119 protein-coding genes, 4 tRNA genes, 1 other RNA gene and 1 pseudogene (2 of these 125 cut by a window edge) are annotated in these 107970 nt (G+C 59.2%); 76 read left to right on the top strand and 49 right to left on the bottom strand.

The genetic code is table 11. From position 1 onward, the window contains the following. Nucleotides 1-165: the 5' portion of a prolipoprotein diacylglyceryl transferase gene (lgt, locus tag A7P95_RS01470; RefSeq protein WP_067590046.1), read on the bottom strand. It extends 702 nt beyond the left edge of the window; 165 of the gene's 867 nt are visible here — the first part of the coding sequence; it begins with the start codon at nt 163-165; its stop codon lies beyond the left edge, outside the window. Between lgt and A7P95_RS11430 the strand changes: the two genes are divergently transcribed. Genes A7P95_RS11430 through A7P95_RS01450 form a run of 4 tightly spaced genes read left to right on the top strand, consistent with a single transcriptional unit; the run spans nt 154 to nt 2630 of the window. Then, a complete protein-coding gene (locus A7P95_RS11430) occupies nt 154-453 on the top strand; it encodes a hypothetical protein (protein WP_156503458.1) in 300 nt (99 codons plus the stop codon). The two genes, lgt and A7P95_RS11430, sit on opposite strands and share 12 nt — an antisense overlap. 37 nt (nt 454-490) lie before the next feature. Further along, nucleotides 491-1339, top strand: a complete 849-nt coding sequence (gene dapF, locus A7P95_RS01460; RefSeq protein WP_067590042.1) for a diaminopimelate epimerase — start codon at nt 491-493, stop codon at nt 1337-1339. Then, nucleotides 1339-1992, top strand: coding sequence for a DUF484 family protein (locus tag A7P95_RS01455; protein WP_067590039.1), 654 nt, complete (start codon nt 1339-1341; stop codon nt 1990-1992). Before dapF ends, A7P95_RS01455 begins: the two co-directional genes overlap by 1 nt. Next, entirely contained in the window at nt 1992-2630 is a 639-nt protein-coding gene (locus A7P95_RS01450; RefSeq protein WP_067590036.1) for a hypothetical protein, read from the top strand. The genes A7P95_RS01455 and A7P95_RS01450 overlap by 1 nt, the downstream gene beginning before the upstream one ends. Before the next feature lie 91 nt (nt 2631-2721). On the opposite strand, the gene A7P95_RS01445 is transcribed toward A7P95_RS01450, so the two are convergent. From A7P95_RS01445 to A7P95_RS01405, 10 genes are all read right to left on the bottom strand, one after another. Beyond that, a tRNA-Lys gene (locus A7P95_RS01445) sits at nt 2722-2797 on the bottom strand. Between the two features lie 123 nt (nt 2798-2920). Beyond that, nucleotides 2921-3601 carry a hypothetical protein gene (locus A7P95_RS01440; protein WP_067590356.1) on the bottom strand — a complete coding sequence of 227 codons (681 nt, stop codon included), beginning with the start codon at nt 3599-3601 and terminating at the stop codon, nt 2921-2923. 159 nt (nt 3602-3760) lie between these two features. Next, nucleotides 3761-6550: an isoleucine--tRNA ligase gene (gene ileS / locus A7P95_RS01435; RefSeq protein ID WP_067590353.1), complete on the bottom strand. Its 2790-nt coding sequence runs from the start codon at nt 6548-6550 to the stop codon at nt 3761-3763. A gap of 354 nt (nt 6551-6904) precedes the next feature. Further along, complete coding sequence (locus A7P95_RS01430) at nt 6905-7345, bottom strand: ExbD/TolR family protein (protein ID WP_067590033.1); 441 nt, start codon at nt 7343-7345, stop codon at nt 6905-6907. 3 nt (nt 7346-7348) lie between these two features. Then, nucleotides 7349-8005 (bottom strand): MotA/TolQ/ExbB proton channel family protein, encoded by a 657-nt coding sequence (locus A7P95_RS01425; RefSeq protein WP_067590026.1) that lies wholly within the window; start codon nt 8003-8005, stop codon nt 7349-7351. Nucleotides 8006-8062: 57 nt separating this feature from the next. Further along, on the bottom strand, nt 8063-9031 hold the full coding sequence (locus A7P95_RS01420) for an energy transducer TonB (RefSeq protein WP_067590023.1): 969 nt from the start codon (nt 9029-9031) through the stop codon (nt 8063-8065). A gap of 209 nt (nt 9032-9240) precedes the next feature. Further along, complete coding sequence (locus A7P95_RS12400) at nt 9241-9927, bottom strand: M48 family metallopeptidase (protein ID WP_342667759.1); 687 nt, start codon at nt 9925-9927, stop codon at nt 9241-9243. 18 nt (nt 9928-9945) lie between these two features. Then, nucleotides 9946-10500 carry a M48 family metalloprotease gene (locus A7P95_RS12395; protein WP_342667758.1) on the bottom strand — a complete coding sequence of 185 codons (555 nt, stop codon included), beginning with the start codon at nt 10498-10500 and terminating at the stop codon, nt 9946-9948. 736 nt (nt 10501-11236) lie between these two features. Continuing rightward, on the bottom strand, nt 11237-12349 hold the full coding sequence (locus A7P95_RS01410) for a phospholipase A (protein WP_067590021.1): 1113 nt from the start codon (nt 12347-12349) through the stop codon (nt 11237-11239). Nucleotides 12350-12525: 176 nt separating this feature from the next. After that, entirely contained in the window at nt 12526-13299 is a 774-nt protein-coding gene (locus A7P95_RS01405; protein WP_067590018.1) for a BUD32 family EKC/KEOPS complex subunit, read from the bottom strand. A gap of 410 nt (nt 13300-13709) precedes the next feature. Here A7P95_RS01405 and acpS point away from each other — a divergent pair, with 410 nt between their 5' ends. From acpS to A7P95_RS01370, 8 genes are all read left to right on the top strand, one after another. Continuing rightward, entirely contained in the window at nt 13710-14090 is a 381-nt protein-coding gene (acpS, locus tag A7P95_RS01400) for a holo-ACP synthase (protein ID WP_067590015.1), read from the top strand. 126 nt (nt 14091-14216) lie between these two features. Further along, entirely contained in the window at nt 14217-15563 is a 1347-nt protein-coding gene (locus tag A7P95_RS01395) for an aldehyde dehydrogenase family protein (RefSeq protein ID WP_067590012.1), read from the top strand. 135 nt (nt 15564-15698) lie between these two features. Further along, nucleotides 15699-16091: a hypothetical protein gene (locus A7P95_RS01390; protein WP_067590009.1), complete on the top strand. Its 393-nt coding sequence runs from the start codon at nt 15699-15701 to the stop codon at nt 16089-16091. Between the two features lie 58 nt (nt 16092-16149). Next, nucleotides 16150-16965: a squalene synthase HpnC gene (gene hpnC / locus A7P95_RS01385; protein ID WP_067590006.1), complete on the top strand. Its 816-nt coding sequence runs from the start codon at nt 16150-16152 to the stop codon at nt 16963-16965. 209 nt (nt 16966-17174) lie between these two features. After that, on the top strand, nt 17175-18833 hold the full coding sequence (locus A7P95_RS01380) for a class I SAM-dependent DNA methyltransferase (RefSeq protein WP_156503457.1): 1659 nt from the start codon (nt 17175-17177) through the stop codon (nt 18831-18833). Beyond that, nucleotides 18769-20031, top strand: coding sequence for a restriction endonuclease subunit S (locus A7P95_RS01375; protein ID WP_218916345.1), 1263 nt, complete (start codon nt 18769-18771; stop codon nt 20029-20031). The genes A7P95_RS01380 and A7P95_RS01375 overlap by 65 nt, the downstream gene beginning before the upstream one ends. Before the next feature lie 19 nt (nt 20032-20050). After that, nucleotides 20051-20968 (top strand): type I restriction endonuclease, encoded by a 918-nt coding sequence (locus A7P95_RS12100; RefSeq protein WP_245636538.1) that lies wholly within the window; start codon nt 20051-20053, stop codon nt 20966-20968. Beyond that, a complete protein-coding gene (locus tag A7P95_RS01370) occupies nt 20968-23241 on the top strand; it encodes a type I restriction endonuclease subunit R (protein ID WP_245636543.1) in 2274 nt (757 codons plus the stop codon). The genes A7P95_RS12100 and A7P95_RS01370 overlap by 1 nt, the downstream gene beginning before the upstream one ends. A gap of 142 nt (nt 23242-23383) precedes the next feature. Here the strand turns inward: A7P95_RS01370 and folE2 are convergent, their stop codons facing one another. Next, complete coding sequence (folE2, locus tag A7P95_RS01365; RefSeq protein WP_067590003.1) at nt 23384-24166, bottom strand: GTP cyclohydrolase FolE2; 783 nt, start codon at nt 24164-24166, stop codon at nt 23384-23386. A gap of 212 nt (nt 24167-24378) precedes the next feature. Between folE2 and gshB the strand changes: the two genes are divergently transcribed. The 8 genes from gshB (at nt 24379) to A7P95_RS12440 (ending at nt 28983) form a co-directional block, all read left to right on the top strand. Then, nucleotides 24379-25332 (top strand): glutathione synthase, encoded by a 954-nt coding sequence (gshB, locus tag A7P95_RS01360; RefSeq protein ID WP_067589999.1) that lies wholly within the window; start codon nt 24379-24381, stop codon nt 25330-25332. Between the two features lie 377 nt (nt 25333-25709). Further along, nucleotides 25710-26366, top strand: coding sequence for a hypothetical protein (locus A7P95_RS01355; RefSeq protein WP_067589996.1), 657 nt, complete (start codon nt 25710-25712; stop codon nt 26364-26366). Beyond that, nucleotides 26363-26725, top strand: coding sequence for a diacylglycerol kinase (locus A7P95_RS01350; protein WP_067589993.1), 363 nt, complete (start codon nt 26363-26365; stop codon nt 26723-26725). The genes A7P95_RS01355 and A7P95_RS01350 overlap by 4 nt, the downstream gene beginning before the upstream one ends. Nucleotides 26726-26749: 24 nt before the next feature. Continuing rightward, the gene (locus tag A7P95_RS01345) at nt 26750-27214 is read left to right on the top strand and encodes a copper chaperone PCu(A)C (RefSeq protein ID WP_067589990.1); all 465 of its coding nucleotides are present in this window, start codon (nt 26750-26752) and stop codon (nt 27212-27214) included. A gap of 351 nt (nt 27215-27565) precedes the next feature. Continuing rightward, a complete protein-coding gene (locus A7P95_RS01340) occupies nt 27566-28009 on the top strand; it encodes a hypothetical protein (protein ID WP_067589987.1) in 444 nt (147 codons plus the stop codon). A 271-nt stretch (nt 28010-28280) separates the two neighbouring features. Further along, on the top strand, nt 28281-28706 hold the full coding sequence (locus tag A7P95_RS01335; protein WP_067589983.1) for a hypothetical protein: 426 nt from the start codon (nt 28281-28283) through the stop codon (nt 28704-28706). A 19-nt stretch (nt 28707-28725) separates the two neighbouring features. Continuing rightward, the gene (locus A7P95_RS12445) at nt 28726-28863 is read left to right on the top strand and encodes a DUF7710 domain-containing protein (RefSeq protein WP_425387460.1); all 138 of its coding nucleotides are present in this window, start codon (nt 28726-28728) and stop codon (nt 28861-28863) included. A gap of 3 nt (nt 28864-28866) precedes the next feature. After that, nucleotides 28867-28983: a DUF7710 domain-containing protein gene (locus A7P95_RS12440; RefSeq protein WP_425387459.1), complete on the top strand. Its 117-nt coding sequence runs from the start codon at nt 28867-28869 to the stop codon at nt 28981-28983. A gap of 196 nt (nt 28984-29179) precedes the next feature. Here the strand turns inward: A7P95_RS12440 and rsmI are convergent, their stop codons facing one another. Continuing rightward, the gene (rsmI, locus tag A7P95_RS01325; protein ID WP_067589980.1) at nt 29180-30058 is read right to left on the bottom strand and encodes a 16S rRNA (cytidine(1402)-2'-O)-methyltransferase; all 879 of its coding nucleotides are present in this window, start codon (nt 30056-30058) and stop codon (nt 29180-29182) included. Nucleotides 30059-30116: 58 nt separating this feature from the next. Between rsmI and A7P95_RS01320 the strand changes: the two genes are divergently transcribed. The 5 genes from A7P95_RS01320 (at nt 30117) to A7P95_RS01300 (ending at nt 32821) form a co-directional block, all read left to right on the top strand. Then, a complete protein-coding gene (locus A7P95_RS01320; protein WP_067589977.1) occupies nt 30117-30464 on the top strand; it encodes a YraN family protein in 348 nt (115 codons plus the stop codon). Nucleotides 30465-30737: 273 nt separating this feature from the next. After that, nucleotides 30738-31328, top strand: coding sequence for a phosphoheptose isomerase (locus A7P95_RS01315; RefSeq protein WP_067589974.1), 591 nt, complete (start codon nt 30738-30740; stop codon nt 31326-31328). Nucleotides 31329-31385: 57 nt separating this feature from the next. After that, nucleotides 31386-31994: a BON domain-containing protein gene (locus tag A7P95_RS01310; protein WP_067589971.1), complete on the top strand. Its 609-nt coding sequence runs from the start codon at nt 31386-31388 to the stop codon at nt 31992-31994. A 31-nt stretch (nt 31995-32025) separates the two neighbouring features. Next, nucleotides 32026-32517: a hypothetical protein gene (locus A7P95_RS01305; protein WP_067589969.1), complete on the top strand. Its 492-nt coding sequence runs from the start codon at nt 32026-32028 to the stop codon at nt 32515-32517. 109 nt (nt 32518-32626) lie between these two features. Next, complete coding sequence (locus A7P95_RS01300) at nt 32627-32821, top strand: DUF1737 domain-containing protein (protein WP_067589966.1); 195 nt, start codon at nt 32627-32629, stop codon at nt 32819-32821. Nucleotides 32822-32885: 64 nt separating this feature from the next. Here the strand turns inward: A7P95_RS01300 and A7P95_RS01295 are convergent, their stop codons facing one another. The 4 genes from A7P95_RS01295 to folD all read right to left on the bottom strand — a co-directional run bounded on the left by A7P95_RS01295 (nt 32886) and on the right by folD (nt 36354). After that, nucleotides 32886-33338: a hypothetical protein gene (locus A7P95_RS01295; RefSeq protein WP_067589963.1), complete on the bottom strand. Its 453-nt coding sequence runs from the start codon at nt 33336-33338 to the stop codon at nt 32886-32888. Between the two features lie 179 nt (nt 33339-33517). Then, the gene (holA, locus tag A7P95_RS01290) at nt 33518-34525 is read right to left on the bottom strand and encodes a DNA polymerase III subunit delta (protein ID WP_067589960.1); all 1008 of its coding nucleotides are present in this window, start codon (nt 34523-34525) and stop codon (nt 33518-33520) included. Further along, nucleotides 34525-35001, bottom strand: a complete 477-nt coding sequence (locus A7P95_RS01285) for an LPS-assembly lipoprotein LptE (RefSeq protein WP_067589957.1) — start codon at nt 34999-35001, stop codon at nt 34525-34527. Before A7P95_RS01285 ends, holA begins: the two co-directional genes overlap by 1 nt. Nucleotides 35002-35490: 489 nt before the next feature. Next, nucleotides 35491-36354 (bottom strand): bifunctional methylenetetrahydrofolate dehydrogenase/methenyltetrahydrofolate cyclohydrolase FolD, encoded by an 864-nt coding sequence (folD, locus tag A7P95_RS01280; protein WP_067589954.1) that lies wholly within the window; start codon nt 36352-36354, stop codon nt 35491-35493. A gap of 302 nt (nt 36355-36656) precedes the next feature. Between folD and A7P95_RS01275 the strand changes: the two genes are divergently transcribed. The 7 genes from A7P95_RS01275 to rplI all read left to right on the top strand — a co-directional run bounded on the left by A7P95_RS01275 (nt 36657) and on the right by rplI (nt 38548). Further along, nucleotides 36657-36734: transfer RNA gene (locus A7P95_RS01275), tRNA-Pro, on the top strand. Between the two features lie 39 nt (nt 36735-36773). Further along, nucleotides 36774-36850 (top strand) — tRNA-Arg (locus tag A7P95_RS01270). A gap of 13 nt (nt 36851-36863) precedes the next feature. Then, a tRNA-His gene (locus tag A7P95_RS01265) sits at nt 36864-36939 on the top strand. A gap of 219 nt (nt 36940-37158) precedes the next feature. Continuing rightward, the gene (rpsF, locus tag A7P95_RS01260; RefSeq protein WP_067589952.1) at nt 37159-37536 is read left to right on the top strand and encodes a 30S ribosomal protein S6; all 378 of its coding nucleotides are present in this window, start codon (nt 37159-37161) and stop codon (nt 37534-37536) included. A gap of 8 nt (nt 37537-37544) precedes the next feature. After that, nucleotides 37545-37841, top strand: coding sequence for a primosomal replication protein N (gene priB, locus A7P95_RS01255; RefSeq protein ID WP_067590345.1), 297 nt, complete (start codon nt 37545-37547; stop codon nt 37839-37841). Between the two features lie 5 nt (nt 37842-37846). Continuing rightward, nucleotides 37847-38077 (top strand): 30S ribosomal protein S18, encoded by a 231-nt coding sequence (rpsR, locus tag A7P95_RS01250; RefSeq protein ID WP_064089792.1) that lies wholly within the window; start codon nt 37847-37849, stop codon nt 38075-38077. A gap of 18 nt (nt 38078-38095) precedes the next feature. Next, nucleotides 38096-38548 carry a 50S ribosomal protein L9 gene (gene rplI, locus A7P95_RS01245; protein ID WP_067589950.1) on the top strand — a complete coding sequence of 151 codons (453 nt, stop codon included), beginning with the start codon at nt 38096-38098 and terminating at the stop codon, nt 38546-38548. 168 nt (nt 38549-38716) lie between these two features. Here rplI and A7P95_RS01240 read toward each other — a convergent pair whose 3' ends face one another. From A7P95_RS01240 to gatC, 13 genes are all read right to left on the bottom strand, one after another. Further along, nucleotides 38717-39367 (bottom strand): esterase/lipase family protein, encoded by a 651-nt coding sequence (locus A7P95_RS01240; RefSeq protein WP_067589947.1) that lies wholly within the window; start codon nt 39365-39367, stop codon nt 38717-38719. Next, nucleotides 39364-39729: a SpoIIAA family protein gene (locus tag A7P95_RS01235; protein WP_067589945.1), complete on the bottom strand. Its 366-nt coding sequence runs from the start codon at nt 39727-39729 to the stop codon at nt 39364-39366. The genes A7P95_RS01240 and A7P95_RS01235 overlap by 4 nt, the downstream gene beginning before the upstream one ends. A gap of 220 nt (nt 39730-39949) precedes the next feature. Beyond that, the gene (clpP, locus tag A7P95_RS01230) at nt 39950-40570 is read right to left on the bottom strand and encodes an ATP-dependent Clp endopeptidase proteolytic subunit ClpP (protein WP_067589942.1); all 621 of its coding nucleotides are present in this window, start codon (nt 40568-40570) and stop codon (nt 39950-39952) included. Between the two features lie 128 nt (nt 40571-40698). Further along, on the bottom strand, nt 40699-42003 hold the full coding sequence (gene tig / locus A7P95_RS01225; RefSeq protein WP_067589939.1) for a trigger factor: 1305 nt from the start codon (nt 42001-42003) through the stop codon (nt 40699-40701). A 236-nt stretch (nt 42004-42239) separates the two neighbouring features. Continuing rightward, complete coding sequence (gene gatB / locus A7P95_RS01220) at nt 42240-43670, bottom strand: Asp-tRNA(Asn)/Glu-tRNA(Gln) amidotransferase subunit GatB (RefSeq protein WP_067589936.1); 1431 nt, start codon at nt 43668-43670, stop codon at nt 42240-42242. A gap of 85 nt (nt 43671-43755) precedes the next feature. Further along, nucleotides 43756-44379 (bottom strand): trimeric intracellular cation channel family protein, encoded by a 624-nt coding sequence (locus A7P95_RS01215; RefSeq protein WP_067589933.1) that lies wholly within the window; start codon nt 44377-44379, stop codon nt 43756-43758. Nucleotides 44380-44463: 84 nt separating this feature from the next. Then, complete coding sequence (locus A7P95_RS11420) at nt 44464-44847, bottom strand: hypothetical protein (protein ID WP_156503455.1); 384 nt, start codon at nt 44845-44847, stop codon at nt 44464-44466. Nucleotides 44848-44877: 30 nt separating this feature from the next. Continuing rightward, nucleotides 44878-46326, bottom strand: a complete 1449-nt coding sequence (gatA, locus tag A7P95_RS01210; RefSeq protein ID WP_067589930.1) for an Asp-tRNA(Asn)/Glu-tRNA(Gln) amidotransferase subunit GatA — start codon at nt 46324-46326, stop codon at nt 44878-44880. A gap of 68 nt (nt 46327-46394) precedes the next feature. Further along, the gene (locus A7P95_RS01205) at nt 46395-46976 is read right to left on the bottom strand and encodes a DUF4303 domain-containing protein (RefSeq protein WP_067589927.1); all 582 of its coding nucleotides are present in this window, start codon (nt 46974-46976) and stop codon (nt 46395-46397) included. Between the two features lie 47 nt (nt 46977-47023). Continuing rightward, a complete protein-coding gene (locus tag A7P95_RS01200) occupies nt 47024-47629 on the bottom strand; it encodes a DUF4240 domain-containing protein (RefSeq protein WP_067589924.1) in 606 nt (201 codons plus the stop codon). A gap of 56 nt (nt 47630-47685) precedes the next feature. Next, the gene (locus tag A7P95_RS01195; protein ID WP_067589921.1) at nt 47686-48411 is read right to left on the bottom strand and encodes an SMI1/KNR4 family protein; all 726 of its coding nucleotides are present in this window, start codon (nt 48409-48411) and stop codon (nt 47686-47688) included. A 179-nt stretch (nt 48412-48590) separates the two neighbouring features. After that, complete coding sequence (locus tag A7P95_RS01190; protein WP_067589918.1) at nt 48591-49097, bottom strand: hypothetical protein; 507 nt, start codon at nt 49095-49097, stop codon at nt 48591-48593. A gap of 93 nt (nt 49098-49190) precedes the next feature. Then, nucleotides 49191-49481, bottom strand: coding sequence for an Asp-tRNA(Asn)/Glu-tRNA(Gln) amidotransferase subunit GatC (gene gatC / locus A7P95_RS01185; protein WP_067589915.1), 291 nt, complete (start codon nt 49479-49481; stop codon nt 49191-49193). 197 nt (nt 49482-49678) lie between these two features. Here gatC and A7P95_RS01180 point away from each other — a divergent pair, with 197 nt between their 5' ends. From A7P95_RS01180 to A7P95_RS01150, 7 genes are all read left to right on the top strand, one after another. Then, on the top strand, nt 49679-50713 hold the full coding sequence (locus A7P95_RS01180; RefSeq protein WP_067589912.1) for a rod shape-determining protein: 1035 nt from the start codon (nt 49679-49681) through the stop codon (nt 50711-50713). A 114-nt stretch (nt 50714-50827) separates the two neighbouring features. Beyond that, nucleotides 50828-51703 carry a rod shape-determining protein MreC gene (gene mreC / locus A7P95_RS01175; RefSeq protein WP_067589909.1) on the top strand — a complete coding sequence of 292 codons (876 nt, stop codon included), beginning with the start codon at nt 50828-50830 and terminating at the stop codon, nt 51701-51703. A 2-nt stretch (nt 51704-51705) separates the two neighbouring features. Continuing rightward, entirely contained in the window at nt 51706-52209 is a 504-nt protein-coding gene (mreD, locus tag A7P95_RS01170) for a rod shape-determining protein MreD (protein WP_067589906.1), read from the top strand. After that, on the top strand, nt 52206-54263 hold the full coding sequence (mrdA, locus tag A7P95_RS01165) for a penicillin-binding protein 2 (RefSeq protein WP_067589903.1): 2058 nt from the start codon (nt 52206-52208) through the stop codon (nt 54261-54263). The genes mreD and mrdA overlap by 4 nt, the downstream gene beginning before the upstream one ends. Nucleotides 54264-54266: 3 nt before the next feature. Further along, a complete protein-coding gene (gene rodA, locus A7P95_RS01160; RefSeq protein WP_067589900.1) occupies nt 54267-55379 on the top strand; it encodes a rod shape-determining protein RodA in 1113 nt (370 codons plus the stop codon). Nucleotides 55380-55644: 265 nt separating this feature from the next. Next, nucleotides 55645-56181 (top strand): cysteine hydrolase family protein, encoded by a 537-nt coding sequence (locus tag A7P95_RS01155; protein WP_067589897.1) that lies wholly within the window; start codon nt 55645-55647, stop codon nt 56179-56181. A gap of 23 nt (nt 56182-56204) precedes the next feature. Next, nucleotides 56205-56855: a MarC family protein gene (locus tag A7P95_RS01150; protein WP_067589894.1), complete on the top strand. Its 651-nt coding sequence runs from the start codon at nt 56205-56207 to the stop codon at nt 56853-56855. 176 nt (nt 56856-57031) lie between these two features. On the opposite strand, the gene A7P95_RS01145 is transcribed toward A7P95_RS01150, so the two are convergent. Then, nucleotides 57032-57895 carry a DUF1853 family protein gene (locus A7P95_RS01145; RefSeq protein ID WP_067589891.1) on the bottom strand — a complete coding sequence of 288 codons (864 nt, stop codon included), beginning with the start codon at nt 57893-57895 and terminating at the stop codon, nt 57032-57034. Nucleotides 57896-58141: 246 nt separating this feature from the next. Here A7P95_RS01145 and A7P95_RS01140 point away from each other — a divergent pair, with 246 nt between their 5' ends. From A7P95_RS01140 to htpG, 5 genes are all read left to right on the top strand, one after another. After that, complete coding sequence (locus tag A7P95_RS01140; protein ID WP_067589888.1) at nt 58142-59215, top strand: AI-2E family transporter; 1074 nt, start codon at nt 58142-58144, stop codon at nt 59213-59215. A gap of 200 nt (nt 59216-59415) precedes the next feature. Further along, complete coding sequence (gene rpsT, locus A7P95_RS01135) at nt 59416-59679, top strand: 30S ribosomal protein S20 (protein ID WP_003823349.1); 264 nt, start codon at nt 59416-59418, stop codon at nt 59677-59679. A 217-nt stretch (nt 59680-59896) separates the two neighbouring features. After that, nucleotides 59897-61756 (top strand): ATP-binding protein, encoded by a 1860-nt coding sequence (locus tag A7P95_RS01130; RefSeq protein WP_067589886.1) that lies wholly within the window; start codon nt 59897-59899, stop codon nt 61754-61756. 204 nt (nt 61757-61960) lie between these two features. After that, nucleotides 61961-62605 (top strand): response regulator, encoded by a 645-nt coding sequence (locus A7P95_RS01125; RefSeq protein ID WP_067589883.1) that lies wholly within the window; start codon nt 61961-61963, stop codon nt 62603-62605. 276 nt (nt 62606-62881) lie between these two features. After that, nucleotides 62882-64780: a molecular chaperone HtpG gene (gene htpG, locus A7P95_RS01120; RefSeq protein WP_067589880.1), complete on the top strand. Its 1899-nt coding sequence runs from the start codon at nt 62882-62884 to the stop codon at nt 64778-64780. Nucleotides 64781-65108: 328 nt separating this feature from the next. Here the strand turns inward: htpG and rpsI are convergent, their stop codons facing one another. The 3 genes from rpsI to A7P95_RS01105 form a co-directional block, all read right to left on the bottom strand. Continuing rightward, nucleotides 65109-65501: a 30S ribosomal protein S9 gene (gene rpsI, locus A7P95_RS01115; RefSeq protein ID WP_067589877.1), complete on the bottom strand. Its 393-nt coding sequence runs from the start codon at nt 65499-65501 to the stop codon at nt 65109-65111. A 12-nt stretch (nt 65502-65513) separates the two neighbouring features. Next, nucleotides 65514-65942, bottom strand: coding sequence for a 50S ribosomal protein L13 (gene rplM, locus A7P95_RS01110; protein WP_067589874.1), 429 nt, complete (start codon nt 65940-65942; stop codon nt 65514-65516). Between the two features lie 213 nt (nt 65943-66155). Beyond that, nucleotides 66156-66683, bottom strand: coding sequence for an alpha/beta hydrolase (locus A7P95_RS01105; RefSeq protein ID WP_067589871.1), 528 nt, complete (start codon nt 66681-66683; stop codon nt 66156-66158). A gap of 335 nt (nt 66684-67018) precedes the next feature. Here A7P95_RS01105 and pseB point away from each other — a divergent pair, with 335 nt between their 5' ends. The 7 genes from pseB to A7P95_RS01070 all read left to right on the top strand — a co-directional run bounded on the left by pseB (nt 67019) and on the right by A7P95_RS01070 (nt 72352). After that, on the top strand, nt 67019-68017 hold the full coding sequence (pseB, locus tag A7P95_RS01100; RefSeq protein WP_067589868.1) for a UDP-N-acetylglucosamine 4,6-dehydratase (inverting): 999 nt from the start codon (nt 67019-67021) through the stop codon (nt 68015-68017). Between the two features lie 134 nt (nt 68018-68151). Then, complete coding sequence (locus tag A7P95_RS01095; RefSeq protein ID WP_067589865.1) at nt 68152-68532, top strand: hypothetical protein; 381 nt, start codon at nt 68152-68154, stop codon at nt 68530-68532. 143 nt (nt 68533-68675) lie between these two features. Then, nucleotides 68676-69209, top strand: coding sequence for an Sbal_3080 family lipoprotein (locus A7P95_RS01090; RefSeq protein WP_179945886.1), 534 nt, complete (start codon nt 68676-68678; stop codon nt 69207-69209). An 84-nt stretch (nt 69210-69293) separates the two neighbouring features. After that, complete coding sequence (locus tag A7P95_RS01085) at nt 69294-70190, top strand: DUF5984 family protein (RefSeq protein ID WP_067589859.1); 897 nt, start codon at nt 69294-69296, stop codon at nt 70188-70190. Between the two features lie 42 nt (nt 70191-70232). Next, nucleotides 70233-70727, top strand: a complete 495-nt coding sequence (locus A7P95_RS01080) for a hypothetical protein (protein ID WP_225747833.1) — start codon at nt 70233-70235, stop codon at nt 70725-70727. A 141-nt stretch (nt 70728-70868) separates the two neighbouring features. After that, nucleotides 70869-72026, top strand: a complete 1158-nt coding sequence (gene pseC, locus A7P95_RS01075) for a UDP-4-amino-4,6-dideoxy-N-acetyl-beta-L-altrosamine transaminase (RefSeq protein WP_067589853.1) — start codon at nt 70869-70871, stop codon at nt 72024-72026. Nucleotides 72027-72076: 50 nt separating this feature from the next. Then, a complete protein-coding gene (locus tag A7P95_RS01070; RefSeq protein WP_067589850.1) occupies nt 72077-72352 on the top strand; it encodes a hypothetical protein in 276 nt (91 codons plus the stop codon). A 233-nt stretch (nt 72353-72585) separates the two neighbouring features. Here the strand turns inward: A7P95_RS01070 and A7P95_RS01065 are convergent, their stop codons facing one another. Together A7P95_RS01065 and A7P95_RS01055 are read right to left on the bottom strand one after the other, a co-directional pair. Continuing rightward, complete coding sequence (locus A7P95_RS01065) at nt 72586-73398, bottom strand: formate/nitrite transporter family protein (protein ID WP_067589847.1); 813 nt, start codon at nt 73396-73398, stop codon at nt 72586-72588. Nucleotides 73399-73598: 200 nt separating this feature from the next. Further along, nucleotides 73599-73829, bottom strand: coding sequence for a DUF1653 domain-containing protein (locus A7P95_RS01055; RefSeq protein WP_067589842.1), 231 nt, complete (start codon nt 73827-73829; stop codon nt 73599-73601). Between the two features lie 77 nt (nt 73830-73906). Between A7P95_RS01055 and A7P95_RS01050 the strand changes: the two genes are divergently transcribed. The 19 genes from A7P95_RS01050 (at nt 73907) to ffs (ending at nt 91542) form a co-directional block, all read left to right on the top strand. Beyond that, complete coding sequence (locus A7P95_RS01050; protein ID WP_067589840.1) at nt 73907-74320, top strand: YqaA family protein; 414 nt, start codon at nt 73907-73909, stop codon at nt 74318-74320. After that, the gene (locus A7P95_RS01045; protein ID WP_067589835.1) at nt 74308-74505 is read left to right on the top strand and encodes a hypothetical protein; all 198 of its coding nucleotides are present in this window, start codon (nt 74308-74310) and stop codon (nt 74503-74505) included. The genes A7P95_RS01050 and A7P95_RS01045 overlap by 13 nt, the downstream gene beginning before the upstream one ends. Before the next feature lie 101 nt (nt 74506-74606). Next, a complete protein-coding gene (locus A7P95_RS11415; RefSeq protein WP_156503454.1) occupies nt 74607-74768 on the top strand; it encodes a hypothetical protein in 162 nt (53 codons plus the stop codon). Between the two features lie 97 nt (nt 74769-74865). After that, nucleotides 74866-75591, top strand: a complete 726-nt coding sequence (locus A7P95_RS01040) for a nitroreductase family protein (protein WP_067589832.1) — start codon at nt 74866-74868, stop codon at nt 75589-75591. A 10-nt stretch (nt 75592-75601) separates the two neighbouring features. Continuing rightward, on the top strand, nt 75602-75991 hold the full coding sequence (locus tag A7P95_RS01035) for a VOC family protein (protein WP_067589831.1): 390 nt from the start codon (nt 75602-75604) through the stop codon (nt 75989-75991). 325 nt (nt 75992-76316) lie between these two features. Beyond that, nucleotides 76317-77054, top strand: coding sequence for a pseudaminic acid cytidylyltransferase (gene pseF, locus A7P95_RS01025; RefSeq protein ID WP_067589826.1), 738 nt, complete (start codon nt 76317-76319; stop codon nt 77052-77054). Next, nucleotides 77051-78652 (top strand): UDP-2,4-diacetamido-2,4,6-trideoxy-beta-L-altropyranose hydrolase, encoded by a 1602-nt coding sequence (gene pseG, locus A7P95_RS01020; RefSeq protein ID WP_067589823.1) that lies wholly within the window; start codon nt 77051-77053, stop codon nt 78650-78652. The genes pseF and pseG overlap by 4 nt, the downstream gene beginning before the upstream one ends. Before the next feature lie 145 nt (nt 78653-78797). Continuing rightward, complete coding sequence (pseI, locus tag A7P95_RS01015) at nt 78798-79850, top strand: pseudaminic acid synthase (protein ID WP_067589820.1); 1053 nt, start codon at nt 78798-78800, stop codon at nt 79848-79850. Nucleotides 79851-79934: 84 nt separating this feature from the next. Beyond that, nucleotides 79935-81131 (top strand): oligosaccharide flippase family protein, encoded by a 1197-nt coding sequence (locus A7P95_RS01010; RefSeq protein WP_067589817.1) that lies wholly within the window; start codon nt 79935-79937, stop codon nt 81129-81131. Beyond that, nucleotides 81124-82227 (top strand): glycosyltransferase family 52, encoded by a 1104-nt coding sequence (locus A7P95_RS01005; RefSeq protein ID WP_067589814.1) that lies wholly within the window; start codon nt 81124-81126, stop codon nt 82225-82227. The genes A7P95_RS01010 and A7P95_RS01005 overlap by 8 nt, the downstream gene beginning before the upstream one ends. Further along, entirely contained in the window at nt 82224-83096 is an 873-nt protein-coding gene (locus A7P95_RS01000) for a beta-1,6-N-acetylglucosaminyltransferase (RefSeq protein ID WP_067589811.1), read from the top strand. The genes A7P95_RS01005 and A7P95_RS01000 overlap by 4 nt, the downstream gene beginning before the upstream one ends. Further along, nucleotides 83093-83971, top strand: a complete 879-nt coding sequence (locus A7P95_RS00995; RefSeq protein WP_082890665.1) for a glycosyltransferase family 2 protein — start codon at nt 83093-83095, stop codon at nt 83969-83971. The genes A7P95_RS01000 and A7P95_RS00995 overlap by 4 nt, the downstream gene beginning before the upstream one ends. 54 nt (nt 83972-84025) lie before the next feature. Next, nucleotides 84026-85261 carry a sugar transferase gene (locus A7P95_RS00990; RefSeq protein ID WP_082890664.1) on the top strand — a complete coding sequence of 412 codons (1236 nt, stop codon included), beginning with the start codon at nt 84026-84028 and terminating at the stop codon, nt 85259-85261. 130 nt (nt 85262-85391) lie between these two features. After that, nucleotides 85392-86411 (top strand): UDP-glucose 4-epimerase GalE, encoded by a 1020-nt coding sequence (gene galE, locus A7P95_RS00985; RefSeq protein ID WP_067589808.1) that lies wholly within the window; start codon nt 85392-85394, stop codon nt 86409-86411. A gap of 314 nt (nt 86412-86725) precedes the next feature. Next, nucleotides 86726-87529 carry an outer membrane beta-barrel protein gene (locus A7P95_RS00980; RefSeq protein WP_067589805.1) on the top strand — a complete coding sequence of 268 codons (804 nt, stop codon included), beginning with the start codon at nt 86726-86728 and terminating at the stop codon, nt 87527-87529. A 142-nt stretch (nt 87530-87671) separates the two neighbouring features. Beyond that, nucleotides 87672-89384 carry a proline--tRNA ligase gene (locus tag A7P95_RS00975; RefSeq protein WP_067589802.1) on the top strand — a complete coding sequence of 571 codons (1713 nt, stop codon included), beginning with the start codon at nt 87672-87674 and terminating at the stop codon, nt 89382-89384. Nucleotides 89385-89625: 241 nt separating this feature from the next. Next, on the top strand, nt 89626-90174 hold the full coding sequence (locus tag A7P95_RS00970) for a carboxymuconolactone decarboxylase family protein (protein WP_067589799.1): 549 nt from the start codon (nt 89626-89628) through the stop codon (nt 90172-90174). A gap of 156 nt (nt 90175-90330) precedes the next feature. After that, nucleotides 90331-91200: an endonuclease/exonuclease/phosphatase family protein gene (locus tag A7P95_RS00965; protein WP_067589796.1), complete on the top strand. Its 870-nt coding sequence runs from the start codon at nt 90331-90333 to the stop codon at nt 91198-91200. Nucleotides 91201-91444: 244 nt separating this feature from the next. Continuing rightward, nucleotides 91445-91542, top strand: an RNA gene (gene ffs / locus A7P95_RS00960) — signal recognition particle sRNA small type. Nucleotides 91543-91591: 49 nt separating this feature from the next. On the opposite strand, the gene A7P95_RS00955 is transcribed toward ffs, so the two are convergent. After that, nucleotides 91592-91786 carry a hypothetical protein gene (locus A7P95_RS00955; protein ID WP_067589793.1) on the bottom strand — a complete coding sequence of 65 codons (195 nt, stop codon included), beginning with the start codon at nt 91784-91786 and terminating at the stop codon, nt 91592-91594. Between the two features lie 187 nt (nt 91787-91973). Further along, nucleotides 91974-92849, bottom strand: coding sequence for a ribosome small subunit-dependent GTPase A (gene rsgA / locus A7P95_RS00950; RefSeq protein ID WP_067589790.1), 876 nt, complete (start codon nt 92847-92849; stop codon nt 91974-91976). 151 nt (nt 92850-93000) lie between these two features. On the opposite strand from rsgA, the gene dxs reads away from it, so the two are divergent. Beyond that, nucleotides 93001-94875, top strand: a complete 1875-nt coding sequence (gene dxs, locus A7P95_RS00945; RefSeq protein ID WP_067589787.1) for a 1-deoxy-D-xylulose-5-phosphate synthase — start codon at nt 93001-93003, stop codon at nt 94873-94875. Between the two features lie 265 nt (nt 94876-95140). Here the strand turns inward: dxs and A7P95_RS00940 are convergent, their stop codons facing one another. From A7P95_RS00940 to gpmI, 8 genes and pseudogenes are all read right to left on the bottom strand, one after another. Further along, nucleotides 95141-95671: an inorganic diphosphatase gene (locus A7P95_RS00940; RefSeq protein WP_067589785.1), complete on the bottom strand. Its 531-nt coding sequence runs from the start codon at nt 95669-95671 to the stop codon at nt 95141-95143. Between the two features lie 132 nt (nt 95672-95803). Beyond that, nucleotides 95804-95911, bottom strand: a pseudogene (locus A7P95_RS11985) (IS5/IS1182 family transposase); the annotation flags it as partial. Between the two features lie 58 nt (nt 95912-95969). Beyond that, on the bottom strand, nt 95970-97412 hold the full coding sequence (locus A7P95_RS00935; protein WP_067589782.1) for a S41 family peptidase: 1443 nt from the start codon (nt 97410-97412) through the stop codon (nt 95970-95972). A 325-nt stretch (nt 97413-97737) separates the two neighbouring features. Further along, entirely contained in the window at nt 97738-97947 is a 210-nt protein-coding gene (locus A7P95_RS00930; protein ID WP_067589779.1) for a hypothetical protein, read from the bottom strand. Next, complete coding sequence (locus A7P95_RS00925) at nt 97944-98621, bottom strand: hypothetical protein (protein ID WP_067589775.1); 678 nt, start codon at nt 98619-98621, stop codon at nt 97944-97946. The genes A7P95_RS00930 and A7P95_RS00925 overlap by 4 nt, the downstream gene beginning before the upstream one ends. Before the next feature lie 285 nt (nt 98622-98906). Next, nucleotides 98907-100238 (bottom strand): murein hydrolase activator EnvC family protein, encoded by a 1332-nt coding sequence (locus tag A7P95_RS12300; protein WP_067589772.1) that lies wholly within the window; start codon nt 100236-100238, stop codon nt 98907-98909. A 21-nt stretch (nt 100239-100259) separates the two neighbouring features. Continuing rightward, on the bottom strand, nt 100260-100850 hold the full coding sequence (locus tag A7P95_RS00915; protein ID WP_067589769.1) for a manganese efflux pump MntP: 591 nt from the start codon (nt 100848-100850) through the stop codon (nt 100260-100262). Nucleotides 100851-100913: 63 nt separating this feature from the next. Then, nucleotides 100914-102434: a 2,3-bisphosphoglycerate-independent phosphoglycerate mutase gene (gene gpmI, locus A7P95_RS00910; protein WP_067589766.1), complete on the bottom strand. Its 1521-nt coding sequence runs from the start codon at nt 102432-102434 to the stop codon at nt 100914-100916. A 103-nt stretch (nt 102435-102537) separates the two neighbouring features. On the opposite strand from gpmI, the gene A7P95_RS00905 reads away from it, so the two are divergent. Both A7P95_RS00905 and A7P95_RS00900 read left to right on the top strand, forming a co-directional pair. Beyond that, entirely contained in the window at nt 102538-102969 is a 432-nt protein-coding gene (locus A7P95_RS00905) for a hypothetical protein (RefSeq protein ID WP_156503453.1), read from the top strand. Further along, on the top strand, nt 102941-104053 hold the full coding sequence (locus A7P95_RS00900) for an alpha/beta fold hydrolase (RefSeq protein ID WP_082890663.1): 1113 nt from the start codon (nt 102941-102943) through the stop codon (nt 104051-104053). Before A7P95_RS00905 ends, A7P95_RS00900 begins: the two co-directional genes overlap by 29 nt. A gap of 34 nt (nt 104054-104087) precedes the next feature. On the opposite strand, the gene A7P95_RS00895 is transcribed toward A7P95_RS00900, so the two are convergent. Beyond that, nucleotides 104088-105161: a threonine aldolase family protein gene (locus A7P95_RS00895; protein WP_067589760.1), complete on the bottom strand. Its 1074-nt coding sequence runs from the start codon at nt 105159-105161 to the stop codon at nt 104088-104090. A gap of 4 nt (nt 105162-105165) precedes the next feature. Between A7P95_RS00895 and A7P95_RS12295 the strand changes: the two genes are divergently transcribed. From A7P95_RS12295 to ruvX, 3 genes are read left to right on the top strand one after another with little or no spacing between them, the layout of a single operon-like run. Further along, entirely contained in the window at nt 105166-105288 is a 123-nt protein-coding gene (locus A7P95_RS12295; protein WP_255593073.1) for a hypothetical protein, read from the top strand. Between the two features lie 54 nt (nt 105289-105342). After that, nucleotides 105343-105891 (top strand): YqgE/AlgH family protein, encoded by a 549-nt coding sequence (locus A7P95_RS00890; RefSeq protein WP_067589757.1) that lies wholly within the window; start codon nt 105343-105345, stop codon nt 105889-105891. Then, complete coding sequence (gene ruvX / locus A7P95_RS00885) at nt 105884-106339, top strand: Holliday junction resolvase RuvX (protein ID WP_067589754.1); 456 nt, start codon at nt 105884-105886, stop codon at nt 106337-106339. Before A7P95_RS00890 ends, ruvX begins: the two co-directional genes overlap by 8 nt. Nucleotides 106340-106623: 284 nt before the next feature. Here the strand turns inward: ruvX and A7P95_RS00880 are convergent, their stop codons facing one another. Then, nucleotides 106624-107409, bottom strand: a complete 786-nt coding sequence (locus A7P95_RS00880; protein WP_067589752.1) for a hypothetical protein — start codon at nt 107407-107409, stop codon at nt 106624-106626. Nucleotides 107410-107677: 268 nt separating this feature from the next. Next, nucleotides 107678-107970, bottom strand: partial view of a lipoprotein-releasing ABC transporter ATP-binding protein LolD gene (gene lolD, locus A7P95_RS00875; RefSeq protein ID WP_067589749.1) — the 3' end only. 388 nt of this gene lie beyond the right edge of the window; only the last 293 of its 681 coding nucleotides appear in the window; its start codon lies off the right edge, out of view; the stop codon is at nt 107678-107680.

Below are 107970 nucleotides of genomic sequence, written 5' to 3'. Positions count from 1 at the left end.
ATCATCCAGCGTTTGGTTGGTGAACACGCTGTTGCCCTGGCGGATGCGCCGCCGCCCCAGCCACATAAACAGCGCAAAGCCGACAATATAGCTGACGGCATACCAGCGGACGGCCAGCGGGCCGAGCGTGAAGATGGCGGGGTCGAAATTGGGATGGATAAGCATAGGGGAACCGCAGGTGAAACAAAAGGGCGCATTATAGCGCATCTGGCGGGCGGCAATAACGAGCGGGAAGTAAAGAAAAAACGGATTGGGTTAGGAATGGGCGCAATGGTTTGCTGTTTTTCAGATAGCCTGCCCGCGGTGGCCAAAGGCTACCTGAAAAATTTTCCGGCAATCATTTTTTCTTGGTTTGAAAAACTTCTGTTCAGGTTACGGCGGCTTGCGGAATTTCAGGTAGCCTCCGGCGCCGCTTTCGATGCGGCTTTAACTCGCGGCGAGGATTGGGTATGATAGGCCGTTTTTTCCAACAGCCGGCGGGAGGCCGGAAATGGCAGAGATCAAATTCACCAAAATGCACGGTTTGGGCAACGACTTTATGGTGGTGGACGGCATCAGCCAGCGTTTCGACCCGGCCGCCGCGCCGATTGCCGCCTGGGCCGACCGCCATTGGGGCATCGGTTTCGACCAGCTTTTGCTGGTGGAAGCCTCGCCGCTGCCGGAAGCCGAATTCCGCTACCGCATTTTCAACACCGACGGCAGCGAAGTGGAGCAGTGCGGCAACGGCGCGCGCTGCTTCGCCCGCTTCGTGCGCGAAAAAGGCCTGAGCCGGCACGACCACATCAAAGTGCTCACCGCCAAAGGGCTGATTGTGCTGCACTTAACGGCAGACGGCCTGGTAACGGTGGACATGGGCGAGCCGCGCCTGGCCGCCGCCGAGATTCCCTTTGTGCCCGCGCCGGGCGAGGCGGCAGACGCGCTGTTGCACGAAGTTGCCCTGGGCGAGGAAACGGTACGCCTGGCCTGCGTGAGCATGGGCAACCCGCACGCCGTGCTGCCGGTGGCCGATGTGGACGGCGCGCCGGTGGCCGATTGGGGCGCCAGGCTAGAGCGGCACCCGCAGTTTCCCGAGCGGGTGAACGTGGGCTTCATGCAGGTGCTGGACGCGCACCATATCCGCCTGCGCGTGTTCGAGCGCAGCGTGGGCGAAACGCAGGCCTGCGGCAGCGGCTCGTGTGCGGCGGTGGTGGCGGGCATACGGCTGGGGCTGCTCGAGCGCAACGGCGAAGTGAAAGTGAGCCTGCCCGGCGGCGATTTGCGCATCGAGTGGGCGGCAAATAACCATGTGTTGATGACCGGGCCGGCGGCCACGGTGTTTGAAGGAACGGTAACTTACTGATGAACGAAAAGAAATTATTGGCCTATTTGCAGGCACACCCGGAATTTTTGCTCAACCACGCCGCCGAACTCGGCGTGCAGCCCGCGCAAGGGAGGGTACAGTCTTTCGTGCAGGCGCAATGGCTGGCGCAGCAGGAAAAGGCGGCCAAGATGGCCGGCCAGCTGGCGCAAATCATGCAGGATGCCGACAGCAACCACCAAACCCTCGGCCGCCTGCTGGGCTTCGTGCGCCGCTTGCTGGCGGCGAATACGCTGTTGCAGGTGCTGCGTGCGGCGGAAGCGGGCTTGCGCGAGGATTTCGGGCTGGCTTCGGGCTGCGTGTGGCTGCTGGCCGAGCCGCCGAAGAAAGGCGCGCCCGCCGGGGCATACAGGCTACCTGAAAATCATGCCACCCATGCCGCTTTGCGCGCCCTGAAAGCGCCGCTGTGTGACAACCATATTTCGCCCGCCTTGATTAAGGCTTTGCCGCAGCAGGGCAAGGGGCTGGAGAGCTTCCTGCTGCTGCCGGTGCGCGTAAACGGGCAAACCGTGGCCGTGCTGGCGGCGGGCGATGCTGATGAAACGCGCTTCACGCCGGATTTGCCGCTGGATTGGGTGCGCGAACTGGCGGCCTGCACGGCTGCGGCGCTGGCCAGAGCAGGCGGGTGGCAGTAATGGCGGTGCAAAGCCTAACGCTGTGGGTGTTGTCGCTGTATATCACGCTGTTTCTTACGGCGGCGTTTCAGCGGCAGCAGTTTTCCTGGCTGTGGGGCAGCGTGCTGCTGTGGCTGGGCTTCGGCCTGATCAGTGCGCGGATTATGCCGGGCGTGCTGGGGATTACGCATATTGCCAATGTGTATCCGGTGTACGGCTATATTGTGCTGGCCAGCCTGTTTCTGTTTGCCAACGGCTGGCGCTACGATGCGCGGCAGATGGGCTGGAAGCTGGAGGGCGGCGGCACGTTTTTGGCGTATTTTGCGGTGGCGGGTGCGGTGCAGCATATTACGCTGCTGTTTTTGCTGCTGATTGCCATCTGGCAATATCCGCAGGGGATGTCGGCGCCGATGCTCACTGGGCTGTTGTCGCTGTATTTTTTGCAGCCGGTGTTGTGGATTGCGGGGCAGATGCTGCTGATGCTGCTGATGTGGCTGCACCGGCGTTATCTGAGCCGGGAAGAGGTGCGGTTTTTCAGTCCTTTGCAGTTGCAGGGCGTGCTGCTGCTGAGTTTGTTTTTTCAGGTAGCCTGTTTGCTGGCGAAGGAGAAGATGCTGCTGATTGCAGCGTTGCGCGGGCTGTGGATGCTGTTTTATTAAGTGGCAAGATTTTGCCAAAGTGATGGAATCTGCTATGTTGTATGGCAAACAAAAAACCAGCTTAAGTGCTTGCTTAGGCTGGTTTTGTGTTTGGTGGGTCGTGAGCGGCTCGAACGCTCGACCTACGGATTAAGAGTCCGCTGCTCTACCAACTGAGCTAACGACCCGAATGGAAGATGCGCATTGTAAAAATTGTTTAACTCGGTGTCAAGTATGGTCGGAAATGGGGAGGCTACCTGAAAACTAAAAAATGGTTTTCAGGTAGCCTTTTGCCGCATAGACAAGCCTACCTACACTACCAGCCAAGCCTTTTTATGCTGATACATCAAATAGTCGGCGATTTCCCCGTCTTCGTATGCCAGGCGGGATTCTTGATCAGGGGTACGCGGGATGCGTTCGTCTTGGCGCACGAATTCCAATAAATGGGTTTGGCCGTCTTTTTGCAGCTGCAAGGTGCAGCGGTGCTCGGTAAGGGTGCAGTCGGTGATTTCGCAGCCGGTGAGCAGGGGAGAGAGTTCGTCCCATTCGGCTCCGTTCAAGCTGCCGACCCAACCGCGTGCGGCGGTGTGGCCGCATGGGTAAATTTCTACTGCACGGTTGTCTAGCAGCGTGTTGTATCCTGCGTGCCATGCTGTGTAAACCAAGTATTCGTCTGTGTCCAACAGCAGCCCGAAAAAGCCGGGGCCGCCCATGCCGTAAGTGCCCAGATGGGTGCAGAAGCCAACAATTTTGCGTCCGATGGGGGATTTGGCTGCCAAATATTCGGGGCGGCTAAACAGCAGCACATCGCGCTTGAAGCGCATGAAGCCGTAAACCATATAGGCGCGGTTGGCCTCGCGGCGCGACAGGCCGACGGCGTAATACGGCAGCCAGCCTTGCTTGTACCATTGCGGCACTTCTGCTTTGGACACCATCATGCAACAGCTTTCCACATTGCCCTGTTGCAGGTCTAAATAAGAGAGGCTTGTCATGTGTTTGATCCTTATGTATTTCCAGGCTACCTGAAAAAAGGTGGGCATCATTGCCCACCTTATTGCTGCGGATATTTTAACTTCGTTGAAGCTGACGGTTTAGCTTCGCAGAAACTCCGCTTCCTGTGGAAACTTTGTTTTCAAGTAGCCTCAACCGGCTTAAGCGTAATCCCGCTCTTCGCCCTTGCCGTCCACATTCTCCGCACAGCGGGCGCACAGGGTCGGGTGGTGCGCCACGCTGCCTACGCTGTCCACATAGTGCCAGCAGCGTTCGCATTTGGCGGATTGGCTGGGGCGCACGCTGATTTGGGCTTCGGCTTCGCCGCCGTTTTGCAGCGCGGCGGACGAGACGAGCAGCACGAAGCGCAGTTCGCTGCCCAAGGCGGCGCAGGGGCGGTATAGCTTTTCAGGCAGCCTTAAATCGACTTCGGCTTGCAGGGACGATCCGACGGTTTTGTCGGCGCGCAGTGGCTCGATGGCGGCGTTCACCAAGGCGCGGGCTTCGCGCACGGCCGTCCATTTTTCCAGCAGCGCGGCTTCGCTGGCGGCGGGGATGGGCGGGAAGTCGTGCAGGGTGTGGTAGAGCACGCTGTCTTCTTCGCCGCCGCCGATGATGTCCCACGCTTCTTCGGCGGTGAAGCAGAGGATGGGCGACATCAAAAGCACGAGGCTGCGGGTGATGTGGTAGAGCGCGGTTTGCGCGCTGCGGCGGGCGTGGCCGTCTTTTTTGGTGGTGTAGAGGCGGTCTTTCAGGATGTCGAGATAGAACGCGCCCAAGTCTTCGGAGCAGAACTGCACGATGTCCTGCACGGCGAAGTGGAAGGCGTAGCGCGGGTAGTGGCTGCCTGAAACCTTTTCCTGCAACTGCCGCGCCAGCACGAGGGCGTAGCGGTCGATTTCCACCATATCGGCCTGCGGCACGGCATCTTCAATCGGGTTGAAGTCTTTGAGGTTGGCAAACAGGAAGCTGAGCGTGTTGCGGATGCGGCGGTAGCTTTCGGTTACGCGTTTGAGGATTTCTTTGGAAATCGCCAATTCGCCGCTGTAATCGGTGGCGGCCGCCCACAGGCGCAGGATGTCCGCGCCGAATTCGTTGTACACCTCCTGCGGGGCGACCACGTTGCCGATGGATTTGGACATTTTGCGCCCGTTTTGGTCCACCACGAAGCCGTGGGTGAGCAGTTGTTTGTAGGGCGCGCGGCCGAGTGTGGCGCAGCCGGTGAGCATGGAGGATTGGAACCAGCCTCGGTGCTGGTCGCTGCCTTCCAGATACAAATCGGCCGGCCAGGCGAGCTCGGGGCGTTGTTTCAGCACGGAAAAATGGGTGCTGCCTGAATCGAACCACACGTCCATGGTGTCGGGCAGTTTGTCGTAGTGTTCGCAGTCTTCGGGCGACAACAGCTCGGCTTTATCGAGCTCGAACCAGGCGTTGATGCCTTTTTTCTCGATGAGCAGGGCGATTTTTTCCAGCAGCGCGGCGGAATCGGGGTGCAGCTCGCCGGTTTCCTTGTGGGCGAAGAAGGTCATCGGCGTGCCCCAGAAACGCTGGCGGCTCACCACCCAGTCGGGGCGGCCTTCAATCATGGCTTCCAGCCGCGCGCGTCCCCATGCGGGGAAGAATTCGGTGTCGTCCACGGCTTTGAGGGCTTTGTCGCGCAGGGTTTTGCCGTCTGCGCCGGCTTTGTCCATGCCGATAAACCATTGGCCGGTGGCGCGGTAAATCAGCGAGGTTTTGTGCCGCCAGCAGTGGGCGTAGCTGTGGGTGATTTTTTCGCTGGCGAGCAGGCGGCCGTTTTCTTGCAGCCATTCCAAAATCACGGGGTTGGCTTCCCACACGCTCATGCCGGCCACGCGCGGCACTTCGGCGATATATTTACCCTGCGCGTTCACGGGGTTGTAGAGCTCGATGCCGTATTGGTTGCAGACGGCGTAGTCTTCCAAACCGTGCGCGGGGGCAGTATGCACGAGGCCGGTACCGGCATCGGTGGTAACGTGGCTGCCGTTCAGAATCGGGATGTCGCGCTCGATAAAGGGGTGTTCGGCTTTCAGGTTTTCCAAATCCGCGCCGGTGCATTCGGCAAGGATGGGGCTACCTGAAAAACCGCAGCGTTCCAGTGCGGCTTCGGCCAAATCTTTGGCGAGAACCAGTTTGCCGCGCGGCGTGTCAATCAATTGGTACACAATGTCTGCACCGGCGGAAATGGCCTGGCTGGCGGGCAGCGTCCACGGCGTGGTCGTCCAAATCACGGCAAAGGCGTCGCCCGAAATTTCAGGCAGCCTGAAAGCCTTGGCCAGCGCAGCGTTGTCTTGAAAACGGTAGGCCACGTCGATGGCGGGCGACACTTTGTCTTTGTATTCCACTTCGGCTTCGGCCAGCGACGAGCCGCAGTCCAAGCAGAACTGCACGGGCTTCGCGCCGCGATACAGGTAGCCTGCTTTGTAAATCTCGCCCAGCGTGCGCACGGTGTCGGCTTCGGTTTGGTAGTCCATGGTGAGGTAGGGGTCGTCCCAATCGCCGATAACGCCCAAACGGATGAAGTCTTTTTTCTGGCGCAGAATCTGCTCGGCGGCATACTGGCGGCACAGCTCGCGGAATTTGGAAGGCGGCATTTCCTTGCCGTGCAGTTTTTCCACCATCACCTCAATCGGTAGGCCGTGGCAGTCCCAGCCCGGCACATAGGGCGCGTCGAAACCCGCCAGCGTTTTGCTGCGGATGATGATGTCTTTCAAAATCTTATTGACCGCATGACCGATGTGGATGTCGCCGTTGGCATAGGGCGGGCCGTCGTGCAGGATGAATTTGGGGCGGCCGGCGGCGATTTGGCGCAGCTTCTGGTAGCGTTTTTCGTCCTGCCACTGCTTCACCCATGCCGGCTCGCGCTTGGCAAGGTTGCCGCGCATGGGGAAGGGGGATTCGTAGAGGTTTACGGTTTGGGAGTAGTCGGTCATGGTGGTCTCGGTTTGGCAGGCGGGTTCAGACGGCCTGCGCTGCGGTTGGAAGGATAAGGAAAACAAGCCGCCGATTTTATAAGGATTTGGCGCAAAAGGCTACCTGAAAGCGGGATTGCCGGTTTCAGGTAGCCTGTGATGCGAGCGGAAAGGCTACCTGAAAAACGGATTTTGCTGTGATGAGGTTTGCGTTTTAGCTTCGCTGAAACTCAGCCTTGCTTTGCAAGACATCGTTTTCAGGTAGCCTTTTGGTGTTCCGGTAGCCTGTGTGCCGTATGGAAACACAAAGGGAAAGGCTACCTGAAAACTTAGCTGCATGGCGTTTCAGGTAGCCTTTAAGCGCGGCGGATGGGTTTACTGCGCCGGCCGCTCCGGCTCTTCGGTTACGAAGCCGACTTTGCTCAGGCCGGCATCGCGCACGGCGCTGAGGGCTTTCTCCACGTAGTCGAACTGGGCGTTTTTGTCGGCGGCGATGGCGATAACCTGGTCGGGGTTGGTTTTGGCCAGCTCTTGCAGCCGGCTTTCCAGCGCCTGCAGGGAAATCTGCTCGCCTTCGGCCAGGTGGTAGCTGCCGTCGGCGGAGATGGAGAGGCGTAGCGGGTCTTTGGGCTGCGCGGCGTTTTCCGCCACCTGTTTGGCCGAGGCGGTGGGCAGCTCCAGCGGGATGGAGTGGGTCATCACCGGCATGGTGATCATGAATACGATCAGCAGCACGAGCATCACGTCCACCAGCGGGGTAACGTTAATGTCGGCCATCGGGGCGTCGTCGCCGCTGTTCATCGAGCCGAATGCCATGGCTTACTCCTTGTCGTTCATGATTTTCACGTGCAGGTCGTAGGCGTAGGCGTCCATATCCTGCGCCACTTGCCGGTTGCCGTGCACGATGAAGTTGTAGGAAAGCACGGCGGGGATGGCGGCAAACAGGCCCACGGCGGTGGCCACCAGCGCTTCGCCGATGGGGCCGGCCACGGTGGCGATGTTTACCTGGCCTTGCAGGCTGATGTTTTCCAGCGCGTGATAAATGCCCCACACCGTGCCGAACAGGCCGATAAACGGGGCGGTGGCGCCCACGGAGGCGAGGATGGTGAGCCCGCCGTTGAGGCCGCGCTTGGCGATGTTCAGGGTGTTGCGGATGTGCTGCACCAGGTAGTCGCCCAGCGGAATGGTAGTGAGCGGGCTGGCGGGGTTGGCGCGGTATTGGCGCGCGGCGCGGATGGCGGATTCGGTGAGCTCGCTCAGCGGGGAAGGATGGGCTTTGGCCAGCCGCAGCATGTCTTCCATGGAAGAGACGGTGGCCACGGCTTCGATGGTGCCGCGGTTGGCGTGGCGCACTTGGTGCAGGCGGATGCCGCGCACGATGATGATCCACCAGGTGGCGACGCTCATCAGCACTAAGATGATGAAGACGCTGATCAATACTATGTCGCCTTGGGCGAAAACGTGTCCTAAGTTCATGATGCTCCTAAATGATGCTGTTGTTTATATGATAAATGCGGGAAATCGGGCTGCCGCCTAGGGGGCGGTAAAGCGGAGGGTGAAGGTGTAGCTGGCGCGCACCGGCTGGCCGTTGCGTTTGGCCGGGGTAAAGGTGTAGCGCTCGCGCACAGTTTTCTCGGCAGAACGGCCGAACAGCGGATGGGTGGCGGACAGCACTTCCACGCTGGAGGGCTTGCCGTTGGCTTCCACCATCACGCGCAGGCGCACAGTGCCGCTGATGCCTTCTTCTTCCAACTGCGGCGGATAGGGCGGTTTCGGGTTGTTCAGGTAGCCGCCGAGGTGGGAGGGGTTGCTGTCGCCGCCACCGCCGCCCGTACCCGGGCCGTTGCCCGTGCCTCGACCGCTGCCGTGGCCGCCGCCTTCGCCGGAGCCGGAACCCGGCCCGCGGCCGCTGCCTTGGCCGGGCCCGACGCCTGTGCCTTGGCCGCCACCGCTGCCGCCGCCCGAACCGGCAGAGGGCGCGCCGTGGCCTTGGCCGCCGCTGCCACCAGCATTGTGGCCGCCGGCGGTGTTAGACGGCGCGTTGGCCGGCGGATGGTTGGTGGGTGCCACGGGTTTGGTTTCGGGGCGCGGCTCGGGTTTGGGCTCGGGGCGCACCGGTTTGGCTTCGGGCTGAGGTTTGGGCTGAACGATGTCGGCCGGGCGGTCGTTGCGTTCCACCGGCTTGATTTGGGCGCGCTGCTCTGGCGCGGGCTTGGGCTGAACGGGCTTGGGTGTGTCCGGCTTCGGCTGCGCTTGCGGGGCGGGCGGCTGCTCGGGCTGGCCGGAGGAGGGCGCGGGCTCTTCTTCCACCACCACATCGCCGCCCTGGCCGCCGCCACCCCCGCCGCCGCCGAGCATGCCAAGATCGACAAAGCTCAGCCCGGGCGGCTGGGCGGGCAGTTCTGGCGGTTTGATCGAGACCAGCAGCCAATACAGCAGGACATGGGCGGCGATCACGAACAACAACACGGCCGGTGAGAAAAAGCGGTTTTCGGTTTGCATGATGGGGCGGTATATTAATGCGAACTATTTCTGTTTGCAAGGAATTTTTATGGGCGGCGCGGAAGGTGCGTTTCGATGAAGAAGGCTACCTGAAAAACGGGGATTTTCAGGTAGCCTTCTTATGATGCGGCGGCTTGGCGGGCGTTTTAGCTTCGCAGAAACTCCGTTTCCTGCGGAAACTTCGTTTTAGCTTCGCAGAAACTTCGTTTTCAGGTAGCCTCTACTTGGCTTTGGCGCAGGGCGGCGATGCGTTCGCGGGCGTTGGGGTGGCTGTCGTACCAGCGGGCATACCAGCGGTCGTTCACCAGGCTGGCGGCGTTGCTGCGGTAGAGCTTGATGAGGGCGGAAACGAGGTCTTCGGCGTGGGTGTGTGCGGCGGCGAAGCGGTCGGCTTCGAATTCGTTGCGGCGCGAGGAGAAGCTGCCCAAGGGCGTGAACGGGAAGGCAAACACGGGCAGCACCAGCATCATCAGCAGCAGCGCCATGGCGTGGCTGGGGTAGGCCACGCCCAGCCCGTGATACACGGCGGCGAAGTGGATGATTTGCCCGAGGGCAAACAGCACCAACAGCGCGAGCAGGAAGCGCACGGCAATCTGCTTCACGATGTGGCGGTGTTTGAAATGGCCGAGCTCGTGCGCCAGCACGGCTTCCACTTCCTGCGGCTGCATGCCTTGCAGCAGGGTGTCGAAGAAGACGATGCGCTTGTTTTGGCCCAGCCCGGTAAAATAGGCGTTGGCATGGCCGCTGCGCTTGCTGCCGTCCATCACGAAAATGCCTTTGCTGGCAAAGCCGGTGCGCGAGAGCAGGTTGGTGATGCGCTGTTGCAGCACTTCGTCGGCCAGCGGCTCGAAGCGGTTGAACAGCGGGGCAATCCACTTGGGGAACGCCCACAGCATCAGCAGGGAAAAGCCCAGTCACAGCAGCCACACCCACAGCCACCACAGCGCGCCGGCCGCGCCCATCAGATAAATCACGGCATACAGCAGCGGGATGCCGATGAGCGCGCCCAGCAGCAGGCCTTTGATTTGGTCGGCAAAGAAGGTGGCCAAGGTCATCTTGTTGAAGCCGAAGGCGGCTTCCAAGCGGAAGCTGCGGTAGAGCGCGAAGGGTTGCGACAGAAGGCTGCTGGCCAGCGAAAACAGCACAATCAGCAGCACGCCTTGGGTGAGCGGCGAAGCGCTGAGGCGGGCGGCGGCTTGCGCGAGCAGGTTTAGCCCGCCGCCGAGGGTGAAGAGCAGCAGGAGCAGGGTGTCGTAGAGAATCTGCCAGCGTGCAAGCCGCTGTTTGGCCAGGGCGTAGTCGGCGGCTTTTTGGTGTTCTTCTAGCGTAACCACCGCGTTGAAATCGCGCGGCACGCGGTGGCGGTGCAGCAGTACGGCGCGGCTTTGGCGCAGCGACAAATAGAGTTGCAGCAGGGTGGATAGGGCGGTGAAGGCGAGGAAAACGTAGAAAACGGTGTGGGCGGACATGGGTGAATCGGTTTGTTTGATCGGAAACGGCGGCAGTATAAGCCAATCTGCGTTTGCGGCACTAATAGCGGATGAAAATAAGAATGGGACAAGGCGGCGGGCCGTAGGCAGTGCACGCGTTACGGCAAGGCGAGCCAACGCAGTTTAATTCACTATACTTTGCCGGCGAGCCGGATTGGGCGGCCGAGTGGCTGAAAATGCCAAAAACCGGCGGATAAGGGGCGAAAAAAGCGGCGCATATAAAAATATGCGCCAAATCTACAAAGGAGAAATAGAGGAGAAACTTGTTAAGCAGTCATTCCTGGCTACCTAACGAGGCCGAATTATACGGGGGCTTGCGGGGGTGGGCAAGGCTAATACTATGATTTAACCTGCTTTTTCTTGATTGTAAGTAAGTGTGAAAACGGGTGGCTAGCGGACTGAAAGAGCAGCGGAAATTAAATATACGACAGGACGGTGGGGCATGGGCTTGTGTGCCAATCAGGCGGCGGCTTGCAGGTGGTGTGGGGATAATTAAGCTGAGTTGAGTGAAATGTGGCGATATGGTTTGTGGGAAAGGCTACCTGAAAATATCGGAGGGTTTCAGGTAGCCTTTCCTGTTTTGTGTTTGGCGGGAATGGGTGTTCTTTGGATGTTGGTTTCACTATGCTTGGGGATGCGTTTTCAGGCAGCTATAAATTTTCAGGTAGCCTGTATGCTGGTGGAGGCTACCTGAAAATTTGGGCGGCGGGCGGGCTTACAGGCCGTCCCAGTCGTTGAGCATGACGCCGATGCCGATGCTGTTGTGTTTGTGGTTGTAGTCGAGCAGGCTTTCGCCGTAGCCGTGGAAGCCTTGCACGTAGCCTTTGAGCCGGCCGGCAATGGGGAAGGTGTAGTCGAGCTGGAGGCCGCCTCGGCCGCTGGAGGGGTTGTAGCGGGCGAGGGCGCCCAGGCTGTGGCGGTTGTTGAGGCGGTAGTGCAGCTGGAGGTCGCCGTAGCCCATGTAGCGGTTGATGTCGGAGTTGTCGTCGTCGCCGCTTTTTTCAGGTAGCCGCCACCAGAGGCGGGGGATGACTGTGAGTTTGCCCCATTCCATGCCGGCCATGGCGTAGACGCGGTTCCAGGATCGGGAGATGGGGTCGCTCTGGCCGTTGGATTGGTGGACGGCGCCGATGCCGAGCATGCGCAGGCTGCCGCCGCCGGGCAGGGAGGCTTTCACGGGCTGGGTAAGGAAGATTTCGGGCTCGTAGTCGGTGTTGCGGAAGGGGGAGGACATGGAGCCTTGGTATACCTGCCAGTGGGAAACTTGGGTGTAGCCGAACCAGAGGTCGGCGTTGGTGCCGAATAGGTCTTGCAGCAGCTTGGTTTTGAAGGAGATTTGCATCTTGGCTTCGATATGGTTTTGGTTTTGCTGCTCTTTGATGGCGGAGGTGTGCTCGGGGGAGGACGGGTTGCGGTTGGGGGCGCTGTTGTACCAGCCGGGCAGGAGGTACATGGGGCGGTGGGCGCGGGCGGTGAGGATGCCGGTTTCGTGGTTGACGTCGAGGTCGTAGGCGAGGCTGAGGGGGGTGTAGGCTTGAGGCTGGGTGGGGGCGGCGGGGGGAGTGGTGAGCACGATTTGCGGGCTGCGCTGCTCTTGGCTCTGCTCGATGCTTTTTTCCAAGTCGATGGCGGGTTTGGCTTCGGCGGAGTCGGGCAGGGCTTGGGTGGGGGGTAGCTGGGCGCCGAGGGTGCGGTCGTAGCAGGCGAGGCGGGCGGCGGGGTCGCTGATTTGGGTGCAGGCGAGGGCGGGCTGCGGCACGGTTTGGGCGGCAGACTGGGCGGCGGCGAGGAGGGTGCCGGTGCAGAGGAGGAGGCGGGTGTTGTTCATGGTTCGGTGTGTTGTTGGCGGGTGGGGCGGGCTACCTGAAAATGGGCGGGCGGTTTGGCTGAGTTTGGCGGTGCGGCGTTTGGCCTGTTTTAGCAAAACTCGCTTTGCTCGTTTTAACTGCGTTGAAGCTACGCTTTCAGGTAGCCTTTTGCGGTGCGGCCGCCTGAAGCCTGTCTTCAGATTTTGCCCATACGGTAAAACAGGTCGGCCAGGGCGGCCAGGCGCAGGGTGTCGCAGCCCCAGCGTTCGGATTGGATGCCGCGCATCCAGGATAGGGGGCGCACGCTGCGCTGCAAGGTGCGGATTATAGCGGGGTTTTGCCGGCTCAGGCAGGTTTTGCACAAGCCGGCGGCTTGGTCGAGCAGGCCTTGGCGGCGGAGGTTGTCGGCGGTGGATTGCAGGTAGCACAGCCAGTCGCGGCCTTGGCAGAGCGGGAGGCTGAGCACGAGTGCGGGGTTGTCTTCAAAGTCGATGAAGCCGATGCCGCCTTCTGCGGTGAGCACCATATTGCGGGCGAAGGCCTGGCTGAGGTATTGCCCTTGGCGGTGCACGGCTTCGATGGCGTGCAGTCCTTGCAGCCAGCCTTCGAGGCTGCCGGTTTCGATTTGTTTTTCGATGGCGATGAGCAGGGTTTGCTCGCCCACATGGCTCATCAAAAGGGCGTTTTCCTGTACGGCGAGAAGCCGGGGCGCGGTGATGCCGGCGGCGGCCAACTCGCGCAGGCGGCCGGCTTCGATGGCGATACCGGCGTTGCCGCCGGGGTTGGGCACGGGGGTGAGCACGCCGAGGCGGAGGATTTTGCCTAGGCCGTTGAGCAGGCTGTAGCGCCAGGCGGCTTGGCGCGGGGCGGCTTTGCGCAGCCACACGGTTTCGCCGTTGCTGAGGGTGTGGCGGGCGATGGTGGCGGTTTGGGCGGCGGCGAGGGAGGCCAGTTGGGCGGCGTAGTCCATGGCAGGCGGGAAAATGGGGAAAGCGGCATTATATAGCGAATCAAATTAGCTTTCGATACAAGGCAGCGAGCCGCAGGCAGTACAGGAGTACGGCAAGGCGAGCTAACGCCGTAGCGAAAGTTAAGTTGGTTCGCTATAGCGGATATGCTTGTTTGATCGTGTAATGGCGGGGAAGGCTTCGGGCTACCTGAAAATTCTGGCTGCGCAGAAACTTCGCGGCGCTGTGTTTTTTCAGGGAGCCTGTTTGATGAGCCGTTTCCCATTTAAGGATGAGGCAAGGAGAGCCGGCGCAGCATTGTTCTTAAATATGGCGCAACGGCATCGCGCCCAAACCGCCCGCTCCCCCATGAAGAGCCGCACTAAAATGCGCTACAATGCGCCCTACCCACCACCCGCCCACGGAAGCGCACATGATCTACGGCATCGGCACCGACATCCTCTCCATCAGCCGCATCGAAAAGCTGCACGCCAAATACGGCCACGCGCTGGCCGAGCGCCTGCTCAGCCGCATCGAGCTTTTGGAATGGCGCACCGCCGGCAACAAAACCAACTTCCTGGCCAAGCGTTTTGCCGCCAAAGAAGCCTTTGCCAAAGCCGTGCACACCGGCCTGCGCGCGCCGGTTACGCTGCACCACATTTCCATCGCCCACGACAAGCTCGGCCGCCCCGAGTTTGTGGCCGAGCCGCCCTTGCAGGCCTGGCTGGATGAGCAGGGCATCGCCCGCGTGCACCTGAGCTTGAGCGACGACAACGGCACGGTGGTGGCCTTTGCCGTGGCCGAAAAAGCCTAGCCCCATCCCGGTAGGGGACAAAAATTAAAACAACAAAAACCCGCACATCAATTTTCAGGTAGCCTTCCGCATGGCAGGCCACCTGCAAACCAGTTAATCCAAAGCCAATAGAGAAAGGAACCCGCCATGTTTTACAGCCGCGACGTCGTGAGCAACACCCTGCTATACGAACGCCCCGCCGACAGTATGGACGCTTTCGGCCAATCCCTGGCCGAAATGCGCACCGCCCAGCGCCGCTTTGCCGCCGCCGGCGTGCAGGCGCGCGTGGCCATGCTTGCCGCCTTCGCCGACCGCCTCGAAGCCGAAAAACCCCGCCTCGCCCGCATGATTTGCCAAGAAGTCGGCCGCTGCCTGCGCGAGTGCGAAGCCGAGATGGAAAAGTCCGTTTCCCTCATCCGCTATTATGTGAAGCTCGCCCCGCAGCTTTTGCAACACCAAACCATCGCCACCCAGGCCAGCCTCAGCCAAGTGCGTTTCGAGCCGCTCGGCGTGGTGCTCGCCGTGATGCCGTGGAACTACCCCGTGTGGCAGATTATCCGCTTTGCCGTGCCCGCCCTCTGCTCCGGCAACGCCTGCCTGGTGAAACCCGCGCCCAGCGTGGCCCGCGTTACCGCCGCCCTGTTCGACACCGTGGGCAGCGAGCTGCCCTGGCGCCCCGCCTGGCTCGCCCATGAAGACGTGGAGCACGCCATCGCGCACACCAACGCGCTCGCCTTCACCGGCTCCGCCGATGTCGGCCGCCGCCTTGCCGCCTACGCCGGAGGCTACCTGAAAAAATCCGTGATGGAGCTCGGCGGCAGCAACGCCTTCATTGTGCTCGACGACGCCGACATCGCCCAAGCCGCCGCCGACGCCTGCTACGCCCGCTTCCGCGACGCCGGCCAATCCTGCAACGCCGGCAAACGCATCATCCTCACCAGCGGCATCGCCGCCGAATTCACCCATCTCTTCCTCGAACACTGCCGCCGCCTCACCCGCGGCAACCCGCTCGATCCCGACACCACCCTCGCCCCGCTGCACCGCAAAGACCTCCAGCTGCAAGTGCACGAACAAGTGCAAGACGCGCTCGAACACGGCGCCAAGCTCCTGCTCGGCGGCGAGCTGCCCAACGAAGCCGATACCACCTTCTACCCCGCCACCGTGCTGGACAACATCACCCCCGCCTGCCGCATGTACCGCGAAGAAGTGTTCGGCCCCGCCGTGGGCATCTTCCACGCCCGCGATGCCGCCGACGCCGTGCGCCTGGCCAACGACAACCCCTTCGGCCTCGGCGCCAGCATCTACTCCGCCAACCTCGACAAAGCCTGGGAGCTCGGCCAGCAAATTGAAGCCGGCAGCGTGTTCATCAACCGCCACACCAGCAGCGATTTGCGCCTGCCCTTCGGCGGCGTGAAAGATTCCGGCTTCGGGCGCGAGCTTTCCGAATTCGGGCTGTATGAATTTGTGAACGTGAAAGCCTATTGGCAGAAATAGCGCGGCAGGCAAAAGGCTACCTGAAAGCGAAGCTTCAACGCAGTTAAAACGAGGTTTGGGCGCAGCCCAAGCTGAGTTTCTGCGCAGCCAAAATTTTTCAGGTAGCCTCTTCCCGCCACGGCATCGGCCTGCATCATGAGCGTGAGCATCCTATATTTTGAAGAAAACCGGCCCTCGGCCGATTACGCCGGATACGGCGAAGTAAACCGCTTCCGCCTTCCCGAAGCGTTTGAAGCCTCGCCCATCACGTTGCGGCGCAAGGGGAAAAGCATCGCGGCTTGGGAATTTGGCTGGGGCGCGGCATCGGCCGTTTATCGACCCGGTTCCGAATTGCCGCAGCAGCTATCGCAATTTATCGCCGAGCGCCTGCGCCACCCCTGCGTGCAGCCCGTGCTGTTTATCTTCATCAACGATAATCACGCCGATTTAAACCCCGACAAACACCAGCCCGCCTCCATCCCGCTGGCCGATTTGCCTGAGCTCTTCGCCCGGAAAACGTTTAACGGCCTATTCCTGATTGAAAAATAAGCGCCGGCAAGCCGCTTGAGGCTACCTGAAAATCATTTAGACACACACAAGGACACCTATGTCGGTCGGACACTACGAAAACTTCCCCGTCGGCTCGCTGGCCCTGCCGCGCCGCCTGCGCCGCCCCGTGCACGCCATCTACGCCTTCGCCCGCACCGCCGACGATATGGCCGACGAAGGCAGCCTGCCCAACGAAGAACGCCTGCGCCGGCTCGACAGCCTGTGCGCCGAGCTCGGCCGCATCGCTGCCGGCCAAAGCCCGCACACCGAGCTCATGCAGCGGCTCCAGCACGAAGCCGTGCAGCCCTTCAGCCTCCCGCTCGAGCCCTTCTACGATCTGCTCTCCGCCTTCAGCCAAGACGTGGTGAAAACCCGCTATCAGCACTTCGGCGAGCTGGTGGACTACGCCCGCCGCAGCGCCAACCCAATCGGCCGCCTGCTGCTGCACCTCTACGGCCACACCGACCCGCTCAGCCTCGCCCAAAGCGACGGCATCTGCACCGCCCTCCAGCTCATCAACTTCTGGCAGGACGTGGCCGTGGATTGGCAGAAAGGCCGCGTGTATCTACCGCAAGACGACCTGCAAAAATTCCGCGTGAGCGAAGCGCAAATCGCCGCCGGCCAGGCCGACACCGCCTTCCAACGCCTGATGGCGCACCAATGCGAGCGCGTCCACAAAATGCTCAAAGCCGGCTCCCCGCTGGGCAAAACCCTGCCCGGCCGCATCGGCTTCGAGCTGCGCCTGATCATCCTCGGCGGGCAAACCATCCTGCGCAAGCTGGAAGCCAACCGCTACGACGTGTTCACCCGCCGCCCCGTGCTCGGCGCGAAAGATTGGTGGCTGATGCTGAAACGGGCTTGGCTGAAGCGTTAGTATTAGGCAAAGCACAATTAGAAAGGCTACCTGAAAATAAAGTATTGCGAAGCAAGGATGAGTTTCTGCAAAGCTAAGAGTTTTCAGGTAGCCTTTTTCTAGGGTAGAAAAATGACAGTCCAATCAGGCACGGCTATAATTCGCCTGATATAACAAAAATTTACAAAATCATAGTCTATCGGTTTATAAAATTTATTAAGGATTTTAATATGATGCAGACATCAAACAAACAAATTGTATCTATCCAACAAGCCTTCCTTAACGACCTCGACGAAAAACTCTGGTCATCCGCCGACCGCCTCCGTCAGCAGCTCGATGCCGCGAACTATAAACATATCGTTCTCGGGCTTATCTTCTTAAAATACATCTCCGACAGCTTCACCGCCCAGCAAGCCAAAATCTTGGCGGAACTCACTGATCCTGAAAATCCACTTTATCTTGACCGCACTTTTTACGACACCGAGACGGAATACCAAAAAGCCCTTAATGCTGAACTGGAAAACCGCGATTATTACACCGCCGACAACGTGTTCTGGGTGCCTGCCTCTGCGCGCTGGCAAGCCTTGCAGGAAGTCTCGATTCTCAACACAGGCGCAGAACTCCCTTGGGGCGGGAAATTCGCAGGCGTGGCACGGCTGATTGACGACGCCTTTGACGCCATTGAAAAAGACAACGAAAAACTCAAAGGCGTACTGCAACGCATCAGCGGCTATGCGGTGGATGAAGACACCTTGCGCGGGCTGATTATCCTCTTCTCCGACACCAACTTCACCGCGCCCACCTACAACGGCGAACCCGTGCATTTAGGCGCGAAAGACATACTCGGGCACGTTTACGAATACTTCCTCGGCAGATTCGCCCAAGCGGAAGGCAAACGCGGCGGGCAGTATTTCACCCCAAAATCTATCGTTTCCCTCATCGTCGAAATGCTCGAACCCTACAAAGGGCGCGTGTACGACCCCGCCATGGGCAGCGGTGGCTTCTTCGTGCAAACCGAACGCTTTATCACCGCCCACCAAGGCAACATCAACCAAGTTTCCATCTACGGGCAAGAGTTCAACCCGACCACTTGGAAACTCGCCGCCATGAATATGGCAATTCGCGGCATTGATTACGACTTCGGCAAACACAACGCCGACAGCTTCGCCCAACCGCAACATCTCGACAAAAAAATGGACTTCATCATGGCGAACCCGCCGTTCAACAGCAGCGACTGGTGGAGCGAATCCCTCGCCGACGATCCGCGCTGGGCATACGGCATACCGCCAAAAGGCAACGCCAACTTCGCGTGGCTGCAACATATGATTTACCACCTCTCGCCCAACGGCAAAATGGCTCTCCTGCTCGCCAACGGCTCGATGAGCAGCCAAACCAACAACGAAGGCGAAATCCGCAAAGCCATCGTGCAAGCCGACCTTGTAGAAGCCATGGTCGCCCTGCCCGGTCAGCTCTTCACCAACACCCAAATCCCCGCGTGCATCTGGTTCTTAAACCGCAACAAAGCACGCAAAGGCGAGGTACTGTTTATCGATGCACGCCAAATCGGCTATATGAAAGACCGCGTATTGCGTGATTTCACGCTTGAGGACATCGCCCAAATCGCCAACACCTTCCACGCATGGCAAAAATCCGACAGCTATGAAGACAAGCCCGCCTTCTGCAAATCCGCCACCTTGGAAGAAATCGCAGGCAACGATTTTGTGCTAACCCCGGGCAGATACGTCGGCACAGCAGAACAAGAAGACGACGGCGTGCCATTTGCAGAAAAAATGCAAAATCTGACCGCTCTTTTAAAAGAACAGTTTGCAAAAAGCGCGGAATTGGAAGCGGAGATTAAGAAGAATTTGGGGGGATTGGGGTATAAGTAAAATTCCATTAAATGAATTTATAATTTTACAACGTGGTTTTGATTTACCGAGTAGCAAAAGAATTGCGGGAAATGTTCCTGTTGTAGCTTCAACAGGAATTGCTGGTTATCACAATGAGATAAAAGTGAAAGCACCAGGCGTCGTAATTGGAAGAAGCGGAAGTATTGGAGGTGGACAATATATTGAAAAAGATTTTTTCCCATTAAATACAACGCTATATGTAAAAGATTTTAAAGGACATTATCCAAGATTTATCTATTACTTACTAAAAAGTATTGATTTTACAAGTTTTAATGTTGGAACTGGTGTACCCACATTAAATCGAAATCATTTATCTAGTATTCTAATTTCAGATTTAGGTATAGATAAAGAGAAAGAAATAGCTAATATTCTTGGTAGCCTTGATGCAAAAATCCAACTCAACACCCAAATCAACCAAACCCTAGAACAGATCGCCCAAGCGATTTTCAAAAGCTGGTTTGTGGATTTCGACCCCGTCCGCGCCAAAGCCGCCGCCCTTCGTGACAGCAAAACCCAAGCCGAAGCGGAACTTGCCGCAATGTCGGCAATCAGCGGAAAAACAACGGAAGAACTCACCGCACTTGAGCCAGAACGCTATGCGGAATTGGCAGCGATTGCGGCTGCGTTTCCGAGTGAGATGGGGGAAGTTGATGGGGTTGAAGTGCCAAGGGGGTGGGAGGTTAAGCGCATTGATGAAGTCATCAAAAAAATCCCAGTCGGCAAAAAATACAGCTCAAAAACGGCATTTTCAGAAGGTTTGGTGCCTATTTTAGATCAAGGACGATCAGGCGTTATCGGTTACCACAATGATAAAGCAGGTGTAAATGCAAGCATTGAAGATCCAATTATTGTATTTGCCAATCACACTTGTTATATGCGTTTAATTTCTTACGATTTTAGTGCTATTCAAAATGTATTTGCCTTCAAGGGGAAAGAATGCAATTTGTATTGGCTTTATCTTGCTACGTTAGGAAAACAAGAGTTTGTGGAATATAAAGGGCATTTCCCTGATTTTTTAATTAAGGAAATTATTGTTCCACCAGAAGAATTAACAGAATTATTTGGGAAATATGTCAAAGAAAATTTCTCAAAGATTTTTGTAAATGATAAAGAAAATTCTAGTTTGGCTAAGATTAGAGATTTGTTGTTGCCTAGATTGTTGAGTGGCGATTTATAGAACGTATTTAACAGGGCGTGTGCAACACGCCCCTACGGGGATTTTTATGATTAACGAAAATGATATTGAACAATTAACGCTAAAACGTTTGGAAAAACTCGGCTGGGAGCATTTCTACGGCAAAGACCTGCCCGTTGCCGAGGGCGAATTTGCCCGTGGCGATTTGGGCGGGGTGGTGTTTGTAGAGCAGCTGCGTGCGGCGGTGCGTAAGCTCAATCCACAGCTACCTGAAAATGCGGTGGATTCTGTAGTGGCTTTGGCGACGAAGAGCGAAATCGGCGAGCTGGTGGGGCGGAATCAGGCGTTTTATCAGCTGTTGCGTGATGGCGTGAAGGTGGAATATCAGCAAAACGGTGAGCAGAAATTTGATGTAGCGCGTTTGGTGGATTTTGAAAATGTAGAAAACAACCGCTTTGTGATGGTGAACCAGCTGGAAATCCGCAGTCGTAAAGGTGGCAAGCGGATTCCCGATATTATCGGCTTTGTAAACGGCTTGCCGCTGGTGGTGTTTGAACTGAAAAATCCGTTGCGGGAATCGGCGGATTTATTGCAGGCGTTCAATCAGTTGCAGACGTATAAAGATGAAATCGCCGATTTGTTCGTTTATAACCAAACGCTGATTATCAGCGACGGCTTGAATGCGCGGCTGGGTTCGCTGTCGGCGGATTTTCAGCGCTTTACGCCGTGGAAAGTGGTGGACGAAAAAGCGGACAGCAAGCGATTGGATTTTGGCGATGAATTGCAAAACTTGCTCAATGGTTTGATGACGCCACAAAAATTGCTGGATTATGTGCGTTATTTCGTGCTGTTTGAGCGTGACTCTGACGGTTCGCTCATCAAGAAAATCGCCGCTTATCATCAATACTACGGCGTGAATGAAGCGGTGGAATCCACGATTTTTGCCACAAGCGAACAGGGCGAAAACGCATCGGCGTGATGTGGCACACGCAGGGTTCGGGCAAGTCCATTTCGATGTTGTTTTACGCGGGCAAGCTGCTTTCTCAACCTGAATTGAAGAACCCGACGATTTTAGTTGTAACCGACCGCAACGATTTGGACGGTCAGTTGTTCCAAACATTCAGCAGTGGCAAAGCCTTGATTAAGCAAACGCCGCAACAAGTGGAAGACCGCGATGCCTTGCGCCAATTATTGAGCGAGCGGGAATCGGGCGGAGTGTTCTTCACCACCATTCAAAAATTCGGCTTGGACGACGAAGAGAGCCAATTCCCCGTGCTGAACAATCGTTCCAACATTATTGTGATCAGCGATGAAGCTCACCGCTCCCAATATGGCTTTACGCAAAAACTGCATAACGGCAAATTCCAAGCTGGTTACGCCCGCCATTTGCGCGATGCTCTGCCGAATGCCTCCTTTATCGGCTTTACGGGTACGCCAATCAGTCTTGAAGATCGCGATACGCAAGATGTGTTTGGGCAGTATGTGTCCATTTACGATTTGCAAGATGCGGTGGAAGATGGCGCGACCGTGCCGATTGTTTATGAAGCGCGCCAAATCAAGCTAGCGGAAAATGTAAACCACGAGGAGCTGTTTGCGGAAATTGACGAGCTGCTGGAAGGCGAAGATAACCCGAAATTGCGCCTGCGGGAAAAATTGCTCGGTTCGGAAGCACGGTTGCACGATTTAGCGGCCGATTTCGTCGAGCATTTTGCCAAACGCAATCAGCAGCAAGAAGGCAAGGCGATGATTGTGGTGTCTAGCCGTCAAATTTGCGTGGATTTGTACAATCAGATTATCGCCCTGCACCCTGAATGGCATTCCGATAACATCAATGAAGGCGCGATTAAAATTGTGATGACCGGTTCGGCTTCGGACGCACCCGAAATGCAGAAGCACGTTTACAGCAAGCAAGAAAAGCAAACGCTGGAACGCCGTTTTAAAGACCCAGCCGATTCGCTGAAAGTGGTGATTGTGCGCGATATGTGGCTGACGGGTTTTGATGCGCCGTGCTGTAACACCATGTATCTCGACAAACCGATGAAGGGGCATAACCTGATGCAGGCGATTGCGCGCGTGAACCGTGTGTTCGCCAACAAAAGCCGCGAAAACGGCGGGCTGATTGTCGATTATGTCGGCCTGGCGGAAGAGCTGCGCGACGCAACGCTGCAATACACCAACTCCACCGGCAAAGGGCAACTGGCGGAAGATGTGCAGAGCGTGTTCTTCAGAATGAAAGAACAGCTGGAATTTGTCCGTACTTTGTTCAATACAAAAATCGAAGGCAAAACCTTTGATGTTCAGGCGGCAATTCAAAAAACCGAACCTGCGGTATTGATCAAAGCCATCGCACAAGCGGCGAACCATATCGCCACGCTCGATCAGCTGCCCAACGAAGGCAAAGCCTACGAGCAGCATTGGCACAATACAGACGACCCAGAACCGCGCAAAAAGGCCTTTCTCAAAGCCGTCGGCAGTTTGAAAAAAGGCTATGCCTTATGCGGTGCGTTGCCTGAAGCCGAGCCTTATCAGCAAGAAATTGCTTTTTATGATGCGGTGCGTGCTGTACTTTCTAAACGTTCGCAAAATGGCAAAGGCGCAAATGAACGCTTGATTCAGCTCAAAGCCTTGATTAACCAAAGCATTGTGTCGGAAGGCACGATTGATCTGTTTGACCTGCTCGGCAAGGAACAAACGCAGATAAATCTGCTTTCCGACGAATTTTTGCAGGCAATCAAAAACTCTGAGACCAAAAGCCTGTGGGTGCTGGCGATGGAGCGTTATTTGAAGCAGGAAATCAAAGCCAAAGCCAGCCGCAACCTGACCGCACAAAAAGATTTTGAGCAACGCTTGCAAGAAGCACTCACGCAATATCACAATCATAATTTGAGCGTAGTGGAAATTCTCGATGCCCTCGTGCAAATGGGGCGGGACTTTTCCGAGCGCTTATCGCGTGGCGAAAAACTGGGTTTAAACACCGCAGAATTAGCGTTTTACGACGCACTAACCCAAAATGACAGCGCAAGAGAACTGATGAATGATGAAGTGCTTTCCAAATTGGCAAAAGAAATTACCGATATTTTGCGTAAATCGGTGAGTATCGATTGGCAACACAAAGAAGCCGTGCGGGCAAGAATCCGGTTGCTGGTTCGCCGCGCCTTGCAGAAATACAAATACCCGCCCGATCAGGCAGAAGGGGCGGTGGAATTTGTGCTGAAGCAGGTGGAGGAGATTGCGGATGAGTTAGCTGGTTAAGGAAATGTATATGGTGTGTAGTCTTAGATAAACAAAGGCTACCTGAAAATTTTGGCTTCGCAGAAAGTTCGCTGCACTGTATTTTAACTTCGTTGAATCTGCATTTTCAGGTAGCCTTTGCTTTGTGCGGCAATGTTGTGCCTTAGGGATACTCAATCAGCGCATAGGCCGAGTGGTTGTGGATGCTTTCGAAGTTTTCGCTTTCCACGGTGAAGCGGTCGATGCGCGGGTCGTGTTTTAGCGCCACGGCGATGTCGCGCACCATGTCTTCCACGAATTTGGGGTTTTCGTAGGCGTGTTCGGTAACGTATTTCTCGTCGGGGCGCTTGAGCAGGCCGTAGAGCTGGCAGGAGGCTTTGTTTTCCACCAAGTCGATGATTTCTTCAATGGAAACTTCCTGTTTGTGGCAGGTGAGGGTTACGGTAACGTGCGAGCGCTGGTTGTGCGCGCCGTATTGCGAGATTTCCTTGGAGCAGGGGCAGAGGCTGGTTACCGGTGCCAATACTTTGATTTGGTAGCTGTATTCTCCGCCTGCCTGCACTTCGCCCTGCCAGGTGACGGCATAGTCGAGGAAGGAGGTGATGCCGCTCACGGGGGCGGCTTTTTTGCGGAAGAAGGGGAAGCTGATGGTGATGCGGCCGGCTTGGGCGTCGAGCCGTTCGAGCATGTCGAGCGTGAGCTGGTGCAGGCTGGCGAAGTCGAGCACGAGGTGCTGTCGCTCTTCCATCAGCGCCACGAAGCGCGACATATGCGTGCCCTTTTGCGAGGCGGGCAGGGCCACGGTCATGCCGATGCGGGCGATGGTGTGCTGCACGCCTTCCGCGCTTTGGATTTGCAGCGGGAAATGCAGGTCTTTGATGCCCACTTGGTTGATGGGCATATTGCGTTGGTCGGGGCTGCTTTGCACGTCGGCAATGGCATTCATCCGTATTATCCTTTTGGGTGCGTGTGATGGGAAACAGGGTGCGAAGTATAGCCCCGCCGTGGCTTGGGGGCAAATGGCGGCCTGCCTTTATAGCGCGGGTTTATGGCGGCGATTTTGCGTACTCGGGCGCGGCTTGCCCGGGCGGCGGGTGTGCCGAGCGCTTTTGGTTTATCATAACGCCCTTATCCGCACACTGATTTTAAGGACAGCCCATGAACATCCTCTTCATCGCTGACCCGCTTTCCAGCTTCAAAACCTACAAAGACACCACCTACGCCATGATGCGCGAAGCCGCCCAACGCGGCCACACGCTGCACCACGCGCTCGCAGGCGAACTCTCCGTGCAAAACGGCCGAGTCATCGCCCAAGCCGCGCCGTTCCAATTTATCGGCGCAAAAAGCGACCACGACCACAATTGGTTTCAGGTAGCCTCCGCCGAGCAGCGCGCGCTGAGCGATTTCGACGCCGTGATTATGCGCACCGACCCGCCGTTCGATATACAATATTTATACAGCACCCAACTGCTCACCCTTGCCGAACAACAGGGTTCGCGCGTATTCAACAGCGGGCAGGCCATGCGCGATTTCAACGAAAAACTGGCGATTCTGAACTTCCCCCAATTCACCGCACCCACGCTCGTTTCCACCCGCGCCGCCGATGTGCGCGCCTTTCTGGCCGAACACGGCGACATCATCGTGAAACCGCTGGACGGCATGGGCGGCATGGGCATCTTCCGCCTCACCGCGCGCGACCCCAACATCGGCAGCATCCTCGAAACCCTGATGCGGCTCGACACGCGCACCATCATGGCGCAGCGTTATATCCCCGACATCGTGCACGGCGACAAACGCATTCTGGTGATAGACGGCGAAGTCGTGCCCTACGCGCTGGCGCGCATCCCGCAGCAGGGCGAAACGCGCGGCAATTTGGCCGCAGGCGGACGCGGTGTGGCGCAGGAATTGTCCGCCCGCGACCGCGAAATCGCCGAAACCCTCGCCCCCGAGCTGAAACGGCGCGGCATTTTGCTGGCGGGCTTGGACGTGATTGGCGAATATCTCACCGAAGTGAACGTAACCAGCCCCACCGGTTTCCAGGAAATCATGAAGCAGAAGGGCTTTGATGTGGCGGCTAAGTTTATCGACGCGGTGGAACGCAATGCGCGGTAGGCGTTGCGGAATGGAAGCTCGCGCTTTGGCTTCGCAGAAACTTTGCTTGGGCTATGCTCAAACATCGTTTTAGCTTCGCAGAAACTTCGCTTCCTTCAGAAACTTCGTTTTAACTGCGTTGAAGCTGCGCTTTCAGGTAGCCTGCGACAGGGTAGAGGCTACCTGAAAAATGGGAACGCATTGTATTCAATTGTTTGCACATTGCACGCGCACGATTGAAGGCTACCTGAAAAATTCAGCGCGGCCTGTACTGCATCCTGTGGGAAGGGCAGGCAAACCGCAGGTTTGCCCTTCGTGCCGAGCCGCATTGCTCGTTTCCGCTTTGTTGCCGCCCTGATTTTTCAGGTAGCCTCACCCATCATTCGGAGCACGCCAGCATGACCGAACCACGCACATTATTTCTATCCGGCCTGTTTGCCGCGCTGTGTTGGACGGCGGCAGATATGCTGCTGGTGGGCTTTGTGCAAACGCCCGAGCAATATCCGCTGTTTTCGCACACGCTGGCCGCTGCCTTGGGCGACGATGTGGATTTGGCGGTCCTGATGCTGGCCGGCTCGCCGCAGCGGCTGTTTTGGGGCGTGCTGCCGGCCACGTTTAGTGCGGTGTTTTATCTGGCTGCGGCTTTCGGCGTGTGCCGTTTGCTGCGCGGCAGGGCGGCGCGCGCGGTGTTGTGCCTGCTCTTGGCGGGCTATGCGCTCTCGCCCTTGGGGCATGCGGGCTTTTATTATATGGGCATCAGCGCGCAAACCCTGCTGCACAGCCCGCCCGCAGCCCATCTGCCGCTGCTGGCCGCGGGCTGGCTGGTGTTGCTGGTGCAAACCGTGCGCGGGCGCTCTGTTTTGCCGCGAGCATCGGCGTGGGCCAATCCGCTGCCGGTGGGCGCGGCGGTGGCGCTCGTGTGCAGCCTGTTTCCGCAATCGGTCTGGGCGGCAGCCATCGGCGGCGCCACGTTTAATATTGCCCAAGCGGTGTTTTTTGCTGCCGCTTGGTATGGCCTTCATTCACATCATCCGCATCCAAAGGAGCTTTTATGAAACCCGGCAAACGCGGCCTCGCGCGCATCATCGCCGCCGCACAGTATTCCCGCGACGGCCTCGCCGCCGCCTACCGCAACGAAGCCACCTTCCGCCAGCTGGTGTGGCTGCACGCCGTGCTGCTGCCCCTGGCCTGCTGCCTCGATTTCGACACGCCCGTGCGCATGCTGCTGGTGGGCGCTTCGCTGCTCTCGCTGATTGTGGAGCTGTTCAACACCGCCATTGAAGCCGTGGTGGACAGGATTTCCGAAGAACTGCACCCGCTCTCCAAAATCGCCAAAGATGCCGGCTCGGCGGCGCAGATGGTGGCATTGCTGCTGCTGGCCGCGTTTTGGCTGATGGCTTTGAATACGCTGTAAGCAATTGACAAGAAAGGAATGATGATGAACAAGCCCTCCCTCCTCGCCGCCTGCCTGCTGTGCCTGGCCGCCGCCGCGCAGGCCGAAGTGCACGCCAGCCAAGCCTGGGCGCGCTTCACCGTGCCCGGCATGCAGTCCGGCGGCGTGTTTGTGCGGCTGGAAAACGGCCGCCCCGCCGACGCGCTCATCGGCGGCAGCACGCCCGTGGCCGAGCGCGTGGAAATCCACGAGCACATCATGCAGGGCGGGCAAATGCGCATGCAGGCCATGCCGCACGGCCTGCCGCTGCCCGAGCGTTCGCGCACCGAGCTCAAGCCCGGCGGCCACCACATCATGCTCATCGGCCTCAAACAGCCGCTCGCCGCCGGCAGCCGCTTCCCGCTCACGCTGAAATTCCGCCACGCTCCGGCGCAAACCGTGCAGGTGGAAGTGAAAAGCCCGGCGGAGGAAGCGGGCGGGATGCAGCATCGCCACCATCACGCGCATTAGCGGGAGGTTTTCAGGTAGCCTCTTGGCGGGGGTGGAGGCTACCTGAAAAATAGATAAGGATAGTTTGGTGTAAAAGATGATTGGAGAGAGATGATGAATGATTTCCTGCGAACTTTTGTGAGAGTGGTTGCAGTGGTTGCAGTGATTGTAGTGCTTTATGTTTGGGGTCCCATTCTGGGCATATTCATATTGTTACCATTTCTTATGCTTGGTTGGGGTGGTATTTTGCTACTGATTATTTTCATAATTGCTGTAGTGTATGTTGTATTTGTTAGCCTATTTAACAAGAGTGGAGTGGCATCACCTATACAGCAACAAGAAACGGCTGCATACCAGCAACGCCGAATCAATATGCCACCACCCGAGCCGCATGCCACCGACCTCTACGATTTCCAAATGCTGCACGCCTCCTACCATATGCTGCAATGGCTGGCTGACGCCCCCTACCAACACATCTGCCAAAACATCGAACACCTGCTGCGCCAACAAGTTTCCGACAGCCGCCTGCTCAGCATCGCCGCCACCTCCATGCCGCAATGGCAAACCGTTACCGCGCAGGAAGAAGAAAACGGCCAAACCGTTGCCGCCCGCCGTACCGGCCTGGCGTTTGAGTTTGTGCTGCACGTGTCCGGCCGGGGCAAAACCCACGAACTGCGCGGCGTGTACACCTGGGCAGGCAGCCGTCTCAACCGCCCTCCCGCCGAACAGTGCCAGCAAACCTGGCTCGACCTGCGCGGCACGCTGGCCGAATTCGGTGGCAGCCGCCTGGCCGAACGCCTGAACGCGCTGAATTAAGCGTTCCCCGGCATAGCCCGCCATTTGTGGCTGCGCAGAAACATCGCCCCATCTCGTTAGTCCAAACTTTCAGGTAGCCCCATCTGCCAAACAGAGGCTACCTGAAAACGAAGTTTCCGAAGGAGGCGGAGTTTCTGCGGAGCTAAAACGAAGTTTCCGAAGGAGGCGGAGTTTCTGCGGAGCTAAAACGAAGTTTCCGAAGGAGGCGGAGTTTCTGCGAAGCTAAAACGATACCTTGCAAAGCCAATAGCCAACACAGGATTCCAAACCCATGCCAGACAACTTCCAACTCCTCGACGACACCCGCCACATGCTGCAATGGCTCGCCGCCGAGCCCTACGCCGAAATCCGCGCCAGCATCGAAAGCATCCTGCGCGCCCAAGCCACCGACAGCCGCCTGCTCGATTTCGCCGTTACCTCCCCGCCCGATTGGCTCACCGCCGCCACCCGCTCCGCCGGCGACCCCAACATCGTGGCCGTGAGCCGCACCGCCGTCGCCTTCGAATTCTGCCTGCACGCCTCCTCCGGCGGCCGCACCCACGAGCTCCGGGGCGTGTATAGCTGGGCGGCCTGGCACCTCGACGGCAAAGGCGGGGAGCCAAGCCAGCAAGTCTGGTTCGACCTCGGCGGCACGCTGGCCGAATTCGGCGAAAACGGCAAACTGCGCGAGCGGCTCAAGCAAGGGGGTGCGGCATGAGCCGGGCAGATAATCGGGTTTGGGTATTTCAAGGCAGTGGCAGCCAAAATGTGTCCGCCTGCTTTTTTGCAAAGAAAATGCAGAGCGTTGGATTCAAAAACACGCCCTCAGCGGCTTGCTCACCGCCTATCCGGTTGACAATCCCGTGTATGAATAGGCGGTGCAAAACCAAATCATCACGCCCAGCAAAGCGCACCAAAAAACCACCCAGTTCATCCAAAACTTCAGCAGCGCCCATCTGGAACACTGCCACTACGAAAACGGCAGCGAAGCTTGAATCCCACGCAGCGCGGGCCATTCCTGCCTACTGCTGAAAACCTACCCCATCGAGCTCAGCGAACGCTACGCCCACGTCAAACCGCATGAGCGCTAAGCCAAGCATTCATGCCCAATCTAGCATTGATGCGGCTGTATAAAAGGCTACCTGAAAAACCATTTTCAGGTAGCCTCTCGCCTGTTCAAGCAAACTGCCCTTATTCTTCCCGCTTCTGCGCCACCGCCCATTCATACAGCGCCTTTTTGTTTGCCCCGCTGATGGTTGCAGCCAGCGCGGCGGCTTTTTTCGGCGGCAGCTCGGCGGCGAGCAGGCTCATGATGTGCTGCGCCTGTTCGCTCAATCCGGCCGTTTCCGCCTCTTCGGCCGGGTGTAGCACCAGCACCATCTCGCCGCGCGTTTGGTTGGCATCGGCGCGCACGGCGGCCAGCACTTCGGCCACGCTGCCGCTGATAAAGGTTTCAAACGTTTTGCTGATTTCGCGCGCCAGCAGCAAATGCCGACCGGGCAGAAGCTCCGCCATCTGCGCGAGCGCCGCCTCGATGCGGTGCGGTGTTTCAAAAGCCGCCACGGCATAGGGCACGTTTTCCCAGCGTTCAAACCATTGTGCGCGCTCACCCGCCTTGGGCGGCAGGAAGCCGGCAAAATAAAAGTCCGATTGCGTTACCCCGGCCACGCTCAAGGTCGCCATCACCGCGCTCGCTCCCGCCACCGGCACCACCTTGAAGCCCGCCGCGCGCACGCCCGCAGCCAGCCGCGCACCCGGGTCGCACACCGCCGGCGTGCCCGCGTCCGACACCTGTGCCACCACCTGCCCGGCAGCCAAGGCGGCGCAAACCGTGTCCACCATCTGCCGCTCGTTGTGTTCGCGCACGCTGATGAGCTTGGCGCGGATGCCGTAGGCCGAAAGCAGCTGCTGGCTCACGCGCGTGTCTTCCGCACACACCAAATCCGCCCGCTGCAATACCGCCAGCGCGCGCAGCGTGATGTCGGCCAGGTTGCCGATGGGCGTTGCCACCACATACAGCGTGTGCGGCTCGATTTGCGCCGCCGCCTTATCCAATATTTTTTGCCACATTTGTCTTCGGGTATCATTGCGTTTGAAACGCCGCAAACTATAACACGAAAGGAAACCCATGCGCCTCAACCACGCCGCCGGCCAAGCCGCCGAAGACACCGCCGCAGGCTACCTGAAAAAACAAGGCTGCCGTATCCTCGCGCGCAACTGGCACTGCCGCTACGGCGAAATCGACATCATCGCCGAGCAGGGCGGGGTGTACTTATTTGTGGAAGTGCGGCAGCGGCGCAGCCAGTCCTTCGGCGGCGCGGCGGCCAGCATCACCCCCGCCAAGCTGGCCAAACTCAGCCGCAGCGCCGAAGCCTGGCTCCAGCAGCACGCCCCGAACCAAGCCTGCCGCCTCGACGCCGTGCTGCTCGAAGGCAGCGCCCCGCCGCAGTGGGTGCAGAATATCGGCGGGTATTGAGGCGGCGAGCTGTGCGGGACGGGAAGGCTACCTGAAAAATTGTGCGGCATTTTAGCTTTACAGAAACGCTGCTTTCTTCGGAAGCTCCGTTTTAGCTTCGCTGAAGCTGGCGCTTTAGCTTCGCAGAAACTCAGCCTTGCTTCGCAAGACATCGTTTTCAGGTAGCCTTTTATTCGCCTCTTTACCTCCGCCAACCCGCGCCGGCAATTGTTCAAACCGCCGTATGCCGCTACAATAGCCAGCGTTTTCATTTCGTTTTTCAGGTAGCCTCTGATGAAATCCGCCGCAGAACGTGTGTTGCAGCATTTTCAAGACAGCATTGCCGCCAAGCAGCAGTGTGCCGAAGAGCTGGCTGCGCCCACCGCCCGCGCCGCCGAGCTGCTGGTGAATTCGCTCACCGCCGACGGCAAAATCCTCATCTGCGGCAACGGCGGTTCCGCTGCCGACGCGCAGCACTTTGCCGCCGAGCTCACCGGCCGCTTCGAAAAAGAACGCATGCCGCTGGCCGCCGTCGCGCTCACCACCGACACCTCCGCGCTCACCGCCATCGGCAACGACTATGCCTTCGAGCAGATCTTCGCCCGCCAGGTGTCGGCGCTCGGCCGCCCGGGCGACGTGCTGGTGGCGATTTCCACTTCCGGCAATTCCGGCAACGTGCTCTGTGCCATCGAAGCCGCCCGCGAGCAGGGCATGCAGGTGGTGGCGCTCACCGGCCGCGACGGCGGCAAAATCGGCGGCGTGCTGGCCGAAGGCGACGTGCTGCTCAACGTGCCGCACCGCCGCACCGCGCGCATTCAGGAAATCCATATCCTGCTGATTCACGCCCTGTGCGACCACATCGACGCCACCCTGTTTGAAGAATAGCCGAAGGCTACCTGAAACATCACGCCCGCATTCCCATCATTGCCGAAAGGACCAATCATGAAAAAAAGTTTCCGCCTCCTGCTGTTGTGCCTGCTGCCGCTGTCGCTTTCCGGCTGTTTTGCCGCCGTGGCCGGTGCCGGCGCGCTCGGCGTGATGTCGGCCACCGACCGCCGCAGCACCGGCGCGCAGGCCGACGACCAAGTGATGGAAGTGCGCATCCAAAACACGGCGCTCACCCACCTGCGCAACAGCAACACCACGCCGAATTTCGAGCCGAAGCTTTCCGTGGTGAGCTTCAACCGCCAGATTCTGCTGATGGGCCTGGTGGCGAGCGAGGCGGATAAGGCCTTTGTGGAACGCGTGGCACGCTCGCAGCCCAATGCCGAGAAGATCTACAACCATATTCAGGTAGCCTCCGGCCACCGCGGCTTCGGCGACGTGAGCAACGATTCTTGGATCACGTCCAAAGTGCGCACCACGCTGATCGGCACCAAGGGCGTGTCAGCCAACCATGTGAAAGTGGTTACGTATAACGGCATCACTTATGTGATGGGCATCCTCACGCCGGAAGAGCAGGCGCGCGTGAGCCAAACCGTGAGCACCACTGCCGGCGTGCAGCAGGTGGTAACGCTGTATGAAACCTTCGTGCCCAGCAATGTGCGCTGATACACCTGTTTTTGAATTTTAAGGAAAACCCATGTCTGGCAAAGAGATGCCTCCTTCTTCCAGAAAGCCGCAGCGCAGCATGTTCAGCCGCGTGGTGCTGATTTCGTTTGTTGTGGCGTTTGTTGTGGTGATGGCGCTGGTGATGATGGCGTGGCTGATGTTGAGCCGGCCAGACAGCCGCACCGACAGTCAGGATGCCTCTGCGGCGCAGGGCGTGGAAATCTGGCAGCCCAACGGCGCATCGGCCGCCGCCGGCCAAACCTACAGCCTGCCGCCCGCTGCCGATATGAATGCGGCTTCGCAAGCTTCCGCACCCCTGGCCAACGCAAGGCCTGCCGCACCGCGCCGCGCGGCAGCGGCTTCTGCGCCGGCGGTGGTGAAGGAAGTGCCGATTCAGCCGGTGGCGCCGCAGCCGGAAACCGAAATCCGCCCGATTGAAGTGCCGGTGAAACCAGCGCCGCAGCCGGTGCCGCGCCAGCCGGCAGGCGAGGGCGGCGGCAATCCGGTGGACAGCCTGTTTTAATCCGTAGGGCTACCTGAAAAGCAGGTGTTGTTTTCAGGTAGCCTGTTTTGTTTGAATGGATAACGCCGGCAAGGTGTTGTCACGAATTGAGAAAGCGAAGGAGACCGCGATGAAAGTGTACCGTATGCTCACCGGCCCGGACGATTCCGTGTTTTGCCGCCGTGTAACCGAGGCTTTGCAGCAAGGCTGGGAGCTGCACGGCAGCCCCACCATGACGCACACCGACAACGGCGTGCGCGTAGGGCAGGCGATTGTGAAGGAAGTGGAACATTACGACCCGGCCAAGCCCTTGAGCGAGTATTGATGGCGAAAATGGCAAACAGGCTACCTGAAAACCTTTTTCAGGTAGCCTGTTTTGTTGTGGAGGCCTAGTTTTGCACTTCCACTTGGTTTGGGAATTTGGCCGCCACTTGGTTGATGATGCGGTGTGTGCGTTCGCCGCGTTCCACCACTTGTTTCAGTCGCGTTTCGTCCAGCCCTTGTTTTTCTACTTCTTGCAGAATGCTGTGGTATTCGGTGAAGGCGCCGGTGCATTCGGCAACGAGGGCTTCGTCGGGGATGGAGTGGCAGCCGCCGCGGTCGGAGTTGGCCATGAAGCCGGCGCTGTGCCGCACGGGCATCATCACGTTTTCGGGCACGGCGCCGAAATCGGTGCGCTCGTTGAGGTGGGAGACGAAGCGGTTTTCGTTGTCGATGAAGACATTATAGTGTTCCACAAACTCTCTCAGCTTCACGGTTTTCACGGCATCGTAGCCGCGCCAGCCCAAAAGGGCGAGGGCGACGGCGGCGCCGATGAGGATTTTTTTGGCTTTTGGGGACATGGCTTCTCCTTGGTTTGATTGGGAAAGGATGGTTTCTGGCGGGGATAGTTTTTCAGGTAGCCTCCCGTGTGCCGCACAGGCTACCTGAAAGCGCAAGCTTCAGCGCAGTTAAAACGGAGCTTCCGAAGGAAGTGGAATTTCAATGCGGTTCAAAAGCTTGCCGCATGGCTTGATTTGCGCTAGCCGGCCAGGCTCACCAGCAGCTGGCGGATGGCGGGCCAGGCCGCGCCGGTTTCCGCGCCTTTGATGATGCGGTCGATGCGTGCGCATTCCTGCAAGGCGGCCAAGAGGCGCGGCGTGGCGATGCGGCGCACGGCAAGCGGCGCGAGCTGCTGTTTGCTGCCCCACAGGCGCAGGCTGTTGCGCACCTGCGCCACGGTTTGCCCCTGCTTGAGCGCGGCGGTGAGACGGATGAGGGTGCGGATGTCGTCGGCCAGCATCCACAGCAGCATCACCGGCTCTTCGCCTTCGGCTTCCAGGCCTTCGAGCAGGCGCACCACGCGGGCGGCGTCGCCGGTCATCCAGGCGGCGGCAAGCTGGAACACGTCGAAGCGCGCCACATCGGCCACGGCGGCTTCGGTTTCGGCAATGCTCAATTCGTGGCCGGCGGGGTGGAGCAGGGCGAGTTTGTCGATTTCCTGCTTGGCGGCCAACAGGTTGCCTTCCACGCGTTCGGCAAACAGCGCCAGCGCTTCGTGGCCGATAGATAAATCGTGCTGTGCGAGGCGGCCGCGTATCCAGCCGGGCAGGGCTTGGCTGTCCACCGCTTTGGCTTCGGCCACCACGCCGCTGCGGGCCAGCGCGGCAAACCATTTGGCCTGGGTTTGTGTGCGCTCCAGCTTGGGCAGCAGCATGATGGTGACGGTGTCGGGCGGCAGGTTGGCGGCGAGTTGCTCCAGGGCGTCGCCGCCGGCTTTGCCTGGCTTGCCGCTTGGGATGTGGATTTCGAGCAGCTTGAGTTCGGCAAACAGGCCGATGCTGTTGGCGGAGGCGAGCAACTCTTGCCAGTCGAAGCCGGTGTCGGCGGTGTGCACTTCGCGGTTCAGGTAGCCTTGGGCTTTGGCGGCGGCGCGCAGGGCATCCAGCGCTTCGATGCGCAGCAGGTCTTCTTCGCCGTGCAGCACATACAGGGCTTGCAGCGGCGCATCCAGCTGTTGCAGCAGGCGCTCGGTGCTGAGGGCGGCCATTATTCGGCTTTCAGGTAGCCTAGGCGGCGCACCAGCTGGCGGGCGGCGTCGGTGCGCATTTCGGCCCAGAGCTGGGCTTCTTCTTCTTGTTTGCCGAGGATTTCGCTGTCGCTGTAGTCGAGCGTGCGGTATACGGTGACCACCATCGGCTCGCCGAGGGTTTTCTCGCCGTGCCAGGCTTGGGCGGACACTTTGAGCTCGAGCCGGTATTCGCTGACCGTGCCGGAGAGGTTGAGGGTTTGGATGTCTTTGTTGGTTTGGATGCCGGTAACCTTCACGCCGGCTTGGGCAAAGGCGTTGTCGAGCTTGGCATGGCGGCGTAGCAGCTCGGTTTCGATGGCCTGCTGCAATTCGCGGCCTTGCACCGACCAGGTTTGGTAGGGCAGCGGGGGGGTGAGCGCGGGGTCGGTGCCGGCCAGGCGGAAGCTGCAGGCGGCGAGCAGCAGCACGAGGGGCAGCATCAGGTATTTTTTCATGGGGGTTCCTTGCTTGGGCGGCGGGTGCCGCAGGCTGGGGCGTATTCTAGCGGATTGTGGCGGGGGGAGGCTACCTGAAAGCGCGGCGGCAACGAAGTGAAAACGAGGTTTCGGCGAGGCTGAGAGAAGTGGAAAGGGTTGCGGGGTTTGGGCGGGGCCGGCATTTGTGTTGCTGGGTGAGCTTTGTTTTAGTTTCGCAGAAACTGTGCTTCCTGCGGCAGCTCCGTTTTAGCTGCGCAGAAACTCCGATTCCTGTGGAAGCTCCGTTTTAACTGCGCTGAAGCTTGCGCTTTCGGGTAGCCTTTGGGTGTGCGCAATCAGGCTACCTGAAAAATATCGGCTTCAACGAAGTGAAAGCGGAGCGGGGTTTTTGCGAAGAATGGTTTGAATGGTTTCAGGTAGCCTTTTGCTTCGGCGGAGGTTGGGCGCATAAAAGGGCAAACTGCCGATGGAAGCAGTTTGCCCTTTTAGTTTGATGCCGAAGCCGGATTAGGCGGCGGGTTTGTCGTGCAGAGTGGCGGCGTAGAGGGTGTTTTCCAGCAGGGTGGCGATGGTCATGGGGCCGACGCCGCCGGGCACAGGGGTAATCATGGCGGCGCGTTCTTTGGCAGCTTCAAATTCCACGTCGCCGCAGAGCTGGCCGTTGTCTAGGCGGTTGATGCCCACGTCCACCACGATGGCGCCGGGCTTGATCCAGCTGCCTTTCACCAGCTTGGGTTTGCCGGCGGCCACGATGACGATGTCGGCTTCGCTCACTTCGTGTTCTAGGTTTTGCGTGGCTTTGTGGCACACGGTAACGGTGGCTTCGGCCAGCAGCATTTCCAAGGCCTGCGGGCGGCCGACGATGTTGGATGCGCCCACGATGACGACTTTTTTGCCGCGAATCTCCACGCCGTAGGTTTCCAGCAGGGTCATCACGCCTTTTGGGGTGCAGGGGCGCATCAAGGGCATGCGCACGGCAAGGCGGCCGACGTTGTAGGGGTGGAAGCCGTCCACGTCTTTGTCGGGCTGGATGCGTTCGATGATGGATTGGCTGTTGAGGTGGGGGGGCAGGGGGAGCTGCACGAGGATGCCGTCCACGGCGGGGCTGGCGTTGAGCTCGTCGATCAGTTGCAGCAGCTCTTCTTGGGTGGTGGAGGCGGGCAGCTCGTAGGAACGGGAGGCGAAGCTGGCTTTTTCGCAGGCAAATTTTTTGTTGCGCACATATACGGTGCTGGCCGGGTCGTTGCCCACCAACACTACGGCCAAACACGGGGTGCGCAGGCCTTGTTTGCGGCGCTTGGCCACCTGCTCGGCAATTTTCTGCAGGCGCTGCTCGGCTACGGCTTTGCCATCGAGAATCTGTGCGGTCATGACTATTCCTTTCGTGGGTTGGTGAGGGGGAATCGGGGCGTGCCGCATGTGGGGAACTTGGCGGCGATAGAGATGATTTATTGTGTTGATTATAGCACGTTGTTAATGATTTTTATCGGGAAAACGGGGGCTGGGTTAGTGTGCGGGAGTGCTGTTTTTGTGTTTACTATGCGGTGGTTTGGGTTTGGTTAAATGGTTGATTTAAATTGGCTAGGTTGGGTTGTGGATAAGGTTGCCGATTTATTTTCAGGTAGCCTGCTTGACAAGCGGGAAGGTGCTTGCGTAGAATCCGTCTTTCTTATCGGGGCGTAGCGCAGTCTGGTTAGCGCATCTGCTTTGGGAGCAGAGGGTCGTGAGTTCGAATCCCACCGCCCCGACCAAAGTCCTCCGAAATGTTGTGAACGACAGGAAAAGGTAGAGCGCCCGTAGCTCAACCGGATAGAGCACCCGCCTTCTAAGCGGGCGGTTACAGGTTCGATTCCTGTCGGGCGCGCCAAAAGTTTTTTGTGGTGGCTGTAGCTCAGTTGGTAGAGCCCCGGATTGTGATTCCGGTTGTCGTGGGTTCGAGCCCCATCAGCCACCCCACCCATCTGAAAACCCGTGCGAGACCGCGCGGGTTTTCTTTTGCTTGTGTTTTGTTGTTGCATTTTTACTTCGGTGCGGCTGAATTTTCAGGTAGCCGCTTGGGCTTTGGGCTGGCAAATGTTTGCTTAAACTGGTTTTTACTAATATAATGCCGCGTTTTCCACCCCTTGCCCGCTATATCCGCATGATGGCGGGCTGTATTAGCCGTAAGGAGAGAGCATGCGTCATTACGAGATTGTATTCATCGTTCACCCCGACCAGAGCGAGCAAGTGCCCGCTATGGTTGAGCGCTACAAAACCCTGATCGCCGAATCGGGCGGCCACATCCACCGCTTGGAAGACTGGGGCCGCCGCCAATTGGCTTACCCCATCAACAAGCTGCACAAAGCACACTATGTGCTGATGAACATCGAGTGCACCCCGGAAGTGATCGAAGAGCTGGAAACCGGTTTCCGCTTCAACGATGCCGTTCTGCGCCATCTCACTGTTAAGATGGACGAAGCCGTTACTGAAGCTTCCCCGATGATGAAAGAAGAAAAATCCAAAAACCTGCTGGATGGCCAGCCCCAGGAAGAAGCGGCTGCCGCCGAAGCCTGAGATTGATTTTGGATAACGCCGTTCGCTTCGGAGCCCGCATTAAAGAAGCCGATACTTTGCGCTATACGCCGGCCGGCATTGCTGTGCTGGGTTTGGTTTTAGAGCACGAATCTTGGCAGCTTGAAGCAGGCGAACCGTATCTCGCCCGGTTTGAAATACAGGCGAAAATCATCGGCGAACAGGCGAAAATCTGGCAAAACAAAGTAGGCAGTGTGGTGGAGGTGGCAGGGTTTCTTGCCGCATACAGCCAAAAATACCGCCGCCCCATACTGCATATACAGACTATTGATGAAAATAAAGGTTGAATGAGATGGCTCGTCAAACATTTAAACGTAGAAAATTCTGCCGCTTCACCGCGGAAGGTATCAAACAAGTAGATTACAAAGCAGTGGATTTGCTGAAAGATTTCATTTCTGAAAACGGCAAAATCATTCCCGCCCGCATCACCGGCACCAAAGCCCACTACCAGCGCCAGCTGTCTGTGGCCGTGAAACGTGCCCGTTTCCTGGCTCTGCTGCCCTACACCGACCAACACAAATAATTAACGGAGAATTTTATTATGCAAATCATTCTGTTAGAAAAAATTGGCGGTTTGGGTAACTTGGGCGACGTGGTAACCGTGAAAAACGGTTATGCCCGCAATTTCCTGATTCCGCAAGGTAAAGCTAAGCGTGCTACCGAAGCTGCTCTGGCTGATTTCGAAGCCCGCCGCGCCGAGCTGGAAGCCCGTCAGGCTGAAATTCTGGCTGATGCCCAGGCTCGCCAGGCCAAGCTGGAAGGCCAGATCATCACCATCGCGCAGAAAGCCGGTGTGGATGGCCGTCTGTTCGGTTCCGTTACCAATGCCGACATCGCCGAAGCCATCCGCGCATTCGGTGTGGAAGCGGTGAAAGCCAACGTTCGCCTGCCCAACGGTCCGTTCAAAGCTGTGGGCGAATACGAAATCGAAGTGGCGCTGCATACCGATGCCGTGGCCGGCGTCAAAGTGGTGGTGGTGCCGACTGAGGAATAATCTTCGGTTTGTGTGATACAAGACGAAAGGCTACCTGAAAATTTTCAGGTAGCCTTTTTGTATGCCAGTTTAAATTGCCAAGGGGTGGGTGCTATCGGTATTGTCGGGTAGCTTTAATTGATAGGGAAGGCTACCTGAAAATCTTGTGGTACGGCAATTCGTGCTGGCTCAGGCGGATTCTTCAGTATGGAGGAAGTGGCCGTGGCGCAGGAAGTGGGCGGTTTGCATGGCGACGGTTTTGTCGGTGAGCATGGCGGAGTGACTCACGGGCAAGACTAAGTAGTCACGGCAGTTTTCTGCTTTGGTTTCACTGAGCAATACGGAGCCGTCGCCTTCGCCGCGCAGGCCGATGAGCTGGCCGAGCCCGAGGTTGCGGCTGCCGGCGATGCAGCCGAGTTCGAGCTGGGGCGGCCAGGGCGGGACTTGGCCATCGAGCCCGGCGGGGTAGGCACCGCGGATCAGGGCGGGGGCGAGACGGTGCAGGCGGTCGGCGGCTTCGCTGCCTAGGTGCGGGGTGGCGAGGGTGACGCTGCGGCCGCGTATCAGCTCGGGGTGGTCGGCGGCGAAGCGGCGCAGGACGAGGCCGCCGAGGCTGTGGCAGACAAAGTGCAGGGGTTCGCTGTGTTGTTGGTAGTGGTGGCGCACGGCTTCGGCGAGGCGGCGGCTGTGCTGGGGCAGGGTTTGGGCGACGCTGTAGTAGCCGAAGCGCTGGCTGTGGATACCGTATGGGCGCAGGTGGCGGCTGAAGGGGAGCATGGCCCAGGCGTGCATGTGCAGGCCGTGCAGCAGCATGACGTGCAGGGGGGTGTTCGGGTTCATGGCTGTTGGTGGCTGCCGCTGGAGAGTATCCATTGCTGGGCTTCGGCGGCGTCGTTGAAGTATTTGGGGTGTTGGCGGGTGAGCAGGCTGGAGATGTGGGAGGAGAGGCGGATCCAGAGGTCGTTGGTGACGACGGCGATACGGCCGAAGTCGTTGTCGTGGATATTTAGGAAGCGCAGTTGTTCGGCGGCCATGTCGATGGTGTAGTCGCGCAGCAGGGAGAGGTCGAGCAGAATGTCGGGGCGGTGGACGCGACCGAGGCATTCGATGATGGCGGCTTCTAGGGTTTTGAAGTCTTCGAGGGTGAATTCGTTGTAGAGGGCAACGTTGAGGCCGTAGTTTTGCTGGCGGATGGAAATCATGGAAGAACTCCTGTTGAGATGGGTTTCCCGCAAGGGTGGGAGTGGTACCGGCACTGGGTGTGCCTGCTTATTATAGCGAAATGGGGGCGGTTTGGCGGTTTTCTATGCGGGGGTGGGCGAAGGTTTGACGTGGGTAAACGTTTGCGGCGGTATGAAGCAAAAGGCTACCTGAAAAACGGATTGGGTTTTTCAGGTAGCCTTTATGGTTTGCCGGAAGGCGTTATTTGATGTCGCTGCGGCTGGAGAGGACTTGGTCGATGAGGCCGTAGGCTTGGGCTTCTTCGGCAGACATGAAGTTGTCGCGGTCGGTGTCGCGTTCCAGTTCGTCTAGGGTGCGGCCGCAGTGTTCGGCCAGGAGCTGGTTGAGCTTGGCTTTCAGTTTGAGCAGCTCTTTGGCGTGGATTTCGATGTCGGAGGCTTGGCCGCCGAGGCCGCCGCTGATGAGCGGCTGGTGGATCATCACGCGGCTGTTGGGCAGGGCGAAACGTTTGCCTTTGGCGCCGGCGGAAAGCAGGAAGGCGCCCATGCTGGCGGCCTGGCCGAGGCAGAGGGTGGACACGTCGGGCTTGATGAAGTTCATGGTGTCGTAGATCGACATGCCGGCGGTAACGGAGCCGCCCGGGCTGTTGATATAGAGGAAGATGTCTTTATCGGGGTTTTCGCTTTCCAGAAACAGCAGTTGAGCCACAACCAGGTTGGCGCTGTGGTCGTCCACCGGGCCGACCAGGAAGATAATCCGCTCTTTGAGCAGGCGGGAGTAGATGTCGAAGGCGCGTTCGCCGCGGCCGCTCTGCTCGATAACGGTGGGCACCAGGTAGTTGTTTTCAATTACGGAATTCATATTGTCCTCGCAAGGGGTGTTTGGGAAAAAGCACCTCGGCGGCGGAGGCGGCCTCGGTGCTTTTTGTTGTGGCAGATGCTGGCTTCAGCTTTGCGCTTGGTTGAAGCCAGTATTTTTCAGGTAGCCTGTTACTGCTGGCCCATCACTTCGTCGAAGCTCAGTTTTTTCTCGTTTACCTTGGCCTGACCGAGCACGTAGTCCACCACATTGGCTTCCACGGCCATGGAAATCGGGCCTTCTAGGCGGGAGCGGTCGGCAAAATACCAATCCACCACTTCCTGCGGGTCTTCATAGCTTTCGGAGAAGTTTTGCACCACGGCTTTGATTTGGTCATCGGAGGGTTCCAGTTTGTGCTCGGCCACCAGCTCAGACAAAATCAAACCCAAGGCGGTGCGGCGCTCGGCCTGCTCGGTAAAGAGGCTGTCGGACAGATCCAAATCTTCTGCTTTCATGCCTTGGTTGATCAGGTTGTTGCGCGCGTTGCTGGCCAGGCGAGCGGTTTCTTCCTGCACCAGGGTTTTCGGCAGCTCAACGGGGGTAACGTCCAGCAGCACTTTCATCACGTTGTCTTTGGTTTGCGCTTCCACGCGGCGGGTCACTTCGCGCTCAATGTTTTTCTTCACTTCTTCGCGCATTTTGGCCACGTCGCCGTCTGGGATGCCCAAGGATTTGGCGAATTGCTCGTCCACTTCGGGCAGCACGGCTTCGGCCACGTTGCGCAGGGTGATGGCGAATACAGCGGTTTTGCCGGCCACTTCTTTGCCGTGGTAGTCGGCGGGGAAGTTTACGGGAACGTCTTTGGTTTCGCCTTCTTTCATGCCGCGGATGCCGGCTTCAAATTCCGGCAGCATTTGGCCTTGGCCGAGGATGAAGGGGTAGTTTTGCGAAGAGCCGCCTTCAAACGGGGTGCCGTCGATGGTGCCGGCAAAGTCGATGATCACGCGGTCGCCGTCTTTGGCTTCGCGTTCCACGCGGTTGAAGCGGGTGCGCTGGCGGCGCAGGATGTCGATGGTTTTTTCCACTTCTTCCTCGCCCACTTCACACACCACTTTTTCGATTTCCTGGTCGGCCAAGTTGCCCACGGCGATTTCGGGGAACACTTCGAAACGGGCGTTTACTTTGAATACTTTTTCGTCATCCTGCTGCTCGGCCGCATCGAAAGCGAGCAGGCCGGCGAAGCGGATTTCTTCGGTGTCGATGGTTTCGGCGAACTTGCGGCGCAGGCTCTCGTTCATTACTTCGTCGCGGATGCCGGCGCCATACATGGATTCAATCATGCGCAGCGGCGCTTTGCCGGGGCGGAAGCCATCTACCCGGGCGCGTTTTTGGGTGGCTTGCAGGCGTTTTTGCACGGCTGCTTCAATTTCTGCCCACGGCAGCTCGAGCTGCAGGCTGCGTTCTAGACCTTCCAGTTTTTCTATTGTTACGCTCATCGTAAAACCTTGTTTTCGTGTTGATCAAGCCGACAGGCGGGATGCCCGGCGGAAAAGTTGGAATTAGCCGGCGCGCTTAAGCGGGTGCCGGCGGCAAATGAAAGCCGCAAGTGTATCATAACTTGGGGTTGCGGGCAGTATCCGGCGGCGGAATTGTGGCGCGGTTTGGGTTTGGGCGGAGGGTTGGAGGCTACCTGAAAAACGTATTCCTAATTTTCAGGTAGCCTCAACCTGCCTTACTGCAATTTTGCGCGCACCAACTCCTGCACTTGCGCGGGATTGGCTTTGCCCCTGCTGGCCTTCATCACCTGCCCCACAATCGCATTCAGGGCTTTGTCGTTGCCCGATTTGAACTGCTCGACGGCTTTGGCGTTGTTTGCCAACACTTCATCGACCATCGCTTCAATCGCGCCCGTGTCGGTAATCTGCTGCAAGCCGTGTTTTTCGATGATTTGGGCGATGGAGGCTTCGGGTTCTGCCCACATGGCTTCAAAGGCTTTTTTCGCTAATTTACTGCTTAAAGTACCGTCGGCGATTTTGCCCACCAGTTCGGCAAGGCGCGGCGCGGTAATCGGGCTTTCAGGTAGCCCCAGTTCGGTTTTGTGCAACGCGGCGGCCAATTCACCGTTCATCCAGTTGGCAACCAATTTGCCTTGCCCGCTGGCTTTGGCGGCTTCTTCAAAATAGGCAGCCTGCACGCGGCTGGCGGTCAAGAGACGCGCGTCGTATTCGCTCACGCCGTAATCCGCCACGAAACGCGCCGCCATTTCTTTCGGCAGCTCGGGCATTTCGTCTTTGGCTTTCTGCATTTGGCCGTCTGAAATGATGACGGGCAGCAGGTCGGGGTCGGGGAAGTAGCGGTAGTCGTGTGCGTCTTCTTTCAGGCGCATCACGCGGGTTTCGCCTTTTTCGGGGTCGAACAGCATGGTTGCCTGCTGTACTTTGCCGCCGTCTTCCAAAATTTCGATTTGCGCTTCCACTTCGTAATTAATCGCCTGCTCCAAGAAGCGGAAGGAATTGAGGTTTTTAATCTCGCGGCGCGTGCCGAACTCCGCCTGACCTTTCGGGTGCACGGATACGTTGGCATCGACGCGGAACGAGCCTTCCGCCATATTGCCGTCGCAGATGTCCAGCCAAGTTACCAGACCGTGCAGGGCTTTGGCGTAGGCCACGGCTTCGGCAGCGGAGCGCATTTCGGGTTCGGATACCACTTCCAGCAGCGGCGTGCCGGCGCGGTTCAGGTCGATACCGGTCGCGCCGTTCAAGCCTTCATGCACGGATTTGCCCGCGTCTTCTTCCATATGCGCGCGGGTTACGTTGATGGTCTTGACTTCATCGCCGACAACGATTTCCAGCTTGCCGTGTTCCACAATCGGCAAGTCCAACTGGCTGATTTGATAGCCTTTTGGCAGGTCGGGATAGAAGTAGTTTTTGCGGTTGAACACGTTTTTCCGGTTGATTTTCGCATCCAAAGCCAAGCCCAATTTGATGGCTTTTTCAACGACTTCGCGGTTCATCACGGGCAAAACGCCCGGCAAGGCGCATTCCACCACGCTGGCGTGTGCGTTGGGTTCTGCACCGAATGCGGTCGATGCGCCGCTGAAAATTTTGGATTGGGTGTTGAGTTGGACGTGGATTTCCAGTCCGATTACGGTTTCCCAGGTCATAGCAGGTTCTTTCTATTGAGAAAAGGGTTAATCGTTTGCAAAGGCTACCTGAAAAATATGCCATCTGTTTTTCAGGTAGCCTCCGTTATTTCCTTCGGTGCGGCTGGAAGCCGGGGAGCTGCCAGTGGAAGCGGTAGGCGGCCAGGCGCAGGAATAGGCCGGCGGCAAACAGCAGGTGTAGGGTGAAGGCGTTGATCCAGCCGAGCCGCGCGAAGAGGTACATCAGGCCGCCGATGAGGATGGCGACGCTGCCGTAAAGGTCGGCGCGCAATACGATGGGTACGTCGTTTACCAAAATGTCGCGGGCGATGCCGCCGCCCACGGCGGTAACGAAGGCGAGCACGATGACGCCGAACAGGTTTAGATGCAGGCCGATGCCGATTTGCGCGCCGGTGATGCTGAAGGCGGCCAGGCCGATGGCGTCGGCGATGAGGAAGGCGGCGGCCAGGTAGGTGCGGCGGTAGCGTTGCAGGCGCAGCAGCCAGGCGAGGGCGAGGGTAGCAAACACGACAATCAGCGCGTCGGTGTGCTGGAATACCTGTGGGATTTGCCCGACCAGGGCGTCGCGCATCATGCCGCCGCCCACAGCGGTGAGCAGGGCGGTGATGATGACGCCGAGCACGTCGAGCCGCTTGCCGTAGCCGACGAGGTAGCCGGATACGGCGAAGGCGGCGGTGCCGATGATTTGGATGAAATCGGTGGAGGTCATGGGGTAATTTCGGTTTTCAGGTAGCCGATTGATAAGGAAATCTATCTAAGGAAATCTATCTGAAAGGTTAGGTTTAATTTTCAGTTAAAATGTTGAATGTATATTGTTTCTTAAGTATGAAAGTTTCTGTTTTAGAAATAGCACGCGCCTATCAATCATGCTGCTGACACAGGTAGAGACTTGTTGCCTTTTGTCCTGTGTTATCAGCCTCACTTCTTGTGTGTACGCTTCACATTCATTCAGGCTTATATCGCGCCATTCTTGATAGTGATTCAAAATGAAAGAAGCTTCTCTATCAGATATAGATTGTTTTTCTACCAATTTTTTCAATTGGTTCCATTGGGGTAACACAGCTTCGTCATATGCTTGTCTGCGCCATAAAACGACACAGCCGTAATTCAGGCAGCTCTCCGCTTGTACTATTAGTGGGAAAGTAAGAAGTAATGCAATAATGTGTTTTTTAAGCATAAAAACCATTTTTTGGCTACCTGAAAATTTTTACTCCGGTACTTTCGTATGCCAATCGCTCGCCAACTGCATCTGGTGCGCCGCGCCAAGGATTTTGGCTTCGGCAAAATAGTTGCCAATCAACTGCACGCCGATGGGCAGGCCGTTGGCGGCAAAGCCTGCGGGCAGGGACAGGGCAGGCAGGCCGGCGAGATTGACGGCGATGGTATAAATATCAGAGAGATACGCCTGCACGGGGTCTTGGTTCAGCTCGCCGAGTTTGGGTGCGGCGGTGGGCGCGGCGGGGGCGAGGATGAGGTCGCATTGGGCGAAGGCTACCTGAAAATCGTTGGCGACGAGGCGGCGCAGTTTTTGCGCTTTCAGGTAATAAGCGTCGTAATATCCGTGGCTTAACACATAAGTGCCAATCATGATGCGGCGTTTCACTTCGCTGCCGAAGCCTTCGGCGCGGGTGCGGCTGTACATTTCGTCCAAGTCGGCGAACTGGGCGGCGCGGTGGCCGTAGCGCACGCCGTCGTAGCGCGAGAGGTTGGTGCTGGCTTCGGCGGAGGCGAGCACGTAATACGCGGGGATGGAAAGCTCGGTTTGCGGTAGGGAAACTTCCACCAATTCCGCGCCCTGTTGTTGCAGCAGGGTTTTGGCGTTTTCCAAGGCAGCCTGCACATCGGGGCTGTTGCTGGCGGTGAAGTATTCTTTGGGCAGGCCGACGCGCAAGCCTTTGAGCGGTTGGTTTAAATCGCGGGTGTAGTCTTCTTTTTCGCGTTCCAGACTGGTGGAATCGCGCTCGTCAAAGCCCGCCATCGCGTTCAACAAAATAGCGCAGTCTTCGGCGGTTTGCGCCATCGGGCCGGCCTGGTCGAAGCTGGATGCGTAGGCCACCATGCCGAAGCGGGAGACGATGCCGTAAGTCGGCTTGATGCCGGTGATGCCGCAGTGGGCGGCGGGCTGGCGGATGGAGCCGCCGGTGTCCGAACCGAGCGCGGCGGGGGCAAGGCGCGCGGCCACCACGGCTGCCGAACCGCCGGACGAGCCGCCGGGAACGTGTTCGGTATGCCACGGATTTTTGGTTGCGCCATAGAACGAGCTTTCGTTGGTCGAGCCCATGGCGAATTCGTCCATATTGGTGCGGCCGAGCGTTACCATGCCCGCGTCGAGCAGGTTTTGCACCACAGTGGCGGTGTAGGGGGCGACGAAGTTGTCGAGCATTTTCGAGCCGCACGCGCTGCGCCAGCCGGTTTGGCAGAAGATGTCTTTGTAGGCGACGGGCACGCCGGTGAGCGCGCCACCCCTGCCTTGCGCGATGCGTTCGTCCGCCGCGCGGGCTTCGGCGAGGGTTTTTTCCGCGTCCAGCGTGATGTAGCCGTTGATGGCGGGGTTTTGCGCGGCGATGGCGGCAAGGTATTCCTGCGCGAGTTCGACGGCGGAGGTTTGTTTGGATTGCAGCAGGGTGCTGGCTTGTTTGAGGGTGTAGGTGGTCATAAGGTCTTTCGCTTGGAAATGTATTGGATTTTAAAAGGGTTAATTGGGTGTGAGGCTGCCTGAAAATATCAGCCTGCCAGTTTTTGGTAGGTATCCGCCGGGTTGAGCTGCGTGGTGGAACGGTAAAGCAGGGATTGTCCGTCATTTTCGTCGTAGTCATCAATATAAAATGCAAACAGCAGGATGCCGTTTTCGGCGCGGTTGCCGAACAGGCCTTCTCGGTCGCATTGTTGCAGGGCGGCAATCAGGGCGGTTTCGTATGCGGCGCGTTTTTGTTGGTAGGCATCTTCGTCGCCGCCTAGGTTTTCTATGCTGCGGTAGGCCGTTTGGTAGAGTTTGCTTTGGTTTTCCAGCCAGTTGTCTGAAATATTTTGGATTTCGTCGTCGCCTTCGTACAGTGTGCATCGGCCGTCCCAAATGGCGTGCAGCAGGGTGCAGTTCGGGTAGTCGTCTGCGTGCCGGGCGGCGAAGGCGGCGAAATCTTGGCGGGTGATGGCGGCGTTGCCGGCGGCGAAAAAGTCGTCCACCAAATAGAAATAATAGGCGGCGATGTCTTTGCCGTCCTGTTCGGCCTGCTGCCTGATGCGGGCGAAGCATTGGCGGATGTGGGCGGCGGCGGTGTGGTGCAGGGTTTGTGCTTCGGCGGGCATGGGTTTCCTTCGGGTTTTGGGGCTACCTGAAAAATCGGATTCTGCCTTTAACTGTGTTGGTGCAGGATGTATTTGCGGTAGGTGTTGGGCAGCACGGCGGCGAGGTCTTCCATTGTCCAATTCCTGTCGCGGGGGCAGACGGGGATGTCCAATTCCTGCCGCGCGGTGTTTTGCCATTGGGCATGGGCTTTTTTGGCGAATTCGGCGGCGGTTTTTTTGAAGGCGCGGATGCCGGTGCGGGTGCGTTCGCGGTAGATTTTGCCGGCGAGATAACGCTGCTCGGGAAATTCGTGTTCGTGCCCTTTCAGGCAGCCGCTGCAATAGTCGGGGGCGGCTGCGGTGTCGGCAAGGCGGTCGGCATCGTGCAATACGGCAAGATAGGTGCTTTTGCCCTGCAAAATCAGCCAGGCGGCAAAGCCGTAGGTGTGGTAGGCGTGTTTGCCGCCGTGCACCAGCGACAGGGCGGACCAAATGAGCTGGTTGGGGCTGGCGATGACGGCGGTTTCGTAGTGTTCAAAAAAATCATGGAAATACAGCAAGTCTTCGTCGGGCAGCGCGGCCAGTGCGCGGCCGAGGTTGTGGTTGAACTCGGCGATGCTGTGCGATGCGGGTCGGGCTTGTTCGATGATGTGCCAAAAGTCGTTCGGGGTCATGGTGTTGCTGCCGTTCTGTTTTCAGGCTGCCTGAAAAAGAGGCTACCTGAAAACTGTTATTGCTCGGACTGAGGGACGAATTGCGCGCTGACGCCCCACGAATGCAGTTCTTCCAAATGGGCGCGCATATATTGCCACAGCCCGCTGCGGTAGAGGATGGGGAGGCGGTTGGCGGCGGCCAGGGCTTCGGCGGTGCTTAGGCCGTGGAGCTGTTTCATGCGGGCGGCCACTTTGGTTTTGGCTTGGCCCAAGTCGGTAATCACGATGTGGCCGAACACCCAGTCGCCGCCGGCAATTTTGGCTTGGCGGAGGGCTTCTTGGCGCGCCCACTCGGCTTCCAGCTCTTTTTGTTCGCACAGGCTTTGGTGCACTTCCTGCCAGAATCCGTTGTGCGCCACGTCGCAATGTCGGGCGATGAAGTCGGCGGTTTGGCTGCTGTCTTGCCCCGTTTCCATGATTTGGCGCAGGCGCAGCAGGAAGCGGGCAAATTCTGCCAAAGCGGGAGATACGGCAAAGGGCTGCTCCCAATCGCCGTCGTGGTAGCAGAAATACACGGGAAAACCTTGCGCGGCTTCGCGGTCGTCTACAAAAAAGAAATCGTCCATGCTGTTGAGGGCGATGATGTGGCGGTGGGGGTATTCATCGCCGAAATAATCGCTGCGGAATGCGTTTGGGTTGCCGTTTGCGGGGTAATGCAGGGGCAGGTATCCGTTGGTTTCCAGCCCGTGCACGGTTTGGTAGAAGGCGGCGAGGGCGGGGGAGAGGGGCGGCGGGATGGGCATGGGGTGGTCTTTGCTGGGCGGGCGTTTCGGGCTACCTGAAAAATATCGCGGCGGGTTTTGCCGTGTTGCGGCCTGCGTTTTCGCTTCGCAGAAACTTGCTTTGCTCGTTTAGCTGCGTTGAAGCTCGCGCTTTCAGGTAGCCTGATTGATGCGGGAGGCTACCTGAAAACTGGGTTGCGCTATTTGCGTGCTTCCACGCGGCTGCATACGGCCTGCACCATTTCGGCGCTGTGTTTTTCTTCGCCTTCGGGAGCGTTGAGCTCGCCGATGTCTCCTTCGCTCAGTTCGGCGGGTTTGGCATAGGGGTGGGTGTCTTTCAGGCCGTTGGGTTTGCCGTCGGCGTCAAACAGGGCCAGCGCACTCATCACGGACTGCTGCTTGCCGCTGCCGCAAAATACCCAGTCGAGCACGAGCATATAGGGCTCGGTGTCGCCGCGTTGCGAACGGTGGCGCGATACGGCGGCATACCAGCCTTCGCCGAGGGGGCGGATGGTGTCGGGGTAGAGATGGGCGGTGTAGGCGCCGTCGTCGTCGCTTTGGTAGCTGTAGAGGCGCACGGGCTCGCCCAGCTTGGTTTGCGCCAGTTCGGCGGCTTTGGGGTTGGCTTCGCGTTCGGCAGGACTCACTTCGGCGTGAACGCCGGCGGCGAGGAGGCCGAAGAGGGCGGCAAGGAGGAATTTTTTCATGGTGTCGGGGTGGGCAGAGGGGGTGCATTGGGTCGGCTATGCGGAAGCGGATATTTTTCAGGTAGCCTGCTGCGGGTAAAGGCTACCTGAAAATTATTCTTCAATCACCTGCGGCACGATATACAGGCGGTTGCGCACTTCGGGGGCGCAGGCCTGGTATTCGGCGGCGTGGTCGGTTTCGGTGATTTGGTCTTCGCGCAGGCGCAGGGCGACTTCGTGCGGATGGGTCATCGGCTCGACGCCGTCGGTGTTCACGCTCTGCATTTGCGCCACCATGTCGAGAATGCCGTTGAGCTCGCCCAACACGGTGTTTTTCTCGGTTTCGTCCAGGCTCAGGCGCGACAGGCGGGCGATTTTTTCGACGTCGGAAAGTGTAAGCGACATAAAATTTCCTTAAATTATGTTTAGCAAACCGCCCAATCTCGGGTATCATTACGCGTTTCAATCAAAACCGGCTTGCAAAGCTCGGATTATAGCCTAAAAGCCTGCCGCTCGGCACGGCGTGTGAAGAGGCTACCTGAAAATGCGCCGGTTCTCATCAGGCTTGGTTTTCTCTGTATTCAAACGCTAGGATTTAAAGCATGTTCCGCTTTCTCACCCGATATTTCTCCAATGATCTGGCCATCGACTTAGGTACGGCCAACACCCTGATTTACATCAAAGGCCGCGGCATCGTTTTGGACGAGCCCTCGGTGGTGGCGCTGCCCAACGACATGAGCAACAACAATGCCACGGTGGCGGTGGGTGCGGAAGCCAAGCGCATGTTGGGCCGCACGCCCGGCACGATTCAGGCCGTGCGCCCGATGAAAGACGGCGTGATTGCCGATTTCGACGTAACCGAAAAAATGCTCAAGCACTTCATCCGCAAAGTGAACAACAGCCGCTTCGCCGCCGCGCCGCGCATCGTGATTTGCGTGCCCTGCGGCTCCACCCAGGTGGAGCGCAAAGCGATTCACGATTCGGCCAAGCAGGCCGGTGCGGCTTCGGTAAACCTGATTGAAGAGCCTATGGCCGCAGCCATCGGCGCCGGCCTGCCGATTGAAGAGCCCACCGGCTCCATGGTGGTGGACATCGGCGGCGGCACCACCGAAGTGGGCATCATCTCCCTCACCGGCGTGGTGTATTCCCATTCCATCCGCGTGGCCGGCGATGCCTTCGACGAAGCCATTATCAACTACGTGCGCCGCAACTACGGCATGCTGATCGGCGAAACCACCGCCGAGGAAATCAAAAAAGCCATCGGCACCGCTTTCCCGGGCACCGCCGTGCGCGAAATCGAAGCCAAGGGCCGCAACCTGGCCGAGGGCGTGCCGCGCGCCTTCACCATCAGCTCCAACGAAGTGCTAGAAGCCTTGGCCGAGCCGCTGAACCAAATCGTGCAGGCCGTGAAAAACGCGCTGGAGCAAACCCCGCCCGAGCTGGGCGCGGATATTGCCGACCGCGGCCTGGTGCTCACCGGCGGCGGCGCGCTGCTCAACGGTTTGGACCGCTTGCTGGCCGAGGAAACCGGCCTGCCGGTGAGCATTGCCGAAGATCCGCTCACCTGCGTGGTGCGCGGTTCGGGCAAAGCTTTGGATTACATCGGCAAGATGAATTCCGTGTTCACCACCGTATAATTTCTTCCCCGGTATTCCGCCCGGCACACGCTGCTTGGCGCGGAATACCGGCTTCCCTTTCCAGACATGCCTGTTGGTATTGTGTTTTCAGTTTTCAGGTAGCCTGTATCCCCCATGTCGCAAGAAATCAATTTCGTCAGCCCGATTATCACGCCCGCCGGCAAGCTGGTGCTGCTGGGCATGCTGTCGATGGCGCTGATGGTGCTCGACAACCGCTATGCCGCCTTGCAGCAGGCCAAATCTTATGTGGCCACTGGGCTGTATCCGCTGCAGTGGGTGGCGCGCCAGCCGGCCCAATGGGTGCGCAGCGGCACGTCCTATATGCAGGACAAACAGCAGCTGCTGGTTGAAAACGCCCGCCTGAAAGAAGGAAACGCCCGCCTGAGCATGCAGTTGCAGTTGCAGGCGCCAGCGGCGCGCGAATTGGGCGAACTGAAAACGCTCAACCGCCTGCAGCCGCTTCTGACACCGCAGGCCGTGCTGGCGGAGATTGTGTCCAACGGGCGCATCCCGCAGGCCGACCGCATCTTGATTACCAAGGGCAGCGGCAGCGGCATCCGAGTGGGTGACCCGGTGAGCGACGAGCAGGGCTTAATCGGCCAGGTTACCGCCGTGCAGCCGGCCACGGCGGAGGTGACGCTGATCAACCACCGCCAGTTTGTGATTCCGGCGATGGTGGCCGAGAGCGGGGTGCGCACGCTGGTGTACGGGCGCGGCGATATGCTGGATTTGCGCTATTTTCCGGTATCGGCAGAGCTGAAAGAAGGCGATTTGCTGGTGACCTCCGGCATCGACAGCATCTACCCGGCCGGCATCCCGATTGCCAAGGTGCTGCGTGCCGACCGCAATTCCGGCACGCCGTATTACCGCACCACGCTGCAACCGGCCGCCCATTTAAACAGCAGCAGCTATGTGCTGGTGATTCCGCAGAAGCCGCAGGCCGCCGCCAGGCTACCTGAAAGTGCTTCCGCCCCGGCCGAGGAGGAGTAGCCATGGCGCCGGTGAACCCGCTCAAAGAAGCCACGCCCAAACGCTGGGTGGCGTTCAGCTTTTTGCTGGTGTTGCTGCTGGATTTTATTCCGGTGCCGCCGCCCTGGGTGTATCCGCTGCCGGATTTCACGCTGATTCTGCTGGCTTATTGGCTGCTGCACCGCCCGCAGCTGATCGGCATTGGCGCGGCATTCTGCATCGGCCTGCTGGTGGACATCGGCAGCAATTCGCTCTTGGGGCAGCATGCTTTGGCCTATACCGTGGCGGCGTTTCTGATTGAACGCAAGCGGCGGCAGATTGCGCTCAATTCTTTCGGCTGGCAGGCGGTGGCGATGGCCGGCGCGATGTTGGCCAGCCAAACGGTGATTTTCTTGGTGAGCCTGTTTCAGCAGCAGCCGTTTTCGTTGTGGCGGCTGTGGCTGCCCTCGGTCACCACCGGCCTCTTGTGGCCGCAGCTCAACAATATGATGCTCGCCATCGCCCATTTCCGCCGTAACCGCAAATGAAGTCGCGCCGCCATTACACGCCTGCCAAACCTGTCCGCCGCCGGCAGAAGGATTACCTGCTGCGGCTGATGGTGGCTTTTGCTATGATTTTGGTGTTTTTCAGCGTGTTGGTGTGGCAATTTGTGCGGCTTCAGGTAGCCCGGCACGAAGAATTCGTGGCCAAAGCCGCCACCAATCGCATCTCCCTTATCCCCACTCCGCCGATTCGCGGCGAAATCACCGATGTGAACGGCGTGGTGCTGGCTCACAATTATCCGGCCTATTCGCTGGAAATCATCCCAAACGAATTGGAAATGAAAATCGAGGAATTGGTGCCGGCGCTGAGCTCCTATGTGGACATCAGCGAGGCCGATTTGAAACGCTTTCAGCGTTTCCGCGCCGATTCCCGCTCTTATGAACGCATCCCGCTGAAACTGAAACTGAGCACCGAAGAATCCGCCAGACTGGCTGCGGTGCTGTTCCGCTTCAAAGGCGTGGAAGTGAACGCCCGCACCTTCCGCGAATACCCCTACGGCGAGCTCACCACCCACATCCTCGGCTACATCGGCCGCATCAGCGACAAAGACCGTGACCGTCTGGAAAGCGAAGACCGCTACGAGCTTTACCGCGGCACCACCCACATCGGCAAAATGGGCTTGGAAAACTTCTACGAACAGCAGCTGCACGGCATGCCCGGCTATCAGGAAGTGGAAAAAGACGCGCAGGGCAACATCGTGCGCACCCTGAAAACCGCGCCGGCGGTGAGCGGGCAAACCCTGCGCCTGTCGCTCGACATCCGCATGCAGCAGAAAGCCAGCGATTTGCTGGGCAACCGGCGCGGCGCGGTGGTGGCGATCGACCCGCAAAGCGGCGGCGTGCTGGCTTTGGTGTCCAAGCCGTCCTACGATGCCAACCTGTTTATCGACGGCATCGACGGCGACACCTGGAAAAGCCTGAACGAAGATTGGCAGCGCCCGTTGATCAACCGCGTAACCCAAGGCCTGTATCCGCCCGGTTCCACCTTCAAGCCCTTCATGGGCATGGCCGCACTGCAAAGCGGGCAGATTACGCCCTATACCGTGCTGCCCGCCCCCGGCGCGTGGAGCATTCCCGGCAGCCGACACCAGTTCCGCGATTCGGTGCGCAGCGGGCATGGCTCGGCCAATTTGGGCAAGGCCATCCAAGTATCGTCCGACACCTTCTTCTACCGCCTGGGCTACGAAATGGGCATCAACAAAGCCTACCCCTATCTGGCGCACTTCGGTTTCGGCCGGCAAACCGGCATCGACCTGCCCAACGAATACAAAGGCATCCTGCCCAGCCCCGAATGGAAAGCGCGCCGTTTTGCCAACGCCCGCAACGAATCCGCCCGCCGCTGGAATCCGGCCGATATGGTGCCGGTGAGCATCGGGCAGGGCTACAACGCCTACACGCCGCTGCAAATGGCGCACGCCACCGCCACCCTGGCCAATGACGGCGTGATGTACCGCCCGCATCTGGTGCGCGAGCTGATTGATCATCAAAACCAAACCCGCATGCTGGTGGGCACCGAGCCCAGCGCCCGCCTGCCGTTCAAGCCGGAATATTTCACCTTTGTGAAGCAGAGCATGGAGCGCGTGCTGCGCCCGGGCGGCACGGCCTGGCGCGTGGGCAGCGGGCTGAAATACAGCATGGGCGGCAAAACCGGCACCGCGCAGGTGGTGCAGATTCGGCAGGGCGCATCCTATAATGCGGCGGCGCTGGCCGAGCAGCACCGCGACCACGCCTGGTTTATCGCCTTTGCGCCCGTGCAAAATCCGAAAATCGCCATTGCCGTGTTGCTGGAAAACGGCGGTTGGGGCGCCAACGCCGCGCCGATTGCCCGCCAGCTGGCCGATTTCTACCTGCTCCAGCTGCAGGGCGAAAATGGCAAAGACCTGCCCTTGCCCAAGCCGGCCGTGCCCGGCGCCGGGGCGATGAGTCAAACCGAATATCCGATCATCCATGCCCAGGCGGTGCGCACGCTGTCTGCCTATCAGGCGGTTTCAGGTAGCCTTCCGGCCAGCCAGCCCGCCGCCGCGTCGGAGGTGCGATAAGCCATGCAACAACATCCCGTCCGTTCAATCCGCCGCTATTGGCAGAAAATCTGGGAGCCGATGGATATGTGGCTGTTTTACAGCATGCTCGCCATCTATGTGATGAGCCTGTTTCTGCTGTATTCGGCCGACGGCCAGAGCATCGGCCAGCTGGAAAACAAAACCCTGCACACGGTATTGGGCTTCGTGCTGCTGTGGGGCATCGCCCGCACGCGGCCGCAGGTGTTGGGCAATTTTGCCGTGCTGCTGTATGCCTTCAGCCTGCTGATGCTGATCGGCGTGCACTTTTTCGGCATCACCGTAAACGGCTCGCAGCGCTGGCTGAACTTGGGCATCGTGCGCCTGCAGCCTTCCGAGCTGATGAAAATCGCGCTGCCGATGACGGTGGCCTGGTTTTTGCAGAAGCACGAAACGGAGCTGGATTGGAAGCATTATTTGGGCGCGCTGGGGCTGGTGATGGCGCCGGTGTTCTTGATTTTGAAGCAGCCCGATTTGGGCACAGCGGTGCTGATTATGGCTTCCGGGCTGTTTGTGATGTTTTTCGCCGGGCTGTCGTGGCGCGTGATTGCCGTGTCGGTGGTGGGCTTTTTCGCCTCGCTGCCGCTGATGTGGAATTATGTGATGCACGACTACCAGCGCACCCGTGTACTCACCCTGCTTGATCCAAGTAAAGATCCGCTCGGCGCCGGCTACCACATTTTGCAGTCGATGACCGCCATCGGCTCCGGCGGCATCTGGGGCAAAGGTTGGCTCAACGGCACGCAAACCCATCTCGACTACATCCCCGAATCCACCACCGACTTCATCTTTGCCGTGTATGGCGAAGAATTCGGCCTCATCGGCAACATCCTGCTCCTGCTGGTGTACACCGTGATGCTGGGGCGCGGCCTCTACATTGCCGCCAAAGCGCCCACGCTCTACAGCCGCACCTTGGCCGGCGCACTCACCATGACGCTGTTTTGCTATATTTTCGTGAACATGGGCATGGTGAGCGGCATTCTGCCGGTGGTGGGCGTGCCGCTGCCCCTGGTGAGCTACGGTGGCACGGCCACGCTCTCCATCATGATCATCATCGCCATGCTGATGGGCATCAGCAACCAGCAGACCAAGATGTAAGCAGGCTACCTGAAAACGAACGTAGTGAGTTTCTGCGAAGCTCACGCTTTCAGGTAGCCTTTGCCGTAGGTAGGGATTTCCCATGCAAAATGGCCGCTAGGTGTGTTGAATCCGCTATATATTTGACCCAGTGTGGTGTTCCTCCATAGCAAAGCCCGCGCCGCGCGTATAAAATAGCGGCATTGCTCCGGCCTGCGCCGGGCTTATTGTTTTTGGCTGCGCTGAAGCCGAAATTTCAGGTAGCCTTCGCCACAGAAAGAACAACATGAAGAAAACCGTTTTACTGGTCATCGACACCCAGCAGGCGCTGCTGGATATGGGCGCGTATCGCGGCGCGGAAATGCTCGCCGCCATCGGCCGCCTGCTGGCCGCCGCCCGTGCGCACGGGCACGAAGTGATTTATGTGCGCCACAACGAAAACGAAGCTGGCTCGCCCTTTGCGCCGCACACGCCCGGCTGGCAGATTGCCGCCGCCGTGGCGCCGCAGCCCGGCGAAAAGGTGGTGGATAAATGGTATAGCAGCGCCTTCCGCGGCACGGATTTGTTGGATTATCTGCACGGCAAGGGCGTGGCGCGCCTGGTGGTGGCCGGCATGATGACCGAATACTGCGTGGAAACCACGGTGCGCACCGCCAGCGATTTGGGCTTTGAAGTGATTTTGCCGGAAGGCGCCAACAGCACGCTGGGCAACGGCCGCTGGTCGGCGCAAGAGCTGTATGAGCACCACAATTTCGATATTATGCGCGACCGTTTTGCCGCCATGCCGAGCGTGGACGAAGCCGTGGCGCTGCTGTCTGCCTGATTGAATTGTTTGAGAGAAAAAAGATGATTACCTATACCCTATATTTGTTTACCAGCCTGATTGTGCTGAACAACCCATTGATTGCACTGGGCTACTTTGTGGAGAAAACAGAAAACTTCACGCCGAAGGAGCAGCGCAAAACCGCGCGCCTGGTGGCGATGAGCGCTTTTGTGTGCATGGTGGTGGCCGGGGTGATCGGCACGCCGCTGCTGAAAGTGTTGGGCATCAGCATTCCGGCTTTCCAGATTTCCGGCGGGATTTTGGTGTTTGTGATTGCCCTGAGCATGATGGGCGGCGAAGACAATCCGGTGAAGCCTAGTTTCAACAATGAGCATGAGCATTCGAGCCTGCCGCCGGAGAAGCAGTTTGCTTTTGCCGTGGTGCCGATGGCCACGCCGATTATCGTGGGCCCGGGCGGTTTCTCCATTGTGATTATTCACAGCAGCCATGTGAAAACGTGGATTGACGCTGTGCAGCTGCTGGCCGCCTGCTTTATGGTGGGGGTGGCCTGCTATCTGCTGCTGGCGGGTGCGGCCAGGTTGAGCAAGCTGCTCGGCAGCGTGGGCATCAAAATCATCAACCGTGTGTCCGGCCTGCTGCTGGCGGCGATTGCGGTGGAGATTGTGCTCTCTGGTTTGCGCGGTTTGTTCCCGGGCTTGAAAATTATGGGCTAATGGGAAATTGCTGGCTGTGATGCAGGGCGGGGATACCCGCCCTGTTGTTTTATGCGGGATGGGCGTAGGGGAGGGGCTACCTGAAAAGGTGCTGATGCTGTGCGGTTTCTATTTTCAGGTAGCCTGAGTACAGATTGGAGGCTACCTGAAAAATATCCGGCTTCGGTTTTCTGCGGCTATGGCAGGCGCATCAGGCGCTGAGTTTCGTGCCACAGGCCGTCGGGGCGCGGCTCAACCACGGCGATGAGGCCGGGCGGCTGGCTGGCGAGCTCGGCGGCAGTGAGGGTGTGCTCAATGGGCACGCGGGCGGGGGCGAGGTAGGCGAGGCGGGGCAGGGGGTGGAGGCGCTGCTGGGGCTGGGCGGGATAGTCGGCCCATACTTTGAGCAGCAGGCCGCTCCAGCCGAGGGGGTTGAGCGGGGCGCCGTTGGGTGTGCCGTTTGGGGTGAAGCCGATGCCGCGCACGATGGTGGCGGTGTGGAGCGGGGCGTGGGGAGGTTTCAGGTAGCCTTGGAAGCTGTGCGGCAGTTGGGCTTGGGCGGCGGGGCTGTGCAGCAGTTGGGTTTGCTGCCGGAGTTTGGCGGCTTTGTGGGGGAGGGTGTCGGCGGGGTTGAGGCCGCGCAGTTCGGCGGGGCTGCGGCCGCCGTAGTATTTGCAGGTGAGCTCGAGGTGGTGGGGCTGCCGGTGGATGAGGCAGAGGAAGTCGGCGGCGCCGAGGGTGCGGCCGTTTGTATCGCGGATGGGGTGGTTGCGGGCGATGAGTTGGCAATGGGGGGCGTGGCTGAGCCAGAAGGCGAGCAGGCTTTCGGCGTAGTGGCCGAGGCGCTGACCGAAGGGGGCTTCTTGCTGAAGCCAGTGTTGCAGGGGGGCGGGCTCTTGGTCGAGCCGGAGCAGGAAGCGGAAGCCGTGTTCGCCGAGCAGTTTGGCTACGGGGAGCTCGCAGCCGCTGTGCCACAGGGGCGGGGCGGTGAGCAGGGCGGCGAGGTCGCGGGCGGCGGGGTGGCGCAGCTGCCACCAGAGGGCGTCGAGGGCGTAGTTCATGGGGGAATGCGCTGGGAAGGGGGCTTAAGGCTACCTGAAAATAAGTGGCTTTGAAAAGGGTGCTTGGCAGGGAAGAGGCTACCTGAAAAATGGTTTGGCGGCTGTTTTGTTGCATTGAAGCTGCGTTTTGGGCGGGCTTTGGCTTGGGGGGCGGCGGCAGAGGGTTTGTGTTTTGCGGCGCGACGCCGGATAATGCGCGCCTCACGGCTCTTGGCCGGAAATGTTTATTTTGATAGGAAAAGACGGATGTATCAGGCAAAGAAACGCGGCTGGCTGCCGTGGGCGGTGGGCTTGGCGGTGTTGCTCACGGTGGTGGCGCTGGTGGTGCAGATGCGGGATGTGCTCTCGCCGTTTATTACGGCGGCGGTACTGGCTTATATTTTGAACCCGCTGGTGGAGAAGCTTTGCCGGCACAAGGTGCGGCGCTCGGTGGCTTCGATGCTGGTGATGGTGTTTGCGCTGCTGCTTTTGGTGTTGCTGCTGCTGATTGTGGTGCCGATGCTGGTGCAGCAGTTTGGCAGTTTGCTGGAAAAATTGCCGGCGCTGGTGGCGTTTGTGCAGCAGAAGGCGCTGCCGCGGCTGAATCATGCGTTGGGCACGCATTTTGTGCTGAACGAGGAATCGGTAACGGCGCTGCTCACCCAGCATTTGGGCAGCATTCGCGCCAATCTTTCCAAGGCGGTGTCGGCGTTGATGGCGCAGGGCGGCAGCCTGGTTTCGATGGCGGGCAATTTGGCGCTGCTGCCCTTTTTGCTCTACTACTTCCTGCTGGATTGGGCGCGCTGGACGGAAGGCATCAGGAAGATGGTGCCGCGCCGCTATCTGGCGGCCTACACGCGCATCGGCGGCAATATGGATACGGTGTTGGGCGAATTTTTGCGCGGGCAGCTCACGGTGATGCTGGTGATGGGGCTGCTCTACGGTTTGGGCCTGATGCTGGCGGGGCTGGAATCGGGCTTTGCTATCGGCATGGTGGCTGGGCTGCTGGTGTTTGTGCCGTATTTGGGGGCGTTCACCGGGCTGCTGCTGGCCACGATGGCGGCGCTGTTGCAATTCGGCACTTGGCAGGGGCTGCTCACGGTGTGGGCGGTGTTTGCGGTGGGGCAGTTTCTGGAGAGCTTCTTCATCACGCCGAAGATTGTGGGCGACCGCATCGGCCTGTCGCCGTTTTGGGTGATTTTCGCCCTGATGGCCTTCGGCAGCCTGTTTGGCTTTGTGGGCATGCTGCTGGCGCTGCCTTTGGCGGCGGTGACGCTGGTGCTGCTGCGCGAGGCGGCCTCGGCCTATATGGGTAGCCGGTTTTACCGTAGCGAGAAGTGAGGCCGGGCGGGCCATAGGGGCTACCTGAAAAATCTGCCGCTGCATTTTCAGGCCGCCTTCCGGCGGGCAGATTTGTTGCAAGCCCGCCTGCCTGCCGCAATCTGCCGGCAAAGTACCCATTACCTGCTTGCATTTAAACAATATCGCCAGTAAAATGCCGCGCTTACGGATTTTATTTTACTTATCAGGAGATTTTTCATATGGCCAATAGCGCCCAGGCACGCAAACGCGCCCGCCAGTCGCAGAAAAACCGTGCACACAATGCCAGCCTGCGTACTGCTTTCCGCACTGCGGTAAAGAAAGTTTTGAAAGTTGTTGAAAGTGGCGACAAAGCCGCCGCCCAAGCCGAATTCGTGGCTGCCACCAAAGTGATGGACCGCATTGCCGACAAAGGCGTGTTCCACAAAAACAAGGCTGCCCGCCATAAGAGCCGTTTGGCCGCCAAAATCAAAGCCATGGCCTAAACGCCTGCCTGTATCGACGCTGCCGCATCTGATGATAAACAGATGCGGCTTTGTTTTGCCTGTTTGCTTGGTAAGATAAAGGCTACCTGAAAAAAGGCAGCCTCAACCCGGCGGGCTGATGTTTCGGCGCAATCAAGCCGACATTTTCAGGTAGCCTTGCTGCCGCACAAAGCAGCTATAATCGCTCCACCTTCCATTGTTTCCCATCTCCAAGTCCATGCCCAAACACATCATTTCCGACGACGTGCCGCCGTGGCCGAACCCGCCCGACCCGTTTTCAGGTAGCCTGCCGCCGCAGCAGGCTTTGCGCCGCAGCCTGTCGGCACGGCTGCGGGCGGCGGTGTGGCTGCTGGCGGGCGGGCTGCTGCTGTTTGTGTCGCTCACCGGCGCGGTAACGTGGCGGCTGGAGGAGCGGGCGGCGGCCATCCACCAGGCTGCGCGCCTGAACGACCGTGTGCACCGCCTGAGCGTCGCCGTGCGCGAACCGGGCGCGGCTCTGCCGGTGAAAGAAGTGGAAACCGAGCTGGCGCGGTTGGCCGACCCGCAGCCCGGCTTGTGCTGCAATTGGTGGCGCGAGCCGGCGGCCGGCCGGTTAAGCGACGTGCGCGCGCGAACCGCCGCGCTGCTGGGCCTGGCCGGGCAGGCCGATGCTGCCGCCTTTGCCGGGCAGGCCGAGCGCCTGCACCGCAGCATCGATGCCTATGCCCAAGTTTTGGAAGAACAAAATGCCCGCAGCATCGGCTGGCTGCGCATGGGGCGCATCGGGCTGGTGCTGCTGATTGTGCTGTCGGCGGCGGTTAGCTTCCGGCTGCTGCGGCAGGGGGTGCTGCGGCCTTTGGGCGCGCTATATCAGGCCATGAGCCGGCTCACCCAAGGCTGTTTCGACACGCGCCTTGCCCTGCGCCCATCGGGCGATGAATTTGAAGCGCTGGCCGACGGTTTCAACCGCATGGCCGGCAACTTGCAGGAAATGTATGCCCATTTGGAAGACAAAGTGACGGAGAAAACCGCCGCTCTGCTGCGCCAGAAAAGCGAGTGGGAAATGCTGTATTACGTAACTTCCTATCTGCACAAGCAAAGCTTCGGCAGCGAAGTGGAGCAGGCCTTTTTGGAGCGGATGCTGCGCCTTTCCGACAGCGTGGGCGGCGGCTTGTTTTGGCACACGGAAAACGGCTTTGCCGCCGCCTGCGTGCACGGCCTGCCCGAGGATGTGGCTGCCAAGCTGCCGGGCGAGCCTGATGCACCGGAAGCGGGTGGGGCGGGGGAGGTGGTGTGGATGCAGGCGGGCGGGGAGATGCTGGCGCTGGTGCCGGTTGAGGCGCTGGGCGGCTTTCGCGGCTGGCTGGCGCTGGCCGACCCGCGCTCGCTTTCTGCCCGCGATGTGGGCCTGATCCGGCTGTTGTGCACGCAGCTTGGCATTGCCCGCGAAAACGCCGCGATGGTGTTGCTCAAGCAGCAAAATGCGGTGTTGGAAGAGCGCAACCGTATCGCCCGCAGCCTGCACGACAGCCTGGCGCAGTCGCTGTTGTTTATCAATATGCGCTTTCAGATGCTCAGCAAAAACAAATTGTTGCCGGATGATAAATCGGTGCGCGACAATATCGAGATGATCCGCAACGGCATCCAATATTGCTACGAAGACGTGCGCGAGCTGCTCGACCATTTCCGCGCCCAGCCGCAATACGGCAATTTCGCCGAAACCGTGCGCAGCGTGATCGAGCGCAGCCGGCGGCAATCCGGCATTCCCGTGGCGCTGCACTTGGCGGGAGGAGACTGGCCGCTCAACAGCGAGCAGCAAACGCAGGCGCTGTTTATTTTGCAGGAAGCGCTGTCCAACATCCGCAAACACGCCGCCGCCACGCAGGCAGAAGTGCGGCTGGAAAACGCCGACGGCTTCACGATGACTGTACGCGACAACGGCTGCGGCTTCGATGTCGCGGCCACCGCCGCCGCGCCCGGCCAACACATCGGCCTAGCCGTGATGCGCGAGCGGGCGGAGAAAATCGGTGCGCAAATCGGCATCGCGTCGCAGCCGGGCGGCGGCACGGAGGTGCGGCTGCATATTCCGGCAGTGTAGCCGGGTGGGCAGGCTGTGCCGGGATGGTTTAACTCGCATTGCAGCCTGCGTTTTAGCTTCGCAGAAACTCAGCTTCCTTCGGAAACATCGTTTTAACTGCGTTGAAGCTGCGCTTTCAGGTAGCCTTTTCAGGTAGCCTGCTTATTGCAGCGGAGTTTATAATTGTTTGTATTTTATATGTTTACAGTTTTCAGGTAGCCTCAGATGAGCAATGAAGACATCCGAATCCTTTTGGTGGACGACCATCCGCTGTTCCGGCGCGGGCTGAGTTTCCTGCTGGCGCAGGAATACGGCTTTGAGATTGCCGCCGAAACCGCTGACGGGCTGGAGGGCGTGAAGCTGGCGCGCGTGTGCCGCCCCGATTTGGTGCTGCTCGATGTGGAAATGCCGGTGATGAACGGGCCGGAGGCGCTGGCGCAGATGCTGGATTTCCAGCCCGACCTGCCCGTGCTGATGCTCACCATTTCCGAAGACGCGGCCAACCTGCAAAAATGCCTCGAGCTGGGCGCGCGCGGTTATATCCTGAAAAATGCGGATACCGATTTTCTGGTGGATGCCATCCGGGCGGCGGTGGCGGGGCGGCAAACCGTGTCGCCGGAAATGGCGGCACGCGGCCAAAGCCTGCCGCCGGAGCATTCGGCCGTGCTCGAAGCGCTCACCCAGCGCGAGCGCGACGTGTTGCGCTATGTGGCCGAGGGCATCAGCAACAAGCTGATTGCGCGGCGGGTGTTTGTGTCGGAAAACACGGTGAAGGCGCATATGCAGAATATTTTCCGCAAGCTGAACGTGGACAATCGCGTGCAGGCGGCGGTGTATGCGCGTGAATTAGGGCTGGATAAGGGGGAGTAGGTCTGGGTTTTTCAGGTAGCCTCTGGGCAGCGGGGAGGGCTACCTGAAAATGGTTGCGGCAGACGGGGCGCTCGTTGCCCGCGCGGATAGCCCGCTTGATTGATGCCTGCAATTTTTCAGGTAGCCTCTTGTGAGAAGCAGGCTACCTGAAAACTTTCCGCTTGCCGCGAGCCGAATTGCTTGGAATGTTATGGAAGCTAAAGCGCCCGCACTTGAAACCCGCCGCCCCATCCCTATTTTGCACAGCATCGTTTTTATTTCATTCCATTTAACATCATGAAACAGACCCACGCATTCCAAACCGAAGTCAAACAACTGTTGCAGTTGATGATTCACTCCCTCTATTCCAACAAAGAAATCTTCCTGCGCGAGCTGGTGTCCAACGCCGCCGACGCCTGCGACAAGCTGCGTTTCGAAGCGCTAAACCGCCCCGAGCTGCTGGAAGGCGGCGGCGAGCTGGCCATCACCATCACCGCCAACCGCGAAGCGCGCACCCTCACCGTGGCCGACAACGGCATCGGCATGAGCGAAGCCGAAAGCATCGAACACCTCGGCACCATCGCCAAATCCGGCACCAAAGCCTTCTTCGAGCAGCTCACCGGCGATGCGCAGAAAGACGCCCACCTTATTGGCCAATTCGGCGTCGGCTTTTATTCCGCCTTCATCGTGGCCGACAAAGTCAGCGTGGAAAGCCGCCGCGCCGGGCTGCCTGCCAGCCAAGGTGTGCGCTGGGTTTCCGCCGGCGACGGCGAATTTACCGTGGAGCCGATCGAGCAGGCCGAACGCGGCACCCGCGTTACCCTGCACCTGAAAGCCGACCAAGACGAGCTGCTTTCCGACTGGGCGCTGCGCCGCATCGTCACCACCTACAGCGACCATATTTCCGTGCCCATCTACATGAAAAAAGCGCCGGAATACGACAGCGAAGGCAACCTCAAGCCGTCTGACGAGCTGGAAGTGGTAAACCGCGCCCAAGCCCTGTGGACGCTGCCGAAACAAGACATTACCGACGAGCAATACCAAGAGTTTTACAAACATGTCGCCCACGATTTCGACAACGCGCTGGCCTGGACTCATTTCAAAGTGGAAGGCCTCCAAGACTATACAGGCCTGCTCTACATCCCCAAACGCGCCCCCTACGACCTCTACGAGCGCGACCCCAAGCACGGCGTGAAGCTGTATGTGAAGCGCGTGTTCATCATGGACGATGCCAAAAAGCTGATGCCGCTGTATCTGCGTTGGGTGAAAGGTGTGATCGACAGCAGCGATTTGCCGCTGAATGTGTCGCGCGAAATCTTGCAGGAAAGCAAAGATTTGGATGCCATCCGCGCCGGCAGCGTGAAGAAAGTGCTTTCGCTGCTGGATGATTTGCAGAAAAACCAGCCGGAAAAATACGCCGAATTTTGGCAGGCTTTCGGCAATGCGTTGAAAGAAGGCATCGGCGAAGACTTTGCCAACAAAGACAAAATCGCCGCCCTGTGCCGCTTCGCCAGCACGCACAACGACAACGCCGAGCAAAATGTGAGCCTGGCCGACTACATTTCGCGCATGAAAGAAGGCCAAGACAAAATCTACTACATCACCGCCGACAGCTACGCCGCCGCCAAAAACAGCCCGCACTTGGAAGTGTTTGCCAAGAAAGGAGTGGAAGTGCTACTGCTCACCGACCGCGTGGACGAATGGGTAGTGGGCAGCCTGTTTGAATTTGAAGGTAAACCGTTGGCCAGCGTGGCCAAGGGCGAACTCGATTTGGGCAGCCTCACCGATGAAGCAGAAAAGGCCGAGCAGGCCAAGGCCGAAGCCGCGGGCAAAGACGTGGCCGCTGCCATCCAAGCCGTGCTGGGCGACAAAGTGGCCGAAGTGCGCGCCACTTCCCGCCTCACCGAAAGCCCGGCCTGCTTGGTGGCAGGCGAGCACGACATGAGCCGCCACCTGGCGCGGATGTTGGAAGCCGCCGGCGCCGCCGACCAGATTCCCAGCGCCAAACCCACACTAGAAATCAACCCGGGCCATCTTCTGATCCGCAAAATCGCCGAATCGGCAGACGAAGCGCAACGCACCGATTTGGCCGAGCTGGTGTATGAGCAGGCTCTGCTGGCGGAAGGCGGCAAGCTGGACAACCCCGCCGCATTCGTGAAACGGATGAACGGCTTGTTGCTGGCTTTGGATAAATAAACGCTTCCGGCCGAAGTGCCGGGCAAGCAAGAGGCTACCTGAAAAAGTTTACGCGGCAGCAGCCGCATGGCGTTTTCAGGTAGCCTTTAGTGTCAGTGTCTGGCCATATATTGTATGGCTCACAGTATAGTGGATTAACAAAAACGCTACGGCGTTGGCTCGCCTTGCCGTACTACCTGTACTGTCTGCGGCTCGCCGCCTTGTCCCGTTTTTTGTTAATCCACTATATTTTCAGGTAGCCTTTGAGGCTACCTGAAAACTTAGCAGCAGTATCCGTGCAAACAAAAAGAGCCGGAATAATCCGACTCTTTTGTTTTGCCAAAGCTGATTAGCGTTTGGAGAACTGTTTGGCGCGGCGAGCTTTGCGCAGGCCGAACTTTTTGCGTTCCACTTCGCGGGCATCGCGGGTAACGAAGCCAGCCTGAGACAGGGCAGGTTTCAAACCGGCATCGTAGTCGATCAGGGCGCGGGTGATGCCGTGGCGGATGGCGCCGGACTGGCCGGTTTCGCCGCCGCCCACCACGTTCACCATGATGTCGAACGCTTCGGCGTTTTCAGTCAGCACCAAAGGCTGGCGCACCACCATGCGGCTGGTTTCGCGGGCGAAAAATTCGTCCACCGGGCGGCCGTTCACCACAATCTTGCCGGAACCTTTTTGCAGGAACACGCGGGCTACAGAACTCTTGCGACGGCCGGTGCCGTAGTAGTATTTACCGTTCATAATGTCGTGTCCTTAAATTTCCAATACTTTGGGTTGTTGGGCGGCGTGCTGGTGTTCGCTGCCGGCGTACACTTTCAGCTTGCGGATCATGGCGTAGCCCAGGGGGCCTTTGGGCAGCATGCCTTTAACGGCTTGTTCCAGAGCGCGGCCGGGGAATTTGTCTTGCATTTCCTTGAAGGTGCGCTGGTAGATGCCGCCGGGGAAACCGGAATGGCGGTAGTAGATTTTGCCTTCGTTTTTATCACCGGTAACACGCAGTTTGTCGGCATTAATTACGATGATGTAATCGCCGGTGTCCACGTGCGGGGTGTATTCGGGCTTGTGTTTGCCACGCAAGCGACGGGCGACTTCGGCAGCCACGCGACCGAGAACTTTGTCTTGGGCGTCAATGACATACCATTCGCGCTTCACCTCGTGCGGTTTGGCTGAGAAGGTTTTCATAGCAGGAAAATCCAAATTAATATAAGAAAACTTTAATTTTAAAGACTCTGCCGGATGCTGTCAATGTTTATCCTGGGCTGAAATAGAAACGGGAGCGGGGCGGGGCGTAAATGGTGTCTTTTTTGGAACAAGCAGAGCTTGATGGCTGCTAGGGAACCGATAGGGAGGCTACCTGAAAACCAAACTGCAACGAAGTTAAAACCGGTTGGGCCATCAGCCGGAAAGCAGCATTTCCTGCATCAGCTGCATGCCCCATTGCCAGCCGCCGAAGTGTTGGTTGAGGTGGCCGGGTTGCGGGGCGCGCAGCAAACGTGCCTGCCACAGGACGGCTGTTTCCGCTGCCCATGCGGTAGGGCAGCGGGGGTTTTCGCCTTGCCCGATCACGAGGGCGGCTTTGCAGTTGGTGCGGGCGCGTTGCAGGGTGTGCTGCGCATCGTTGGTGTAGGCGGATTGCAGGGGCGAAACGAGGATCATGCCGCGGATGCGTTGCTGGCCGGAAAGGCTGTTTTGAAACTGCCACGCCATCGCCGCCACGGTGCCCGCTCCGTGCGCCACGATCATGGCCTGCTCGGGAATCTGCTGCCAAGCGGCTTGGATGCGGGCTTGCCAACTGGCAATGCTTTCATCGGCGGCGCAGGCAACGGTTTGCACGAGGGGGTAGCTGCGTGCCCAGGTGTCGATCCACATGGGCGGCTCGGCGCGGTCGCGGATAAGGAGCAGGGTGAGGTCGGGGGAGGGCATGGCTGATGGTGCGGGCAGGGGAAACGGGAAGAGATATTGTAAAGCAAGTTGGGCCGGCTAGATGGGTTTGGATGCAGGCTCTGCCGGATTTGTCTTATTAAAGGCGGTATTTTGTTGCGTGGGCAAGGGGCTGGGGCCGTATATTTTGCGGATACTGCTTTGGGCTTCGCAGAAGCCTGCTGCACTTGTTTTTCAGGTAACCTTTGGGTGGCGGTGTGGATAGAACAGGCGGGGGGGCAGTGCTATAATTCCGTGCTGTTTCCCGGCCTGCTTCAAAGTGCTGCCGTTGCGGCGGTTTGGCAGGTGTTTTTGCAAGCTTTTCTATTAGGTTATCCATGCTCACCCACTCCACTATCCTCATCACCGGCGGCACCGGCTCGTTCGGCAACACCTTCGTGCCGATGACGCTGGCCAAATACAATCCCAAAAAAATCATCATCTTCTCCCGCGACGAAATGAAGCAGTGGGAGATGGCGAAAAAATTCCAAGGCGATAAACGCGTGCGCTTCTTCATCGGCGACGTGCGCGACAAAGAACGGCTCTACCGCGCGCTCGACGGTGTGGATTACGTCGTCCATGCCGCCGCCACCAAAATCGTCCCCACCGCCGAATACAACCCCTTCGAGTGTGTGAAAACCAACATCAACGGCGCGATGAACCTGATTGACGCCTGCATCGACAAAGGCGTGAAGCGCGTCGTCGCCCTGTCCACCGACAAAGCCAGCAGCCCCGTCAATCTATACGGCGCAACCAAACTCGCCAGCGACAAGCTTTTTGTGGCCGGCAACGCCTATTCCGGCGAACACGGCAGCCGCTTCGCCGTGGTGCGCTACGGCAACGTGATGGGCTCGCGCGGCTCGGTCATCCCCTTCTTTTTGTCGCAGCGGCACACCGGCGTGCTGCCGATTACCGACCCGCGCATGACGCGCTTCATGATTTCGCTGGAACAGGGCGTGGAGCTGGTGTGGCACGCGTTTGAGGACATGGTGGGCGGCGAAATCTATGTGAAGAAAATCCCGTCGATGAATATTTGCGAGCTGGCCGCCGCCGTCGCTCCCGAGTGCCGTCAGGAAACCGTGGGCATCCGCCCCGGCGAAAAGCTGCACGAGCAGATGATTGGCGCGGAAGATTCGTTCCACACTTATGAATATCCCGAACACTTCAAAATCCTGCCCGCCATCAACGGCTGGGACGAAACGCCCGAGCGCATCAAAAACGGCGTGAAAGTGCCCGAAGGTTTTGTGTATGCCAGCGACAACAATACGGAATGGATGTCGCGCGAGGCATTGCAGGAATGGGTGGCGCAGAATCAGGGGAAAATCGGCGCGATTTGATGGGAAAGGCTACCTGAAAGCGCAGCTTCAACGCAGTTAAAACGATGTCTTGCGAAGCAAGGCAGAGTTTCTGCGAAGCTAAAATGTTTGGATAAGTTTTCAGGTAGCCTGAAACCGTATTACCGTGAAAAAACATGCCGACCATCATGAAAGCTTGGCTGAAAACCATCCTGCTGCCGCATTTGTGTAGCTTACTGCTGCTGGAGTTGTTTGTTCTGCCGCACGCGGTTCCGCTGCTTTGGAGTGGTAAGGCGGCATTGCCCGAAGCACTTTCTGCCTTGTTTTCTCCACTGCTGCTTTGGCTGCTCGGCGGCACACTCGCTTGGCGCGGCGTGTTCGCTTTTCCGAATATGCCGCCCGAATATACCGTTGCCGTGCTGTTGATTATCGCTGCCGCGCTGTTTGCGCTACCTGAAACGGCACACCGCCACAGGCAGGCGGCTGGTGTCGTTTGCACTGTGGTTGTGGTTTGCCTACGGTTTGTTGGTGCTGGGTGCGCAGGGTTGAGAAAATAGGCTGGCTTTGCCGTTTCAGGCAGTTTGTAACCTAAAAAAAGCTATCTGAAAACGAAGTTCAACGGAGCTAAAACAGTTGGACGGATCTTCAGGTAGCCGAATTTTATGATAGAGACTTTAATAAAGGAGAAAACATGTATTCAATGAAGAAGAAAGTCTTTGCCGTATTGTTAGGCGCAACGGCCCTTTCGGCTTGCACATTTGTTACAGTTCAACCAGTTAGTGCTGCCGAAGATATTAAGGAAGTTTGTATTGAAAATAACCCGCGTGTGCAGGTGCGGGATTTTGTTAGTGTGCTGCAAAATCGCTTGGCCTACCACAATATCCAATCGCAGGTTGTGGAGAATAAAGCAAATCAAGGCTGTGTCTATTCTATGACCTATAATGCATTGCGCTCTTGGGACATAACGACTTATCTATCTCATGCCGAACTATATCTTTGGAAAGATGGAAGACAAATTGCGCAAGCGGAATATCATTTGCGAGGAAAGGGAGGGTTTGCGCTCACCAAGTTTGCTTCTACGCGAACTAAGATGGAGCCTGTGATAGATCAACTGTTAGGAAGAAGTGGCGAAATGAGACAAAATATGCCTGCATCCAATATCACACAGCCGCGAGTTTCCCCCGTTCCTATGCAACCAAGACCTCAGCAAATCGAGCAAGCGCAGCCAATGTGAATAGGAGCGTAGGAAGCAGCTATATTTAAGTAAAGAATAATTTTTCAGGTAGCCTGCTTAGAGGCTACCTGAAAACAAAAGCCCATGCCCCTATTCGACTTCACTCTCAAAAACATCAAACAAACCCTGGAATTCAACCATTCCAGCCCATGCTGGTTTTGGCTGACCGACGGCAGCTACAACATCTGCATCAACGGCAAGCGGCTGTTGTCCTACCATCCCGACAGTTTCACCGCAGCAGAACAGGCTCAGCTCAAGCAGCAAGCCCGTAAAAACGGCCTGCCCTTTTGTGAACCCGACTACTACATCGTGCGCCTGTATGAAGACCTGCTGCACGATGCCCTGCCATACACATGGCACAATGTGAGCGAAATAGAACACCAATGCCTGCTCAATCCCGCCGCCCACCGTTTGGCCGATAAAAAACATTGGGATAACCCGATACTTGATGAAGACATCGAACTATTGGAAAAATGTATGTTTCGCTACGGGAATTTCGGCAGCGGCCATATGTTGATGCCCGAATTCCGCGTGTGGCGTTATGCCGATGAAATCTATATTTATTGGAACGGCAAGCACAAAAACGAACACGGCATATCCTACTTTCAGCACACGGGCGAAGCCGTGTTCGTTATCAGCCACCACGATTTTATGCGCGAAGCACACGATTTCCACCATCGCCTGATGAACGCCATGGCAGAGCGCATTCACCAAATCCAAACCGGCTTTCCCGATTTTTATCCCGTTGTTCAAGACATAGCGGATAAAGACGGCACACCGATGGGCGAAACCACCTATGACCTGGCCGGCCTGCTGGCCGAACATCGAGAGCGCGAACGGGAATGGGAGCAGGCGTTGCAAAATAAAAACGCTGGCAACCCAAATTTCGAGCAGGACAATTTGCGTGCCGGCATCCACCTGCGCCAACTGCTCGCCGACAACCCCTATCCGATAGACATCATCCGCATAACGGGTTGTTAAGCCCAAAAACATACAGGCTACCTGAAAATATAAGAAGGCAGCTTGGCCAAACCCCCAACCCGTTTTCAGGTAGCCCGAACCATGCGCCATTCCGTTTTCCTGTTGCTGCTGCTCTCCCTGCCCGCCCGCGCGGGCGGCGATGCGGCGGAAGCTTATATAACTGATATTTCAGGCGGGCAAGGCCGCTACCAATTCGCCGTCCGCCAAGTGGGGCGCACGCTCCGCGCCGACGGCTGCACGCAATACCGCGTCCGCATCATTCCGCCCAACCTCAGCTTTTGGGACAAGCTCGGCATCGGCAAATTGGCTTCCGGCCATCCCACCGCCGCGCAAACCCAAGCCGCCGCCGCGCTGCTGCAACGCCGCGCCGCCGAACACAAACCCGTGCACATCGGCTATCTCGGCGGCGGGCTTGCCCCCGACCCCCGGCAAAAGTGCCTGTACCACGGCACGGGCATGGCGGTGGAAGCGCCCGGCATGGTGATGGTGTACCAAGACGCGCGCGAAGGGCGGTATCCGCATTTGCACAAGCCCTAGTTTGGTTAGCATTTTCAGGTAGCCTGCAATTAGGGAAAGGCTGCCTGAAAACCCGACCTGCCCGACATTTTTTCAGGTAGCCTCCCCCCCCCCAAANGCCGCCTGAAACCCCATCCCCCCAACCAAAGGAGACCCCGAAAAATGATTCCCTACGGCAAGCAAACCATTTCCGAAGCCGACATCGCCGCCGTCGTGCGCGTGCTCCAATCCGACTTTCTCACCCAAGGGCCGCAGGTGCCCGCCTTTGAAGGCAGCCTGAAAGCCTACTGCGGCGCAGCGCACGCCGTGGCCGTCAATTCCGCCACCTCCGCCCTGCATCTTGCCTGCCTCGCCCTCGGGCTGGGCAAAGGCGACACGCTCTGGACCACGCCCATCACCTTCACCGCCTCCGCCAACTGCGCCCGCTATTGCGGCGCAGACGTGGATTTTGTGGACATCGACCCGCACACGCTGAATCTGTCCCCCGCCGCGCTGGAAGCCAAGCTCAAAGCCGCCCAAATTTCAGGCAGCCTGCCCAAAATCGTCGTGCCCGTCCATTTTGCGGGCGAACCCTGCGACATGGCGGCCATTCACGCGCTCTCGCAACAATACGGCTTCAAAATCATCGAAGACGCGTCCCACGCCATAGGCGGCAGCTATTGCGGCGGCAAAATCGGCAATTGTGAATACAGCGACATCACCGTATTCAGCTTCCACCCCGTCAAAATCATCACCACCGCCGAAGGCGGCGCAGCCCTCACCAACCGCCCCGAACTCGCCGCCAAACTCGCCCTGCTGCGCAGCCACGGCATCACCCGCAATCCCGAAGAAATGGTGGGCGAAAGCGATGGCGCGTGGTATTACCAGCAAATCGACCTCGGCTACAACTACCGCATGACCGAGCTGCAAGCCGCCCTCGGCGTGAGCCAGATGACCCACATCGACGAATTCGTATCCCGCCGCCAAGAGCTCGCCGCGCGCTACGACCGCCTGCTCGCCCACCTGCCGCTCATCCTGCCGCAGCGCAATCCGCAAAACCGCTCCGCCCTGCACCTTTATCCCGTGCAAGTGCTGCCTGAAAGCGGCAAAACCCGCCGCCAAGTGTTCGACTTTCTGCGGCAACACGGCATCGGTGCCAACGTGCACTACATCCCCGTGCACACCCAGCCGTATTACCGCCAACATTTCGGCTTCCAAACCGGCGACTTCCCCGCCGCCGAAGCCTATTACGCCGGCGCAATCAGCATCCCGCTGTATTTCGGCCTGACCGAAGCGGAGCAGGACAAAGTGGTGCAAACGCTGGAAGCGGCTTTCAGGTAGCCTTTTCCTGCTTTGCCCGCCCCGCCCGCACTTCTGCCGAAAGGACAATCATGAGCAAACAAACATTATGCATACTGCTGGCCTGCGCTGCCTTGTCCGCCCGTGCCGAGCCTGTGCCTGCGCCAGAGCAGGAGCGCGGCTACGCACTGATGGTGGCGGCCATGCTGGGGCAGGCGCATCAGGTATTGGTGCGCTGCGGCCTGTCGCAGGAAAACGACCCCTTTTTTGCCGAGGGCAACCCCATCCAGCAACACATGGCGGCGCATATGCGGCGCATCGCGCCCGAAGACCAAGCCTTCCCGCAAACGTTTTATCAGGCCTACTAAAACGCCTTCCGCCAGCCCAACCCCGATTTCTCGCCCGAAAAATGCCGGCAGTTGGACGCGGAAGCCGTGAACCGGGAAAAACAGCGTTTGCTGGAACGCTTTGCCGCACCGCGCGGCAGATAGCGGCTTGAGGCAGCTTGGAGGCGCAAAAAAGGCTACCTGAAAATTTCAGCTTCGCAGAAACTTCGCTGCGCTACGCTTTCAGGTAGCCTTTTCGCACCGCCGCACGCCGGCTAAATCGAATAATCGTCTTTCAGCAGATGCTTATACGCATGCAGATACGAAGCCGCCACAAACGCCGTGCCGCCGGCCACGTTGCCCAAAAACACGGGCAGCATGCTGGCGGCAAACTGCCCCCACGACACATCCGCCCCCGCAAACATCCCCGCCGGAATAATAAACATATTCGCCACAAAGTGTTGCAGCCCAATCAGCACAAAAGTCATCACCGGAAACCACATCGCCAAAATCCGCCCCGAAGTCTGCTTCGCGCCGAAATAAAACCAAATCCCCATGCACACCATCCAGTTGCAGGCCACGGCCGACACAAACGAGCGCCCGAAGCCCATGCCCACCTTGGCCTCGGCAATCGCCACCGTTTTCGCCGCCGCCACCCCCTCGGCCAAGCCCACATAGTGCCCGAGGAAATACGCCATACACAGCGCGCCCGCCAAATTGCCCAGGCTCACCACCATCCAGTTGCGCGCCAGGTGCGACACCTTGATTTTTTTGCCAAACCAGCCCAGCCCCATCAGCATCATATTGCCTGTGGCCAGCTCGCCGCCGCCAATCAGGATGCAAATCAGGCAGATGGGGAACACCGCCGCACCCAGCAGGTTGGCCAGCCCCGACCATTCCGGCGGAATGCCGGTTACCACTTTCAAAAACGCCAAATAGCCGAAGCCCACATAGCCGCCGCCCAAAAAGCTCAAAATTGCCAGCGTTTTCAGGCTGGAGCCCGATTTGGCCTGCGCTTTCTGCAAAGAATCCTGCAAAATTTCATGGGGGTAGAAGTCGCGCAAATGTTCCGGTTTCACCGCATTCATGGTTTGTCCTCAAGGGCAATGGAAAGCCGCGCACTGTATCAAGCGCGCGGCTTTCTATGAAAGAACGATTGCTTTTATGGAAATGGCTGCCGGTTATAAGCAAAAGGCGGGGCGTTTGCCGGCAGCCGCCAAAGCGCGGAAAGGCTACCTGAAAACCGGAATGCCCGTTTTCAGGTAGCCTTTTCTGGTTTGCCCGAGTGCTAGTCGAAGGCCTGCACCAGCGCGAAGCGCGCCACGCGCCCATGCTCCGTTTCCACTTCTTCCGCAAACATCGCCAGCGGCCGCACCCACACGCCGTAGTCGCCGTAGAGCGCGCGATACACGGCCAGCGGCTCTTCCGTTTCGCTGTGCCGCGCCGTGTGCAGCAGTTCGTAGAGCCGGCCTTTGTAGTGGCGGTAGAGGCCGCGCGGCAGGGGGTGGGGCTTGGTCATGGGGATTTCCTGCGGTGGTGTAGAATGACGGCGGATTATATAGCGAAAACCGTTTCAGGTAGCCCCAATCTCCCGCCATGTCTGATTTCTCCCTGCTCGCCGCGCTGTGGCTTTCCGCCTTCACTTCGGCCACGCTGCTGCCCGGCACTTCCGACGCCGCGTTTGCCGCTTTTTTGTGGCAACGCCCCGAAGCCGCGTGGGCGGCATGGCTGGCGGCGGGCAGCGGCAACACGCTGGGCAGCCTCACTTCTTATTGGCTCGGCCGCAGGCTGCCCGAACGCGCGGGCAAACTTTCGCCGCGCGCGGTGCGCCTGTTGCGACGGCACGGCGCATGGCTGCTGCTGTTGGCCTGGCTGCCCCTGCTGGGCGACGCGCTGCCCTTGGCCGCAGGCTGGCTGCGCCTGAACGCATGGGTTTGCGCGGCGGCGTTGGCCGTCGGCAAGTTTGCCCGCTATGCCCTGATTTGGCAGGCGGCGGGGTGGTTGTTGTGATTGGCAGCTGCCCGCAAGCGTTTTTCAGCCGCGAAGAATGGCAGGCCGTGGAAAACTTTGCCGCCGCCCTGTTTACCGCACAATTGGCCACACATTCCAGCCACACCGCCAAGCTGCCGCCATACCGACTGCTCGAAGAGTTTGCCGCCAGCAGCATCAGCATCCGGCCCCTGCTGGCGCACTGACTGCACACCGACACGCCCCACGCCGTGCTGCACTACGCCCACGCCGTTGCCCGCCACAATTGGGGCAGCCCGAACACAGCGAAAATACCCTGCACAGTTGGATGGCCGACGCCGCCCACCGCACCCTGTTTGCCGAGCGGATACTCCGCGCCGTAAACGACATCGCCACCCTGCCCGAACACCTGCGCCGCCAGCGCTACGGCCAAGATTGGCAGCCAATGCTGACCTATTTGGAGTATGCTTACGATTGGATAGTGTATTGAAAAGTTTCAATATTGATCAGCCTTCTCCCACAGCTTTTCAGGCAGCCCCGAGCCTTATCCGCAGCCGCCCGAAAGGCTACCTGAAAAAGGAACAGCCATGACCCTGCAACGCACCCTCGAACGCCGCCGCTCCGTGCGCCACTATGCCGACACCCCCATCGATGCCGACACCGTGCGCCAATGCCTGCGCCTCGCCCAACTCGCCCCCAGCAGCTCCAATATGCAGCTCTACGAGTTCTACCACATTACCGACCCCGCCGTGTTGAAGCAGCTTGCCGAAGCCTGCCTCGGCCAAAAAGCCGCCGCCACCGCACCGCAAATGGTGGTGTTCGTTACCTGCCAAGACCTGCACCGCAGCCGCGCCCAAACCGTGCTCGATTTCGAGCGCGGCAACATCCGCCGCCACAGCCCGCCCGAAAAACAGGCCAAACGCATCCAAGCAGAAGAAGGCTACCGCACCAAGCTCATGCCCTTTGTGTATGCCCGCTGCTTCGGCCTGCTCGGCGCGTTGCGCAAAACCCTGTTTCACCTCGTCGGCCTGTTCCGCCCGATGATGCGCGACGTGTCCGAAGCCGATATGCGCGTGGTGGTGCACAAAAGCTGCGGCTTGGCGGCGCAAACCTTCATGCTCGCCATGGCCGAAGCCGGCTACGACACCTGCCCGATGGAAGGGCTCGACAGCAGCCGCGTCAAACGCATCCTAAACCTGCCGCGCGGCGCGGAAATCAACATGGTTGTGTCCTGCGGCATTCGCAAAGAAGGCCACGGCATCTGGGGCGAACGCTACCGCCTGCCGTTTGACGAGGTGTACCGGCATATCTGAGAGGCAAGCCATGAACATCACCGCACTAGACCATTTGGTTTTAACCGTGGCCGATATTCCGCGTAGCATCGCATTTTATACCCGTGTGCTGGGTATGCGAGAAACCACTTTCGGCGATGGGCGTAAGGCGCTGCTGTTTGGCCGCCAGAAGATCAACCTGCACCGGTGCGGTGCCGAAATTACCCCGCATGCCGTGAACCCCGCTTGCGGCAGCGCCGACCTCTGCCTCCTCACCGATACCCCGCTGCCGCAGGTACGGGCCGAGCTGGCCGCCCATGGCATCGAAACCCTTGGCGGCATCGTGTCGCGCACCGGCGCGCTTGGTGCCATTCAATCTGTTTACCTGCGCGACCCCGACGGCAATCTGCTGGAAATTAGCTGCTATGAAGAGGCGGGGTGAAAGCGGCGCTGTCGTTTTGGCTCAAATATTTTCAGCTTCGCAGAAACTCGCTGCGTTTGCGTTTGTTTTGGTAAAACTCGCTGCACTTGTTTTAACTACGTTGAAGCTCACGCTTTCAGGTAGCCTTCGCCATGCTTGCCCAGGCTACCTGAAAATCATCTGCCCACGCTGCACCGCCCGCCCGAAACCCGTGTTGCAGCCACGACGAACCGCGCCCGAATGCGCCGCCGGCCGCTGCGTTTGTTCGCCCAAATCGGCTATAATCCCCGCCTTCTTCCACAGCCTCCGCCCAACCCGGCCAAAGGCTACCTGAAAACCCCGCATCATGACCCTCTGCATCATCCCCGCACGCGGCGGCAGCAAACGCATCCCGCGCAAAAACATCAATCCCTTCAACGGCAAACCGATGATTGCCTATTCCATCGAAGCCGCGCTGGAGAGCGGCTGCTTTGCGCGCGTGGCCGTGTCCACCGACGATGCGGAAATCGCCGCCGTGGCGCGGCAATACGGCGCGGAAACCCCGTTTGAGCGCCCGCCCGAGCTGGCCGATGATTTCGCCACCACCGGTGCCGTGATGCGCCACGCCGTGGCCATGCTTCTGGCCGACGAGCTGCCGGAAAGCGGGCTGCCGCATGTTTCAGGTAGCCTCCGGCCGCCCCTGCCCGAAATCTGCTGCCTGTATGCCACCGCCCCCTTCGTGTGCCCCGCCGACCTGCAACGCGGGCTGGAAACGCTGCGCCGAAGCGGCGGCGACTATGCCTTTTCCGTAACCGATTTCCCTTTCCCCATCCAGCGGGCCCTGCGGCTGAACGGGGAGGGCGGCGTATCCATGTTTCAGCCGGAAAACTTTGCCGCGCGCTCGCAGGATTTGGAGCCCGCCTGGCACGATGCGGGGCAGTTTTATTGGGGCAGCGCCGAAGCTTGGCTGGCGGAAAAGCCGATTTTCAACAGCCGCGCCGCCGCCGTGAAGCTGCCGCGCTACCGTGTGCAGGATATTGATACGCCCGAAGATTGGGCGCGGGCAGAAGTGATGTGGCGCGTGTTGCGGGAGCGGGGGGAATGAAATTCCTCATCCGCGCAGACGCTTCCCTGCAAATCGGCAGCGGCCACATCATGCGCTGCCTCACGCTGGCGCACGAGCTCTCGCGGCGCGGCCACGAAGTGCGCTTTATCTGCCGCGCGCTGCCCGGCCATTTGGGCGAAACGATTGAGCGCGCGGGCTTCGGCCTGGTGTTGCTGCCCGTGCCGCCGCAGGCCGGAAGGCTACCTGAAAATCGTGATGCGCCCGAACAGAACGCAGCAACGCACTCCCCCCAGCCCGCCCACGCGCATTGGCTGCCCGTGTCGCAGGCGCAGGATGCCGCCGACTGCGTGCCGCACATCCGCGCCTTTGCGCCGGATTGGATTATCTGCGACCACTACGCGCTCTCCGCCGAGTGGGAACAGATCGCCCGCGCCGCCGCTGGCAGCCGCCTGATGGCGATAGATGATTTGGCCGACCGCCCCCACGCCGCCGATTTGCTGCTTGACCAAAGCCTCGGCCGCCGCCCCGCCGACTACACCGGCCTCGTGCCTGCCGCCTGCCGCCTGCTCACCGGCACCCGCTATGCCCTGTTGCGCGAAGAGTTTGCCCGATGGCGCGAAAAGAGCCTGGAGCGCCGCGCCGCCCGCGCCGGGAAAGGCGGCCTGCGAAATATTTTGCTGAACCTCGGCGGTGTGGATAAAGACAATCACACGCTCGCCGTGCTCCGGGCGCTTTCAGGTAGCCTGCCGCAAGGTTGCCGCGTTACCGTGGTGATGGGGCGTACCGCGCCGCACACCGAGGCCGTGCAGGCCTTTGCTGCCGCCGCGCCGTATCCCTGCCGCGTGCTGGTGGGGGCGGATAATATGGCCGAGCTGATGGCCGAAGCCGATTTGGCCATCGGCGCGGCGGGCAGCACTTCGTGGGAACGCTGCTGTTTGGGCTTGCCCACCATCATGCTGGTGTTGGCGGCAAACCAGCGCGGCGTGGCCGAAGCCTTGCAGCAGGCTGGCGCGGCGCGGGTGGCGGGGCTGGATGATTTGCCCGCCGGCCTGAGCCGCCTGCTGGCCGAGCTGCCCGCCGTGTGGGCGGAGCAGGGCAAACGTGCCGCCGTGCTGTGCGACGGGCGCGGCGCCATCCGTGCGGCCAATCATTTGGCCGATTTCACGCCGGCCGTGCTGCGCGCCGCCTGCCCCGAAGACTGCCGCCGCCTGTTTGAATGGCGCAACCATCCCGACATCCGCCGCTTTATGTTCGATAGCGCGGAAATCGCCTGGGATGGCCATCAGGCTTGGTTTGCCCGCCAGCTGGCCAACCCCGATTTCGCCATGCTGCTGTATGAAGCCGGCGGCGCGGCACAGGGCTATGCCTGCTTCAAGCATCTGGGCAACGGCATCGCCGAGTGGGGCTTCTATCTCGCGCCCGATTGCCCGCGCGGCCAAGGACACGGCAGCAGGCTGGGGCGGCTGGCGTTACAATACGCCTTCTCCCGCCTGAGTCTGTGCGAAGTGTATGGCCAAGTGCTGCCGCACAACGCCGCCAGCCTCGCCTTGCACCGTCGTCTTCGTTTCCGAGAAGCGGATGAAGGAGTGGGGCGGGCGCAGCTGTTTGTGCTGCCTGCCGAAGAGTTTTTGTATTGAACGTCACCCCATTGGCGCTGCCTGCTGAGGCTACCTGAAAACGAACGTAGTGAGTTTCTGCGAAGCTAAAACGCTAGCTTCAACGTGATTAAAATGAGCGCAGCACATTTCTGCGTAGCTAAAAATTTCATTGCCACCCAATAATATGAAACCCGATTTCCACATCAACGGCCGCCCCATCGGCGGCGCCCACCCGCCCTACATCATTGCCGAAATGTCGGCCAACCATAACGGCAGCCTGCAAACCGCCTTCAAAATCATTGAAGAAGCCAAAGCTGCCGGCGCGGATGCCGTCAAAATCCAAACCTACACCGCCGACACCATCACGCTGCGCAGCAACGCGCCCGATTTCCAAATCAAAGGCGGCCTGTGGGACGGCCAAACCCTGCACGAGCTGTATCAAAAGGCGCATATGCCTTGGGAATGGCACCAGCTCCTGTTTGATTTTGCCCGCGAGCAGGGTATTACCATTTTCAGCTCGCCCTTCGATTTCACCGCCGTGGATTTGCTGGAAAGCCTGAACGCCCCGGCCTACAAAATCGCTTCGTTTGAAGCAGTGGATTTGCCGCTGATCCGCTATGTGGCGCAAACCGGCAAACCGATGATTGTGTCCACCGGCATGGCCGATGCCGAAGAAATCGCCGAAGCCGTGGCCGCCGCGCGCGAGGGTGGCTGCAAAGAATTGGTGCTGCTGCACTGCGTGAGCGGCTATCCCGCCCCGGCGGCAGACTACAACCTGCGTACGCTGCCCGATATGGCGCGGCGCTTCGGCGTGCCGGCGGGTTTGTCCGACCACACGTTCGACAACACCACCGCCATCGCCGCCGTGGCGCTCGGCGCCTGCGTGATTGAAAAACATTTCACGCTGGATAGAAACGGCGGCGGCCCGGATGACAGTTTTTCTTTAGAACCGCAAGATTTGGCCGCGCTGTGCCGCGACAGCCGCACTGCCTGGCAGGCGCTGGGGCAGGCCGATTACGGCTTGAAATCGAGCGAGCAGGGCAATATCCAGTTCCGCCGTTCGCTGTATTTTGTGAAAGACCTGAAAGCGGGCGACATCATCGGCGCCGACTGTATCCGCAGCGTGCGCCCCGGCTACGGGCTGGCGCCGAAGCATTACGACGCGCTCATCGGCAAACGCCTGCGCCGCGATGTGGCGGCCAATACGGCTACTGGCTGGGATTGCGTGGAAGAGTAGGAAATTTTAGCTATGCAGAAACTCACTGCGTTCGTTTTCAGGTAGCCTCAAGCGGTTCGCAGAGGCTACCTGAAAAATGCCAACATGAAGATTTTAAAAGACAGCCTGATCTACCTTATCGGCGAAATGCTGGCCAAGGCCATGCCCTTTCTGCTGCTGCCCTACCTCACGCGCAAGCTGGGCACGGCGGGCTTTGGCGAGCTGTCGTATTATCAGGCGGCGTTTTCGCTGCTGCTGATCGGCTTCGGCATGAGCCAAGACGGCGCGGTAACGCGTTATTACTATGTGTATGGTCAGCGCAACCTGCACAGCGTGGTGTATGCCGGCGCGCTGTATACGGCGGCGGCGGCGCTGTTCGGCCTGTTGGCGGCGTGGCAGCTGCGTTCGCTGCCCTTGGCGGCGGTGGTGTGCGCGGCGGCGGCGCAAACGGCTTTGGCCACGCAGCTGAGCCTGCGCCAATGCCGCAAGCAGGCGCTCTCCTACACCGCCATCCAGTTCGGCAGCAGCTTATTCACCACCGTGCTCACGGTGTGGCTGTTGGAAATGAGCGCGGATTATCCGGTGGAGCGGCGCTTTTTGGCTCTGTTTGCCGGCAATGCGCTGGTGTCGCTGGCGGCGTATGGGCTGTATCGGCGCGGCGCGGGGCGGCTGGGCTTCAGCCGGCGGCGGGTGCGTCAGGCGCTGGGCTATATTTTGGCTTTCGGGCTGCCGCTGGTGGTGCACCATGCGGGCAACTATGTGAAGGGGCAGTTCGACCGCGTGGTGATTTACCAGGGCTATTCGGCGGCTACGCTGGGCGTGTATTCGGCGGGCTACCAAACCGCCAGCGTGCTGGGCGTGCTGTTGCTGGCGCTGAATAAAGCCACGGTGCCGTATTATTACCAGGCTTTGCGCAGCGGCAAAATCACGGCGGCCACGGTGCGCCGCTGGTCGCTGCTTTCGCTGGCGGCGGCGCCGCTGCCGGCGCTGGTGGCGTGGCTGCTGCCGGAGCGGTGGTTTTTGTGGCTGCTCGGCGCGCAGTATGCGGGCGTGCACCATTATATCTGCCTGTTTTTGCTTGGTTTCGGTTTGATGGTGCCGTATTATTTGCAGGTGAATTATTTGTTTTACCACGCGCAAAACCGGCGTATTGCCTTCACGTCGCTGCTCTCGGCGGGCGGCTATCTGCTGGTGTTGCTGCTCACGGCGCGGGTGGGCATAGCGTGGGTGCCGCTGGCGATGATTGCCGGCAATGTGTTGATTTTCCCGATATTATTCCGGCAGGTGAAACCGTATGGCTGAGTTGGCAAACCTGATTATCTGCCTCACGCCTTTGCAGGCGCTGATGGCGCGGCGGCTGATGGAGCAGCGTGCGCCGCAGCCTTTCGATTTGCTGATGCTGTGCTACGAAGATGCAGACAACGCCAAGTTCCGGCATTATTTTCAGGTAGCCTCTGCGGGCAGCCGCCATGCCGAATATGCCCTGATTCCGCAAAGCAAATTGCGGCGCGAGCTCGGCCTGCCGCGCCTGTTGCGCGGGCTGGATGGGCAATACGCCACCGCCTTTGCCGCCAGCATCGACAACCCGAACGTGCAATACGTGCTGAACAAAATCCGCTTCGCCGCGCTGGAAACCTTCGACGACGGCACGGGCAATCTGATTCCCGGCAGCGTGCTCTACCGCAACAGCGGCAACTGCCAGCGCCACCTGATGAACCGCCTGCGCGGCATCCGCCTGCAAACCGAAGACTTGCGCCGCCTCTCGCAACGGCACCACACGCTCTACCCCGGCCAGCCCAATATTGCCGCGCCCACCGTGCCGCTGGATTTGTGGGCGGCAGCCGGGCAAGGGCTACCTGAAAACGAGCGCAGCGAGTTTCGCCAAAACGAGCACAGCGAGTTTCGCCGAAATGAACGAAGTGAGTTGCTGCATGGCGAAAACGGCGTAGCAAACGAGCTTGGCGCAAACGGGAGGCTACCTGAAAAATGCGGGGAGCCAGCCGCCCGCACCCGCCGCATCCTGCTCGGCCAGCCATTGCTGCCTAATGCGGCAGATAACGCCGCGCTGGCCGAAAGCCTGCTGCGCCGTTTCGACATCGGCGAATATTTTCCGCACCCGCGCGAAACCTACCGCGTATCCGGCGCGCGATATATTGCCAGCCCGCTGATTTTTGAAGATTATTTGCTGGAATGCCTGCGCGCCGAGCCCAACACCCGCTTCGAGGTGTACCACCTCATCAGCACCGCCGCGCTGAATGTGCACGCCTTTCCGCGCACCGCCGTGTATGCCGTGCGCCCCGCGCAGCCTGCGTTTCAAACGCCTGCCGCCGTGCGGATTTACGAAGTGATGGCGCAGCTGGGCATCCCGATTATTGATTTAGAAGACCACACCGAATGAGTAGCGCCTTCCTAATCCTGTGTCACCGCCCGCCGCTGTATTGGCTGCGGCTGGCCGAGCGCCACCCCGAAATCCGCCTGCTGCTGCACTACGATGCCAAGGCAGACATCGGTGCCCTGCCACCCCTGCCACCGAATGCGCAGCTTATCCCGCAGCGCGTGGATATCCGCTGGGCGGGCTTCAGCATGGTGCAGGCCACGCTGCACCTGATGCGTGCCGCGCTGGCCGAGGAAGGCATCCGCTTTGTGCACCTGGCCAGCGGCAACTGCGTGTTGTTGAAACCGCCTGCGCAAATCGAGCGCGAATTTGCCGAACTGCCGCTCGGCAGCCTGCTCTTGGAATGCCGCCCCGCACCGCGCCTGCGCTACCGCGTGCGCTTCAACACGCCGCATGCCGACACCGCCTGGCAGCGCAGCCTGCCCGGCAAATTGCTTACCAAAGTTTTTCAGGTAGCCGATAAAATCCTGCCCGCCGCGCAAACCGCCTATGCCGGCAGCCAATGGTTTTCCGCCGACCGCGCCGCCTTACAAACGCTGCTGCATGCGGCAGACGAGCCGACCTGCGCTTTCTTCCGCAAGAAGCTCTGCCCGGACGAGCATTTCTTCCAATACTTGGTGAAAAGGCTACCTGAAAACGAGCGCAGCGAGTTTCGCCAAAACGAGCGCAGCGAGCTTCGCCCCAACGCCGGCCTCACCCTGTTTCCGCACAACCGCCGCTATATCCGCTTCGCCCCGGGCAGCAACCATCCGGACATTTTGGCCTTGCCCGAGCTGCACGCCCTGCAAAATGGCCAAAATTGGCTGGCGCGTAAGGTGGCCGACGACACCGCGCTGCGTTTTTTAGCCGAAACGGAAGAGGGGGCGGCATGACGGCGCGTGAGCAAAATCAGTTTGGGCCAAACCCGCTTTCAGGTAGCCTGGCAGCTGGGGAAACGCCGCCGTTTTCCGTGCTGATGTCGCTGTATGCGCGCGAGCAGCCGGAATATCTGCGCCAATGCTTGGCCAGTTTGGCCGCGCAAACGCGGATGCCGGATGAAATCGTGCTGGTGTACGACGGCGGGCTACCTGAAAATTTGGAAGCAGTAGTTACAGAGTTTTCAGGTAGCCTGCCGCTGAAGGTTGTGCGGCTGCCGCAAAATGTGGGGCTGGGGCGGGCGCTGAATGCCGGCTTACAGGCCTGCTCGCACGAATGGGTCTGCCGCATGGATACGGATGATGTTTGCCACCCCGAGCGTTTTGCGCGGCAGCTGGCTTTTGTGGCGGCGCATCCGCAGCTGGACGTGTGCGGCAGCCAGATTGACGAATTTGCGCACACGCCGGATGATGCCGCGCACAGCCGCCGCGTGCCCTGCGCACACGAAGAGATTGCGCGTTTTGCCAAAAGCCGCAATCCCATCAACCACATGACGGTGTGCTACCGCAAATCGGCGGTGCTGGCGGCGGGCAATTATCAGCATGCGCCGCTGTATGAGGATTATGATTTGTGGGTGCGCATGCTGCTGCAAGGCTGCTGTTTCGCCAACCTGCCCGAAGTGCTGGTGTATGCGCGCGCGGGCGATGAGATGTATCGGCGGCGCGGCGGCTGGGCTTATGCGAAAAACGAGCTGGCCATGCAGCGGCGTTTCTACCGCGCGGGCTTTCTGAGCGCTGGGCAGTGGGCGAAAAACGTGCTGCTGCGGCTGCCGGTGCGGCTGCTGCCCAACGGGGTGCGGCAGTGGGTGTATCGGGTGTGGTTGAGGAAGTAATTTCAGGTAGCCTGTGGGATTCAGCAAACTGACAAACGAGAAATAAAAAACATAATGAAAACGATAAAAATGACCCTGCGCTTTGTCGCGGCCGCCTTGGTAATTTTGATTGCGCCGGCGTGGTGGTTTTGGCCGCCGCGCGAGCTGTCGCACCCCACGGCCACGAATCTTTCCAGCTATAGCCTGCTCCTGGCCGGCCTACTGCTTTCCTATGCCTTGAGCCGCAACCTCACGCGCTTTCCCGGCGAGCGTTCCAAGCTGTCGGTGATCCCCGTGTCGGCCATCGGGCTGGGGCTGCCGCTGGTGTTTGCCGCCATGCTGCGCCTGCCGTATTCGGTGTATTACCTGGCGGCGGGTTTCGCGCTCACCGTGCTGTATCTGTTTGCCGAAACCTGGCTGGAGAAGCGGCACATCCGCCATCTGTATTACATCGACGTGGCAGGCATGTGCGATTTGCCGCAGCTATCGAACATCCGCTGGCACGAGCTCGCCGAGCCGAGGCTGCCTGCAAACGAGCGCGTGAACACGGTGGTAACCAATCTGCACGCGCCCGATTTGGGAGCGGAGTGGCAGCGCTTCCTGGCTGACTGCACCCTGCGCGGCATTGCGGTTTACAACATCCGCCAAGTGGAAGAATCGCTCACCGGCCGCGTGAAAATCCGGCATATGTATGAAAACGACCTGGGTTCGCTTCTGCCCAGCCCGGCCTATATGGCCATCAAGCAGGTGCTGGAAAGCTTGCTGGTGTTGGCCAGCCTGCCGCTCACGCTGCCGCTGATGCTGGCCACGGCGTTGGCCGTGCGCCTGGAAAGCCCGGGGCCGGTGTTGTTTGTGCAAAACCGCGTGGGGCGGGGCGGGCGCGAGTTTAAGATTTACAAGTTCCGCAGCATGGTGTGCGATTCGGAAAAACACGGCGCGCAGCTGGCGCAGCAGGGCGATGCGCGCGTGACCCGCACCGGCCGCTTCATCCGCAAAACCAGGCTAGACGAGCTGCCGCAGTTTTGGAACATCATCAAGGGCGATATGGCGCTCATCGGGCCGCGCCCCGAGCAGAAAGTGTTTGTGCAGCAGTTTGAAGCGAGCATCCCGTTCTACAACTACCGCCATATCGTGCGCCCCGGCCTCTCCGGCTGGGCGCAGGTGATGCAGGGCTATGCCGGCAACACCGACGAAACCCAAGTGAAAATCGAGCACGATTTCTACTACATCAAGCACTTCTCCTTTGCGCTGGACGTGCTGATTCTGTTTAAAACGCTGAAGACGATTATCACCGGCTTTGGCGCGAGATGATTTTCAGGTAGCCTCTTGCTCATTGCCAAAGGCTACCTGAAAACTTGAAAACGAGCGAAGCAAGTTTCTGCGAAGCTAAAACGAGCGCAATCAGTTTCGGCCAAACCGAAAGACAATAGAAAGGAAACCCATGCCCACCATCCTCATCACCGGCGGCGCCGGTTTCATCGGCTCGCACACCGCAGTCGAGCTGCTGCAAGCCGGATACCGCACCGTGATTTTAGACAATTTGTGCAACGCCTCGCCGCAGGTGCTGCCGCGCATTGCCGAGCTGGGCGGCAGCGAGCCCGTGTTCTACCGTGGCGACATTCGCGACCGCGCCCTTTTGCAGCAGATTTTTGCCGCGCACCGCATCGACACCGTGATGCACTTCGCCGGCCTCAAAGCCGTGGGCGAGAGCGTGCGTGAGCCGGTGAAATACTACGATAACAACGTTTCAGGTAGCCTCATCCTGCTGGAAGAAATGCTGGCTGCCGGCGTGAAAAGCATCGTGTTCAGCTCCTCCGCCACCGTGTATGGCAGCCCCGAGCGCATGCCGATTACCGAAAACATGCCCACCGGCGCCACCACCAACCCCTACGGCACGTCCAAGCACATGGTTGAGCGCATCCTGCAAGACACGCAGGCCGCCCGCCCCGATTTGAGCGTGATTTTATTGCGCTATTTCAACCCCATCGGCGCCCATCCCAGCGGACGCATTGGCGAGCAGCCCAACGGCATCCCCAACAACCTCCTGCCCTACATCTGCCAAGTGGCCGCAGGCAGGCTGGCCGAGCTCTCCGTGTTCGGCAGCGACTACCCCACCCGCGACGGCACCGGTGTGCGCGACTACATCCACGTGGTCGATTTGGCGCACGGCCACCTCAAAACCATGCAGGCCAAAGCCCGGCAGCCCGGCGTGCACACCTACAACCTAGGCACGGGGCAGGGCTATTCCGTGCTCGAAATCGTCCGCGCGTTTGAAGCCGCCAGCGGCCAACGCGTGCCCTATGCGCTCAAACCGCGCCGCAGCGGCGACATCGCCGAATGCTATGCCGACCCGGGCAAAGCCGCCGCCGAAATCGGCTGGCAGGCGGAATTCGGCATTGCCGAGATGATGCGCGATTCCTGGCGCTGGCAGCAGGATAATCCGAACGGCTTTGCAGATTGAGCGGGCAACGGCCGGGCGGCCGGAAAAATATTGCCGGCATTTTCAGGTAGCCTAAATTTTCAGGTAGCCTGAAAGGTGGGCTAAAACCAACATCGCTGTAGGTAAATAATAAGTTTTATTTTTATCAAACAAATTCAGTAGATTAGATTTGTTTCCACAGCTTTTACCGAATCTTGCAGGCTACCTGAAAAAGACGATTTGTCTAAAAAATTTGAATGCCTGCCAGCCCTTCGCTATCATGGCAACGCAAGCAGAGGTGAATCACGGCGGAATCAATCCAGCCGTGCCGTTCCCTGCAAACCTTGGAGAGAAATATGCAGAAAACTTTGATTTCCTTATCCGTTTTGGCTCTGTCGGCCGCCGTGCAGGCCGCGCCCGCCGAAGAAGGCACGCCGATTCATCCGATTAACGACGGCCGCTACACCGTATCGCTGGGTTATGTGCACAGCCACGCCAAGACCGACCCGCTCAAAACCAGCGGCGACGGCGTAACCCTGCAAGGCCGCGCCGACCTGCCCTTGGCCGACCAGCACGCCATCCGCACCGAACTGGGCTACGAATACCGCGACAGCGATGTGAAGGTGGAAGGCGAGAAAATCATCAATGGCGCCAACACCCATAATGTAGATGTGTATGCCGGCTACCTGTATTCCCCTTCCGGCTTTAAAAACGGCGGTTTGCGCGTGGGTGGCGGTGTGGGCTACAGCCACGGCAAAACCGATTTGCACAGCCACCAGGTTGATCCTGACGGCGATGCCGTAGACACCCGCGCCAACAACCTCTATCTGAAAGCGCATGCCGAATACGAGCAACAGCTGGGCAGCGGCTGGAGCATCACGCCGTGGGGCGAAGCCAAAGTCAGCGTACACCGCCGCGTGGAAGACAAATACACCCAAATCGAGTATGAAAGCGACGGCAAATACAAGCAAAACAGCTACAGCCTCGGCCTGGGTGTGGACGTAAACAAGCAGCTGAACGACAGCCTCAGCCTCACCTTCGGCCCCTACTACCGCTACACACGGGATAAAGCCACCAGCTTCACCCACGAAGGCGAAACCGTGGAAGTGGAAAAAACCCGCCAACATTCCTTCGGCATCCGCGGCGGGCTGCGTTTCTAAACCGCCCGGCCCAAGCTATACCCCTTTCCGCCAAGCGGCAAGGGGTTTTCTTTTCCCAAACAGCCGGCCGCCCCGCCTTTCAGGCTACCTGAAACATTGATACAATTTCCCACTTCCCCAATCCAAGCAAAGAAGCACCGCCATGAAAGCCTCCCAATTCTTCATTTCCACCCTCAAAGAAGCCCCCACCGAAGCCGCGCTGGCCAGCCACAAGCTCATGCTGCGCGCCGGCCTGATCAAAGCCAACGCCTCCGGGCTCTACACTTGGATGCCCATGGGCTTGCGCGTGTTGCGCAAAGTGGAGGCCGTGGTGCGCGAAGAGATGAACCGCGCCGGCGCCATCGAGCTTTTGATGCCGGTGATTCAGCCTGCCGATTTGTGGAAAGAAAGCGGCCGCTGGGATTTCTACGGCGACGAACTGCTGCGCATCACCGACCGCCACGACAACCTCTTCTGCTTCAGCCCCACCTGCGAAGAGCTGATTACCGACATCGTGCGCAAAGAAATCACCAGCTATAAGCAGCTGCCGAAAAACTTCTACCACATCCAAACCAAATTCCGCGACGAGCGCCGCCCCCGTTTCGGCGTGATGCGCGCGCGCGAATTCATCATGAAAGACGCCTATTCCTTCCACACCGACTACGAATCCCTCGTGCGCGACGGCTACCAGCCCATGTATGACGCCTACTGCCGCGTGTTCGACCGCCTGGGCCTCGACTACCGCCCCGTGGCCGCCGACACCGGCAGCATCGGCGGCACCGGCTCGCACGAATTCCAAGTGTTGGCCGAGAGCGGCGAAGACGTGATTGCCTACAGCAGCGAATCCGATTTCGCCGCCAATATCGAGCTCGCCGCCACCCTGCGCCAAAGCGGCGAACGCGCCCCCGCGCAAGAAACGCTCGCGAAAGTGCACACTCCGGGCGTAAAAACCATCGCCGCGCTGGTGGAATTTTTGCAAATCCCGATTGAGCGCACGCTCAAATCCATCGTGGTGGAAGGCGAAGAAGAAGGCGAACTTGTGCTGCTGCTGTTGCGCGGCGACCACGAATTCAACGAAATCAAAGCCGAAAAACTGCCCGGCGTGAAAAGCCCGCTGGCCATGGCTTCGCCCGAAGCCATCCAAGCCCAATTCGGCGCCAACGGCGGCTCGCTCGGCCCCGTGGGCTTTGCCGGCAAAGTGTATGCCGACTTCGCCGTGGAAAAACTGGCCGACACGGTAATCGGCGCCAACGCAGACGATTGGCACTACACCGGCTTCAACTTCGGCCGCGACTGCCCCGAGCCCGAATTTGCCGACATCCGAAACGCGGTGGAAGGCGACCCCAGCCCTTGCGGCAAAGGCTACCTGAAACTCGCGCGCGGCATCGAAGTCGGCCACGTGTTCCAGCTGCGCGACAAATATTCCGCCGCCCTCAAAGCCAGCTTCCTCGACAACAACGGCAAATCGCAAATCATGGAAATGGGCTGCTACGGCATCGGCATCACCCGCATCGTGGCTGCCGCCATCGAGCAAAACAACGACGAGCGCGGCATCATCTGGACCAACGCCATGGCGCCCTTCCAAGCCGTGATCGTGCCGATGAACTACAAAAAATCCGAAGCCGTGCGCGCTGCCGCCGACCAAATCTACGCCGAGCTCAGTGCCGCCGGCATCGATGTGCTGCTCGACGACCGCGACGAACGAGCCGGCGTGCTGCTGGCTGATTCCGAGCTGCTTGGCATCCCGCACCGCATCGCCATCGGCGACCGCGGCCTGAAAGAAGGCAAAGTGGAATACACCGAGCGGCGCAGCGGCGAAACCGAATTGGTGGCCGCGGGCGAGATTGCCGCCAAGCTGAAAGCCCTGCTGGCCTAATGCCGCAGCGGATTAGAGGCTACCTGAAAAACAGTTTTCAGGTAGCCTCTTTCTTTTCAGATTGGCAGAAACTCAGTTTTGGCTATGCCAATGCAACGCTTTAACTTGCTTTGAAGCCCACGTTTTCAGGTAGCCCTTATGCCCGAACGTTCTATCTCTCCAAACAAACGATTATTTAGCCTCCCGCCTGCTTTCCGCTACAATCCCGCTCTTTCCCAACCACACATAAAGGAACCCAAACATGGCACGCCTCCCCATCCACACCGTCGAAACCGCCCCCGAAGCCGCCAAGCCGCGCGTGGAAGCCGCGCTCAAGGCCAACGGCTTCATCCCCAACCTCATCGGCGTGCTCGCCAATGCGCCCGAAGCCCTGGCGTTTTATCAGGAAGTGGGCAAGCTCAATGCTGCCAACAGCCTCACCCCGGGCGAAGTGGAAGTGGTGCAGATTATCGCCGCCAAAACCAACGAATGCGGCTTCTGCGTGGCCGGCCACACCAAAATCGCCACCCTGAAAAAGCTGCTTTCCGAGCAGGCCATCCAAGCTTCCCGCGAGTTGAACCCCGCCGCCTTCGACGATGCCAAACTCGCCGCCCTGGCCGCCTTCACCCAAGCCGTGATGGCGAAAAAAGGCGCGGTGTCCGATGCCGAACTGCAAGCCTTCTTGGATGCAGGCTACAACCGACAGCAGGCGGTGGAAGTGGTGATGGGCGTGGCGCTGGCCACCCTGTGCAACTACACCAACAACCTGGCGCAAACCGCCATCAACCCCGAATTGCAGGATTACGCCTAAGCCGCTTGAGGCTACCTGAAAATCGGACAAACAGCTGGAAACGCATCGTTGCTTTCCGGCTGTTTCTTTTGCCCGCCTGTGCCCATGCTTTTTCAGGTAGCCTGTTTGCAGGATAATAGGGCTTTGTCTGAAACGTTTTCTCTCACTGAATGGCGTATGCACAAAATTCTTGCGTTTCTCCGCCGCCGTTTGCACCTGCTCGCGCTGCTCAGCTTGGCGGGCGTAATCATCGGGCAGCTTGGCGGTCTGCATTGGCTGGCGGAGCTGTTTAGCCATTTCCTGCCGTATTATGCGGCGGTGTTTGCTTTGGCGGCGCTGTGGCCGCAGCGGCGGTGGCGTGCGGTGTGGCTGGGTTGTGCGGCGGCATCGCTGCTATGGCTGGCGCAGCCGTTTGCTTTGCCCTCAGCGGGGCAGGGCGGCTCGCGGCTGGTGTGGTACAACGTGCATTTGGATAATCCGGCCGCGGCGGAAGAGGGCGCGGCGCTGCTCGCGGAAGGGGCGGACATATTGGCGCTGGGCGAAATCAATTTGGACGATATGGGCTGGCAGGCTTTGCGCGAGGCGTATCCGCACGGCTGCGAGCGCCGTGAACACAGCCCGTTTGCGCTGGCCTTGTGGAGCCGTGCGCCGCTGGCGGCCTGCGAAGTGCGCATGCTGGGCGATTACCCCTATATACGCGCCCAAACGGCAGACGGCACGGCGGTGTATGCGCTGCACCCGCCGCCGCCCATCAGCAGCGAGCTGGCGGCGGCGCGGCAGGCTTATCTGGCCGAAACGGCCGCTGCCATAGCTGCCGAACCGCGCGCGCTGGCGGTGGGCGATTTCAACAGCAGCCCGTTTTCGCCGCTGTTCCGCCGTTTTGTGCACACCAGCGGCGCGCAGCCGGCCACGCGCTATTTCACGCCGACATGGCAGCCGTTTTTCCTGAATATCGATCATGTGCTGGCGAAGAATTTGGCTGCGGCGGTGCGGCCTTTGCCGTGGCGGCATTCGGATCATCGGGCGTTGCGGGTGGAGTATCGGTGAGCTTGGGTGGCATGCGGTTTGAATTTTGTTGGAGCTTGGTTTTCAGGTAGCCTTTGCTTGGCTTGGGGCTACCTGAAAAATTTGGCGCTTGGCAAAGGGGTTTGGTTTGGCTTTGCGGAAACTCCGCGGCGCCGTTTTAGCTTCGCAGAAACTCAGCTTCCTTCGGAAACTTCGTTTTCAGGTAGCCTTGAGCAGGTTTGGCTTGGCAAATCGGCGAGGCCTCCGTATAATTCGCGCTCTCTATGGCGGGTCTCCCCGCATGCAGGTTTGGGACAAGGGGTCAGGTGCGGAAGCAAGCAGCCCATCTCGAATTCGGCAGTGCCGGGGTTCCGGCTCGCCACCCCATAGAAAAACCGCTCCGGTTGCTGCCGGAGCGGTTTTGTTTGCTTGCTTATTTGTAGAAGCGCTCGATGGAGTGGATTTTCAGCGAGCTGACGTTGCATTTCTCTGCCACGAATTTTTTAAATTCGGCTTGGTTCAGGTAGCGAATTTCTTCGCGCGGCAGTTGCAGCAGCACTTGGCGGCTGCGGCTGGCGTTCATTGCGTCGGCAATGGTAACGACGTAGTTGGTGGTTTTTTTTGTCATGATTTACCTCTCTTTATTTAGCTATTCCGGCAAAATGGGATAATTGTTCAACGTTATCCGGCAGTTTGCTTGATGGGGGGAATACTAAATTATCTGTTTTGTTTGCGCAAGTTTGGGAAAAGTAAAGATAGGCGGGGCAATGTAAATATAGAGGTGTAGGTAAAACAAGTGTTTGCAAAACAGTGTATTACCATTTTTTTGCCGACAATTCGTCGGTGAGCTGCTGCAAAAGCTGGAGGCGGTCGGGGCGGATTTGGCCGGCTTCGGCGGCGGCTTTCACGGCACAGCCGGGCTCTTGGCGGTGGGTGCAGTTGTGGAATTTGCATTGGCCGATGAGGTGGCGCATATCGGGGAAATAGTGCAATAGTGAGGCTACCTGAAGATGGTGCAGGCCGAATTCCTGCAAGCCGGGGGAATCGATGATGTGGGTGTGGTTGTTTAGGTCGTAGAGCTGGGCATGGGTGGTGGTGTGTTTGCCGGAATCGAGGGCGCTGGAGATGTCGTTGGTGCGGGCGATGCTTTGGCCGAGCAGGGCGTTGATGAGGGTGGATTTGCCCATGCCGCTTTGGCCGAGCAGGATGTTGGTGTGCCCGCTCAACACCGGCAGCAGGGCGGCGGCATCGCGCACGGCGCTGACGGCGAGTACGGGGTAGCCCAAGCCTTCGTAAAACGCCAGTTTGCCACGCCATTGTGCCGTTTCCGGCAAATCGGTTTTGTTGAGCACGATTACCGCGCGGATGCCGGCCGCTTCTGCCGCCAGCAGGGCGCGTTGCAGCAGCGGCTCGCTGGGCGTGGGCACGGCGGCCAGCACAATCAAGAGCTGGCTCACGTTGGCGGCAATCAGCTTGGTTTTCCAAGCATCTTGGCGGTAGAGCAGGCTGCGGCGCGGCAGGAAGTCTTCAATCACCGCCTGCTCGCCGTTCACCGGCGTGATGTGCACCTGGTCGCCGCAGGCGAAGTCCACGCGCTTTTTGCGGGTGGTGGCTTCGAAGGTTTGGCCGTGCGGCGTGCGTACGATGAAGCGGCGGCCATAGCTGGTGATGATTTGGGCGGTGTCGGTCATGGCGGGGCGGGCGCGGGTTGGGAAGCCGCCATCATAGCAAGCTTTGCCGCGCCAAGGCTAATTTGCCTGCCGTGCCGGGCGGAATGGCTATATAATCCTGTTTTATTTATCCCGACTAAATTATCCCAAACTAACAGGGAAACGCCACACCATGACCACCACGCCGCTTCTCGACACCATCGACTACCCGCAGGATTTGCGCCGTTTGCGCGAAGACCAGCTGCCGCAGCTGGCGGCCGAACTGCGCACCTTCCTGCTCGACAGTATCAGCAAAACCGGCGGCCATTTCGCCAGCAATCTGGGCGCCGTGGAGCTGGCCGTGGCGCTGCATTATGTGTACGACACGCCCAACGACCACCTGATTTGGGACGTGGGCCACCAAAGCTACCCGCACAAAGTGCTTACCGGCCGCCGCAGCCGCATGCACACCATGCGCCAATACGGCGGCCTGGCCGGCTTCCCCAAGCGCTGCGAATCGGAATACGACGATTTCGGCGTAGGGCATTCTTCCACTTCCATCGGCGCCGCGCTGGGCATGGCCGTGGCCGACAAACTTTCAGGTAGCCCCAAGCGCAGTGTGGCCGTGATCGGCGACGGCGCCATGACCGCCGGCCAAGCCTTCGAAGCGCTGAATAACGCCGGCGACATGGATACCGACCTGCTCGTTATCCTCAACGACAACGAAATGTCGATTTCCCCCAATGTGGGCGCCTTTCCCAAATACCTTGCCGGCAGCCAGGCCAAAGACTGGCGCAGCACCCTGCGCAATATCAAGCACAAATCCGAAAAAGTGCTCGACAAGCTCCCCGGCGCGCTGCACATCGCGCAAAAGGTGGAACAGCGGCTCAAGAGCGTGCTCGACGGCTCGCGCATCCGCCCCGATTCCCTGTTTGACAACTTCGGCTTCAGCTACACCGGCCCGGTGGACGGCCACAACGTGCTGCAACTGGTGGCCGTGCTCAAAGAAATGAAGCAGCGCAAAGGCCCGCAGCTCTTGCACGTGCTCACGCAAAAAGGGCAGGGCTACAAGCTGGCCGAAAACGACCCCGTGGGCTTTCATGCCGTGGGCAAATTCAACCCCGACCAAGGCCCGGTGAGCGGCGCGGCCGCCCCTTTGAGCTACACCCAGATTTTCGGCCAATGGCTGTGCGACCAGGCCGCGGCAGACGACAAACTGGCCGCCATCACGCCCGCCATGCGCGAAGGCAGCGGGCTGGTGGAATTCGAGCAGCGCTTTCCCGAGCGCTATTTCGACGTGGGCATTGCCGAGCAGCACGCCGTTACCTTTGCCGCCGGCCTGGCCTGCGGCGGCATGAAGCCCGTGGTAGCGATTTATTCCACCTTCCTCCAGCGCGCCTACGACCAACTGGTGCACGATGTGGCACTGCAAAACCTGCCGGTGCTGTTTGCCATCGACCGCGCCGGCATCGTCGGCGCCGACGGCCCCACCCACGCCGGTGCCTACGATTTGAGCTTCCTGCGCTGCATCCCCAATATGGTGGTGGCCGCGCCCAGCAGCGGCGAAGAATGCCGCCTGCTGCTCTCCACCTGCTACGCGCTGGACGGCCCCGCCGCCGTGCGTTATCCGCGCGGCGCCAGCGGCAGCACCGCTTCGCCGGCCGGTTTGGATACCGTGCCGCTGGGCAAGGGCGTGCTGCGGCGGCAGGGCAAAGGCACCGCCGTGCTGGCCTTCGGCAGCATGGTGCAGCCCGCCTTGCAGGCCGCCGAAGCCGCCGATTGGACGGTGGCCGATATGCGCTTTGTGAAACCGCTGGACGAAGCGCTGATTGCCGAGCTGGCCGCCAGCCACCAGTGGCTGGTGTGCATTGAGGAAAACGCGGTGCAGGGCGGCGCCGGCAGCGCGGTGCTGGAAGTGCTGGCCAAACAGGGCTGCCGCCTGCCCGTGTTGCTGCTGGGCATCGAAGACATCGTAACCGGCCACGGCGACCCCGCCCTGCTGCTGAGCGACTTGGGCTTGAGCGCAGAGAAAATTGCGGCACGGGTGGCCGAGTGGGAGCAGGGGTAGGGATATTCCGGCAAAGCAGATGAGGCTACCTGAAAATGAGCAATGCGATCTTTCAGGTAGCCTTTTGTTGTGCTGAACAGGTGGGCTTTGGTGCATGGAGCCGCCCAATGGAATTCGGACGAGTTGCCCTCACCCATTATTATGGAAACGGGTTGGTAAAGAGTGCAGGCTACCTGAAAAATATCTGCTGCTTGGGCAGGCGGCAATAAAGCCGTTGTTCTCCAATGGGAACAACGGCTTTGATTTTCAGGTAGCCTGAATGGGTTTATTGCGCTTTCCAGCGGACTTGGGATTCGCGGATCACGGCTTTGGCTTCTTCGATGTCGCCCCAGTGGCCGACTTTGGTGGTGCCGGGTTTTTTCAGGTCTTTGTAGTGGTTGAAGTGGAATTCGATTTGTTTGATCAGCTGCGGCGGCAGGTCGGCCAGGGTGTTGATGACGTTGCCGTTGTGGCGGTCATCGGCGGGCACGACTACGACTTTGTCGTCTACTTCGCCGTCGTCCACGAATTTCATCACGCCGATGACTTTGGCTTCCATGTAGATGCCGGTGGGCAGGGGCAGGTCGGTGATGATGAGGGCGTCGAGCTCGTCGCCGTCTTCATCGAGGGTTTGCGGGATGAAGCCGTAGTTGGTGGGTTTGGCGAAGATTTGCGGCTCGATGCGGTCGAGCTTCATGGCGCCGAGTTTGCGGTCCCATTCGATTTTTTGGTTGGAGCCTTGGGGGATTTCCACGACTACGTTGATGATGCCGCCGTCTACGTTGCCGGCGTTGAGGATTTGGTTGAAATCTGCCATTGTGTTTTCCTTTGTGTTTGAAACGGTTGGGAAGGGCGGATTATAACGCCCATCGGCGGCATAGGCTATAGGCGGAGTGGGATTTGGGCTACCTGAAAAGTTTGTTGCTTTACGGCTTGCGTGGAAAGTTGAATATAGTGAATTAAATTTAAACCAGGACTGCGTTGCCTCGCCTTGCCGTACTATCTGTACTGTCTGCGGCTTCGTCGCCTTGTCCTGATTTAAATTTAATCCACTATAAAACCACAGGCTACCTGAAAAGCGCTTTTCAGGTAGCCTGTGTGGTTTGCCGCGCGGTTTAGTGTTCGATGGGCTTGGCCGGGCGGGTGGCGGCTTGGCCGAGGGCGGCGCGCCATTGCTGCGGGGCTTTCACCAGCTCCAATGCGCGGCGCAGTTGGTCGTCTTTGGCCGGGTTGGGCTTGTAGCGAGTGGCGGGGTTGTTGTCGGCTTCTTCTTTGGCGGCGGGCTCGGAGGCAGCTTTGGCTTCGGTGCTGCTGTGTAGCGAGCGGCCGCGCACTTCGTTGCCGCCGTTGGGGTTGCTCAGGTGGCCGGAGAGGTCGGCTTCACGGCTTTCGTAGCGGCGGGTTTTGTCGGCCACTTCCACGTCGGGTATGATGCCTTGGGCTTGGATGGAGCGGCCGTTGGGGGTGTAGTAGAGCTGGGTGGTGATTTTCAGTGCGCCGCCGTTGGAGAGGGGCATCACGGATTGCACGGAGCCTTTGCCGAAGCTTTGGGTGCCCACGATAACGGCGCGTTTGTGGTCTTGCAGGGCGCCGGCCACAATTTCGGAGGCGGAGGCGGAGCCGGAGTTGATGAGCACGGTGATCGGGATGTTTTTAAACTCGGCGGGCAGGCCGGCGAGGGGGTTGCCGACGCTGCCGATTTGGTAGTCGGACGGGGTGGCTTTGAGGCTCATGTTTTCTTGGCCGTTGCGGCCTTTGGTGCTCACCACGAGCTGGTTGTTTTGCAGGAATGCGGCGGATACGCCCACAGCGCCGTTGAGCAGGCCGCCGGGGTCGTCTCGCAGGTCGAGCACGAGGCCTTTGAGCGGGCCGCCGTTGCTACGGCGCATGGCTTGCAGGGCTTCCACCATGGCGGGCACGGTGCGCTCTTGGAACTGGCTGATGCGCAGGTAGCCGTAGCCGGGCTCGATCAGATCGTGGCGCACGCTGCGCACTTTGATGACGGCGCGGGTGAGCGTGACCACGATAGGCTGGGGCGCGTCTTTGCGGGTGAGGGTGAGGGTGATTTTGGTGCCGGGCTCGCCGCGCATGCGTTTCACGGCGTCGTTCACGCTCATGTTGCGGGTGGAGGCGTCGTCGATTTTGATGATGAAGTCGCCGCTTTGGATGCCGGCGCGTTCGGCGGGGGTGTCTTCGATGGGGGAGACGACTTTGACAAAGTTGTTTTCAGAGCTTACTTCCATACCTAGGCCGCCGAATTCGCCTTTGGTGTTTTCTTGCAGGTCGGCGTAGTCTTTGGTGTTCATGTATTCGGAGTGCGGGTCGAGGTGGGACACCATGCCTTTGAGCGCGCCTTCGAGGATTTCTTCGTCGGTTTTGTCTTGATAATAGTTGGCTTTCACCTGGCTGTACACTTCGGCCATGGTGCGCAGGGAATCCACGGGCAGGGGCTGGCGGCTGCGGGTTTCGGCCACGCTCTGCACGCTCAGGCTCACGGCGATGCCGGTGAATGTGCCGAGGGTGTAGAGGGCGATTTTTTTGAATGTGTTGTTGGACATAATGGGTGGGTATCTCTTTCGGGTTTTGCTAAGGCGAGCCGGAGTATGGGGCTGCGGCGGGCGCTGTCTTTTTTCAGGTAGCCTGCCGTGCGGCTCGGAAGGCTGAACTTTAGGCAAATTTGCCTGTTCCAGCAAGGGGGTGGGGGTAAATAAATGCTAAATGGCGGCTATGGCCGGAAAAGGTTACCTGAAAAATATGGCGGGTGTTTGGGCTTTGTGGCGCTTGTGTTTTCAGGTAGCCCTTAGAGTGGGCGGGCAGGCTACCTGAAAACCGAAATTGCGGCGCACTCCGACACGGGCTGTGCCGGCGGGCGGCCAAGCACTGTCAGCTGTACACCAGGCGTATCACGGCTTTTTGGTTGCGGTGGTCGAAGAACAAGAAGAGTTCGTCGCAGCCGCTCTCTTGGAAGCGGTGGCCGCTGAGCCAGCCGATGTAGTCGAACACGCGCCCGTCATCGCGCAGGGGCGGGTTTTCCAAATTGCCGCAACCATGCTGCATCAGTTCGTTTATGTTGCTGAAGCCGTCTTCTTTCATCCATGCTTGGAAATCGGGGCTGAGGCCGCCTGCGTCTTGCAACAGCTCGGTTTGGTAGGGGCGGGCATATTGTGCCGCACATATTCTTGCTCATTTGCTTGGTCGAACTGTTCGAATGCGGCCAAGGCTGCCGACGAGTTTTCGGCACCGGCCACGGCTTTTCCCCAGCCGTAGAGCGAAAGCGGCAGCCGGCCGTGTTTCAGATAGAAGGCTTTAATAAGCTGATAAGCCTGATGGTTTTGCTCGCGGGCGTGGCGTATGCCGTCGAAGTCGATCATGCGGTAGGGCTGGGGCAGGGCGCGTTGCCAAGAGATATGGTGTTTTTCCATTTTCTCCCGCGCTTTGGCGATCACGTCGGCAGGGATTTCGGTTTCCGCATCGAAAAAGCGCCAATCGCCGCTGAAGCGGTATTTGCCGCCGGCATCCACATCGAAGCAGATGCTGTCTTCAAAATTGTAGCGGCTGTGGAAGGGCTGGGTGTTTTCGCCGATGCTGCCGTCGTAAATGTCGGCGGGCTGGACGAAATGCAGCCAGTAGTCGCCGTGTTCGGGCTGGATAAAACGCAGGTTCAGCGAGCAGATGGGCAGGAAAAATTGTGCGTGGCGCTCGATGTCGTCGGAGAACACGTCTTCGGGCGGGGGAAACGGGCGGATAAATTCGGGGGCGATGTACATTTTGAAGGGTTCTTTGGTGCTGGGGAAACGGTAGTTTGGTAAGACGGGCTGTTGTTTTTACCTTAATCTTTGCTCACGGGAGGGGCTGGGTTTGGCTGGCTTCGGGCTGAGAAGGCTACCTGAAAAATTGGAGCGGGCCGGGGATAAATGTACGGCTTATTATCGGCATTTGAAAATTATCGGGAATGGATGACCGACCTGCTGCGCTGATGGCATGCCGGTGTTGTTTTCAGGTAGCCTTTTGGGAAGCGGGAAGGCTACCTGAAATTTTTGCTCGCGGCTTGGCTAGTTTACCCATGAAGCGGGGTTCATGGCTTGGTTGCGGTAGCGGATTTCGAAGTAGAGGCCGTTTTCACCGCCGGGGAGGCTGCCGCTGCGGCCGATGGTTTGGCGGGGGGATACGCTGCTGCCGCTGCCGGCGCTGATTTGGGAGAGGCCGGTGTAGATACTGAGGTAGCCGTCGCCGTGGTCGATGATGACGGTGTTGCCGTAGCCTTGCAGGGGGGCGGCGTAGGCGACTTCGCCGGCGGCGATGCTGCGCACGGGGGCGGGCGGGGTGCTGATGAAGAGGCCTTTCCAGGTGCCGCCGCCGGGGCGGGCTTGGCCGAAGCGGCCGCTGATGCTGCCACCCACGGGGCGGGGCAGGCGGCCTTGCATGCGGCTGAAACCTTGGCTTTGCGGTTCGGGGGCGGCGGGGGCTTCTAGGGCGAGGTCTTCGGCGGTGAGGGTGTTGGGGTTGGGGGTGTTGTATGGCGGGGCGGCGGGGTCGTTTTGGCGAAGCTCGCTGCGCTCGCTTTCAGGTAGCCTTTGGGGCTTGGGCTGGCTGCGGGCTTGGGCTTGCTGGGCGGCTTGCTGCTGGCGGCGCTGTTGGGCTGCGGCGGCGCGTTGCCGGCGTTGGGCTTCTTGGCGCTGGGCGGAGCGGCGGCTGAGGCTGGCGATGAGGTTGTTGAGGCGGCTTTCGTTTTGGCGCAGGGTGTGCAGCTTGGCGGTTTCGCGGCTGATGTCTTGTTCGAGGGTTTGCTGTTGGCGTTGCTGTTGCTGCTGCTGGCGGCCGAGGCGGGCGGCGGTGTTTTGCTGCTGGCGTTTGAGGCTGTCGAGGCGCTGGAGCTGCTGGTTGATGCTGTCTTGCTGCTGTTTGAGCTCTTGGCGGTTGTGTTGGAGCTGGGCGAGGGCTTGGCTGTTGGCTTGGTTGAGGTGGCGCAAGTATTCGAGCCGGCGGCCTTTTTGCTGGGGGTCGGTGTTTTGCAGGAAGAGGGTGACGGCGTTGGGCTGGGGTTGGCGGTAGCGGCTGTTGAGCAGGCGGGCGGCTTGGGCTTGGGTGCCTTGGATGCGGGTTTGCAGGCTGTCGAGCTTGGCTTGCATGGCTTGCAGCTCGCGCCAGGCGGTTTGGCGGCGGCGGGTGAGCTGGTCGAGCTCGCGGCGGATGCTGTCGAGCTCGCTTTGGGTTTGGCGGATGTTGCTTTGCAGCTGGCGCTGTTCGCTTTGCTGCTGTTGGAGTTTGCGGTGGCTTTCGTGGATGGCGCGCTGCACTTGGCGCAGGTCGTCTTTGGGGGCGGCGGGGGCGGGCAGGCCGGTGAGCAGGAGGATGAGCGGGATGAGGATTTTGCTGGGGTTCATGAGGCTACCTGAAAACGGTGGTTAGGGACTGTGCAGGTGTTCGGCCAAAATCAGGATGCCGATGCCGATGAGCACGAGCCCGCCGAGGATTTCGGCGCGTTTGCCGATGGCGCTGCCGAGCAGGCTGCCCAGGCGGATGCCGATGGCGGCCATGAGGGTGGTGGCGAAGCCGATGGCCAGCGCGGTGAGCAGGATGTTGACTTCGAGGAAGGCGAGGCCGACGCCGACAATCATGGAGTCGATGCTGGTGGCGAAGGCGATGGCCACGAGCATGAGGCGCCCGGGCGGGTGGCGTGGGCAGGAGCGGCCGTTTGCGGTGTGTTCTTCGGCGCCGTGGCCGGCACGCAGCCCGCCGTAGATCATGCGCAGGCCGAGCAGGAGCAGCAGGGTGAAGGCAATCCAGTGGTCCCAGTCGTCGATGTAGCGCTGTGCCACCGAGCCGAGCGCCCAGCCGATAAGCGGGGTAACGGTTTCCACGCTGCCGAACACGGCGGCGGTGCGCAGGATGCCGCGGCGGGTGGGGCTGCCGATGGCGGCGCCTTGGGCGATGGCGGCGGCGAAGGCGTCCATCGACATGCCGAAGGCGAGGGCGAGGATGGTGAGGAAGCTCATGGCGCTCGGGGAGGCTACCTGAAATTTTCAGGTAGCCTTTTACGGGTTGGGCGTGATGCGCGCTCAGGCAAACTCAATCAGGCTCTCGCCGCTCATTTCGGGCGGCTTGGGCAGGCCGAGCATGGCCAGGAGCGTGGGGGCGATGTCTTTCAGCGCACCGCCGGATTTGATGCGGGCGGGGCGGCCGACATACAGGAAGGGCACGGGGTTGGTGGTGTGCTGGGTGTGCGGCTGGCCGTTGGCGGGGTCGAACATCTGCTCGCAGTTGCCGTGGTCGGCGGTAATCAGCACTTCGCCGCCGGCGGCCTGCACTGCGGCCACGATTTTGCCCACGCAGTCGTCCAGCGTTTCCACGGCTTTGATGGTGGCGGCCAGCACGCCGCTGTGGCCGACCATGTCGCCGTTGGCGAAGTTGCACAAGATCACGTCGAAACGCTTGGCAGCGAGGCTGTCGAGGATGTGCTGGCACACTTGCGGCGCGCTCATTTCGGGCTGCAAATCGTAGGTAGCCACTTTGGGCGAGGGCACGAGGATGCGCTCTTCGCCGGGGTAGGGCTCTTCGCGGCCGCCGCTGAGAAAATAGGTAACGTGCGGATATTTCTCGGTTTCAGCAATGCGCAGCTGGCTGATGCCTTGGGCGGAGAGGTATTCGCCCAGGCCGTTGCGGATGCTTTCTTGGGCGAAGAGCACGGGGAAGTCATATTGCTTGCCGTAGCTGGTGAGCGAGGTGAAGTAGCCGGGGTGGAAGCGCTGGCGACGCTCGAAGCCTTGGAAATCGTCGAACAGCAGGGCTTGGGTAAGCTCGCGGGCACGGTCGGCGCGGAAGTTCATGAAGATAACCGCGTCGCCGTCGTGCAGGGCACAGGCGGGGTCGATCACGGTGGGCTGCACGAATTCGTCGTGTTCGCCGCGTTCATAGGCGGCGGCGAGGGCTTGCAGCGGGGTGCCGGCTTGGAATTTGGCTTGGCCGAACAGGGCGTGGTAGGCCTGCTCCACGCGTTCCCAGCGGTTGTCGCGGTCCATGGCGAAGAAGCGGCCGATCACGCTGCCCACTTTCGCTTGCGGGTGCTGCTGGCAATAGCTTTGCAATCTTTTCAGGTAGCCTTCGGCGCTTTGCGGCGGGGTGTCGCGGCCGTCTAGGAAGGGGTGGAATACGATTTTCTGTACGCCGGCGGCGATGGCGGCGTCGGCCACGGCGAAGAAGTGCTCGATGTGGCTGTGCACGCCGCCGTCGGAGAAACAGCCGAGCAGGTGCACGGTGTGCGTGGGCGCTTGCCAAGCAGCGGTGAGGGCGGGATTGTGCGCGAGGCTGCCGTTTTCGATGGCCATGTCGATGCGGGTGATGTCTTGCTCCACCACGCGGCCGGCGCCGATGTTGAGGTGGCCGACTTCGGAGTTGCCAAACTGGCCGGCGGGCAGGCCGACCATGCGCTCGGAGGCGTCGATGGTGCCGTAGGCGTATTGGGCTTTGAGGCGGTCGAGGTTGGGGGTGCGGGCGAGGAGGACGGAGTTGTCGTCGCCTTCGAGGCGGTGGCCGAAACCGTCAAGGATGAGGAGGACGATGGGTTTGGTGAGCGTGCTCATGGGTGTGCGCTTCGGATGGTGTGGGGATGGGGCATTATATAGCGGATTGGGTGGGAATTGAATGCGGGGATGGCGGGCTGGCAAGCGGAAGGCTACCTGAAAATTGGTTTTGGCTGTGCGGAAACTGGCTGCGTTTGTGTTCATTCAGTTGAAACTGCGTTTTTCAGGTAGCCTGGGCTGGCGGTGCGGCGGAATGCGGTATAAGCTGGCGGCGTTTGGTATAGGAGGAATGATGATGGATAGCTTGGCCACGCCTTTGGGCGCATGGGAAATGGTGTGGGAAGAGACGGCGGGCAGTGTTTTCCTGATCGGAAAATTTCTGGGGATGCCGGTGGCGGTTCAGCTGGAGTCGGCCGATATTGGGCGGATGGATTTTGATTTTATTCGAGACAAAGTATCCCGATTTCCCGAGATAAAGCGGCGCACCGAGGCCTTTTTTGGCAAGGTTCTTCACGCAAACCATGCAGCATTTAAAGTAGGGTTATATCACTGGAAAGGAGAGCATAATGATTTTGGTTTTGCTATTTCTAGCTAGTTTGCTGGTTGGTCTGGCTTGTTTTGTTTGTCACAATCTTTATTATGATAAAATTAATCTTTACCGAATCCAGCGAGCTAGAATTGTTGAAAAGCAAGTGATTTTACCTGATGGATCCGTTATTAATTATGGCGAAGGACCTAAGTATGGGCGGCAGCCTCTTCTCTTGATTCACGGACAGCAGGTTGATTGGAAGGATTATGCGAAGGTTTTTGGAGAATTGTCCAAGAGTTATCATGTTTATGTCATAGATTGTTATGGGCATGGTGGGTCTAGTAAAAATCCAGCCAAATATACAGCCCTTGAAAACAGTCAGGATTTGGTTTGGGTTATCAAGAATATTATCAAAAAACCTGTTTTGATTTCAGGGCATTCATCAGGAGGTCTTCTTGCAACTGTAATAGCTGCACTGGCTCCTGAGTCTGTTAGAGGGTTGTTAATAGAAGATGCGCCGTTCTTTTCAACTGAACCCAATCGGGCAACATCTACTTTTGCTTGGTTAGGCTTTAAAGATATGTATGATTTTTTTAAAAATGGTGAAAAAAATTATACGGCTTATTTTTTGGAGCATACTTATCTAAGGTCGATTTTTGGCCAAGAAAACTTTAATAAGATTGTTAAAAATCCTGCTCTAAAGTATATGAAGTCCCACCCAGGTCAGATTCCTAGAATTTGGTATTATCCGCCAGGATTGCAGATAAACTTAATTTATGATTTGACGGCCAATCTACAGGATGGAACAGGAAGCTATGATCTTCGTTTTGGCACTACGTTTTATGATTTTTCTTGGTTCAAGGGGTTTCATCAGGAAGAAATCTTGAAAAAAGTCCAATGTCCGTCTATTTTGCTTCATGTGGCTCCGCCATCGAATCAGAAAGGTTATTATGATAAAGAGGGCATTCTCTTGAGTGCCATGGATGGCGAGGATGCTAAGCGAGTGGACAGACTTTTACCAAACAATCACTTAATAGATAACATTCAGAGTGGCCACGATATCCATGCTGAAAAAGCAGCGATCTTTATCCAGGCTGTTGATGATTTGCAAAAGAGGAGTCGAGCAGCATATGGATTGAGAATGGAATAATTTAAGTCGAGCCAGCGTAATGCAGCGGGCTCGCTTATTTTTGTGTCGATTCGTCCTTATTTTCAGATGGTGATAGGCTTTCGATGGCGCGCAGCAGGGCGGACACATCGCGCTCGGTGGTGGCCCAGCTGGTGCAGTAGCGCACGATTTGCCAGCCGTGTTCTGCCGGCCAGTAGGCGGCGAAGCCGAATTCGCGGATGAAATAGTCGGCCTGAGCTTCGGGCAGGATGGGGAATTGCTGGTTGGTGGTGGAGGCGCCATAGAAGCGGATGCCGCGCGCTTCGAAGGCTTGGCGGATGCGGCGGGCGTGGGCGATGGCGCCGTGGCAGATGGTTTGGTACAGATTGTCGGTAAACAGGGTGTCGAACTGGATGCCGAGCAGTCGGCCTTTGGCGAGCAGGCCGCCGCGTTGTTTCATGCTGGCGCGGAAATGGGGCTGGTAGGCATCGTTTGTGATGACGACGGCTTCGCCGAACAGGGCGCCGCATTTGGTGCCGCCGATGTAGAACACGTCGGCCAGCTCGGCGAGGGCGGGCAGGGTGAGGTCGCTCACTTCGGGTTGCAGGGCGTAGCCGAGGCGGGCGCCGTCCACAAACAGGGGCAGGCCGTGGCGGCGGCATACTTGCGCGAGGGCGGCAAGCTCGGTGTGGCTGTAGGCGGTGCCGAGCTCGGTGGGCTGGGATACATACACCATGCCGGGCTGGACGATGTGTTCTTTGATGTTGCTACCGGTGTAGTATTGCTGGATGAAATCCTGCACTTGCCGTGCGCTAAGCTTGCCGTCTGCTGAGGGCAGGGCGAGCACTTTGTGGCCGCCGGCTTCGATGGCGCCGGTTTCGTGGGTGGCGATGCGGGCTTCTGCGGCGGCGATCACGCTTTGATGCGGGCGCAGGATGTGGGTGATTACGGTGGCGTTGGTTTGCGTGCCGCCCACGAGGAAGTGCACATCTGCCGTTTCGCTGCCGATGGCGGCGCGGATTTTGGCGCGGGCGGATTCGCAATAGGGGTCGAGGCCGTAGCCGGGGGTTTGCTCGAGGTTGGTGTCGGCGAGGCGCTCGAGGATGGCCGGGAGGCAGCCGGCGAGGTAGTCGTTGCCGAAGGAAGGCATGGCGGTGTTCCCTGTAAAAAAGCGAGATTATAAGGCGGCAGCGGGAGGCTCGCTATTTTCAGGTAGCCTCAAGCGCCAAACAGGCTACCTGAAAAACCGCCGCCCAACGCCCGCCGCGCAGTATTAAATCAGGCACAACCGCTATATAATCCAACCCTATTCCCACACACGCCGAGCCATCATGGATTTAAGCAACCACTTCCTCATCGCCATGCCCGATATGCAAGATAACTTCTTTGCCGAGAGCGTGGTGTACATCTGCTCCTACTCCGCCGAAGGCTGCATGGGCGTAATCATCAACAAACCCTCCCCGCTGCTCTTGCGCCAAGTGCTCACCGCCCAGCAGCACGAGCTGCCCGTGCGCCCCGCCGACGAATACATCCTGGTGGGCGGCCCCGTGCAGGCCGACCGCGGCTTCGTGCTGCACACCCCCGTGGGCAACTGGCTCAGCAGCATCGCCATCAACGACAATCTCGCCCTCACCTCCTCCGGCGACATCCTCAACCACCTGCACGACGAACAGCAAGTGAAGCAATCCCTCCTCTTCATGGGCTACACCGGCTGGAGCGCCGGCCAGCTCGAACGCGAACTGGCCGACAACAGCTGGCTCACCGTGCCCGCCAACGAGCAAATCCTGTTCGAGCTCCCTGCCGACCAGCGCTACCACGCCGCCCTCGCCCTGCTCAACATCACCCCCGAACAACTCATCCGCACCGGCGGCCATGCCTAACACCCCCACCATCCCCCGCGGCACCACCCTCGCCTTTGACTTCGGCGAAACCCGCATCGGCGTAGCGCAAGGCGACGCCGAGCTCGGCATCACCCACCCGCTCGCCACCGTTAGCGGCGCCGACAACAACAGCAAATTCGCCGCCATCGCCGAGCTTATCCGCGAATGGCAGCCCGTGCAGCTCGTGGTCGGCCTGCCCCTCTCCACCGACGGCAGCGAGCACGAGCTCACCCGCCTGGCACGGCGTTTCGGCCACCGCCTGCACGGCCGCTTCGGCCTGCCTGTGTATTGGGCCGACGAGCGGCTCACCTCCCTCTACGCCTCCGACCTGCTCAACGAAGCTGGGCTGCGCGGCCGCAAACAAAAGCCCGCGCTCGACCAAGTGGCCGCGCAGGCGATTTTGCAGGGCTTTTTCGAAGGCGGCTGGGTGGAAGAATTCCACGGCTAGCGGCAGGGCGGCAGGCTACCTGAAAACGCGGGCTGCCACGGGGGAGATAAGGGGAAAGATAATTTTCAGGTAGCCTTTTATACGGATTATCAGGCTACCTGAAAAATATTTGCAGCAGGCGGGCAACTGCTTGCCCATGCGCTTGGCGTTGCCGGTTGGCGCGTATTGAAAAGCCGTTTCTTGAACGGCTTGCAGGCAGCAAGCACCCCTGCGGCCAATAAAAAGGCTACCTGAAAACCGGAAACGGGTTTTCAGGTAGCCTTTGCCATGCTCGGGCGGTGGTGTTATCTGCCGTTTTTCCACAGCAGGTTGATGTTGCACACGGCAGACCACGAGCCGCTTTCGGCGGTGCCGGGGCAGCCGGCGGGCAGTTGGGCGGCTTTCCCGGCCAGCAGCCTGGTGTTCACCGTGAGGCGGCCGATGTTGAGTAGGCTGCGCGGCAGGCCGAGGCGGCGCAGGGCTTCGTCGGGGGTGATGGTGTAGCTGTTGCGGAGGTTGTCGCGGTCGTTGCTGCGTTTGAGGTCGGATACTTCAACGCTGCCGTTGGGGAGGAAATCGTATCGGTTTTCGCCTTTGGGGAGGATGCCTCGGTCGTAGATTTCGATGTCGTAGAGTCGGCCGTCGGTGCCGTAGGTGTATTTCAGGCCGTGCCTGTGGCAGCGCCGGGGGTTTCGGATGCAGTCGTTCAGGTCGGTGACTGGGGTAACGTGGGAGAAGAAGACCATGCCCATTCTGGGGTCGTTGATGTATTCCCAGCAGGAGAGGCGGCCGTCTTGCAGGGTGGGATTGCAGCCCCGGGATGCTTTGGGGTCGCCGTTGAATACGATTTCGAGGGCGCGTTCTTCTTCGGCCGTCATGGGGCGGGGGCCGCGCAGGGCTTGCTGTTCGCGCTGCTGCCGCTGGTATTGGCTTTGCCGGGCTTGCTCGATGGCGCGTTGCTGCGATTCGTGGAGGATGTGGGTGGGCACGCCGTTGCAGGTGTGGCCGTTGCATTGGGCGGCCGCGGGTTGTGCCCAGAATAGGGCGGCTGCGGCGGCAGGAAGGAGGGCGGCGGGGATGCGGAGTTTCATGTTGTTTCCTTGAGTGTGGTGTGCGGTGGGGCGGATGGTAAACGGTTTTTCAGGTAGCCTTCAAGGGGAAAGGGCTACCTGAAAAAGTTGTTTTCAGTTTTTAGCGTTGCAGAAACTCTGCTTTGGCTGCGCCAAGACATCGTTTTAACTGCGCAGAAACTCTGCTTCTTTCGGAAACATCGTTTTCAGGTAGCCTGATGTGCGCTCAAAGCCAAGCCGCCGAATGGTTGCCCGGTTCGGCGGCTTGGGTTGGTTTGGCGGGGCGGGCTCAGCCGCGCAGGCTGCCGTCGTCCATGGTGAGCACGCGGTCGAAGCGTTTGGCGAGCTGCTCGTCGTGCGTTACCACGATGAGGGCGGTGCCGAGCTCGCGTTTGAGCTCGAGCATCATTTCCAGCGCGTGGGTGGCGTTTTTGCGGTCGAGGTTGCCGGTGGGCTCGTCGGCCAGCAGGCAGTCGGGCTTGGTAACCAAGGCGCGGGCGATGGCGGCGCGTTGGCGTTCGCCGCCGGAAAGTTCGCCGGGGCGGTGGGTCATGCGGCTGCCGAGGCCTACCTTTTCTAAGA

The organism is Eikenella longinqua (assembly GCF_001648355.1).
GTDB classification, from domain to species: Bacteria; Pseudomonadota; Gammaproteobacteria; order Burkholderiales; family Neisseriaceae; genus Eikenella; species Eikenella longinqua.
The sequence above is the reverse complement of the archived record's forward strand: the minus strand, read 5'-3'. Positions and strand labels throughout refer to the sequence as shown.

What these genes read in the sequence shown, in the direction of transcription:
- A7P95_RS01315 (WP_067589974.1), top strand. Translation starts at nt 30,738, where the DNA reads ATGAAATCCGCCGCAGAACGTGTGTTGCAGCATTTTCAAGACAGCATT.
- gatB (WP_067589936.1), bottom strand. Translation starts at nt 43,670, where the DNA reads ATGACCTGGGAAACCGTAATCGGACTGGAAATCCACGTCCAACTCAAC.
- rsgA (WP_067589790.1), bottom strand. Translation starts at nt 92,849, where the DNA reads ATGACCGACACCGCCCAAATCATCACCAGCTATGGCCGCCGCTTCATC.
- A7P95_RS00915 (WP_067589769.1), bottom strand. Translation starts at nt 100,850, where the DNA reads ATGAGCTTCCTCACCATCCTCGCCCTCGCCTTCGGCATGTCGATGGAC.
- A7P95_RS01005 (WP_067589814.1), top strand. Translation starts at nt 81,124, where the DNA reads ATGGCTGAGTTGGCAAACCTGATTATCTGCCTCACGCCTTTGCAGGCG.
- rpsI (WP_067589877.1), bottom strand. Translation starts at nt 65,501, where the DNA reads ATGAACGGTAAATACTACTACGGCACCGGCCGTCGCAAGAGTTCTGTA.
- A7P95_RS01370 (WP_245636543.1), top strand. Translation starts at nt 20,968, where the DNA reads ATGTGGCACACGCAGGGTTCGGGCAAGTCCATTTCGATGTTGTTTTAC.
- A7P95_RS01430 (WP_067590033.1), bottom strand. Translation starts at nt 7,345, where the DNA reads ATGGCATTCGGCTCGATGAACAGCGGCGACGACGCCCCGATGGCCGAC.
- A7P95_RS01240 (WP_067589947.1), bottom strand. Translation starts at nt 39,367, where the DNA reads ATGAACCCGAACACCCCCCTGCACGTCATGCTGCTGCACGGCCTGCAC.
- rpsT (WP_003823349.1), top strand. Translation starts at nt 59,416, where the DNA reads ATGGCCAATAGCGCCCAGGCACGCAAACGCGCCCGCCAGTCGCAGAAA.
- clpP (WP_067589942.1), bottom strand. Translation starts at nt 40,570, where the DNA reads ATGAATTCCGTAATTGAAAACAACTACCTGGTGCCCACCGTTATCGAG.
- gpmI (WP_067589766.1), bottom strand. Translation starts at nt 102,434, where the DNA reads ATGAGCACGCTCACCAAACCCATCGTCCTCCTCATCCTTGACGGTTTC.
- A7P95_RS01070 (WP_067589850.1), top strand. Translation starts at nt 72,077, where the DNA reads ATGAGCAAACAAACATTATGCATACTGCTGGCCTGCGCTGCCTTGTCC.
- A7P95_RS01320 (WP_067589977.1), top strand. Translation starts at nt 30,117, where the DNA reads ATGCGCCTCAACCACGCCGCCGGCCAAGCCGCCGAAGACACCGCCGCA.
- A7P95_RS01285 (WP_067589957.1), bottom strand. Translation starts at nt 35,001, where the DNA reads ATGAAAAAATACCTGATGCTGCCCCTCGTGCTGCTGCTCGCCGCCTGC.
- A7P95_RS01425 (WP_067590026.1), bottom strand. Translation starts at nt 8,005, where the DNA reads ATGAACTTAGGACACGTTTTCGCCCAAGGCGACATAGTATTGATCAGC.
- A7P95_RS01065 (WP_067589847.1), bottom strand. Translation starts at nt 73,398, where the DNA reads ATGAATGCGGTGAAACCGGAACATTTGCGCGACTTCTACCCCCATGAA.
- A7P95_RS01010 (WP_067589817.1), top strand. Translation starts at nt 79,935, where the DNA reads ATGAAGATTTTAAAAGACAGCCTGATCTACCTTATCGGCGAAATGCTG.
- rodA (WP_067589900.1), top strand. Translation starts at nt 54,267, where the DNA reads ATGCAACAACATCCCGTCCGTTCAATCCGCCGCTATTGGCAGAAAATC.
- A7P95_RS01350 (WP_067589993.1), top strand. Translation starts at nt 26,363, where the DNA reads ATGAAACCCGGCAAACGCGGCCTCGCGCGCATCATCGCCGCCGCACAG.
- A7P95_RS01095 (WP_067589865.1), top strand. Translation starts at nt 68,152, where the DNA reads ATGCCGACCATCATGAAAGCTTGGCTGAAAACCATCCTGCTGCCGCAT.
- A7P95_RS01195 (WP_067589921.1), bottom strand. Translation starts at nt 48,411, where the DNA reads ATGCCCATCCCGCCGCCCCTCTCCCCCGCCCTCGCCGCCTTCTACCAA.
- A7P95_RS01125 (WP_067589883.1), top strand. Translation starts at nt 61,961, where the DNA reads ATGAGCAATGAAGACATCCGAATCCTTTTGGTGGACGACCATCCGCTG.
- dxs (WP_067589787.1), top strand. Translation starts at nt 93,001, where the DNA reads ATGACCACCACGCCGCTTCTCGACACCATCGACTACCCGCAGGATTTG.
- A7P95_RS12395 (WP_342667758.1), bottom strand. Translation starts at nt 10,500, where the DNA reads ATGTCCGCCCACACCGTTTTCTACGTTTTCCTCGCCTTCACCGCCCTA.
- A7P95_RS01090 (WP_179945886.1), top strand. Translation starts at nt 68,676, where the DNA reads ATGAAGAAGAAAGTCTTTGCCGTATTGTTAGGCGCAACGGCCCTTTCG.
- A7P95_RS00900 (WP_082890663.1), top strand. Translation starts at nt 102,941, where the DNA reads ATGATTTTGGTTTTGCTATTTCTAGCTAGTTTGCTGGTTGGTCTGGCT.
- A7P95_RS11415 (WP_156503454.1), top strand. Translation starts at nt 74,607, where the DNA reads ATGGCCGACGCCGCCCACCGCACCCTGTTTGCCGAGCGGATACTCCGC.
- gshB (WP_067589999.1), top strand. Translation starts at nt 24,379, where the DNA reads ATGAACATCCTCTTCATCGCTGACCCGCTTTCCAGCTTCAAAACCTAC.
- A7P95_RS00930 (WP_067589779.1), bottom strand. Translation starts at nt 97,947, where the DNA reads ATGAAAGAAGACGGCTTCAGCAACATAAACGAACTGATGCAGCATGGT.
- A7P95_RS01355 (WP_067589996.1), top strand. Translation starts at nt 25,710, where the DNA reads ATGACCGAACCACGCACATTATTTCTATCCGGCCTGTTTGCCGCGCTG.
- A7P95_RS00940 (WP_067589785.1), bottom strand. Translation starts at nt 95,671, where the DNA reads ATGGCAGATTTCAACCAAATCCTCAACGCCGGCAACGTAGACGGCGGC.
- rplM (WP_067589874.1), bottom strand. Translation starts at nt 65,942, where the DNA reads ATGAAAACCTTCTCAGCCAAACCGCACGAGGTGAAGCGCGAATGGTAT.
- A7P95_RS00895 (WP_067589760.1), bottom strand. Translation starts at nt 105,161, where the DNA reads ATGCCTTCCTTCGGCAACGACTACCTCGCCGGCTGCCTCCCGGCCATC.
- A7P95_RS00975 (WP_067589802.1), top strand. Translation starts at nt 87,672, where the DNA reads ATGAAAGCCTCCCAATTCTTCATTTCCACCCTCAAAGAAGCCCCCACC.
- A7P95_RS01040 (WP_067589832.1), top strand. Translation starts at nt 74,866, where the DNA reads ATGACCCTGCAACGCACCCTCGAACGCCGCCGCTCCGTGCGCCACTAT.
- A7P95_RS01405 (WP_067590018.1), bottom strand. Translation starts at nt 13,299, where the DNA reads ATGGACTACGCCGCCCAACTGGCCTCCCTCGCCGCCGCCCAAACCGCC.
- dapF (WP_067590042.1), top strand. Translation starts at nt 491, where the DNA reads ATGGCAGAGATCAAATTCACCAAAATGCACGGTTTGGGCAACGACTTT.
- A7P95_RS01420 (WP_067590023.1), bottom strand. Translation starts at nt 9,031, where the DNA reads ATGCAAACCGAAAACCGCTTTTTCTCACCGGCCGTGTTGTTGTTCGTG.
- A7P95_RS00980 (WP_067589805.1), top strand. Translation starts at nt 86,726, where the DNA reads ATGCAGAAAACTTTGATTTCCTTATCCGTTTTGGCTCTGTCGGCCGCC.
- hpnC (WP_067590006.1), top strand. Translation starts at nt 16,150, where the DNA reads ATGTCGGTCGGACACTACGAAAACTTCCCCGTCGGCTCGCTGGCCCTG.
- mreC (WP_067589909.1), top strand. Translation starts at nt 50,828, where the DNA reads ATGTCGCAAGAAATCAATTTCGTCAGCCCGATTATCACGCCCGCCGGC.
- A7P95_RS01410 (WP_067590021.1), bottom strand. Translation starts at nt 12,349, where the DNA reads ATGAACAACACCCGCCTCCTCCTCTGCACCGGCACCCTCCTCGCCGCC.
- A7P95_RS01000 (WP_067589811.1), top strand. Translation starts at nt 82,224, where the DNA reads ATGAGTAGCGCCTTCCTAATCCTGTGTCACCGCCCGCCGCTGTATTGG.
- A7P95_RS01450 (WP_067590036.1), top strand. Translation starts at nt 1,992, where the DNA reads ATGGCGGTGCAAAGCCTAACGCTGTGGGTGTTGTCGCTGTATATCACG.
- A7P95_RS01180 (WP_067589912.1), top strand. Translation starts at nt 49,679, where the DNA reads ATGTTCCGCTTTCTCACCCGATATTTCTCCAATGATCTGGCCATCGAC.
- A7P95_RS01155 (WP_067589897.1), top strand. Translation starts at nt 55,645, where the DNA reads ATGAAGAAAACCGTTTTACTGGTCATCGACACCCAGCAGGCGCTGCTG.
- gatA (WP_067589930.1), bottom strand. Translation starts at nt 46,326, where the DNA reads ATGACCACCTACACCCTCAAACAAGCCAGCACCCTGCTGCAATCCAAA.
- A7P95_RS00890 (WP_067589757.1), top strand. Translation starts at nt 105,343, where the DNA reads ATGGATTTAAGCAACCACTTCCTCATCGCCATGCCCGATATGCAAGAT.
- acpS (WP_067590015.1), top strand. Translation starts at nt 13,710, where the DNA reads ATGATCTACGGCATCGGCACCGACATCCTCTCCATCAGCCGCATCGAA.
- A7P95_RS00995 (WP_082890665.1), top strand. Translation starts at nt 83,093, where the DNA reads ATGACGGCGCGTGAGCAAAATCAGTTTGGGCCAAACCCGCTTTCAGGT.
- ileS (WP_067590353.1), bottom strand. Translation starts at nt 6,550, where the DNA reads ATGACCGACTACTCCCAAACCGTAAACCTCTACGAATCCCCCTTCCCC.
- folE2 (WP_067590003.1), bottom strand. Translation starts at nt 24,166, where the DNA reads ATGAATGCCATTGCCGACGTGCAAAGCAGCCCCGACCAACGCAATATG.
- A7P95_RS01105 (WP_067589871.1), bottom strand. Translation starts at nt 66,683, where the DNA reads ATGCCCTCCCCCGACCTCACCCTGCTCCTTATCCGCGACCGCGCCGAG.
- A7P95_RS01390 (WP_067590009.1), top strand. Translation starts at nt 15,699, where the DNA reads ATGAGCGTGAGCATCCTATATTTTGAAGAAAACCGGCCCTCGGCCGAT.
- A7P95_RS00990 (WP_082890664.1), top strand. Translation starts at nt 84,026, where the DNA reads ATGAAAACGATAAAAATGACCCTGCGCTTTGTCGCGGCCGCCTTGGTA.
- A7P95_RS01150 (WP_067589894.1), top strand. Translation starts at nt 56,205, where the DNA reads ATGATTACCTATACCCTATATTTGTTTACCAGCCTGATTGTGCTGAAC.
- A7P95_RS01055 (WP_067589842.1), bottom strand. Translation starts at nt 73,829, where the DNA reads ATGACCAAGCCCCACCCCCTGCCGCGCGGCCTCTACCGCCACTACAAA.
- A7P95_RS01085 (WP_067589859.1), top strand. Translation starts at nt 69,294, where the DNA reads ATGCCCCTATTCGACTTCACTCTCAAAAACATCAAACAAACCCTGGAA.
- pseI (WP_067589820.1), top strand. Translation starts at nt 78,798, where the DNA reads ATGAAACCCGATTTCCACATCAACGGCCGCCCCATCGGCGGCGCCCAC.
- A7P95_RS01305 (WP_067589969.1), top strand. Translation starts at nt 32,026, where the DNA reads ATGTCTGGCAAAGAGATGCCTCCTTCTTCCAGAAAGCCGCAGCGCAGC.
- A7P95_RS00970 (WP_067589799.1), top strand. Translation starts at nt 89,626, where the DNA reads ATGGCACGCCTCCCCATCCACACCGTCGAAACCGCCCCCGAAGCCGCC.
- A7P95_RS01335 (WP_067589983.1), top strand. Translation starts at nt 28,281, where the DNA reads ATGCCAGACAACTTCCAACTCCTCGACGACACCCGCCACATGCTGCAA.
- A7P95_RS01200 (WP_067589924.1), bottom strand. Translation starts at nt 47,629, where the DNA reads ATGACCCCGAACGACTTTTGGCACATCATCGAACAAGCCCGACCCGCA.
- A7P95_RS00925 (WP_067589775.1), bottom strand. Translation starts at nt 98,621, where the DNA reads ATGTACATCGCCCCCGAATTTATCCGCCCGTTTCCCCCGCCCGAAGAC.
- pseG (WP_067589823.1), top strand. Translation starts at nt 77,051, where the DNA reads ATGAAATTCCTCATCCGCGCAGACGCTTCCCTGCAAATCGGCAGCGGC.
- pseC (WP_067589853.1), top strand. Translation starts at nt 70,869, where the DNA reads ATGATTCCCTACGGCAAGCAAACCATTTCCGAAGCCGACATCGCCGCC.
- A7P95_RS01190 (WP_067589918.1), bottom strand. Translation starts at nt 49,097, where the DNA reads ATGAAAAAATTCCTCCTTGCCGCCCTCTTCGGCCTCCTCGCCGCCGGC.
- A7P95_RS01300 (WP_067589966.1), top strand. Translation starts at nt 32,627, where the DNA reads ATGAAAGTGTACCGTATGCTCACCGGCCCGGACGATTCCGTGTTTTGC.
- A7P95_RS01295 (WP_067589963.1), bottom strand. Translation starts at nt 33,338, where the DNA reads ATGTCCCCAAAAGCCAAAAAAATCCTCATCGGCGCCGCCGTCGCCCTC.
- folD (WP_067589954.1), bottom strand. Translation starts at nt 36,354, where the DNA reads ATGACCGCACAGATTCTCGATGGCAAAGCCGTAGCCGAGCAGCGCCTG.
- htpG (WP_067589880.1), top strand. Translation starts at nt 62,882, where the DNA reads ATGAAACAGACCCACGCATTCCAAACCGAAGTCAAACAACTGTTGCAG.
- A7P95_RS00965 (WP_067589796.1), top strand. Translation starts at nt 90,331, where the DNA reads ATGCACAAAATTCTTGCGTTTCTCCGCCGCCGTTTGCACCTGCTCGCG.
- mrdA (WP_067589903.1), top strand. Translation starts at nt 52,206, where the DNA reads ATGAAGTCGCGCCGCCATTACACGCCTGCCAAACCTGTCCGCCGCCGG.
- A7P95_RS11430 (WP_156503458.1), top strand. Translation starts at nt 154, where the DNA reads ATGGATAAGCATAGGGGAACCGCAGGTGAAACAAAAGGGCGCATTATA.
- A7P95_RS00880 (WP_067589752.1), bottom strand. Translation starts at nt 107,409, where the DNA reads ATGAAACTCCGCATCCCCGCCGCCCTCCTTCCTGCCGCCGCAGCCGCC.
- holA (WP_067589960.1), bottom strand. Translation starts at nt 34,525, where the DNA reads ATGGCCGCCCTCAGCACCGAGCGCCTGCTGCAACAGCTGGATGCGCCG.
- A7P95_RS01380 (WP_156503457.1), top strand. Translation starts at nt 17,175, where the DNA reads ATGATGCAGACATCAAACAAACAAATTGTATCTATCCAACAAGCCTTC.
- galE (WP_067589808.1), top strand. Translation starts at nt 85,392, where the DNA reads ATGCCCACCATCCTCATCACCGGCGGCGCCGGTTTCATCGGCTCGCAC.
- A7P95_RS01235 (WP_067589945.1), bottom strand. Translation starts at nt 39,729, where the DNA reads ATGATTTCCATCCGCCAGCAAAACTACGGCCTCAACGTTGCCCTCTAC.
- A7P95_RS01145 (WP_067589891.1), bottom strand. Translation starts at nt 57,895, where the DNA reads ATGAACTACGCCCTCGACGCCCTCTGGTGGCAGCTGCGCCACCCCGCC.
- A7P95_RS01205 (WP_067589927.1), bottom strand. Translation starts at nt 46,976, where the DNA reads ATGCCCGCCGAAGCACAAACCCTGCACCACACCGCCGCCGCCCACATC.
- A7P95_RS01395 (WP_067590012.1), top strand. Translation starts at nt 14,217, where the DNA reads ATGTTTTACAGCCGCGACGTCGTGAGCAACACCCTGCTATACGAACGC.
- A7P95_RS01140 (WP_067589888.1), top strand. Translation starts at nt 58,142, where the DNA reads ATGTATCAGGCAAAGAAACGCGGCTGGCTGCCGTGGGCGGTGGGCTTG.
- A7P95_RS12300 (WP_067589772.1), bottom strand. Translation starts at nt 100,238, where the DNA reads ATGAACCCCAGCAAAATCCTCATCCCGCTCATCCTCCTGCTCACCGGC.
- rplI (WP_067589950.1), top strand. Translation starts at nt 38,096, where the DNA reads ATGCAAATCATTCTGTTAGAAAAAATTGGCGGTTTGGGTAACTTGGGC.
- A7P95_RS00955 (WP_067589793.1), bottom strand. Translation starts at nt 91,786, where the DNA reads ATGACAAAAAAAACCACCAACTACGTCGTTACCATTGCCGACGCAATG.
- pseF (WP_067589826.1), top strand. Translation starts at nt 76,317, where the DNA reads ATGACCCTCTGCATCATCCCCGCACGCGGCGGCAGCAAACGCATCCCG.
- A7P95_RS01050 (WP_067589840.1), top strand. Translation starts at nt 73,907, where the DNA reads ATGTCTGATTTCTCCCTGCTCGCCGCGCTGTGGCTTTCCGCCTTCACT.
- A7P95_RS00935 (WP_067589782.1), bottom strand. Translation starts at nt 97,412, where the DNA reads ATGTCCAACAACACATTCAAAAAAATCGCCCTCTACACCCTCGGCACA.
- A7P95_RS12400 (WP_342667759.1), bottom strand. Translation starts at nt 9,927, where the DNA reads ATGCTGTGGGCGTTCCCCAAGTGGATTGCCCCGCTGTTCAACCGCTTC.
- A7P95_RS01440 (WP_067590356.1), bottom strand. Translation starts at nt 3,601, where the DNA reads ATGACAAGCCTCTCTTATTTAGACCTGCAACAGGGCAATGTGGAAAGC.
- tig (WP_067589939.1), bottom strand. Translation starts at nt 42,003, where the DNA reads ATGAGCGTAACAATAGAAAAACTGGAAGGTCTAGAACGCAGCCTGCAG.
- rpsR (WP_064089792.1), top strand. Translation starts at nt 37,847, where the DNA reads ATGGCTCGTCAAACATTTAAACGTAGAAAATTCTGCCGCTTCACCGCG.
- A7P95_RS01455 (WP_067590039.1), top strand. Translation starts at nt 1,339, where the DNA reads ATGAACGAAAAGAAATTATTGGCCTATTTGCAGGCACACCCGGAATTT.
- A7P95_RS01130 (WP_067589886.1), top strand. Translation starts at nt 59,897, where the DNA reads ATGCCCAAACACATCATTTCCGACGACGTGCCGCCGTGGCCGAACCCG.
- rpsF (WP_067589952.1), top strand. Translation starts at nt 37,159, where the DNA reads ATGCGTCATTACGAGATTGTATTCATCGTTCACCCCGACCAGAGCGAG.
- A7P95_RS01340 (WP_067589987.1), top strand. Translation starts at nt 27,566, where the DNA reads ATGCCACCACCCGAGCCGCATGCCACCGACCTCTACGATTTCCAAATG.
- gatC (WP_067589915.1), bottom strand. Translation starts at nt 49,481, where the DNA reads ATGTCGCTTACACTTTCCGACGTCGAAAAAATCGCCCGCCTGTCGCGC.
- A7P95_RS01345 (WP_067589990.1), top strand. Translation starts at nt 26,750, where the DNA reads ATGAACAAGCCCTCCCTCCTCGCCGCCTGCCTGCTGTGCCTGGCCGCC.
- mreD (WP_067589906.1), top strand. Translation starts at nt 51,706, where the DNA reads ATGGCGCCGGTGAACCCGCTCAAAGAAGCCACGCCCAAACGCTGGGTG.
- ruvX (WP_067589754.1), top strand. Translation starts at nt 105,884, where the DNA reads ATGCCTAACACCCCCACCATCCCCCGCGGCACCACCCTCGCCTTTGAC.
- A7P95_RS01215 (WP_067589933.1), bottom strand. Translation starts at nt 44,379, where the DNA reads ATGACCTCCACCGATTTCATCCAAATCATCGGCACCGCCGCCTTCGCC.
- rsmI (WP_067589980.1), bottom strand. Translation starts at nt 30,058, where the DNA reads ATGTGGCAAAAAATATTGGATAAGGCGGCGGCGCAAATCGAGCCGCAC.
- A7P95_RS01310 (WP_067589971.1), top strand. Translation starts at nt 31,386, where the DNA reads ATGAAAAAAAGTTTCCGCCTCCTGCTGTTGTGCCTGCTGCCGCTGTCG.
- pseB (WP_067589868.1), top strand. Translation starts at nt 67,019, where the DNA reads ATGCTCACCCACTCCACTATCCTCATCACCGGCGGCACCGGCTCGTTC.
- A7P95_RS01035 (WP_067589831.1), top strand. Translation starts at nt 75,602, where the DNA reads ATGAACATCACCGCACTAGACCATTTGGTTTTAACCGTGGCCGATATT.
- A7P95_RS11420 (WP_156503455.1), bottom strand. Translation starts at nt 44,847, where the DNA reads ATGCTTAAAAAACACATTATTGCATTACTTCTTACTTTCCCACTAATA.